General features: G+C 68.4%; 99 protein-coding genes (1 of these 99 running past the window's edge). 45 read left to right on the forward strand and 54 right to left on the reverse strand.

The genetic code is table 11. From position 1 onward, the window contains the following. Window positions 1-54 precede the first annotated feature (54 nt). The 3 genes from MUB46_RS08945 to MUB46_RS08955 all read left to right on the forward strand — a co-directional run bounded on the left by MUB46_RS08945 (window position 55) and on the right by MUB46_RS08955 (window position 2615). Complete coding sequence (locus tag MUB46_RS08945) at window positions 55-1461, forward strand: ActS/PrrB/RegB family redox-sensitive histidine kinase (protein WP_261616041.1); 1407 nt, start codon at window positions 55-57, stop codon at window positions 1459-1461. Beyond that, entirely contained in the window at window positions 1458-2018 is a 561-nt protein-coding gene (locus MUB46_RS08950) for an ActR/PrrA/RegA family redox response regulator transcription factor (RefSeq protein ID WP_261615557.1), read from the forward strand. The genes MUB46_RS08945 and MUB46_RS08950 overlap by 4 nt, the downstream gene beginning before the upstream one ends. Before the next feature lie 114 nt (window positions 2019-2132). Further along, window positions 2133-2615 carry a YaiI/YqxD family protein gene (locus MUB46_RS08955; protein ID WP_261615558.1) on the forward strand — a complete coding sequence of 161 codons (483 nt, stop codon included), beginning with the start codon at window positions 2133-2135 and terminating at the stop codon, window positions 2613-2615. Window positions 2616-2948: 333 nt separating this feature from the next. Here MUB46_RS08955 and trxA read toward each other — a convergent pair whose 3' ends face one another. The 11 genes from trxA to MUB46_RS09010 all read right to left on the reverse strand — a co-directional run bounded on the left by trxA (window position 2949) and on the right by MUB46_RS09010 (window position 19373). Next, complete coding sequence (gene trxA / locus MUB46_RS08960; RefSeq protein WP_261615559.1) at window positions 2949-3269, reverse strand: thioredoxin; 321 nt, start codon at window positions 3267-3269, stop codon at window positions 2949-2951. A 99-nt stretch (window positions 3270-3368) separates the two neighbouring features. Further along, window positions 3369-6791, reverse strand: a complete 3423-nt coding sequence (addA, locus tag MUB46_RS08965; RefSeq protein ID WP_261615560.1) for a double-strand break repair helicase AddA — start codon at window positions 6789-6791, stop codon at window positions 3369-3371. Between the two features lie 4 nt (window positions 6792-6795). After that, window positions 6796-9942, reverse strand: a complete 3147-nt coding sequence (addB, locus tag MUB46_RS08970; protein WP_261615561.1) for a double-strand break repair protein AddB — start codon at window positions 9940-9942, stop codon at window positions 6796-6798. 37 nt (window positions 9943-9979) lie between these two features. After that, window positions 9980-10678: a nucleotidyltransferase family protein gene (locus MUB46_RS08975; protein WP_315902721.1), complete on the reverse strand. Its 699-nt coding sequence runs from the start codon at window positions 10676-10678 to the stop codon at window positions 9980-9982. Between the two features lie 71 nt (window positions 10679-10749). Beyond that, entirely contained in the window at window positions 10750-12264 is a 1515-nt protein-coding gene (gene tsaE, locus MUB46_RS08980; protein ID WP_261615563.1) for a tRNA (adenosine(37)-N6)-threonylcarbamoyltransferase complex ATPase subunit type 1 TsaE, read from the reverse strand. 59 nt (window positions 12265-12323) lie between these two features. Beyond that, the gene (locus MUB46_RS08985) at window positions 12324-15005 is read right to left on the reverse strand and encodes a sensor histidine kinase (RefSeq protein WP_261615564.1); all 2682 of its coding nucleotides are present in this window, start codon (window positions 15003-15005) and stop codon (window positions 12324-12326) included. Window positions 15006-15293: 288 nt separating this feature from the next. Next, window positions 15294-15605: an HPr family phosphocarrier protein gene (locus MUB46_RS08990; RefSeq protein ID WP_261615565.1), complete on the reverse strand. Its 312-nt coding sequence runs from the start codon at window positions 15603-15605 to the stop codon at window positions 15294-15296. A gap of 12 nt (window positions 15606-15617) precedes the next feature. Beyond that, entirely contained in the window at window positions 15618-16025 is a 408-nt protein-coding gene (locus tag MUB46_RS08995; RefSeq protein WP_261615566.1) for a PTS sugar transporter subunit IIA, read from the reverse strand. Window positions 16026-16253: 228 nt separating this feature from the next. Beyond that, window positions 16254-16856, reverse strand: coding sequence for an HPr kinase/phosphorylase (locus MUB46_RS09000; protein WP_261615567.1), 603 nt, complete (start codon window positions 16854-16856; stop codon window positions 16254-16256). Next, window positions 16853-18664: a sensor histidine kinase gene (locus MUB46_RS09005; protein ID WP_261615568.1), complete on the reverse strand. Its 1812-nt coding sequence runs from the start codon at window positions 18662-18664 to the stop codon at window positions 16853-16855. The genes MUB46_RS09000 and MUB46_RS09005 overlap by 4 nt, the downstream gene beginning before the upstream one ends. A gap of 10 nt (window positions 18665-18674) precedes the next feature. Beyond that, entirely contained in the window at window positions 18675-19373 is a 699-nt protein-coding gene (locus tag MUB46_RS09010; protein ID WP_261615569.1) for a response regulator transcription factor, read from the reverse strand. 170 nt (window positions 19374-19543) lie between these two features. Here MUB46_RS09010 and MUB46_RS09015 point away from each other — a divergent pair, with 170 nt between their 5' ends. From MUB46_RS09015 to MUB46_RS09075, 13 genes are all read left to right on the forward strand, one after another. Beyond that, window positions 19544-20278, forward strand: coding sequence for a HugZ family pyridoxamine 5'-phosphate oxidase (locus MUB46_RS09015; protein ID WP_261615570.1), 735 nt, complete (start codon window positions 19544-19546; stop codon window positions 20276-20278). Window positions 20279-20472: 194 nt separating this feature from the next. Beyond that, window positions 20473-22086, forward strand: a complete 1614-nt coding sequence (locus MUB46_RS09020) for a phosphoenolpyruvate carboxykinase (protein ID WP_261615571.1) — start codon at window positions 20473-20475, stop codon at window positions 22084-22086. Between the two features lie 101 nt (window positions 22087-22187). After that, window positions 22188-23057 (forward strand): arylamine N-acetyltransferase family protein, encoded by an 870-nt coding sequence (locus MUB46_RS09025; protein WP_261615572.1) that lies wholly within the window; start codon window positions 22188-22190, stop codon window positions 23055-23057. Then, window positions 23054-24547, forward strand: a complete 1494-nt coding sequence (locus MUB46_RS09030; protein ID WP_261615573.1) for a gamma-glutamyltransferase — start codon at window positions 23054-23056, stop codon at window positions 24545-24547. Before MUB46_RS09025 ends, MUB46_RS09030 begins: the two co-directional genes overlap by 4 nt. A gap of 153 nt (window positions 24548-24700) precedes the next feature. Then, window positions 24701-25363, forward strand: a complete 663-nt coding sequence (locus tag MUB46_RS09035; RefSeq protein WP_425256236.1) for a nitroreductase family protein — start codon at window positions 24701-24703, stop codon at window positions 25361-25363. 246 nt (window positions 25364-25609) lie between these two features. Continuing rightward, window positions 25610-26782: an efflux RND transporter periplasmic adaptor subunit gene (locus MUB46_RS09040; RefSeq protein ID WP_261615574.1), complete on the forward strand. Its 1173-nt coding sequence runs from the start codon at window positions 25610-25612 to the stop codon at window positions 26780-26782. A gap of 6 nt (window positions 26783-26788) precedes the next feature. Next, the gene (locus tag MUB46_RS09045; RefSeq protein WP_261615575.1) at window positions 26789-29959 is read left to right on the forward strand and encodes an efflux RND transporter permease subunit; all 3171 of its coding nucleotides are present in this window, start codon (window positions 26789-26791) and stop codon (window positions 29957-29959) included. Between the two features lie 83 nt (window positions 29960-30042). Then, window positions 30043-30822 carry a DUF2066 domain-containing protein gene (locus tag MUB46_RS09050; RefSeq protein WP_261615576.1) on the forward strand — a complete coding sequence of 260 codons (780 nt, stop codon included), beginning with the start codon at window positions 30043-30045 and terminating at the stop codon, window positions 30820-30822. Between the two features lie 54 nt (window positions 30823-30876). After that, window positions 30877-32676 (forward strand): translation elongation factor 4, encoded by a 1800-nt coding sequence (gene lepA, locus MUB46_RS09055; protein WP_261615577.1) that lies wholly within the window; start codon window positions 30877-30879, stop codon window positions 32674-32676. 812 nt (window positions 32677-33488) lie between these two features. Beyond that, entirely contained in the window at window positions 33489-33941 is a 453-nt protein-coding gene (locus MUB46_RS09060) for a DsrE family protein (RefSeq protein ID WP_261615578.1), read from the forward strand. A 169-nt stretch (window positions 33942-34110) separates the two neighbouring features. Then, the gene (locus tag MUB46_RS09065) at window positions 34111-35778 is read left to right on the forward strand and encodes an amidohydrolase (protein ID WP_261615579.1); all 1668 of its coding nucleotides are present in this window, start codon (window positions 34111-34113) and stop codon (window positions 35776-35778) included. Between the two features lie 12 nt (window positions 35779-35790). Then, the gene (locus MUB46_RS09070; RefSeq protein ID WP_261615580.1) at window positions 35791-36681 is read left to right on the forward strand and encodes a helix-turn-helix transcriptional regulator; all 891 of its coding nucleotides are present in this window, start codon (window positions 35791-35793) and stop codon (window positions 36679-36681) included. Between the two features lie 19 nt (window positions 36682-36700). Then, window positions 36701-36913, forward strand: a complete 213-nt coding sequence (locus MUB46_RS09075; protein WP_261615581.1) for a TOBE domain-containing protein — start codon at window positions 36701-36703, stop codon at window positions 36911-36913. Window positions 36914-36915: 2 nt separating this feature from the next. Here the strand turns inward: MUB46_RS09075 and MUB46_RS09080 are convergent, their stop codons facing one another. From MUB46_RS09080 to MUB46_RS09155, 16 genes are all read right to left on the reverse strand, one after another. Continuing rightward, window positions 36916-37689, reverse strand: a complete 774-nt coding sequence (locus tag MUB46_RS09080; protein ID WP_261615582.1) for an ABC transporter ATP-binding protein — start codon at window positions 37687-37689, stop codon at window positions 36916-36918. Continuing rightward, window positions 37686-38642, reverse strand: a complete 957-nt coding sequence (locus MUB46_RS09085) for a FecCD family ABC transporter permease (protein WP_261616043.1) — start codon at window positions 38640-38642, stop codon at window positions 37686-37688. Before MUB46_RS09085 ends, MUB46_RS09080 begins: the two co-directional genes overlap by 4 nt. Window positions 38643-38698: 56 nt before the next feature. Continuing rightward, complete coding sequence (locus MUB46_RS09090) at window positions 38699-39772, reverse strand: iron ABC transporter substrate-binding protein (RefSeq protein ID WP_261615583.1); 1074 nt, start codon at window positions 39770-39772, stop codon at window positions 38699-38701. Between the two features lie 119 nt (window positions 39773-39891). After that, on the reverse strand, window positions 39892-40689 hold the full coding sequence (locus tag MUB46_RS09095; protein WP_261615584.1) for a molybdate ABC transporter substrate-binding protein: 798 nt from the start codon (window positions 40687-40689) through the stop codon (window positions 39892-39894). A gap of 47 nt (window positions 40690-40736) precedes the next feature. Next, complete coding sequence (locus tag MUB46_RS09100) at window positions 40737-41597, reverse strand: ABC transporter substrate-binding protein (protein ID WP_261615585.1); 861 nt, start codon at window positions 41595-41597, stop codon at window positions 40737-40739. A 25-nt stretch (window positions 41598-41622) separates the two neighbouring features. Next, window positions 41623-42393, reverse strand: coding sequence for an ATP-binding cassette domain-containing protein (locus tag MUB46_RS09105; RefSeq protein WP_261615586.1), 771 nt, complete (start codon window positions 42391-42393; stop codon window positions 41623-41625). Continuing rightward, a complete protein-coding gene (locus tag MUB46_RS09110; protein WP_261615587.1) occupies window positions 42386-43093 on the reverse strand; it encodes an ABC transporter permease in 708 nt (235 codons plus the stop codon). Before MUB46_RS09110 ends, MUB46_RS09105 begins: the two co-directional genes overlap by 8 nt. Before the next feature lie 222 nt (window positions 43094-43315). Continuing rightward, window positions 43316-44290 (reverse strand): type II secretion system F family protein, encoded by a 975-nt coding sequence (locus MUB46_RS09115; RefSeq protein ID WP_261615588.1) that lies wholly within the window; start codon window positions 44288-44290, stop codon window positions 43316-43318. A gap of 11 nt (window positions 44291-44301) precedes the next feature. Continuing rightward, complete coding sequence (locus MUB46_RS09120; RefSeq protein WP_261615589.1) at window positions 44302-45300, reverse strand: type II secretion system F family protein; 999 nt, start codon at window positions 45298-45300, stop codon at window positions 44302-44304. A gap of 5 nt (window positions 45301-45305) precedes the next feature. Further along, window positions 45306-46946 (reverse strand): TadA family conjugal transfer-associated ATPase, encoded by a 1641-nt coding sequence (locus MUB46_RS09125; RefSeq protein WP_425256237.1) that lies wholly within the window; start codon window positions 46944-46946, stop codon window positions 45306-45308. A gap of 16 nt (window positions 46947-46962) precedes the next feature. Next, window positions 46963-48246, reverse strand: a complete 1284-nt coding sequence (locus tag MUB46_RS09130; protein ID WP_261615591.1) for a CpaE/TadZ family protein — start codon at window positions 48244-48246, stop codon at window positions 46963-46965. Between the two features lie 2 nt (window positions 48247-48248). Further along, entirely contained in the window at window positions 48249-48935 is a 687-nt protein-coding gene (locus MUB46_RS09135; protein WP_261615592.1) for a CpaD family pilus assembly protein, read from the reverse strand. A 45-nt stretch (window positions 48936-48980) separates the two neighbouring features. Beyond that, window positions 48981-50408 (reverse strand): type II and III secretion system protein family protein, encoded by a 1428-nt coding sequence (locus MUB46_RS09140; RefSeq protein ID WP_261615593.1) that lies wholly within the window; start codon window positions 50406-50408, stop codon window positions 48981-48983. Window positions 50409-50434: 26 nt separating this feature from the next. Beyond that, window positions 50435-51232 (reverse strand): Flp pilus assembly protein CpaB, encoded by a 798-nt coding sequence (cpaB, locus tag MUB46_RS09145; protein ID WP_261615594.1) that lies wholly within the window; start codon window positions 51230-51232, stop codon window positions 50435-50437. 122 nt (window positions 51233-51354) lie between these two features. Next, window positions 51355-51858, reverse strand: a complete 504-nt coding sequence (locus MUB46_RS09150; RefSeq protein WP_261615595.1) for an A24 family peptidase — start codon at window positions 51856-51858, stop codon at window positions 51355-51357. Between the two features lie 222 nt (window positions 51859-52080). Then, window positions 52081-52257 carry a Flp family type IVb pilin gene (locus MUB46_RS09155; RefSeq protein ID WP_261615596.1) on the reverse strand — a complete coding sequence of 59 codons (177 nt, stop codon included), beginning with the start codon at window positions 52255-52257 and terminating at the stop codon, window positions 52081-52083. 513 nt (window positions 52258-52770) lie between these two features. Here MUB46_RS09155 and MUB46_RS09160 point away from each other — a divergent pair. The 4 genes from MUB46_RS09160 to MUB46_RS09175 all read left to right on the forward strand — a co-directional run bounded on the left by MUB46_RS09160 (window position 52771) and on the right by MUB46_RS09175 (window position 55629). After that, window positions 52771-53253 (forward strand): pilus assembly protein N-terminal domain-containing protein, encoded by a 483-nt coding sequence (locus MUB46_RS09160; RefSeq protein ID WP_261615597.1) that lies wholly within the window; start codon window positions 52771-52773, stop codon window positions 53251-53253. A gap of 186 nt (window positions 53254-53439) precedes the next feature. Next, window positions 53440-53979, forward strand: a complete 540-nt coding sequence (locus MUB46_RS09165; protein ID WP_261615598.1) for a TadE/TadG family type IV pilus assembly protein — start codon at window positions 53440-53442, stop codon at window positions 53977-53979. Window positions 53980-53988: 9 nt separating this feature from the next. After that, complete coding sequence (locus MUB46_RS09170) at window positions 53989-54528, forward strand: TadE/TadG family type IV pilus assembly protein (protein WP_261615599.1); 540 nt, start codon at window positions 53989-53991, stop codon at window positions 54526-54528. A gap of 105 nt (window positions 54529-54633) precedes the next feature. Next, entirely contained in the window at window positions 54634-55629 is a 996-nt protein-coding gene (locus MUB46_RS09175) for a hypothetical protein (protein WP_261615600.1), read from the forward strand. Between the two features lie 35 nt (window positions 55630-55664). Here the strand turns inward: MUB46_RS09175 and MUB46_RS09180 are convergent, their stop codons facing one another. Continuing rightward, window positions 55665-56639 carry a glycosyltransferase family 2 protein gene (locus tag MUB46_RS09180; RefSeq protein ID WP_261615601.1) on the reverse strand — a complete coding sequence of 325 codons (975 nt, stop codon included), beginning with the start codon at window positions 56637-56639 and terminating at the stop codon, window positions 55665-55667. Between the two features lie 235 nt (window positions 56640-56874). Between MUB46_RS09180 and cysD the strand changes: the two genes are divergently transcribed. The 7 genes from cysD (at window position 56875) to MUB46_RS09215 (ending at window position 65761) form a co-directional block, all read left to right on the forward strand. After that, a complete protein-coding gene (cysD, locus tag MUB46_RS09185; RefSeq protein WP_261615602.1) occupies window positions 56875-57669 on the forward strand; it encodes a sulfate adenylyltransferase subunit CysD in 795 nt (264 codons plus the stop codon). Between the two features lie 41 nt (window positions 57670-57710). After that, complete coding sequence (gene cysC, locus MUB46_RS09190) at window positions 57711-59621, forward strand: adenylyl-sulfate kinase (protein ID WP_261615603.1); 1911 nt, start codon at window positions 57711-57713, stop codon at window positions 59619-59621. A gap of 78 nt (window positions 59622-59699) precedes the next feature. Then, window positions 59700-61133, forward strand: a complete 1434-nt coding sequence (locus tag MUB46_RS09195; protein ID WP_261615604.1) for an MBOAT family O-acyltransferase — start codon at window positions 59700-59702, stop codon at window positions 61131-61133. Between the two features lie 10 nt (window positions 61134-61143). Further along, window positions 61144-62292, forward strand: coding sequence for an alginate O-acetyltransferase AlgX-related protein (locus MUB46_RS09200; RefSeq protein WP_261615605.1), 1149 nt, complete (start codon window positions 61144-61146; stop codon window positions 62290-62292). Between the two features lie 167 nt (window positions 62293-62459). Then, complete coding sequence (gene rfbA, locus MUB46_RS09205) at window positions 62460-63335, forward strand: glucose-1-phosphate thymidylyltransferase RfbA (RefSeq protein ID WP_261615606.1); 876 nt, start codon at window positions 62460-62462, stop codon at window positions 63333-63335. Further along, window positions 63332-64579, forward strand: coding sequence for a rhamnosyltransferase WsaF family glycosyltransferase (locus MUB46_RS09210; RefSeq protein WP_261615607.1), 1248 nt, complete (start codon window positions 63332-63334; stop codon window positions 64577-64579). Before rfbA ends, MUB46_RS09210 begins: the two co-directional genes overlap by 4 nt. Before the next feature lie 39 nt (window positions 64580-64618). Further along, window positions 64619-65761: a sulfotransferase gene (locus MUB46_RS09215; RefSeq protein ID WP_261615608.1), complete on the forward strand. Its 1143-nt coding sequence runs from the start codon at window positions 64619-64621 to the stop codon at window positions 65759-65761. Between the two features lie 92 nt (window positions 65762-65853). On the opposite strand, the gene rfbB is transcribed toward MUB46_RS09215, so the two are convergent. Genes rfbB through MUB46_RS09235 form a run of 4 tightly spaced genes read right to left on the reverse strand, consistent with a single transcriptional unit; the run spans window position 65854 to window position 69228 of the window. Next, on the reverse strand, window positions 65854-66912 hold the full coding sequence (gene rfbB, locus MUB46_RS09220; RefSeq protein WP_261615609.1) for a dTDP-glucose 4,6-dehydratase: 1059 nt from the start codon (window positions 66910-66912) through the stop codon (window positions 65854-65856). Between the two features lie 12 nt (window positions 66913-66924). After that, on the reverse strand, window positions 66925-67485 hold the full coding sequence (gene rfbC, locus MUB46_RS09225) for a dTDP-4-dehydrorhamnose 3,5-epimerase (protein ID WP_261615610.1): 561 nt from the start codon (window positions 67483-67485) through the stop codon (window positions 66925-66927). An 18-nt stretch (window positions 67486-67503) separates the two neighbouring features. Next, window positions 67504-68496, reverse strand: coding sequence for a glycosyltransferase family 2 protein (locus MUB46_RS09230; RefSeq protein WP_261615611.1), 993 nt, complete (start codon window positions 68494-68496; stop codon window positions 67504-67506). A 21-nt stretch (window positions 68497-68517) separates the two neighbouring features. Further along, window positions 68518-69228, reverse strand: coding sequence for a sulfotransferase (locus tag MUB46_RS09235; protein ID WP_261615612.1), 711 nt, complete (start codon window positions 69226-69228; stop codon window positions 68518-68520). Window positions 69229-69616: 388 nt separating this feature from the next. On the opposite strand from MUB46_RS09235, the gene MUB46_RS09240 reads away from it, so the two are divergent. Together MUB46_RS09240 and puuE are read left to right on the forward strand one after the other, a co-directional pair. Beyond that, on the forward strand, window positions 69617-69853 hold the full coding sequence (locus tag MUB46_RS09240; RefSeq protein WP_261615613.1) for an HP1242/YdcH family protein: 237 nt from the start codon (window positions 69617-69619) through the stop codon (window positions 69851-69853). A 30-nt stretch (window positions 69854-69883) separates the two neighbouring features. Then, window positions 69884-70801 (forward strand): allantoinase PuuE, encoded by a 918-nt coding sequence (gene puuE, locus MUB46_RS09245; protein WP_261615614.1) that lies wholly within the window; start codon window positions 69884-69886, stop codon window positions 70799-70801. A gap of 17 nt (window positions 70802-70818) precedes the next feature. On the opposite strand, the gene MUB46_RS09250 is transcribed toward puuE, so the two are convergent. Further along, the gene (locus tag MUB46_RS09250) at window positions 70819-72681 is read right to left on the reverse strand and encodes a PHA/PHB synthase family protein (RefSeq protein ID WP_261615615.1); all 1863 of its coding nucleotides are present in this window, start codon (window positions 72679-72681) and stop codon (window positions 70819-70821) included. 113 nt (window positions 72682-72794) lie between these two features. Between MUB46_RS09250 and MUB46_RS09255 the strand changes: the two genes are divergently transcribed. Together MUB46_RS09255 and MUB46_RS09260 are read left to right on the forward strand one after the other, a co-directional pair. After that, complete coding sequence (locus MUB46_RS09255) at window positions 72795-73166, forward strand: phasin family protein (protein ID WP_261615616.1); 372 nt, start codon at window positions 72795-72797, stop codon at window positions 73164-73166. Window positions 73167-73280: 114 nt separating this feature from the next. After that, window positions 73281-74111, forward strand: a complete 831-nt coding sequence (locus tag MUB46_RS09260; RefSeq protein WP_261615617.1) for a universal stress protein — start codon at window positions 73281-73283, stop codon at window positions 74109-74111. Between the two features lie 54 nt (window positions 74112-74165). Here the strand turns inward: MUB46_RS09260 and MUB46_RS09265 are convergent, their stop codons facing one another. From MUB46_RS09265 to MUB46_RS09295, 7 genes are all read right to left on the reverse strand, one after another. Further along, window positions 74166-75323: an iron-containing alcohol dehydrogenase gene (locus MUB46_RS09265; protein WP_261615618.1), complete on the reverse strand. Its 1158-nt coding sequence runs from the start codon at window positions 75321-75323 to the stop codon at window positions 74166-74168. Between the two features lie 109 nt (window positions 75324-75432). Beyond that, complete coding sequence (locus MUB46_RS09270; protein ID WP_261615619.1) at window positions 75433-76827, reverse strand: aldehyde dehydrogenase family protein; 1395 nt, start codon at window positions 76825-76827, stop codon at window positions 75433-75435. Window positions 76828-76912: 85 nt separating this feature from the next. Further along, entirely contained in the window at window positions 76913-78286 is a 1374-nt protein-coding gene (locus tag MUB46_RS09275; RefSeq protein WP_261615620.1) for a glutamine synthetase family protein, read from the reverse strand. A gap of 189 nt (window positions 78287-78475) precedes the next feature. Continuing rightward, window positions 78476-79540 (reverse strand): TRAP transporter substrate-binding protein, encoded by a 1065-nt coding sequence (locus tag MUB46_RS09280; RefSeq protein WP_261615621.1) that lies wholly within the window; start codon window positions 79538-79540, stop codon window positions 78476-78478. A 160-nt stretch (window positions 79541-79700) separates the two neighbouring features. Further along, on the reverse strand, window positions 79701-81023 hold the full coding sequence (locus tag MUB46_RS09285; RefSeq protein WP_261615622.1) for a TRAP transporter large permease: 1323 nt from the start codon (window positions 81021-81023) through the stop codon (window positions 79701-79703). After that, window positions 81020-81553 carry a TRAP transporter small permease subunit gene (locus MUB46_RS09290; RefSeq protein ID WP_261615623.1) on the reverse strand — a complete coding sequence of 178 codons (534 nt, stop codon included), beginning with the start codon at window positions 81551-81553 and terminating at the stop codon, window positions 81020-81022. Before MUB46_RS09290 ends, MUB46_RS09285 begins: the two co-directional genes overlap by 4 nt. Before the next feature lie 134 nt (window positions 81554-81687). Beyond that, window positions 81688-82464, reverse strand: coding sequence for an N-formylglutamate amidohydrolase (locus MUB46_RS09295; RefSeq protein WP_261615624.1), 777 nt, complete (start codon window positions 82462-82464; stop codon window positions 81688-81690). A 195-nt stretch (window positions 82465-82659) separates the two neighbouring features. On the opposite strand from MUB46_RS09295, the gene MUB46_RS09300 reads away from it, so the two are divergent. Next, window positions 82660-83514, forward strand: coding sequence for a MurR/RpiR family transcriptional regulator (locus MUB46_RS09300; protein WP_261615625.1), 855 nt, complete (start codon window positions 82660-82662; stop codon window positions 83512-83514). Between the two features lie 34 nt (window positions 83515-83548). On the opposite strand, the gene MUB46_RS09305 is transcribed toward MUB46_RS09300, so the two are convergent. The 3 genes from MUB46_RS09305 to MUB46_RS09315 form a co-directional block, all read right to left on the reverse strand. Next, the gene (locus tag MUB46_RS09305; protein WP_261615626.1) at window positions 83549-84844 is read right to left on the reverse strand and encodes a hypothetical protein; all 1296 of its coding nucleotides are present in this window, start codon (window positions 84842-84844) and stop codon (window positions 83549-83551) included. Between the two features lie 221 nt (window positions 84845-85065). Beyond that, window positions 85066-85806 carry a histidine utilization repressor gene (gene hutC, locus MUB46_RS09310; protein ID WP_261615627.1) on the reverse strand — a complete coding sequence of 247 codons (741 nt, stop codon included), beginning with the start codon at window positions 85804-85806 and terminating at the stop codon, window positions 85066-85068. Then, the gene (locus MUB46_RS09315; protein ID WP_261615628.1) at window positions 85803-87188 is read right to left on the reverse strand and encodes a formimidoylglutamate deiminase; all 1386 of its coding nucleotides are present in this window, start codon (window positions 87186-87188) and stop codon (window positions 85803-85805) included. The genes hutC and MUB46_RS09315 overlap by 4 nt, the downstream gene beginning before the upstream one ends. 99 nt (window positions 87189-87287) lie before the next feature. Between MUB46_RS09315 and hutI the strand changes: the two genes are divergently transcribed. From hutI to MUB46_RS09345, 6 genes are all read left to right on the forward strand, one after another. Then, window positions 87288-88505 carry an imidazolonepropionase gene (hutI, locus tag MUB46_RS09320; protein ID WP_261615629.1) on the forward strand — a complete coding sequence of 406 codons (1218 nt, stop codon included), beginning with the start codon at window positions 87288-87290 and terminating at the stop codon, window positions 88503-88505. After that, on the forward strand, window positions 88502-90049 hold the full coding sequence (hutH, locus tag MUB46_RS09325; protein ID WP_261615630.1) for a histidine ammonia-lyase: 1548 nt from the start codon (window positions 88502-88504) through the stop codon (window positions 90047-90049). Before hutI ends, hutH begins: the two co-directional genes overlap by 4 nt. After that, the gene (gene hutG, locus MUB46_RS09330) at window positions 90049-90900 is read left to right on the forward strand and encodes an N-formylglutamate deformylase (protein WP_315902722.1); all 852 of its coding nucleotides are present in this window, start codon (window positions 90049-90051) and stop codon (window positions 90898-90900) included. The genes hutH and hutG overlap by 1 nt, the downstream gene beginning before the upstream one ends. Then, a complete protein-coding gene (hutU, locus tag MUB46_RS09335; protein ID WP_261615631.1) occupies window positions 90897-92573 on the forward strand; it encodes a urocanate hydratase in 1677 nt (558 codons plus the stop codon). The genes hutG and hutU overlap by 4 nt, the downstream gene beginning before the upstream one ends. Before the next feature lie 433 nt (window positions 92574-93006). Beyond that, on the forward strand, window positions 93007-94329 hold the full coding sequence (gene hisD, locus MUB46_RS09340; RefSeq protein WP_261615632.1) for a histidinol dehydrogenase: 1323 nt from the start codon (window positions 93007-93009) through the stop codon (window positions 94327-94329). A gap of 298 nt (window positions 94330-94627) precedes the next feature. Beyond that, window positions 94628-94987 (forward strand): endonuclease domain-containing protein, encoded by a 360-nt coding sequence (locus MUB46_RS09345; protein WP_261615633.1) that lies wholly within the window; start codon window positions 94628-94630, stop codon window positions 94985-94987. A gap of 162 nt (window positions 94988-95149) precedes the next feature. Here the strand turns inward: MUB46_RS09345 and mdoH are convergent, their stop codons facing one another. The 5 genes from mdoH to MUB46_RS09370 form a co-directional block, all read right to left on the reverse strand. Continuing rightward, window positions 95150-97303 carry a glucans biosynthesis glucosyltransferase MdoH gene (mdoH, locus tag MUB46_RS09350; RefSeq protein WP_261615634.1) on the reverse strand — a complete coding sequence of 718 codons (2154 nt, stop codon included), beginning with the start codon at window positions 97301-97303 and terminating at the stop codon, window positions 95150-95152. Further along, entirely contained in the window at window positions 97300-98868 is a 1569-nt protein-coding gene (locus tag MUB46_RS09355) for an OpgD/OpgG family glucan biosynthesis protein (protein WP_261615635.1), read from the reverse strand. The genes mdoH and MUB46_RS09355 overlap by 4 nt, the downstream gene beginning before the upstream one ends. A 273-nt stretch (window positions 98869-99141) precedes the next feature. Next, the gene (locus MUB46_RS09360; RefSeq protein ID WP_261615636.1) at window positions 99142-100362 is read right to left on the reverse strand and encodes an efflux RND transporter periplasmic adaptor subunit; all 1221 of its coding nucleotides are present in this window, start codon (window positions 100360-100362) and stop codon (window positions 99142-99144) included. 10 nt (window positions 100363-100372) lie between these two features. Continuing rightward, window positions 100373-102730, reverse strand: a complete 2358-nt coding sequence (locus MUB46_RS09365) for an ABC transporter permease (RefSeq protein WP_261615637.1) — start codon at window positions 102728-102730, stop codon at window positions 100373-100375. 2 nt (window positions 102731-102732) lie between these two features. Then, window positions 102733-103455, reverse strand: a complete 723-nt coding sequence (locus MUB46_RS09370; protein WP_261615638.1) for an ABC transporter ATP-binding protein — start codon at window positions 103453-103455, stop codon at window positions 102733-102735. 73 nt (window positions 103456-103528) lie between these two features. Between MUB46_RS09370 and MUB46_RS09375 the strand changes: the two genes are divergently transcribed. From MUB46_RS09375 to MUB46_RS09390, 4 genes are read left to right on the forward strand one after another with little or no spacing between them, the layout of a single operon-like run. Further along, on the forward strand, window positions 103529-103702 hold the full coding sequence (locus tag MUB46_RS09375) for a hypothetical protein (RefSeq protein ID WP_261615639.1): 174 nt from the start codon (window positions 103529-103531) through the stop codon (window positions 103700-103702). Beyond that, window positions 103699-104613 (forward strand): NAD-dependent epimerase/dehydratase family protein, encoded by a 915-nt coding sequence (locus MUB46_RS09380; protein ID WP_261615640.1) that lies wholly within the window; start codon window positions 103699-103701, stop codon window positions 104611-104613. The genes MUB46_RS09375 and MUB46_RS09380 overlap by 4 nt, the downstream gene beginning before the upstream one ends. After that, window positions 104610-105749, forward strand: coding sequence for a glycosyltransferase family 4 protein (locus tag MUB46_RS09385; protein ID WP_261615641.1), 1140 nt, complete (start codon window positions 104610-104612; stop codon window positions 105747-105749). The genes MUB46_RS09380 and MUB46_RS09385 overlap by 4 nt, the downstream gene beginning before the upstream one ends. A 5-nt stretch (window positions 105750-105754) precedes the next feature. Beyond that, window positions 105755-106045 (forward strand): hypothetical protein, encoded by a 291-nt coding sequence (locus MUB46_RS09390; protein WP_261615642.1) that lies wholly within the window; start codon window positions 105755-105757, stop codon window positions 106043-106045. On the opposite strand, the gene choV is transcribed toward MUB46_RS09390, so the two are convergent. From choV to MUB46_RS09405, 3 genes are all read right to left on the reverse strand, one after another. Beyond that, complete coding sequence (choV, locus tag MUB46_RS09395) at window positions 106042-107208, reverse strand: choline ABC transporter ATP-binding protein (protein ID WP_261615643.1); 1167 nt, start codon at window positions 107206-107208, stop codon at window positions 106042-106044. The genes MUB46_RS09390 and choV overlap by 4 nt on opposite strands. Window positions 107209-107211: 3 nt before the next feature. After that, on the reverse strand, window positions 107212-108057 hold the full coding sequence (choW, locus tag MUB46_RS09400) for a choline ABC transporter permease subunit (RefSeq protein WP_261615644.1): 846 nt from the start codon (window positions 108055-108057) through the stop codon (window positions 107212-107214). Between the two features lie 200 nt (window positions 108058-108257). Next, complete coding sequence (locus MUB46_RS09405) at window positions 108258-109217, reverse strand: choline ABC transporter substrate-binding protein (RefSeq protein ID WP_261615645.1); 960 nt, start codon at window positions 109215-109217, stop codon at window positions 108258-108260. Between the two features lie 185 nt (window positions 109218-109402). Here MUB46_RS09405 and betI point away from each other — a divergent pair, with 185 nt between their 5' ends. Further along, complete coding sequence (gene betI / locus MUB46_RS09410) at window positions 109403-109990, forward strand: transcriptional regulator BetI (protein ID WP_261615646.1); 588 nt, start codon at window positions 109403-109405, stop codon at window positions 109988-109990. Between the two features lie 8 nt (window positions 109991-109998). Continuing rightward, on the forward strand, window positions 109999-111651 hold the full coding sequence (gene betA, locus MUB46_RS09415; RefSeq protein ID WP_261616045.1) for a choline dehydrogenase: 1653 nt from the start codon (window positions 109999-110001) through the stop codon (window positions 111649-111651). 39 nt (window positions 111652-111690) lie between these two features. Here the strand turns inward: betA and MUB46_RS09420 are convergent, their stop codons facing one another. Together MUB46_RS09420 and MUB46_RS09425 are read right to left on the reverse strand one after the other, a co-directional pair. After that, window positions 111691-112491 (reverse strand): phosphate/phosphite/phosphonate ABC transporter substrate-binding protein, encoded by an 801-nt coding sequence (locus MUB46_RS09420; protein WP_261615647.1) that lies wholly within the window; start codon window positions 112489-112491, stop codon window positions 111691-111693. Between the two features lie 10 nt (window positions 112492-112501). Beyond that, entirely contained in the window at window positions 112502-113335 is an 834-nt protein-coding gene (locus tag MUB46_RS09425; protein WP_261615648.1) for a fatty acid desaturase, read from the reverse strand. 237 nt (window positions 113336-113572) lie between these two features. Between MUB46_RS09425 and MUB46_RS09430 the strand changes: the two genes are divergently transcribed. Then, window positions 113573-114415: a helix-turn-helix domain-containing protein gene (locus MUB46_RS09430; protein ID WP_261615649.1), complete on the forward strand. Its 843-nt coding sequence runs from the start codon at window positions 113573-113575 to the stop codon at window positions 114413-114415. 17 nt (window positions 114416-114432) lie between these two features. On the opposite strand, the gene MUB46_RS09435 is transcribed toward MUB46_RS09430, so the two are convergent. Then, on the reverse strand, window positions 114433-115343 hold the 3' portion of the coding sequence (locus MUB46_RS09435; protein WP_261615650.1) for an ornithine cyclodeaminase family protein. Its footprint extends 46 nt past the window's final position; 911 of the gene's 957 nt are visible here — the last part of the coding sequence; the start codon falls outside the window, past its right edge; its stop codon occupies window positions 114433-114435.

Raw genomic sequence — 115343 nt, forward strand, 5'->3', positions numbered from 1 at the left:
CGCGGGGCCGGGCCGGGATCGCCGGACAAGGATTGCGAGCGAGGGACCGACCCCTTGGACGACATCACCTTCGGGGCGACACGGCTGCGCCTGCATACGCTGACCAGGCTGCGCTGGATCGCGGTCGCCGGCCAGTCCGTCGCCGTGCTCGGGGTCTACATCCTGTTCGGCTACGACCTGCCGCTCGGCTTCTGCTTCGCGCTGATCGCGTTTTCGGCGTGGCTGAACATCTTCCTGCGCATCCGCTACCCGGCCTCGCGCGAGCTGACCGCGCGGCTGGCCACCGTGCTGCTGGGCTACGACATCGTCCAGCTCGCCGTCCTGCTGGCGCTCACCGGCGGGCTGGCCAATCCGTTCTCGATCCTGCTGCTGGTGCCGGTCGTGGTCTCCGCGAGCGCCCTGCCGCCGGCCAACACGGTGCTGCTCGGCGGCATCGCGCTCACCGCCGCCAGCATCATCGGCGCGGTGCACCTGCCGCTGCCCTGGCTCGGCGGCGACGCGCCGGACCTGCCGGTGCTCTACATCTCGGGAATCTGGGTGGCGCTGGCGCTGGCCATCGGCTTCACCGGCGTCTACGCCTTCCGCGTCGCCCGCGAGGCCCGGCAGATGTCGGACGCGCTGGCCGCCGCCGCGCTGGTGCTGGCCCGCGAGCAGCATCTCTCCGCCCTCGACGGCCTCGCCGCCGCCGCCGCGCACGAGCTCGGCACGCCGCTGGCCACCATCGCGCTGGTCTCCCGCGAACTGGAGCGCGACCTGCCCCGCGAGGGGCCCCATGCCGAGGACGTCAGGCTGCTGCGCAGCCAGGTCGAGCGCTGCCGCGGCATCCTCGAGCGCATCGGCTCGCTCGGCGAGGAGCCCGGCGGCCATCTCGACCGGCTGCCGCTGTCGAGCCTGATCGAGGAAATCGCCGCCCCGCACCGCGAGTTCGGCATCGACATCCGCATCCATCTGGACGGCGCGCCGCCGGAGCCGGTCGGCCGCCGCGATCCCGGAATCCTCTACGGCCTCGGCAATCTCGCCGAGAACGCCGTCGATTTCGCCGCCTCCACCGTCGATATCCGCGCCGGCTGGACCGCCGACACGGTGACCATCGAGATCGTCGACGACGGACCGGGCTTCACGCCAGAGGTTTTGGCGAAGATCGGCGAGCCCTATATATCCACCCGTGGCCGGCGTCGCGGCGGCGTCGAGGAATCCGGGCTCGGCCTCGGCCTGTTCATCGCCAAGACGCTGCTCGAGCGCTCCGGCGCGCAGCTGCTGTTCGCCAATCGCGCGCCGATGGGGCGCGGCGCCTTCGTCAGCGCGTCCTGGCCGCGCAGCCGCTTCGAGGTCGCCGGCCCCGCCGGTTCCGTAGGGTCCGCCGGCGCTGCGGGATTTGACCTCGGCGTTGCGGGCGATAATAAGGTGACAGGAAATCCGGCCGCCACGGCGGCGAAAGAGACGATGGCAAGCAGGACATGACCGAATCCGCCGACGACGCGGTGCTCGCGCTACCCGACCGCACGCTGCTGATCCTCGACGACGACCGCCCCTTTCTCACCCGGCTGGCCCGCGCGATGGAGCGACGCGGCTTCGAGGTGACCGAGGCCGACACCGTCGCCGCCGGCCTGGTGGCGGTCGACAAGACGCCGCCGGCCTTCGCCGTGGTCGACATGCGGCTGGAGGACGGCAACGGCATCGAGGTGATCCGCCGGCTCAAGGAGAAACGCCCCGAGGCCCGCGCCATCATCCTCACCGGCTACGGCAACATCGCCACCGCCGTCACCGCGGTGAAGCTCGGCGCCGTCGACTATCTGGCCAAGCCCGCCGACGCCGACGAGGTGTTCGCCGCGCTGATGGCCGAAAGCGACGACAAGGCGGTGCCGCCGGAAAACCCGATGTCGGCCGACCGGGTGCGCTGGGAGCACATCCAGCGCGTCTACGAGCTGTGCGACCGCAACGTCTCGGAGACCGCCCGGCGGCTCAACATGCACCGCCGCACGCTGCAACGGATCCTGGCCAAGCGCGCCCCGCGCTGACGCCGGGCATTGTGCTGGCATCGGGCATCAGCCTCGGCGCGCTTGCCCGATCCGCTCGTCGCCGATGACCGTGTGCGGTCGCACTTTCGGACCCGTCGAAAACACCCAGCACAGATGCCCGACACGACCAAAGCCATAACGATCTATGTCGACGCCGACGCCTGTCCGGTGAAGGACGAGGTCTACAAGGTCGCCGGCCGGCACGGGCTCAAGGTCTATGTCGTCGCCAACGCCTTCATGATGGTGCCGCGCGATCCGCTGGTCGAGCGCGTCATCGTCGCCGCCGGTCCCGACGTGGCCGACGACTGGATCGCGGAACGGGCATCGCGGGGCGACATCGTCGTCACCGCCGACGTGCCGCTGGCCGACCGCTGCGTGAAGGCCGGCGCCGCCGTCCTGTCGCCGAAGGGCCGGGCCTTTACCGAGGATTCGATCGGCATGGCACTGGCGACGCGCAACCTGATGAGCGATCTGCGCTCCGCCGGCGCGACCACCAGCGGCCCGCCGCCCTTCGCCGCAAGGGACCGCTCCGCCTTCCTGTCGGCGCTGAACCAGGCGGTGGTCCGGCTGCAGCGGGACGGCTTCGCGACCGGCTGACACGCGGTACTGGCGCCCGGGGCGCGGCATTGCGGCCGAAGCAGAAAGCCTGCCCCACCAACGCCTTCCGCCTACCCTCTCTACGTCATTGCCGGGTCGGTCCCGGCAATCCCCGGCGTACGGCACGAGATGCCCGGGTCACACCCGGGCATGACGCGAGACGTGAGAGGGCACGGCCCGGCGCGCGGCAATTGCGACGCCAGTGCAGATCATTTTAGCGCGGGCGGAACAGAGGCTCAGGCGAAGAAGGGGAGGGCCGACCAGTCCCGACGCAAACGAAAACGGCGGCGCCGAAGGGCACCGCCGTCTCGAACAATCCGTTTCGGAGCCGAATCAGAGCGATTCGGAGATCCACGACACCAGCCGGCTCTTCGGCTGCACGCCGACCTGGGTGCCGACGGGCTGGCCGCCCTTGAACAGCATCAGGGTGGGAATCGCGCGGATGCCGTAATTGGCCGAAATGCCGGGGTTTTCGTCGACATTGACCTTTACGATCTTCGCCTTGCCAGCCATTTCCGCGTCGATCTCGTCGAGCATCGGCGCGATCTGCTTGCAGGGCCCGCACCACTCGGCCCAGAAGTCGACCACAACCGGCTCGGCGGAATCGAGCACGTCGGCCTGGAAATCAGCGTCAGTCGTATGGGAAACGGCCATTTGTCATTACCTCGCGGTCGCGAATCGGCCGCTCTCACGGCCTGTCTGGATGGGTTGAGCGGAAGGTAGGAAGGCTGGCCACGGGCGTCAAGCCGACGGTTAGCCGCCATGCCTTTCGAGCAGATCGCGCGGGAGCGGCATCAGACGCGGCGCCGCCGTCCACAACAGCGCGGCGCGGACGGGCCGGTCCGGCCAGATGCGGGCGGCGAGCGCGCCATAGGCGGCAAGTTGGGCGAGATAAGCCGCCGGCACGTCGTCCGGCGTTTCCGGGACCGTGCGGTCGGTCTTGTAGTCGACGATCAGGATGTCGTGATCGGTGACGGCGAGCCGGTCGATCTGGCCGATCAGCGGCGCGCCACCCGGCGCCGGCCGGCCGGCGATGTTCACCTCGGCCTGCGCGCCCGGGGCGAACACAGCCGCGAAGGCCGGATCGTCGAGGATCGCCAGCACTTCGGCGAGATAGCCCGCGCGCGTTTCCTCCGGCCAGTCGGGGGCGAGCACGGCAAGGGCCCGCTCTCCCGCCGCCCGCCGGTCCTGCGGGCCGATCTCGGGAAGCGCCTCGAGAAGGCGGTGCAGCACCGTGCCGCGCCGCATGGCCTCCTTGCGGCCCCGCGCCTCGCCCTCGCCGGAGGCGACGTGCTCGGCAAGTCGCGAGGGGGCGAGCGGAGCAACGGCGGGGCGCTCGCGCGGCGCGTCGGCCCCGACCCAAGCCGGCAGTGCGGGGGCGGCGAGCACCGCTTCGACGGGCGGCCGAGGCTGCGCCGGGACACCGGGACCGATATAGCGGCGCACCGGTCCGTCGGGCGTTTCGGCCGGCGTGAGGATCGGCGCCAGCGCGTTCGCCATCAGGCCGTGCCAGGCGCCGTCGGGCAGCCTGTTGGCGTTGGTCTTGAAGCCGGCGACATAGAGGCGGTCGCGGGCGCGCGTCATCGCCACGTAGAGCAGGCGGTTGGCCTCCTCGACGCGCTGGCGCTCGGCGGTGGCGCGCAGGGCGCGGGTCGCGGCACAGTCGGCCTGCTTGCTCTGCGCCCAGACGAGCGGCGCGCCGAGGCCGTCGTCGAACCGGAACAGCGGGCCGACGCCCCGCCCCGTCGTCGCGCGGCAGGTATCGGGCAGGAACACCACCGGCGCCTCCAGCCCCTTGGCGCCGTGCACGGTCATGACGCGCACCTCGTCGCGGCCCTTGTCCATGTCGCGCTTGACCTCGGCCGGGGCCGCGGCGAGCCAGGCGAGGAAGCCGGCGAGGCTCGGCGTCTCGGCACGCTCGTAGGCGAGCGCCAGGCTCAGGAACTCGTCCAGCGCCTCGAAGGCCTCGGCGCCGAGCCGGCGGTGGAAGGCCTTGCGGCCGCGATCCCGCCCAAGGATGCGGGCATAGAACTCGTAAGGCTTCTCGAAGCCGGCGCGAGCGCGCCAGTCGGCCAGCCGGTCGCGGATCTCGGCGAGGCGGTCGTCGTCCGCCGCCGCAGTCTGGAGTGCGCGCCACAGCGCGCCGCGCCGGCCGATCGCCAGCGCCATCAGCGCGTCCTCGCTGAGGCCGATCAGCGGCGACTTGAGCAGGGCGGCGAGATTGAGGTCGTCCTCGGGCATCAGCGCGAAGCGGCCGACGGCCATCAGGTCCATCACCGCGATATGGTCGGTCAGCACCAGCCGGTCGGCGCCGGCGACGGGAATATTCTGGCTCTTCAGCGCGCGGATCATCGGCTCGGCGAAGGGCGCGCGGCGGGCGACCAGGATCATGACGTCGCCGGGGCGGATCGGCGCACCGGTGGCCGCAAGCGGTTCCTTGCGGTCGAGCCAGGTGCGGATCGTGCGCGCGATGCGCTCGGCCAGCCGCGACTCGGGGCTGCCGGCGCGGTCGGCATCGAGCGGCGCGTCCCACGGCGCGATATCCTCGCTTTCCGCCGGCTCCTCGATGTCCCAGAGCTCGACGAGGCCGGGTTCGTTCTCGCGGATCGCCTCGTGGATCACCTGTTCCGGCGCCTCCGGCAGGATCACGCCGGCGGTCGCCGGACCCTCCTCGAACACCGCGTCGACCGCCCTGAGCACGGTCGGCGTCGAGCGGAAGGAGAGCCGCAGCGGCACGTAGCCGAAGGCCTTTCCGGCCTCGCCCGCGCGCGCCTCGAACAGCCGCCGCATGGCGTCGAACCGGCTCGGATCGGCGCCCTGGAACGAATAGATCGACTGCTTGATGTCGCCGACGGCGAAGACCGTCCGGTTCGCCGCGCGCGCGCCTTCGCCGGCGAAGAACTCGCCCGCCATCTTCTCGACGATCTCCCACTGGCGCGGGCTCGTGTCCTGCGCCTCGTCGACCAGCACGTGATCGAGGCCGCCGTCGAGCTTGAACAGTACCCAGCCCGCGTCGGCTCGGCCGAGCAGCATGGCGGTTCGCTCGACGAGGTCGTCGAAATCGACGAACCCGCGCGCGGCCTTGAGCGACTGATAGCGGGCGATCACCGCGTCGGCGACGGTGAACAGCGACGCGTTGGCGGCCAGAAGCCGCGCGGCGGCAAGACGGTCCATCAGGCCGGCGACACGGGCCTTCTCGCGCTCCAGCCTGTCGGCAAGATCGGGGAATTCCGCGATAAAGGGCTTGGTCAGGAACCGCTTGCGCTCCTCGCCGGAGGACGGCGCGATGAAGACGGAAAGATAGGCATCGAGCGCACCGGCGTCCGTGTCGGCCCCGGCGGCCGCGGCCAGAAAGCCGCCCAGCTCGGCGACCGCCTTGCTGCCGGTCGCCAGCGCGGCAGCGACCGACATCCACTCGGAGCGCGGCAGGTGCGGCCCCGTCAGGATCTCGGCCATCACCGCGGCCTCGCCGTCGCCGGGCGCGAGGCCGAGACGGTCGCGCAGCCCGTCGAGCGCGGCGGCGAGATCGCCACCCTCGCGCAGCCACTCGAGGAAGGCGCCGCGGCGGCCGAGCACGGCGCGCAGAAGGTCGTCGAAGCCGGTGTCGCTCAGGCGCCGCAGCAGGTCGGCGATCGCCTCGGTCAGCGGACCATCCTCGCCGGTCTCCACCAGCACCTCGGCCCGCGCCTCGGCCAGGAGTTCGGCGCTGCCGCGCTCCTCCAGAACGGTGAAGCCCGCCGTCACGCTCGCCTCGAAGGGGAACTGCTGCAACAGCCGTTCGCAGAAGGCGTGGATGGTCTGGATCTTGAGGCCGCCGGGGGTCTCGACGGCGGCGGCGAACAGGCGGCGGGCGCGCGCCAGCGCCTCCGGCTTCGGCGGGCGGCCCTCGATCTCGGCGATCTTCTGACGAAGCGCGTCGTCGGACAGGGTCGTCCATTCGCTCAGCCACTCGAACACGCGGTTCGACATCTCGGCGGCGGCGGCCTTGGTGTAGGTGATGCAGAGCAGCCGCGCCGGATCGGCGCCGGACAGGAGCAGGCGCAGCACGCGCTGGGCCAGCACATAGGTCTTGCCGGCACCGGCATTGGCGCTGACCCAGGCAGAGCCGCGCGGATCCGACGCCTCGCGCTGTCTTTGCTTCACCGGCTCGGGGACGGGACGGGCGAGCGTGCTCATCGCATCAGTCTCCGCCGCCATCGCCGCCGAGCCGGCCCCATTCGGGCCAGCGCGAAAGGTGGTCGTAGTCGGTGAACCGGCCGGCGAACTGGGCGCGCGGCTTGACGAAATAGGCCTGGTCCGGATCGGCGAAGCGGGCCAGCAGACCGGTCAGGCTGGCCAGTGTCCCGGCGGCGAAATCGGCGACCGTCGTGTCCTTCGGCACCACCGTCTTCACCGCGCCAGGCACGCGGCTTCCCTTCAGTTCGACATAGGCCAGCTCCACCGGCGACAGCCGGGCGAGGTCGGGCCCGAAGCCGCCGTTCATCGCCATCGCCGCCTCGAGCGGAAGCTGCGGGCTCAGGCCGGAGAGCACCTGCTTGTCGCTCGGCGCGGTGCCGGTCTTGTAGTCGACGATGCGCAGGCCCCGGTCGGTCACGTCGAAACGGTCGGCGCGGCCGGACAACGTGACCTCGCGGCCGGCGATCTGCAGCTTCAGCTCGCCCTTCTGCTCGACGAGGCGCTGCTTCAGGCCGGCGCGGTCCTCCGCGTCGCGGGCGACGAACCATTCGGCGACGCGCAGGAAGCGCGGCCACCAGAAGGCGCGCACCTCGGGGAAATCGTCGAGCGTCTCGAACAGCGTCGCGCCGATGGCGACCAGATCGGCGGGCTCGCCGGCATCGCTCGCCTGCACATAACCGGCGAGCGCATCGTGGATGATATTTCCACGCTCGCGTGCGTCGGGAGCCTCGTCCAGTTCGCCGAGCGGCTCCAGCCGCAAGACGCGGCGGGCATAGACGGCGTAGGGATCGCGGATCAGCGTCTCGATCTCGGTCACGCTCAGGCGGCCCGGACGCGCCTCGACCGGCGGGCGCGGCGTCGGCTCGCCGAGCGGCGCGAGCGCCCCGGCGAGATCGACCGCGCGGGCGATACCGAGATAGCGCTCGCCGCGCGCGACCAGCGCCGTGTAGCGCGCGTCGCCGATGACGGCCCTGAAGCGCTGCAGCCAACGCGAGGCCACCGCCGGGGCGCCACCGAGCTTGGTGGAGCGGGCGAGCACGATCTCGGGCGCGCACATCGCCTGGGCGACGTCATGGGCGGCAAGCCCGATGAAGCGTTCGGGCGCCTCCAGGCCGACGTCGCGGCGCATCGGCCGGTTGAGGAAGGGATCGGCGCGGGTGTCGGCCGGCCAGACGCCCTCCTCGAGCCCGCCGAGGATGACGAGGTCGGCGGAGATCATGCGCGCCTCGAGCGGGCCGAGGATCGACAGGCGCGGATGACCGGGCGCGCGCCGGCGCACGGGAATACCGGACATCAGCGCGCGCAGCAGCGCGGGATACTGGTCGAGCCGCGCCGACAGGCCGCCGGGCGCGGCGTCGTCGAGATCGGCGAGGAAGCGGCCAAGGGCCTCCCCGTCCTCGCCGACGAGCGTGGCGCCGGAGAGCGTGGCGCCGTCCGGGGTAGCCCCGCCTGGGGTCGCGCCGTCCGGGGTCGCGACAACCCCGGCGAGGGCTGTGCGATGGGCGGCGGCGAGATCGGCGAGGGGGCATTCGCCCCGCCGCGCGATGTCTTCCAGGGGCGCGAGCACGGCGGCGATGCGGTCGGCGAGATCGATGGCGCCCTGCCAGTCGCCCTCGTCCAGGCGCCGGACGGATGGATGCCGGTACCCCTCGGCGCGGTGCGTATGGGCATGACGGACGGCGCGGACGAGGCCCTGCCCGCCGGACGCCGGCCGCGGGCCGCGCAGGACCGCGAGCTCGAGCACGCGGGCGGCGCGGCGCGCCGCGTCCGCCTCCAGCCCGAAGCGGGCGAGCGGATGCTGGATCAGCGCGACGAGGGAGACCGGCGCCAGCCGCAGCGCGGCGCTATCGGCGATCAGGCGGTACACGGTGCCGGCCGGCGTCTCGGACAGCGGCACACCGGCGGAATCCTCGACGGGGATGGTCCAGCGCGCGAGCTCGCCGGAGACGCGCCGGGCCAGGGTGCGGTCCGGGGTCACCAGCGCGGCGGTGCGGCCCGGCGTTTCCACCGCCTCGCGCATCATCAGCGCGATCGACAGCGCCGCCTCCTGCTCGTTCGCGGCTTCGAGTACGGTGACGCCGGCGACCGCGTCGTCGAAATCCGCGGCGTCAATGCGCTCGGCCAGGCCCGCCCAGCGGTCGGTGGTGGCGACCGGTCGGAAGGTCTCGGCGACGATCCGCTCGCGTGCCGGCCGCGCCGGTTCGACCAGCCGGTCGACGCCGCCGCGCACCGCGCCCATGCGCCCGAGCAGGCGCTTCAGCCCGTATTGCGGGTGCCCCGGCTGCGGCGTCTGGTCGGCGTCGATCGCCTCCCAGCTTTCCGCGTCGATGTCGAGATCGAGGCCGGGCAGGACGACGGCGCCGTGGGGCGACCTGGCGATCGCGGCGAGCAGCCCGGCGGTCGCGGGGATCGTGCCGGTGGAGCCTGCGGCGATGATCGGGCTGCGCGGCGGGGCCGCGTCGAGCCGCCGGCTCTCCGCCTCCAGCAGCGCGTTGCGGCGGGCGGCGGGATCGACACGGTTCTCGCTCGCCAGGATCGCCGGCCACAGCTCGGTCGCGATCCGCAGGAACTCGACGGTGAGCCGCCAGTATTCGGCGTGGTCCTCCGGCACCAGCCCACCCAGGCCGGCAAAGCTCCGGCCTTCGGTTTCGAAGTCGTCGATCAGGGTGGCGAGATCGCGGGCGAGGAAGGCGGCGTCGCCCGGCACGACCGGGATCGCCACCGGCTCGTCGCGGCCGGGCACCATCAGCGTCTGGGCGACGGTGCGGCCCCACCCCAGCACCAGTTCGGTGAGCAGCACGTGGCGGCGCAGGGGACCGATTGCCGGCGGGATCGTCAGGGCGGCGGCCGCGTCGCCGAGCACGCCGACGCCGGCAAGCGCCAGCTCGACCTCGTCGATATCGCCGATCGGCCGGATACGCGGCAGCAGCAGCGCACCGCCATCGGCACGCTCGGCCAGGATCTCGGCGAGCACGCGGCAGGCACGCCGGGTCGGCAGCAGGACGAGATAGTCGGAAAGAGGCCAGGGCGACCCGTCGGGACGCGGGGGGACCAGGGTGCCCATCTCCAGAGCCTCGGCGAGGCGGGACAGGAACGGCGCGGATGGCGGCACCGTCCAAAGCCGCGGACCTCCCGGCCCCGGCGCCGTCATCGGTTCGCCCTGTCTGGGATGTCCGCCATCCCGGGCCTCACATGGCGCTTTCGAGAATCATCCGCTCCGCCTCGCCGATCGCCTGCGGCGTGCCGACATGCATCCATAGGCCGTCGAGCCTCAGACCGTACAGCCTTTCGGCCTCGATCGCCCGGTCGAACAGCATGTTGAGCGAGAACGGCCCCTCGGGCGCGCCGTCGAACAGCTTCGGCGACAGGATCCCGCAGCCGGTGTAGACGAAGGGCGCGGTGATGCGCTCGGGGCGGCGGCTGAGGCGGCCTTCGGCGTCGAGCAGGAAGTCGCCGTTGCCGAAATAGCCGGAGGTGGCGACCACCGAGGCGACGACCAGCAGCGCATCCATGCGGCTTTCGTCCCAGGCTTCGGCCAGCCGCGCGAGCAGCGGCCGGGTGCCGTCGATCCACAGCGAATCCGTGTTGAGCAGGAAGAACGGCTTGTCACCGAGCTTCGGCATCGCATGGACGATGCCGCCGCCGGTCTCCAGCAGCAGCGCGCGCTCGTCGGAAAACTCGACGCGCGGATGCCGGCGATCCTTCAGATGCGCCTCGATCTGGCCGGCGAGGTAGTGGACGTTGACGACGGCGCGGTCGACGCCGGCCTCGGCGAGGCGGTCGAGCACGTGATCGATCAGCGGACGGCCGGCGACCTCGACCAGCGGCTTCGGCTTCGTCTCGGTGAGCGGACGCATGCGCGTCCCCAGCCCCGCGGCAAGCACCATCGCCGTATCGGGGCCCCTATCAGGCACCGTCCCGGGACGGTGTGTCCCGCTACCATTCATCGCCATGTCGTTCAGACCGCCACCCGTTTGCGCCGTTCAGCCGGAAGATGGGTGTCGTACCAGAGCTTGAGCCCGGCGAGAACCGGGTGGGAGAGCGCATGGTCGAGATAACCGGAAACGCGCGGAATGTGGCGCAGGTATCCCGGCTTGCCGTCGCGCAGGGCCAGACGCGCGAAGATGCCTAGGATCTTCGTGCTGCGCTGGGCGGCGAGGATGGCGAATTCGCAGGCGAAGCCCTCCGCGTCGAAATCCGGATCGGCGATCTGCCGCTCGGCGACATAGCGGGCGTAGAGCTCCCGCCACATCCGATCGTCGATATCGACGCGGGCGTCGAACACCAGCGAGGCGACATCGTAGGCCGCCGGCCCCAACACCGCGTCCTGCATGTCGATGATGCCGACCCGCGCGATGCCTTCGCGCCGGGGCAGCCACAGCAGGTTCGGCGAATGATAGTCGCGCAGGACCCAGGTGTGGCCGCGGGCCGGATCGGCGATCTCGAACAACAGATCGTCCCAGAGCGCGCGAAATGCGTCGACCGCCTCGCCCGGCAGCGGCGCGCCGGTCACGAGCGGCACGAGCCATTCGACCAGCAGTGCGATCTCGATCAGGAACGCCTCGTGGTCGTATCGCGGCAGGTGATGGACGACGCCGGGAGAGGCCTCGATCTCATCGGGCAGGTCGATGCCGTGCAGCGCCGCGAGGACGTCGATCGCCGCGCAGTAGCGGCTCATGATCGGCTTGCCGTCGGCATCGAGCACGCCCTGGCGGCCGAGATCCTCGGTGACGAGGACGCCGGCATCGAGATCCGCCGCATAGATCTCCGGGGCCGAGAAACCGTAGTGCCTCAGGCCGCGCGCCATCGCCACGAAGGGCGTCACCGTCTCCGCCAGATGGGCGACACGGCTGTAGACGACGGTGCCGGTGCCCGGATCGGGCATCGCCGGGGAATCCATCAGGATCGCCGCCTTGCCGTCGCTGGAAAGGCATTCGTAGCGCCGCGTCGAGGCGTCGCCCAGCAGGAAGCGCCTGTGCCAGTCGCCAAAGCCCAGACGCCGAAGCGCGTCGCGCACCTGGACGAGACGGTCGAGGCGGCCAGCCCAGCTTCCCGTCCCGATCAGACGCGCCGTGCGGGCCTCGGGGGCATCGGGATCGACGGACAGATGGATCTCGAGGCGGTCTAAATCGAACAGGCCGCCGGCCCGTTCCGGCCACTCGACCAGCACCAGGCCGTCGCGCGAGAACTCCTCGAGGCCGAGTTCGTCGATCTCGGCGGGGTCGGCGATGCGGTAGAGATCGACATGGGCGATGCGCAGCCGTCCGGCGTCGTAGGTCTGCACGAGCGTGAAGGTCGGGCTCGGGACCTCAAGCGCCGCATCTTCGGCCACGGAGCGAACCAGCGCGCGGGCGAACGCGGTCTTGCCGGCGCCGAGGTCGCCGGCCAGCAGGATCACGTCGCCGGCCCTGGCGGAGGCGCCGACGGCTTCGGCGAGGCGCGCCGTGGCGGCCTCGTCGGCAAGCGCGATCACGGCGTTCGCCGTCCGGGGCGGATGATCCTGATCGGTGGACGACACGAAACGGGGCCCGCTCAGCGCCGTTCCTGGCGCTCGCTGCGCCCGGTGCGCGCATCCGCGCCGGCAATCGTCATACCGGTCTGCGGCGCCCGATCGAAGGTGTGGACTTCAGCCTCGAACGCCTCCTCGTCGTCATGCGACATCGCGCGTTCGGGCTGGCGCGCCGGGAAGGTGCAGGTGACCACGGTCCCCTGTCCCGGGCGGGTCTCCAGGTCGACCGAGCCGCCGTGCAGCTCGACGAAGCTCTTGACGATCGACAGCCCGAGCCCGGCGCCGCGATGGCGGGTGCCGAGCGAATGGCTCTCGAAGCGCTCGAAAACGGTGCGGCGGACCTCGTCGGGTATGCCCGGCCCCGTGTCCGACACGGCGAACACGATGTGATAGCCACCATTGCGCCGGCAAGTGATCCGCACCGACTGGCCGGGGTCGGAGAAACCGACCGCGTTGGACAGAAGGTTGAACAGGATCTGGCGGATGCGCTTCTCGTCGGCCTCGAAACTGCCGATGTCCTCGGGCACGTCGATATCCAGCGCGATCTCGGATTCCTTGAGCCGGTCCTGCAGGCCGTCGGTGACGGCCTCGACGGCGGCGCGGATATCGACGTCGCCGATATCGAGCTCCATGACGCCGGCGTCGATCGTGGCCAGGTCGAGAATGTCGTTGATGATCGCCAGCAGCGCGCTCGACGACGACAGGATGTATCCGGAATATTCGCGCTGGCGCTCGCTCAGCGCCCCGGGCTCGCCGTCGCTCATCAGCTGGGCGAAGCCGATGATGTTGGTGAGCGGCGCCCTGAGCTCGTAGGACACCTTGTGCACGAACTCGTTCTTGATCCGCGCCGCCGTCATCAGCGCCTCGTTGCGGTCGCGCAGGGCGCGCTCGATGCGGGCGGAATCGCTGACATCGGTGAACACGACGAGCGTCGCCCCGTCGGGCAGCGGCACGGCGCGCAGGTCGACGATCGAGCGGTCGGGACGCTCCATCCGCACCGACACGGATTCGCGCGAATCGAGCAGGCCGGTGACGACCGCCCGCAGGGAGGCCCACACGGTGTCGTCATCGTAGAGGTCGCGACACCAGCCGATGACCGCCTCAACATGTGGCTCGCCATCGAGGTCGTCGCCGGAGAGGCTCCAGATCGTCGCGAAGGCCGGGTTATGCAGTTTCAGCCGCCCGTCGGTGCCGAACACGGCGATGCCTTCATCGAGGCTATCGATGGTCTCGCGCTGAACCTGGGTGAGCGCCACGAATCGGCTTTCCAGGTCGATCGACGCGGTGACGTCCTCGAACAGCGCCGAGACGGCCCCGTCGCCCTGGCGCGCCAGCACGACGCGGAAGGCGCGCCCGTCGGGCAGATGCCAGAGCGTCTGACGCATCGGCTCGCCGCCGTCGGCGCCGCGATCCGAGCCGAAGATGGCAAGCTGGTCGTCGCGCCAGCGGCGATACTCGCCGGGCTCCTGGATGCGGCCGGCGGCGCGCAGCCGGTCGAGGATCTCGTCGAAGCCGGGACGGCTGTCGAGGAACGGCTCGTCGAGAGCCCAGAGCTGGCGGAACGAGCGGTTGTTGAAGACGAGGCGGCGGTCGGCGCCGAACACGGCGACGGCGGTGGAGACCTGGTCGAGCGTGCGCGCGTGGATGGAATCGCGCGTGCCGAGCTGATGGCGCAACCGGTCGAGCTCGTTCACGTCGACGGCGATGCCGGCATTGAAGCGCTCGGCCCGGACGTCCCAGACTTCGTGCACCCGGTCGCCGCCGCGGACCGACACCGGCACCTGCCGGTGCGCGATGCCGCCAGCCTTGCGGGTTTCCTCGACCTGGGCGCGCGCCGCGTCGTCGAGAAGCGGCGTATCCGCCTCGATCGCCGCCTTCAGGTCGCCGGCGCCGACGGCGCGGGCATAGGCGTCGTTGGCCCAGACGAGCTTGCCGCCGGCATCCCTGAGCCAGGCCGGCATGGGAACGACGTTCATCAGCGCATGCAGGCCCTCGACGTCGCGGCTGAGCCGCTTGAGCCGGTCGTGGATCCCGGCGAGCTCGCGGCGCTGGCCGGCGAGATCGCGCATGCGCAACACGGCGCGGCCGCCGACGGAGCGGCCGTCCGCCTCGACGTGGCCGGGCTCCGCATCGCCGCGCGCGCGGGTGCGCAGCATGACGTTGAAGCTCTCGCCGCGCGCGCGCAGGCCGGTCACGAGGCGCTCGAGCTCGAACGCGGAATCCGCGTCGAGCCATTTTCCGAAGGCGAGGACGTCGCCGCGCCGGGCCGGCAGGACCCGGGACGGACCGGGATCGCACTTGATCTCCGGCGCCTCGTCCGCCGGTGGCCAGACCACGAGCACGTTCTGGTCGACGGCCAAGAGGCCCTCGGCCCGTTCCACCCGCGCGCTCAGCTCGCCGATCTGCTCGCGGGCACCGCGCTCGACCGCCTGAAGCCGCGCACGCGTGCGCACGAACAGGACCGCCGCCAGAACCGCAAAGAACAGAATGCCGAGAAACAGGCTGAGAGCGGCCAGCGTCTCCTGTGGAATGCTGGCGGCGGAATCGACCACGCGGCCGCGAAGGGAGGTGACCGCTTCGGCGATCTCGGTCCGCGCCGACGCGCCGGACTGTGCCAAGGCCGGCATTGGACTCAGCCAGGCGAGACACAAGGCGAGCGTCGGAGCGACGCCACCGTCGCCCATCTGCCGCCGCTTTGGTCTCATTCCGCCCGTCCCTCAATCCGCGCCCAACGGAGTTGTGCAGCCGTCCGCCGGAACGTCAGCCCCCTCACCGCGAACGAATCAGTCCGCCGTTAATCTAAAGGGACGGACGAAGCCTGTCATGGTGGCAAGCGGGTCGTATGGCGCCGCCTACCGGCCGGCGGGATATTAATCTGGTTAAGCTCTTAACGGCGCAATTAAGCGAAACCGTGCAATTTTAAGCGAATTGTTCGCGTTTTTGGCCGCCAAAGAGCGCCGGCTAACCGTCCGGCCCGCCATCGCGGGGCGGGATCAACTCTCGTGGAAACCCGCTTCGACGAGCGCGGCGAGTTCGTCGAGGGCCTTTTCGGCCTGCGGCCCGGTCGCCGCGATCTCGATCTCGCAGCCCGGCGACGCCCCCAGGACCAGCAAACCCATGATGGATGTGCCGGCAACCGTCTGGTCATCGCGGGACACCGTGACTTCGGCGTCGAAGGCGCCTGCGAGCTTGACGAACTTGGCGGACGCGCGGGCGTGAAGGCCGCGCTGATTGCAGATCCTGACGATCCGGCGCAGACGGTCGTCGCTATCGGCGCCGGCGGCGCTGTTGTCGAGATCGGTCATGCCACCTGCCGCCTACTTGCCGTTGCCCGAAAGGACCTCGCTGGCGACGCTGATGTATTTCCGGCCCGCGTCGCGGGCCATGGCGCCAGCGTCGGCGAGCGCGGTGTCTCCGCGAATGCTGGCGAGCTTGATCAGCATCGGCAGGTTGACGCCGGCGACGACCTCGACCCGCGCACTTTCCATCACCGAGATGGCCAGATTGGACGGCGTTCCGCCGAACATGTCGGTGAGTATGATCACGCCGGCGCCGTCGTCGACCCGGGACACGGCGGCGAGAATATCGTTGCGCCGGCGTTCCATGTCGTCGTCGGGACCGATCGATATGGTTTCAAAGTGGTCCTGGGGACCGACAACGTGCTCGAGGGCTGCTCTAAATTCCGCAGCGAGGCGGCCGTGGGTGACGACGACGAGACCGATCATCTTCTGCCGATCATGTTCCTGAGTGCGTGTTTTCCCGTGTGATCGTTCTTGCCAGTCCCCGGACGCGCCACTCTTGCGAGGCGGCCTAGCCGGAGGCGGTTTATCCTGTCACACGTTCTTCGCGTTCCGTAATTCGCGTTCCATTCCACGCGTTCCACCGGGCCCGCGCGTCACAAGGGCCGACCGGCCGCTGCGCCGGCGCATCTTGAACCGGTCCGCAGCCGGGTTTCAAGCCCGAATGCGCGGGGTTGGTCCCGTCTCCGGATCGTCGCCCAAATCGTTAGACGGACCGCCCCCCCGGCGGTCCGTCGAATTCGCGCTCCGATTTCCCGTCCGAATCCCGTTCCAGGTGCCGGCGGCGATCCGTTCCAGCACGGCCAGCACCCTGCCGGTCGCGGCCGCATCGCCCGCCGGCACGGCGATGCGCGGCAGCGCGACTCCGGCGATCGCGACCGTCGCCTCGGCGGGACCGGGCAACCGTTCGACGCGATCGGGCGCGACCATGTCGACGACGAGGCGCACGACCGCGCGCGGCTCGTGCGGACCGGGGAGGATCCCGACGCCGCGCATTTCCATCAGGCCGCGGATCGGCTCCGGCGCGATCGCCACGAGGCGGTCGCCGCGGGCAACCACGGACACGGCATCGTCGGCGACGAGGCGAACGGGCAGGCGCGTCCCGTCGCGGGCGAGAAGGGCGGCGGCGAGGGCGGACTTGCCGCTGCCGGGCGCGCCGCGGATCAGCACCGCGCCGGCGCCGATCAGCACGCAGGTCGCCTGGACGAGCGGCAGGGGCCGCCGGTCGGGGGGGCGGTCGTCCGTGGAGCGGGTCATGATGCCTTCCGGCCGGCGGCCGGGAGGCGGACGACGAAGCGGGCGCCGAGCACGGATCCGGCAGGCTTGCCGTCCTTTTCGCCGCTCGAGATCCGGTTCTCGGCGGTGATCCGGCCGCCGAGCGCCTCGACGATCTGGCGCGAGATCGACAGGCCGAGGCCGGAATGGTTGCCGAAGGCCTCGCGCTCGCCGCGGTCGGTGTAGAAGCGCTCGAAGATGCGGTGTGCGGTCTCCGCCGGGATGCCCGGGCCGTCGTCGTCGACGACGATCTCGACCTCGTCGCGCACCCGCCGCGTCGACACGTGCACGGTGCCGTCGGCGGGCGAGAACGACTTGGCATTGTCGACGAGGTTGTTGACGACCTGGCCGAGGCGGGTGTCGTGGCCGATGACGAAGTAGTCGGAGGGGCTCGCGGGCTTGGCGATGGTCAGCTTGACCTCGGCCTGGCCTTCGCGGCGCATCTCGTTGGCCAGGGTCACGACCGTCTCCAGCAACTCGACGATATCGACCGGCTCGGCCTCCGTGCGGGCGAGCTCGGCGTCGAGGCGGGACGCGTCGGAGATGTCGGTGATCAGCCGGTTGAGGCGCTTGACGTCCTGCTGGACGATGGCGAGCAGGCGTTCGCGGTCCTCCTCGGTGCGCGCCAGCGGCAGGGTCTCCACCGCGCTCCTCAGCGAGGTGAGCGGGTTCTTCAGCTCGTGGGCGACATCGGCGGCGAAGCTCTCGATCGCCTCGATGCGCTGGTAGAGCGCGCGCGTCATCGACCGCAGCGCCCGCGACAGGTGGCCGATTTCGTCGTTGCGGTCGGTGAAATCGGGGATCTCGGCCCGCGCCCTGGTGCCGTAGCGCACGCGCTCGGCGGCGGCGGCGAGACGGTGCACGGGACCGGCGATCGTCGAGGCGAGCAGGATCGACAGGCCCAGCGTGACGACGGCGGCGACCAGGAAGATGCGCAGGATCGCCATGCGCTCGGCGGCGACGATCGAGTCGATGTCGCCGCCCTGGGTCGACAGCAGCAAGGCGCCGTGCACGGCGCGGAAGCGCTGGATCGGCACCGCCACCGAGACGATCATCTCGCCCTTGTCGTTGACGCGCACGACGCTCGCCGAGGAGCCGTTCAGCGCGGCGTCGACCTCGGCGTAGCTGCGGCCGCCGTCCGCGCCGATCTCCTCGTAGAGCGGCAATTCGCCGCGGCGCAGCCACAGGCGCAGCGCCTCCCAGGCGCGCTCGAACACGTTCCGCTCGTTGCCGCCGGGGGCGGGCAGCTCGTAGCGCAGGATCTGGCCGCGCGAGAAGATGTGGCGGGAATCGAGGATCAGGAAGCCGTCGCGGTCATAGATGCGCGCCCGCGTGCGCGTCGGCGAGATCAGGCGCCGCAGGATCGGCGCGACCTGCTCGGGATTGATCAGGAAGTCGACGACGCCGAGCTGTTCCTCGGTCGGCGAGACGCTCTGCCCCGCGCCGAGCTCGAAAAAGATCTCGGGGTCGACCCTGAGCGCGTCGGGATCGTAGGCGCCGGAGGCGGCGATGGCGCCGGCGATGATCTCGCCCTGAGTGAGCAGGCTCTCCACGCGGGCGTCGATCAGGCCCTCGCGGAACTGGTTGAGATAGAGGATGGCCGAGACCATCGCCACCAGACCGGCGAGGTTCAGGATGGCGATGCGCTTCGTCAGGCTGGAGAAGACGTAGTCGCCGAAGAAGCGGCGGACATAGCGCCGCCGGCCGGCGGCCTCGCCCGCGTCCGCCTGCTCCGTACGGACCTCGTCTTCCTGTCCGGCCCGCCAGCCCCGTTCCGCCTCCACAGCCATACGGTCTCGCTCAGTTCTCCTTGAAGCGGTAGCCGACACCGTAGAGCGTTTCGATCATGTCGAAGCTCGTATCGACCGCCTTGAACTTCTTGCGGAGCCGCTTGATGTGGCTGTCGATCGTGCGATCGTCGACATAGACCTGGTCGTCATAGGCCGCGTCCATCAGCGCATTGCGGCTCTTGACCACGCCGGGGCGCTGGGCGAGCGCCTGCAGGATCAGGAACTCGGTGACGGTCAGCGTCACCGGCCTGGCGTCCCAGGTGCAGGTGTGGCGCTCGGGATCCATCATCAGCTGGCCGCGCTCGATCGCCTTGGAGCCCTCCTCGCGCGGGGCAGTGGCCTCGCGGGCGCCGGCGCGGCGCAGCACCGCCTTGACGCGCTCGACAAGCAGGCGCTGGGAGAACGGTTTGCGGATGAAATCGTCGGCGCCCATCTTGAGCCCGAACAGTTCGTCGATCTCCTCGTCCTTGGAGGTGAGGAAGATGACGGGCATCTCGGATTTCTGGCGCAGCCGGCGCAGAAGCTCCATGCCGTCCATGCGCGGCATCTTGATGTCGAGGATGGCGAGATCGGGCGGCGTGGCGCTGAGGCCTTCGAGCGCCGAGGCACCGTCGGTGTACGTCAGAATCCTGTAGCCCTCGGATTCCAGCGTCATGGACACCGAGGTCAGGATGTTGCGATCGTCGTCGACGAGGGCGATTGTCGGCATGATTTCTTGCGACTCGCGGCTGTTTGCACGAAGTTCCGGACGCCACTCATCGCGTCCACAGGGCGAAAATGTGGCGGCGCCGCGCCCGGATTTCTATAGTCGCCCATGAGATTAGACGCAGTTTAGTGCGAATACGTCCCACTGTCATGGCTTGATCGGAGGCTGAGCCGATGAACGATACCAAAACAGAGCGCCCCTTCGACGCGGTTTCGAGCGCCCGCGAGGTGATGCGGCTGGCGCTGATCGGGAGCCTCGCGACCCTGGACGCGCAGGGCCGGCCCTATGCCTCGCTGGTCACCACGGCGACCACGATCGCCGGGGAACCGATCCTGCTTTTGTCGAAACTGGCCGTGCACACGCAGAATCTCGACCGCGATCCGCGCGCGTCGCTGCTTCTGGTCGGTCCGGGCGGGGAAACCGGCGATCCGCTGGCCGGCGCGCGGGTTTCGCTGACGGGCACGGTCGCCCGCGACGACGACGACCACCTCGAGCGCCGGTTCCTGGCCCGCCATCCGGAAGCCGCGGGCTATGCCGGCTTCGCCGATTTCGCCTTCTATCGGTTCACGGTGGACAGCGGGCATCTGGTCGCCGGATTCGGGCGGATCGTCGACATTCCGGCCGCGGATCTGCTGGTCGATGTCGAAAAGGGGCTCGCCGAGACGGAATCGGGCGCGGTTTCGCACATGAACGAGGACCATGCCGACGCGCTGCGCCTCTATGCCACGCAGCTTCTCGGTCTGGGCGACGGGCCCTGGCGGGCGGTCGGCCTCGACCCGCTGGGCCTCGACATGCTGTGCGGAACCACGCCGGCCCGGCTCGATTTCCCCGCTCCGGTCACCAATGGGGGAGACCTCCGCTCCACCCTTGCGACGCTTGCCCGAAAGGCGCGGTCGGATGCCGCATAAACTAAGTACAAAAGCGGATACAGCTACTGCTTGCTCCCCGCTTTTCCACGGTCTAGTTTCGCCGCCCACGAGCCGGGCGGAACAAGGGCGGCTCGCTAAGGCGTGAAACCGCCGGGTGCGCTTGAACGTTCGCATCCGGCGACGAGTTTGGCCGGGCGCGGGCGCCGGGCCGAAGCGACATGCGGGAGACGCAGGTGAAAGAGATCGGTGTGCGTAATCCGGCCCACGGGGCGGAGGAATTCGGCTTTTCGGGCCTGGAGGAGGTCCGGTGGAACCTCACCGAGCCGCTGCTCTTCGAGGCCGCCGTCGCGGCGGGTGAAGGCGAAGTCACGGCGTCCGGCGCCTTCACGGCCATAACCGGCCAGCACACCGGCCGCTCGGCCCAGGACAAGTTCGTCGTTCGCGACGAGGCCACCGATCCGGTAATCTGGTGGGACAACAACAAGGCGATGTCGCCGGAGCACTACGAGCGGCTGCGCGCGGACATGCTGGCCCACGCCAAGGGCAAACGGCTCTACGCGCAGGACCTGTTCGGCGGCGCCGACGCCAACAATCGCCTGCACGTCCGGCTCTTCGTCGAATACGCCTGGCACGCCCTGTTCATCCGCCACCTGCTGATCCGCCCCGACCGCCACGATCTCGGCCAGTTCCTTCCCGAACTCACCATCGTCGACCTGCCGAGCTTCCGCGCCGATCCCGAGCGCCACGGCTGCCGCACCGAGACGGTGATCGCCTGCGACCTGAGCCGCGGCGAAGTGCTGATCGGCGGCACCAGCTATGCCGGCGAGATGAAGAAGTCGGTGTTCACGGTGCTGAACTACCTGCTGCCGGCCAAGGGCGTCATGCCGATGCATTGCTCGGCCAATGCCGGCAAGGCCGGCGACACCGCCGTGTTCTTCGGCCTGTCGGGCACCGGCAAGACGACGCTGTCGGCCGATCCGTCGCGTACGCTGATCGGCGACGACGAGCACGGCTGGGGCGCCGACGGGATCTTCAATTTCGAGGGCGGCTGCTACGCCAAGACGATCCGGCTGTCGGCGGAGGCCGAGCCGCAGATCTATTCGACGACGCAGCGCTTCGCGACCGTGCTCGAGAACGTCGTCCTCGACGAGACCACCCGCGAGCCGGACTTCGACGACGGGTCGCTTACCGAGAACACCCGTTGCGCCTATCCGCTGCACTATATCGACAACGCCAGCCCGACGGGCCTGGCCGGCCATCCCGGCAACATCGTCATGCTGACCTGCGACGCCTTCGGCGTGATGCCGCCGATCGCGCGGCTCACCGCCAGCCAGGCGATGTACCACTTCCTGTCCGGCTACACGGCCAAGGTCGCCGGCACCGAGAAGGGCGTGACCGAGCCGGAAGCGACGTTCTCGACCTGCTTCGGCGCTCCGTTCATGCCGCGCCATCCGAGCGTCTACGGCAACCTGCTGCGCGACCTGATCGCCCGGCACGGCGTGTCGTGCTGGCTGGTCAACACCGGCTGGACCGGCGGCAAGTACGGCGAGGGCCGGCGCATGCCGATCGCGGCGACCCGCTCCCTGCTCGCGGCCGCGCTCGACGGCTCGCTCAATGCCGCGCCGATGCGCGTCGATCCGGTGTTCGGCTTCGAGGTTCCGACCGCGGTGCCCGGCGTCGACTCCCGCATCCTCGACCCGCGCTCGACCTGGACCGATCCTGCCGCCTACGACCTGCAGGCCGAACGCCTCGTCGGCATGTTCCAGTCGAACTTCGCCAAGTTCGAGACCCATGTCGATCCGGAGGTCCGGGCCGCCGCGCCGGAGCTGCGCGACGCCGCCGAGTAGCGATCTCGCCACCCGCCGCCGGTCGTCCCGACGGTGGCGGCCGTCGTGCTTGCGTTCACTGGCGTTTGAGTCGATACCCGCACCGCATGGAGCGGGCATCGATGCGTGACACCCTCGACCTCGACGCCTATCTGCGGCGGATCGGCCATGACGGCGCCCGGACGGCGACGGCCGCGACGCTTCGGTCCGTCGTTCTGGCGCACACGAAGGCGATCGCCTTCGAGAACCTCGATCCGCTGCTCGGCCGCCCGGTGCGGCTCGATGTCGGTTCGATCCAGCGCAAGCTGATCGCCGGGGGCCGCGGCGGCTACTGCTTCGAACACAACCTGCTACTCGCCCACGCCCTGCGCGCGATGGGATTTGGCGTGACCGGGCTTGCCGCGCGCGTGGTCCTGGACCTGCCGCCGGGCGCGATGCGGCCGCGCACGCACATGCTGCTCCTGGTCGGGATGGACGGCGGGACGGATGGCGGGCGGGCGATCGTCGATGTCGGCTTCGGCGGCCTGACCCCGACGGCACCGCTGAGGCTCGAAACCGATGCCGCGCAGACGACGCCGCACGAGCCGTTCCGGGTCGACAGGGTTGATAGGGGCGACAGGGGCGAGACCGGCTACCGCCTGGATGTGCGGATCGCCGACACCTGGACGCCGCTCTACGCCTTCGACCTGCAGGCCCAGCACGACGCGGACTTCGAGATGATGAACCACTATACCGCGACCCATCCCGCCTCGACCTTCCGCAACGCGCTGATGGCGGCGCGGGTCACCGACGACGCCCGCTACGGCCTGCGCGACGCGGTGCTGTCGGTGCATCGCCGTGGCGCGCCGTCGCAGCGGCGGACGCTGGACAGCGTCGCGGCCATCCGCGACACGCTGGCCGACCCGTTCGGGATCTCGCTGCCGGACGATCCGGCCCTCGACCCTGCCCTCGACGCGGCGCTTGCCCGTCTCGTCGGGGAGACGGCCCGATGAGCCCGCCGCGCGGCGCGGTCGCCGCCGGCCATCCGCGCACCGCCGAGGCGGCGGCCGACGTTCTGGCCGAGGGCGGCAACGCATTCGACGCCGCGATCGCCGCGCTGTGGATGGCCTGCGTCTGCGAGCCGGTGCTGGCGAGCCCCGGCGGCGGCGGCTTCCTGACCGCGCAGGCGGACGGGCGCACGCGCGTGTTCGACTTCTTCACCGCGGCGCCGTCGCGCGCGCTGCCGCAAGACGAGATCGAGTTCGCCGAGGTGACCGTCGATTTCGGCACGGCGACGCAGGTCTTCCATATCGGCGCGGGCGCCAGCGCGACGCCGGGCTTCGTGCCGGGCGTCTTCGCCGTCCACGAACAGCTCGGCAGCCTGCCGATGCGCCGCCTGACCGAACCGGCCGTCGTCGCCGCGCGCGAAGGCGTGCGGGTGATGCCGCTGCAGGCCTACGTGTTCGACATTGTCGGGCCGATCTACCGCTGGACCGACGCGGCGGCCGCCCTGTTCGCCCCCGACGGCACGCTGCCGCAGGACGGCGCGACGTTTGCCAACCCGGCCCTGGCCGAGGCGATCGACGCGATCGGCCGCGAAGGCCTGCGGATCGCGACCGAGGGCGAGATCGCGGCGGCGATGGCCGAGGTCTCGACCGCCCATGGCGGCCATCTCACCCATGCCGACATCGCCGGCTTCGCTGTGGAACTGCGCGCGCCGATCGAAGCGGCGATCGGCTCGGGGAGCGGAGACTGGACGGTGTCGCTCAATCCGCCACCGGCGCTTGGCGGCGCGCTGGTGGCGGCGATGCTGCGCACGCTCGACCCGCATGACGCGGGCGATCCGATGGCGCGCGCGCGGGCCATCGACACCGTCGACCGGTTCTGGCGCGAGGCGCCGACCGATCCCGGCCGGCTGATCGGCACGGAGGCGCCGCGGCCGGCGCAGGCGGCCACCCGCGGCACCACCCATGTCAGCGTCATCGACGCGGACGGCAACGCGGCCGCGGCCACCGTCTCCAACGGCGAGGGCAACAGCCGGCTCGTCAGGGACTGCGGCTTCATGCTCAACAACATGCTGGGCGAGGAGGACCTCAATCCGGGCGGCTTTCACCGCTGGGCACCGGGGCAACGCCTCGGCTCGATGATGACGCCGGGGATCGCGGCACGGCGGGACGGCTCCGTGGTCGCCTTCGGCTCGGGCGGCTCGAACCGCATCCGTACGGCGATCCTGCAGGCGCTGCTGAACCGGTGCTCGGCGGGGATGCCGCTGCAGGACGCCGTCGACGCGCCGCGCCTGCATCTCGAGCGCGGCCATCTCGATTTCGAGGATTTCCTTGCAGAGGCCGATCGCGCACGGCTGATCGGCGCCTTTCCCGACCATCGGGCCTGGCCGGAGCGGAACCTCTATTTCGGCGGTGTCCACGCGGTCGAGCGGACCGCCAAGGGCGGCTTCGAGGCCGCCGGCGACCCGCGCCGCGGCGGGGCGCGCCGGATCGTCTAGCCGTCCCGGACCGCCAGCCTTCGAGACGGGGCTGGCGCCCGTCCCTGTTGCGAGGGCAGAGTAAGGCCGACCCGAATGGGTCCATGCGGGCGCGGTCGCCGGAACGCGGCCCGACCACGTGGGCGATATGGCCCCGCCGCGAGGACAGGCTCCATGACCATGTCAGGCTTCAAGCCGCTGAACTTCGCTGAAGTGTCGCCCGAGGACATGCGCGAACGGGCGCGCGCGTTCCGGGCGCTGATGGCGCGGCGGCGCGGGGTGCGGGACTTCTCCGACCGGCCGGTGCCGCTGAGCCTGATCGAGGACTGCGTGATGGCGGCGGCCTCGGCGCCTTCCGGCGCCAACCAGCAGCCCTGGCATTTCGCCATCATCGGCGACCCGGCCGTGAAGTCGCGCATCCGGGCGGCGGCGGAGGCGGAAGAACGGGAGTTCTATGCCGGCCGCGCCGGCGCGGAATGGCTCGGCGCGCTCGCCCCGCTGGGCACCGACGCCGACAAGCCGTTCCTGGAGACCGCCCCGTGGCTGATCGCCGTCTTCGCGCAGCGCTACGGCCTCACCGACGGCCGGCGGATCAAGCAGTATTACGTGCCCGAATCGGTCGGCATCGCCACCGGCCTTCTGATCGCCGCCCTGCACAATGCCGGCCTGGCGACGCTGACCCATACGCCGGCGCCGATGGGATTTCTCAACGCCATCTGCCGCCGGCCCGACACCGAGAAGCCCTACGTCCTGGTGGTAGCGGGCCATCCCTCGCAAGCCTGCATGGTGCCGGATATCCGGCGAAAGGCGTTCGCGGACGTGGCGAGCGTCTTCTAGGGTCCCGGTGCTGCGGCTGTTTTCGGCGCAATTTTTCGGGCGTTTTTTTCGCGCGCTGTCTTTGGCGCTGTTTCCGGGCCGTTCCGGCGCTTTCCCGGGACGTTGGGGCCGGTGCCCCACGCACGCCCCTCTCCCTAGGGCAGGATTTTGCCTTGAAGGACTTTCCCGATTCAGCCAACTAACGGTTAATGTGCTGGCAGTAACGTGCCGGCCGAGTCATTGGAAATCACCGCTCGGGAGGGACAAATGCGGACCGGAACCAACCTCGCGAGGGTATGCGGCATAGCCGCTCTCGCCTTGGCAGCCAGCGGCGCTTTGGCCCAGGATTCGACGAAAACGGCACCGGCCGTCGTCGTCGCGGCGGTGAAGAACGAAGACGTCACCACGCGGGAATCCTTCGTCGGCCGGGTCGAGGCGATCCAGTCGGTGGACCTCCAGGCCCGCGTCGAAGGCTATGTCGAGGAGGTCGCCTTCCAGGAAGGCGCGCTGGTGAAGACCGGCAAACTGCTGTTCTCCCTCGACAAGGGCCCCTACGAGGCCTCGCTGGCCGAGGCGCAGGCCGCGCTGAAGTCGGCCGAAGCATCGCTGGAGGGCGGCAAGGCGAAGCTGAAGGACGCCGACCTGACCCTGGAACGCCAGCAGACGCTGATCAAATCCAACACCGTCTCCCAGGCCATGGTCGATCAGGCGCAGGCGTCGCGCGACGAAGCCGCCGCCAACGTGGACTCGGCCAACGCCTCGATCGCCCAGGCCAACGCCAATATCCAGTCGGCGCAGCTCAACCTGTCCTACACGGAAATCGCCTCGCCGATCGACGGGCGCATCGGCAAGGCGAACTACACCAAGGGCAATCTGGTCAATACCGCGTCGGGAACGCTGGCGACCGTCATCCAGATGGACCCGATCCGGGTGGTCTTCTCGATCTCCGACCGCACCTATCTGCAGGTCGTCGAGCAACTGAAGAAAACCTCGCCGGACAAGGATTTCCGCGACGACTTCAGACCGACCATCCAGCTCGCCAACGGCGACGAGTACCAGTACCCGGGCCAGATCTCCTTCATCGACAACACGGTCGACAAGTCGACCGGCACGATCGCGATCCGCGCCAATTTCAAGAATCCCGACTACGAGCTGGTTCCCGGCCAGTTCGTCGAGGTGACCGTGCAGGTCGGCGCGACGCAGCTGCTTCCCGTGATCCCGGTCAGCGCCATCCTGCAGGACAAGGACGGCCCCTACGTGCTGATGGTGGACACGGACAACCGGGCGCAGATCCGGCGGATCAAGACCGGCGAGCACTTCGACAACAAGGTTGCGGTCACCGGCGGCCTTGAGCAGGGCGACACCATCATCGTCGAAGGCATCCAGAAGGTGACGGCCGGCGAGGCGGTGAAGCCGCAGACCGCCTCGAGCGGGAGCTGATCGCCCATGTTTTCCGCCATCTTCATCGAACGTCCGCGCATGGCGATGGTCATCGCCATCGTCATCACGCTCGCCGGCGCGCTGTCGCTGACCCAGATCCCGGTCGCCCAGTACCCCAACATCACGCCGCCGGTGGTCCAGGTGACCGCCTCCTATCCCGGCGCCGACGCGGCGACGGTCATCGAGACCGTCGCCTCGGTGATCGAGGAACAGGTCAACGGCGTCGACGACATGATCTACATGTCCTCGACCAGCTCCTCCGACGGCTCCTACATCCTGACCGTGTCGTTCGATATCGGCACCGACCCGGACATCGCGCAGGTCAACGTGCAGAACCGGGTGCAGCTGGCGATGCCGAACCTGCCCGCGACCGTCACCGACCTCGGCGTGTCGGTCAACAAGGAAGAACCGGGCTTCCTGCTGATCGTCAACATCTTCTCGCCGAACGAGACCTACGACTCGCTGTTCCTGTCGAACTACGCCTCGATCAACGTGGTCGACCCGCTGTCGCGGGTGACCGGCGTGGGGTCGGTGTCGGTCCTCGGCGCGCTGAACTATTCCATGCGCGTGTGGATGGACCCGAACCGTATGGCGTCCCTGTCGATCACGCCCCAGCACGTCTACAGCGCCATCCAGGCGCAGAACGCGCAGGCCGCCGTCGGCCAGATCGGCGCGGCCCCGACGAACGACAGCCAGCTCATCCAGTACAACATCACCGCGCAGGGGCAGCTCTCGGATGCCCGGCAGTTCGGCGAAATCATCATCAAGACGAACGAGGAAGGCGGGGTCGTCCGCGTCCGCGATATCGGCCGTGTCGAGCTCGGCTCGCAGAGCTATACGGCGCTCAGTCTGCTGAACCAGAAGCCGACGGCGACCATCTCCATCCAGCAGTCGCCGGGCGCCAATGCCCTGGGCGTCGCGAAGGGCGTGCTGGCGGAAATGGAGACGCTCAAGGAGCGCTTCCCCGACGACCTGGACTATGTCGACGTCTACGACTCCACCAAGTTCGTCTCCGCCACCATCGACGAGATCATCCATACCCTCGGGCTGACCGGCATCATCGTGCTGCTGGTGGTCTACGTCTTCCTGCAGGACGTCCGCGCCACGATCATCCCGGCCGCCACGATCCCGGTCTCGCTGATCGGCACGTTCGCGGTGCTGCTCGCGCTCGGCTACTCGGCCAACACGATCACGCTGTTCGCGGTCATCCTCGCCATCGGACTGGTGGTCGACGACGCCATTGTCGTGGTCGAGAACGTCCAGCGCATCATGGAGGAGGAACCCGGCGTCAGCTCCAAGGAGGCGGCGCTGCGATCGATGCGGCAGGTTACCGGGCCGATCGTCTCGACGACGCTGGTGCTGATCGCGGTGTTCGCGCCGGTGGCCTTCCTGCCCGGCATTTCCGGACAGCTCTACCGCCAGTTCGCGGTGACCATCTGTACCGCGGTGGTGATATCGGCGATCAACGCCCTGACGCTGTCGCCGGCGCTGTGCGCGATGGTGCTCAGGCCGCCAAAGGAGGCCAGGGGACCCTTCCGCTGGTTCAACACCGGCCTCGAAAAGACCCGCAACGGCTACAGCCGCGTCGTCGGCATGATCGCGCGGCGCTCCATCATCGCCGGCCTGATCGTGGTGGCCGCGGGTGTCGGCCTCGCCGTCCTGTTCAACCGGGTGCCGACCGGCTTCGTGCCGAACGAGGACCAGGGCGCCCTGTTCGTGATCGTCACGCTGCCGGACGGCGCCGCGCTGCCGCGGACCGAGCGGGTGCTGAGCCAGATCGCCGACATCTCCGGCAAGACCGACGGCGTGCTCAACACCGTCACCGTGTCGGGCTATTCGATGCTGACCAGCTCGACGGGGGCGAATTTCGGCCTCGGCATCGTCGTGCTGAAGCCCTGGGACGAGCGCACCACCAAGGAACTCGGCCTGATGGCGATCTACCAGAAACTGCAGGGCGCCTTCTCCGAGATCGCCGAGGCGGACGTCATCGTCATGCCGCCGCCGCCGATTTCCGGCGTCGGAACCGCCGGCGGCTTCGACTACCGCCTGCTGGCGCAGGGCAACCAGTCGCCGTCGGAACTCGCGGCGGTGGCGCGCTCGTTCATCACCGAGGCGAACGGGCTGTCCTCGGTGGGCCGGGCCTTCACGACCTACTCGGCCGACGCGCCGCAGCTCTATCTCGACGTCAACCGCGTCAAGGCGGAGAGCCTCGGCGTCGACGTCTCGACCCTGTACCAGACCCTGCAGGCGCAGCTCGGCTCGCTCTACGTCAACAATTTCAGCGCCTTCGGCCGGGTCTACCAGGTCAACCTCTCGGCCGACCAGGACTACCGGCGCGAGATCGAGGACATCCTCAGCCTGCATGTCCAGAACAACGCCGGAGACATGGTGCCGCTCAGCACGCTGGCGACCGTGAAGGAGACGCTCGGGCCGCAGATGATCACCCGCTACAACCTGTTCCCGTCGGCCACCATCAACGGCCAGACGACGGCCGGGTATTCGTCGGGCCAGTCGATCGCCCAGCTCAACGACCTCTCGGCGGAGAAGCTGCCCAAGGGATACGGCCACGACTGGTCGGGCATGAGCTATCAGGAGATCGAGGCGGCCGGCCTGATCGGCATCGTCTTCGCGCTGGCCTTCACCTTCGGCTACCTGTTCCTGGTGGCGCAGTACGAGAGCTGGACGATCCCCTTCGCGGTGATCACGTCGGTGTCGATCGCCCTGCTCGGCGCGATATCCACCATTGCCGTGATCGACATGCTGGCGCCGAGCGGGTTCGCCAACAACATCTATTGCCAGATCGGCATGATCCTGCTGATCGGCCTGGCGGCCAAGAACGCCATCCTGATCGTCGAGTTCGCCAAGGAACAGCACGAGGCGGGCAAGTCGCTCGTCGACGCGGCGATCGAGGGCGGCCACATGCGCTTCCGCGCGGTGCTGATGACGGCCATCGCCTTCATCCTCGGCCTGATCCCGATGGTGATCGCCACGGGCGCGGGCGCGGCCAGCCGCCTGTCGATGGGCTACACTGTGCTCGGCGGCATGGTGGCGGCGACCCTGTTCGGCATTCTCGTCATCCCCGGCCTGTTCGTGCTGTTCGAGCGGATCGGCCAGGCGGTCGGCGGCCACCGCCGCAAGCACACGCCCGACCCGCTCGCCGGGAACGCGGCGGAGTAGGTTGCGAAGCAGGCGGCGGACCAGGTCGAGGAGCAGGCAACGCGAGGAACCGGGTCATGCGACGGGCCCGACGATTGCCGGCAATGATAGTGGCGGTTCTGGCGGTTGCCGTACCGGCTATGGCGGCCATGGCGGCTCTCGCCGCCGGCGGCGCCGTCGCCGATGAAAGCCTCTACCGGGCGCGTACGGTGGTGACGGGCAGCGGCGCCGACGCCCTGGCCGCGAGCCTGCCGCGCTGCCTCGCCGCCGTCCTCGTCAAGGTCTCCGGCGACCCGAGCCTCGATACGGACCCGGCGGTGGCGGCGCTCGCGGGTGCCGCGGACGGCCTCGTCGCGGCCGCGACCTTCCGCGACCGCATGGCCGGCATCCCGGTCCACGACGAACAGGGCTCGCGCGACCGGCCGCACGTGCTCACCGTCGATTTCGTTCCCGACCGCATCGACGCCGCCCTCGCCACGCTCGGCCGCAGGCCGTGGCCCGCGCCGCGGCCCGGCCTCTTCCTGCGCGTCGACGTGCGCAACGACGGCGGCGACTTCGCGCTCACCCGGGACGGCGCGCGGGGCCGGGACATGCGCGAGGCGCTGGCCGAGGCCGCCGACCGGTTCGGCCTGCGCGTCACCCTGCCGCGCGCGGACGGGAAGGCGGATGCGAGACAGGACGGGGCGGATCCGGAGGATTTCCTGCCGCTTTCCGGGCGGCTCGCCTGGGATCCCGGGACGCTCGGATGGACGGCGCACTGGCGCCTCGAAGCCCCGGACGGGCCCCGCGCGTGGTCGATCCGCGGCGTCAGCTTCGACGCGGCGTTCCGCGACGGGGTCGGCGGCGCGGCGCGGATTCTGTCGGGAAACGGCGACCCCGGCTGACGCCCCCGCGGAAACGGCTTCCCTCCCCGGTTTGGCGGTGGTATCAGCGCCGCCATGACGAAAACGGACCACATCCGCAACTTCGCGATCATCGCCCATATCGACCACGGCAAGTCGACCCTGGCCGACAGGCTGATCCAGCTCACCGGCGGCCTGACCGAGCGCGAGATGCGCGAGCAGGTGCTCGATTCCATGGATATCGAGCGCGAGCGCGGCATCACCATCAAGGCGCAGACGGTGCGCCTCAACTACAAGGCCGCGAACGGCGAGGATTACGTCCTCAACCTGATCGATACGCCCGGCCACGTCGACTTCACCTACGAGGTGAACCGCAGCCTGGCCGCCTGCGAGGGCTCGCTGCTGGTGGTCGATGCCTCGCAGGGCGTGGAGGCGCAGACGCTGGCCAACGTCTATCAGGCCATCGACGTCAACCACGAGATCGTGCCGGTGCTCAACAAGGTCGACCTGCCGGCCGCCGACGTGGAGCGCGTCAAGACGCAGATCGAGGACGTGATCGGGCTCGACGCCTCGGACGCGCTGGAGATCTCGGCCAAGACCGGCATCGGCGTCGCCGACGTGCTGGAGGCGATCATCACCCGCCTGCCCGCGCCCGCGGGCGACCGCGACGCGCCGCTGAAGGCCCTGCTGGTCGACAGCTGGTACGACCCCTATCTCGGCGTCGTCGTGCTGGTGCGCATCATCGACGGCGTGCTCAAGAAGGGCATGAAGATCCGGATGATGAAGGCCAAGGCGACCTACGACGTCGACAAGGTCGGCATCTTCACGCCGAAGCTGGTCGATTTCCCTGAACTCGGCCCCGGCGAGCTCGGCTTTCTCACCGCCTCGATCAAGGAGGTGGCCGACACCAATGTCGGCGATACCATCACCGAGGAGCGGCGCCAGTGCGCCGAGGCGCTGCCGGGCTTCCGGCCGTCTGTGCCGGTGGTCTTCTGCGGCATCTATCCGATCGACGCGGCCGATTTCGAGGATCTGCGCGCGGCGGTGGGCAAGCTGCGCCTCAACGACGCCAGCTTCTCCTTCGAGATGGAGACGTCGGCCGCGCTCGGCTTCGGCTTCCGCTGCGGCTTCCTGGGGCTGCTGCATCTGGAGATCATCCAGGAGCGGCTCGAGCGCGAGTTCGACCTCGACCTGATCGCGACGGCGCCGTCGGTCGTCTACAAGATGACGCTGACCAACGGCGAGGAGATCGAGCTGCACAACCCGGCCGACATGCCGGATGTCGTCAAGATCGATACCGTCGCCGAGCCGTGGATCCGGGCCACCATCCTCACCCCCGACGAGCATCTGGGCGCGATCCTGAAGCTGTGCGAGGACCGGCGCGGCGAGCAGGTCGACCTGTCCTATGTCGGCAACCGGGCGATGGTCGTCTACGACCTGCCGCTCAACGAGGTGGTGTTCGATTTCTACGACCGGCTGAAGTCGGTCTCCAAGGGCTACGCCTCTTTCGACTACCAGATCACCGGCTACCGCGAGGGCGACCTGGTCAAGATGTCGATCCTGGTCAACGGCGAGCCGGTCGACGCGCTGTCGATGCTGGTGCACCGCTCCAAGGCGGAGACGCGCGGCCGCCAGCTCTGCGAGAAGCTGAAGGACCTGATCCCCCGGCACCTGTTCAAGATCCCGATCCAGGCCGCCATCGGCGGCAAGGTGATCGCCCGCGAGACCATCGCGGCGCTCCGCAAGGACGTCACCGCCAAGTGCTACGGCGGCGACGTGAGCCGCAAGCGCAAGCTTCTGGAGAAGCAGAAGGAAGGCAAGAAGAAGATGCGCCAGTTCGGGAAGGTCGAGATCCCGCAGGAGGCGTTCATCGCTGCACTGAAGATGGGTGAGTGACGGTCGAGGTGCCTATGGCGCCTCGATGAGATGCGAAGGCATTCAAGTCACGAACGGGCGAGACCCGAAGTCGAGCGCCGGGAGAATAGCGGTTTTCATGGCCGCCAGGCGGTGACAACGAAACGCATCCCGTTTCGCGCTACGAAAGCCCGAGGCGACGCCGCCGAGGGCCGGGCGGGCTACCGCAATCCGCCTTCGCAGCCCCGATTGTCGTAATGGTCGCAGCACCGCATGGATAGGCTGCATGGGTCCCGGATCACGTCCGGGACACGCGTTTGTCCAGGTGGCACGGCCGTGCCCTAAACCAAGGCCGCGTGCTCCGGGCTTGACCCGGAGCCCAGGGGCGGAGCCCCGCGGCCCCAGTCTACATCGTCGTGACCGCACCACCCTTCGAGACGCAGCTTCGCCGCTCCTCCGGATGAGGCTTTAAGAGGGCGTATCATGGGCCTTTCCCCCTCCGCTCATTCCCGCGAAGGCGGGAATCCGGAAGCCGTGGTGTGAGGTCGTGCCCCGGTCAGGCCGATCCCCGCTTGCGCCGGGATGAGCGGCTGGGACGGGCGTATCCTAGCCCCCAGCCTCACGAACCGGATCGTCATATCCCCATTTTTCCCGCGTCATGTCCGGGCGCGACCCGGGCAACCCGTGCCGTTCGCCCTCCAATGCGCGCGGCGCCGCACCCTCCGGACGATGCCTCATCGCGCAATCGTCCGAAGCTCCCGTAGCGGGCGCTTGGTGATTACATTCACATATGACAATATTTCTATTGGAGCGCGGGACGCTCCACACAACAAAAACGTCTCAGGAGGAAATCCATGCGTGCTTTGATCGCCGCAATCGCCGCCATCTATGCGGCCATCGTCTTCGTCGGTCCGGCGAACGCAGACGAACGCTACGGCAAGCAGAAGGTTGTCTATCATATCAACTATCTCGGCGGAGAGGACGCCAAGGCCTACAAGGGCGCCATGCGCAACATCCAGAACCACATCAACGCCGTCGGCAAGGACAACATCGAGGTCAAGGTCGTGCTGCACGGCAACGGCGTCGAGTTGCTGCGCGAAGCCAAGACCAACGAGGCGGTGCAGGGCGCTGTGCTCGAGCTGAAGGGGCAGAACGTCGGCTTCAACGTCTGCAACAACACGCTGGTCGGCCGCGAGATCGACTACGAGAACGACCTGTTCGACGTCTGGGAAAGCGACATCGTTCCCTCCGGCGTCGCCGAACTGTCCTACCTGCAGCAGCAGGGCTACACCTACATCAAGCCCTGAGGATGCCGCGGCCGCCCGGGCGGGCGGCCGCGATCCGCCCTCCCCCCGCTCCGCCGCCGTTCCGCCGCCGGTTCGCCGCCGTCCCGGGCGCGCCCCGCGCGTTCCCCCTGCCAATGGCCGCCATGCCGGGCTATGAATGGGGAAACACCCACGGTCCAACGGAGCGCCAATGTCCCCCAGAGCCGATATCATCGTCACCAACGCCAGGGTCCTGACCGTCGATTCCGGCCAGCCGCGGGCCGAAGCGATCGCCATCGTCGACAACGAGATCATGGCGGTCGGCTCGGCCGGGGACATCGACGGGCTGAAGAGCCACACGACGCGGGTGATCGACGCGGGCGGGGCGAGCGTGCTGCCGGGCTTCAACGACGCGCACGTGCATCTGTTCTGCGGCGCGGCCGAGCTCGACAACCTGCAGCTCGGCACCGTGAACGGCCTCGACGAACTGACCGCGGCGGCGCGGGCCTACGCGGCCGAGCGGCCGGACGAGCCGCTGCTGGTGGCGCAGGGGGCGGGCTACGGGATCCTGCCGGACAACCAGCGCATCACCCGCCAACATCTCGACGCGATCCTGCCCGACCGGGCGTTCCTCATGTTCGCCGCCGACCACCACACCGCCTGGGCGAACACCAAGGCGCTGGCGGATGCCGGCATCCTGAACGGCAAGGCGGTCGGCGTCGGCAACGAGATCGTCATGGGCGCGGACGGCAAGGCGGCCGGCGAACTGCGCGAGGGCGAGGCCTACAATCCGGTGCTGGCGCTGGGGGCGGCGGGCATGCGCTTCCGGCTCGGGCTGGAGACCGGCGGCGAGCCGGACCCGGCGCCCACCGCCGCCGAGCGCGCCTTCGACCTCGACCTGATGCGCAAGGGGCTCGCCCATTGCGCCGCGCACGGGATCACCTCGGTGCAGAACATGGACGGCAATCTTTACCAGCTCGAGCTGCTCGACGCGATCGACCGGGAAGAGGGCCTATCCCTGCGGGTACGGGTGCCGTTCCACTTCAGGAATTTCATGGAGACGGACGTCCTCGACAAGGCCGAGGAGATGCACCGGCGCTTCCGGTCCGAACGGCTGCGGTCGGGCTTCGTAAAGATGTTCATGGACGGCGTCGTCGATTCCTGGACGGCGGTGATGCTCGACGACTATCCGGGCAAGCCCGGCTGGCGCGGCGATCCGCTGTTCGAGCCGGCGCGCTTCGCCGAGATCGCAACCGAGGCCGACCGGCGCGGGCTGCAGATCGCCGTCCACGCGATCGGCGACGGCGCCGTGCGCGGCGTCCTCGACGGCTACGAGGCGGCGCGCAAGGCGAACGGGCCGCGGGATTCGCGCCACCGGATCGAACATATCGAGGTGATCCATCCCGACGACCTCGGCCGCTTCCGGGACCTCGGCGTCGCCGCCTCGATGCAGCCGATCCACGCGCCCGGCACCGGCTTCTCGCTGCAGCCGACGGCCTCGATCATCGGCGAGGCGAAATGGCCCTATGCCTACGCCTGGCAGACGGTGCGCGAGGCCGGCGCGCCCATGATCTTCGCCACCGACTGGCCGGTCTCGCCGATCGACCCGATGTCGAACCTGAAGGCGGCGCTCACCCGCAAGCGCTGGGCCGAAAGCGATCCCGACCAGCGCCAGTCGCTGAGCGACGCGCTCGCCTCCTACACCCGCGACGGCGCCTGGATCGAATTCATGGAGAACCGCAAGGGCATGCTTCGGCCCGGCATGCTCGCCGACGTCGTGGTCCTGTCGGACGATATCGAGACCACCGATCCCGAGGCGATCGACCAGGTGCGCCCGGCCGTGACCATCGCCGACGGGCGGGTGGTCTACGAAGCCTAGCGGGCGGCCGGCATGGCGGGCGAGAGCAACCTGTATCTGACCACCAAGGAGCTGGCGGACCTGCTGCGCGTCAAGGAGCGCCGGGTCTACGAGCTCGCCGCGGCGAACGAGGTGCCGTTCACCCGGGTCACCGGCAAGCTGCTGTTCCCCCGCCATCTGATCGACGCCTGGCTCGCCCGCCACACCGAAGTCTCCGGCGACCTGACGGCGCTGCCCGATCCGCCGCCCGTCGCCGCCGGCAGCCACGATCCCCTGCTCGACTGGGCGATCCGGGAATCGCGCGCGGGCATCGCCACCGTGTTCGACGGATCGCTTGACGGGATCGAGCGGTTCGGCCGCCGCGAGGCGCTGTTCTGCGGCATGCACATCCCCGAGGACGGCGCGCGGGAATGGAACCGGGGCCGGGTCTCCGTGCGCTTCCCGGCGATGCCAGTCGTGCTCACCGAATGGGCCTGGCGCGACCGCGGGCTGATCGTCGCCAGCGACAATCCGCTCGGCATCGACGGGATCGCGGCGCTCAAGGGCCGGCGCTTCGTGCCGCGCCAGGCAGAAGCGGGCGCCCAGCATCTCTTCCTCGACCTGATCGCGGCCGCCGGCGTGTCGGAGAGCGACCTGACCATGGGTCCGGCGGCCCGCACCGAGCACGACGTGGCAATCTCGATCCTCAACGGCCGCGCCGACGCCGGCCTCGGCATCGCTTCGGTAGCCCGCGAATACCGGCTCGGCTTCGTGCCGCTCATGCGCGAACGCTTCGACATCCTGGTCTGGCGCCGGAGCTGGTTCGAGCAGCCGTTCCAGGCGCTGATTGGTGTCTGCCGGTCGCAGGCGTTCCGCGACAAGGCGGCGGAGCTGGGCGGCTACGATATTTCCGGCTTCGGCCGGGTGCACTACAACGGACCATGACCACGTCGAGGAGGATCCCATGAAGATCAGTGCCCGCAACCTGCTCAAGGGAAAGGTCACCGCCATCAAGCGCGGCGCCGTCGCGGCATCCGTGAAGGTCGATATCGGCGGCGGCAACGTCATCACCTCGACGGTCACGGTCGAGGCGGTCGACGACCTCGCGCTGAGCGAGGGCTCCGACGTGACCGTCGTGATCAAGGCGTCGGAAGTGCTGCTGGCGACCGGAGACTAGGCTCAGCCCAGCGTCGGCACGCAGACGGTTCGCCCGTCGTCCAGCCGGGTGACGGTCACCGCGACGCCGTAGACGGACGCAAGCCTCTCCGCGGTCAGCACCTCGGCCGGCGGCCCGACGGCGACCAGCCCGCCGTCAGACAACAGCGCGACGCGGTCGCCGATCGCCAGCGCGTGATCGGGATCGTGGGTCGACAGCACGACGCCCTTGCCCTGGTGCCGGCTGAGATCGCGGATCTGGGCGAGCACGAGGGCCTGGTTGCCGAAATCGAGGCTCGCGGTCGGCTCGTCCATGACGACGAAGGCGGTATCCTGGGCGAGCGCGCGGGCGATCAAGGCAAGCTGGCGCTGGCCGCCACTCACCGCCGTGTAGTCGGCACCGGCCAGGTCATCGATGCCCAGGGCGGCAAGCGCCCGCAGCGCGGTCTCGCGGTCGCCCGCCGTGGGTTGCGCGAACAGGCCGAGATGGGCGGTCCGCCCCATCGTCACCATGTCGAGGATCGAGTAGGGGAACATCGCGTTGTGCGCCTGCGGCACGAAGGCGACGCGACGGGCGATGTCGGCGCGCGACAGCGCGCGGATATCGCTGCCGTCGATCCGCGCGGTGCCGCCATTCGCCGGGAGCAGCCCCAGGAGCGTCCGGAACAGCGTCGTCTTGCCCGAGCCGTTCGGCCCCAGAAGGCAGACGATCTCGCCCGCCGAAACCGCCAGCGACATGTCGCGGCCGACGACATGGCCGGGATAGCCGATGGTGAGATGGTCGGCCGCGAGGCTCATGCCCAGCCCTTCCGGCCGCGCGCCAGCAACCAGAGGAAGAACGGCGCGCCGACGAAGGCGGTGAGGATGCCGATGGGGACCTCGGTCGCGGCAAGCGTGCGCGCCAGCGTATCGACGGCAAGCAGATAGCCGCCACCGAGCAGGATCGCCACCGGCAGCATGCGGTCGTAGTTCGGCCCGACCAGCATGCGGGCGACATGCGGCATGACGAGCCCGACCCATCCCACGACGCCTGAGATCGCGACGACGGCCGCCGTCATCAGCGTGGCGGCGGCGACGAAGACGAGGCGAAGGCGGGCGGCGTCGACGCCGAGACTCCTGGCCTCGTCGTCGCCGAGCGACAGGACGTTCATGCGCCAGCGCAGGAGGACGAGCGGAACGAGGCCGATCACCACTGCGGGAAGGCTCGAGACGACGTCCACGGTCTTGATGCCGGAGAGGCTGCCGAGCAGCCAGAAGGTGATGGCGGGAAGCTGGTCGTAAGGATCCGCCAGGATCTTCAGGAGCGAGACGACCGCGCCTGCGAGCGCGCCCATGACGACGCCAGCGAGCACGAGCACCAGCACCGGCTCGCGGCCACGCACGCCGGAGGCGACGAGATAGACGAGCGCCACGGTGAGGATGCCGCCGGCGAAGGCCAGGCCCTGGATCGCCACCACGGACAGGGACAGGAAAATCCCCAGCACCGCGCCGCAGCTCGCCCCGGCCGAGACGCCGAGGATATCGGGCGAGACCAGCGGATTGCGGAACAGGCCCTGATAGGTCGCGCCGGCGGCGGCCAGCGCGCCGCCGGCCATGAGGGCGGCGCCGATGCGCGGCAGGCGCACGTTGAACAGCACGGTCGCGGCGGGATCGTCGGCGGGAAGGGTGCCGGCGACGCGCTCGAACACGAGGCGGAGGGCCTCGCCGGGGCCAAGCGGATAGGGGCCGATGCAGGCGGCGGCAAGCGCCATCGCCAGAACCGCCACGACGGCCCCGGCCGTGGCGGCCCTGTACGAGCGCGACGCCGTCAGGGTTTGCGTCCCCGTGACCACGCGAGCAGCCGGTTCAGCGCGTCTTCGTCGAGATCGACATGGTAGACGCGTTTATAGAACGCCCGGGTCTGATCGGCGAGATCGTCGGGGAAGCGATCGGGGAAGAAGACGCGGCTCAGCCATTTCAATCCCATCACGCGGTTCAGCGACGGTGGACGGTCGATCCAGCCGAACGGCGCGGTCGGCGACAGATAGACCCGGCCCCGCCGCACCGCCTCGACGGAGGCCCAGGACGGGTCGGACCAGACGGCTTCGTAGAAGATCGGGTCCCAGGTCACGATCGTATCCGGGTTCCAGGCCAGCACCTGTTCGAGCGACACCCGCGTGATTCCCTGGCGGGCAGGATCGACGGCGACGTTGATGCCGCCGGCCCGCTCGATGATCTCGGTGTTGATCGAGCCTTTCAGCCCGGTCTCCAGACCGTCGGGGCCGCGGGCAAGGTAGACACGCGGGCGCTCGCTCTCCGGAACGGCGGCAAGCGTCGTGTCGAGCTCCCGGAACGTGTCCTCGACATAGGCGGCAAGCGCCTCGGCGCGGTCGCCGACGCCGAGCGCGCCTCCGACGAGGCGCAGCGCTTGCGGCGTCGCATCGAAGCGGCCGTCGACGAGCAGATAGGGAATGTTGGTCTGCGCCTGGACCCGGTCGGCCAGCGAGACATAGGTATCCCTGACGGAACCGAAGTCGACGATCAGATCCGGCTTCGCCGACAGCATGACCTCGAGGTTGACCGTGTCGCCGCGGCCGGTGAGCCGGCCGAGCTCGGGCAGGTCGCGATAGGGCGCGGCGACATAGTCGCGCTCCTCCGGCCGCAGCGCGCGCGGCCAGCCGGTCAACCGGTCTGGGGCGAGGACATAGATCAGCACCGAGGCAGGCGGCCCGGCGGCGAAGACCCGTTCCACATGCGATGGAACCGTGACAACGCGGCCGGCGGAGTCCACAATCTCATCGGCGGTCGCCGGAGAAGAAAAGAAGGCCGATGCGGCAAGAGCCGCACCGGCCAGTTGGAACGCTTGCGCGCTCAGGAAGCTCTTCACCGACGACCGTCGCATCCCCCGGCATCCGCCGCGCGTGCCATCGGCAACCCGTCCCGCGGGCCGAAAGCGCCAAGTGGTCCGTCTATGCATGTCGTCGGTGGCATGTCGGTGCCATGTGATCGTCCGGCCCGCCGCTACTGGGCCGCCGGCGCAAATCCGTACCCCTCCAGAACCGCCTGCCCCTTCGGCGAGAGGATATAGCCGGCAAGCGCCTCGGCCGGCGCGGGCGCGCCGCTCAGGACCGTCAGGCCGTAGTCCGCTCCGACCGCGAGCGGTTCGGGAATCTGGACGATGCGCAGGCCGGGCGTGTCCTTCTGCGCCAGCAGGGCGTTGGTGCAATAGGTCAGGAACAGGTCGGCCCTGTTCTCACTCATCACCCAGCCGTACTGATTGCGGCCCTCCGGGGCAGGCGCCGAGTCCGGACCACCGGTGAGCTGCAGGGCCTTGGCCTTCAGCGTCTCGCCCGCGCCGGGCTTCAGCCCCTCGGCCTTGTCGAACAGGGCGAAGGCGTAGTCGCCGGACGGATCCGCCTTGGGCGTCGATGTGCCGACCCGCACCGCGTCGTCGAGCATGACGTCGAGCAGGGTATCGGTACTGGCCTTAAGGCCGGGCTGGACGATCGCACAGAGCCGGTTGCGGGCGAACAGCACGACCTCGCCCGCCTTGCCGGCATCGGCGAGTTTCTTCGGATGGGCCATGTTGGCCGAAGCGAAGACCTGCGCCGGCTCGCCCGCCTCGATGCGCTGGCGCAGCAGCCCGGAGGGGGCGAACTCTGTGGAGACCGGGTTGCCGGTCTCCTTCGTGAAGCCCGCGGCGACCTCGCCGAGCGCCGCCTTGAGGCTGCCGGCGGCGAACAGGATCACCGTGTCGGACGCGCGTGCGGGAGCCAGCGTCATGGCAAGCACGGCCGCCGCCGCAAGGACTGTCCGCATCCCGCGTCCTCCATCGAGGCCGTCCGCTCTTTCCCGCACGCCCATTTTCAGCTCGCGCTCTTGTCGGCGTTCGGGAAGAACAGCTGCTGGCCGTCGAGCTTGAAGTCGGCGATCGCGGCCTGGCCCTCGGAACTCAGCACCCAGTCGACGAAGGTCTGGCCCAGGTCGGCCTTCACGTTCGCGCATTTGTCGGAGCTGACCAGAATGATTCCGTACTGGTTGAACAGACGATCGTCGCCTTCGACGGCGATCTCCAGGTCACCCTTGTTCTGGAACGCGATCCAGGTGGCGCGGTCGGTCAGCGCATAGGCGTTCATGCCCGCGGCGCTGTTGAGGGTCGGCCCCATGCCGGAGCCCGTCTCGCGATACCAGGAGCCGCTCGCCGCCGTCGGATCGACGCCGGCGGCCTGCCACAGGCGCAGCTCGGCCTTGTGCGTGCCGGAATCATCGCCGCGGGAGGCGAATGGCGCCGCCTTGTCGGAAATCGTCTTCAGCGCGGCCGACACATCCTTCGTGCCCTTGACGCCGGCGGGATCGGATTTCGGGCCGACGATGACGAAGTCGTTGTACATCACGTCGGTGCGCTTCACGCCGTATCCGTCGGCGACGAATTTCTCCTCGGCCGACTTCGCGTGCACGAACAGGACGTCGCCGTCGCAGTTCTGCGCGTTCTTGATCGCCTGGCCGGTGCCGACGGCAACGACGCGGACCTCGATGCCGGTTTCGTCGCTGAAGAGCGGCAGCAGGTGCTTGAACAGGCCCGAGTTCTCCGTCGACGTCGTCGACTGGACGATGATGAACTTTTCCTCGGCACTGGCCGTCGTCGTCAGCGGGGCGAGCGTCGCGACCGCCAGTCCGGCAGCGGCGAGCCCCCCGAGCGCGAAGCGTCTGGTCGTCGGATGGAACATCGGCATTACTCCCTCAGCCCTGTTTTCAGATGACGAGATGACCCGCCAGGAAATCCGTTGCCGGCGCGGACACCGGCGACTGGAAAAAGCGGAACGCAGCCGTCCGCTCGGCGATGCGGCCGCGATGAAGGAACACGACCTCGTCGGCGAGGCGGCGGGCCTGGCCAAGATCGTGGGTGACCATGACGATCCGCGTTCCGGCGGCCGCAGCGTCGTCGATGAGCTGCTCGATCGCCTGCGTCGACGTCGGATCGAGGCTCGACGTGGGCTCGTCGAGAAACAGGATCTCCGGCTGCGTGGCCAGGGCGCGGGTGAGCGCCAGCCGCTGCTGCTCGCCACCGGAAAGGACGCGCGCCGGCGCGTCGGCAAGGGACTGCAGATCGGCGATCGCCAGCATCTCGGCGACCCGGGGGCCGCGCTCGGCGCGGGAAACGCCGCGGACCTTGAGGGCATAATCGATATTCGCCGATACGGTCCGGCGTAGCAGAACCGGCTTCTGGAAGACCATCGCCTGGCGGCGCAGGATGGCGGCATCCGCCGGACGGCCCTTCCACACGACGCGCCCGGCGGTCGGCCGGATCAGACCGTGCAGGAGGCGCAGGAGCAGGCTCTTGCCGGCGCCGTTGGGGCCGAGGACGATCGTGCGCGCGCCCGGCTGCAGCTCCAGATCGATCCCGTCGATGAGCCGGCGGCCTCCCGCCTCGAAGACGAGCCCCTCGGCGACGAGCGGCAGGATGTCGCTGTGCCGCGCCGGCGCGGTCTCCGGCTGCGTGTTCAGGGGCTGGAGGCTATGCACGGGCAGCCTCCATCCGCGCGGAGCGAAGCGAGAGCACGAGCGCGTTCACGCCGAGGGCGATCAGCATGAGGATGACGCCGAGCGCCAGGGCCAGCGCCAGGTTGCCCTTCGAGGTCTCCAGCGCGATGGCCGTCGTCATGACACGGGTGACGTGATTGATGTTGCCGCCGACGATGATCACGGCGCCGACCTCGGCGATCGCGCGGCCGAAGCCCGCGAGCAGCGCCGTCGCAAGGCTGCCGCGCGCGTCCCACAGCAGCGTGCCAACCGCGTCGTACCATCCCACCCCGAGCGAGCGCAGCTGCTCGTCGTATTCGCGGTTCAGGTCGTCGATCACCTGGCGCGTCAGCGCGGCGACGATCGGCGTGACCAGGATCGCCTGGGCGATGATCATGGCTGTCGGCGTGTAGAGAAGCTGCAGGACGCCGAGCGGTCCGGCGTTGGACAGCATCAGGTAGACGAGCAGCCCGACAACCACCGGCGGCAGGCCCATCAGCGCGTTGACGACGACGATCAGGCCGCCGCGGCCGGGAAAGCGCGCCACCGCCAGCAGCGCTCCGAGCGGCAGGCCGATCAGGCCGGCGATCAGCACGGCGGTCACGCTGACGCGCAGCGACAACAGCACGATCTCGACGAGATCGGCATTGCCCGAGGCGATCAGCTGAAAGGCCAGCGTGAAAGCTTCCGCGAAATCCTGCATGCAGCGGTTCTGCCGAACGATCCGTATCCGTACCGCTGATCGTATTCGTTGATATGTGTTTCGTCTAGAAATTCGGCATGAAACGAAAAATTCGCTGCATTTCGCATTATTTCGGATACGAAAAAGCCGCGTCGATGACGCGGCGCCCGGGATTTGTGGCGGGATTTGCGGCTAGAACCGGCGACGGTACGGGCCGCGCGTGGCCCGTACCGGTTGCGAAGGCTACAGCTTCATCAGCTTGATCGCCGCCGGTCCCAGGATGACGACGAACAGGACCGGCAGGAAGAACACGATCATCGGAACCGTCAGTTTCGGCGGCAGCGCGGCGGCCATCTTTTCTGCCGCGGCCATGCGCAGGTCGCGGTTTTCCTGCGCCATCACGCGCATGGCATGGCCGAGCGGCGTGCCGTAGCGCTCGGCCTGGATCAGCGCGGTGACGACCGCCTTGACGCCGGGCAGGCCGGTCCGCTTGCCGAGATTGTCGTAGGCGACGCGGCGATCCTGCAGGTAGGACAGCTCTGCCGTCGTCAGGCTCAGTTCCTCGGCCAGCGCGATCGACTGGCTGCCGATCTCCTGGCTGACCTTGCGAAACGACTGTTCGATCGACATGCCCGATTCCACGCAGATCAGCATCAGGTCGAGGGCATCGGGGAAGGCCTGCTGGATCTCCTGCTGGCGGCGCTTGACCTGATTGGTGACGTAGAGATTGGGCGCGAAGAACCCCACATAAGCGGCCGCGACCGCGATCAGGACTTTGATCACGGCCGGCTGGGAATCGTAGTTTCCGACAAAAAAGAGATAGAGGAGCGTGAGCACGAACAGGACCAGGGGCAGCGCGACACGGAAGAACAGGAAGGTGATCAGCGCCGCCTGGCCCCGATACCCGGCCATCTTGAGCTTGTCCCGGGTGTCCGACGATTCGAGGTACTTACGCAGATTCAGCCGGTCCACGACCTGCTGCATGTAGGCCTTGGGCGACTTGCGCAGCGAAACCCGGTTCTTTTCGGCGGCGAGCCTGGCCCGCTCGCGCTCGCGCATCTGCGCGCGCTCCTTGGCGACATATTTCATACGGTCGCCGAGGCGATCGCCCGACAGGAGCGGCATGCCCACGGACAGGATCGCGGCCGCGGCCGCGATCGCCGAGAAGATCCCGACGAGCAACGAGGGATTGTAGATCGTGTCGATAAGTCCCTGCATCGCCGTTGCCTTCAGAACTTGAAGTTGATCATCTTCTTCATCACCAGCACGCCCATCAGCATCCAGACGGCGCACCCGGCAAGCATGATGTGCCCGAGCCGCTCGGTCCAAAGCAGCGAGATGTAGCTCGGCGTTGTCACGAACACGAGGATCATGACCGCGACCGGAAGCGCGCCGATGATCGCGGCTGAGGCCTTGGCCTCCTGGCTCATCGCCTGGATCTTGCCCTGCATCTTCTTGCGATCGCGCAGCACCTTGGCGAGGTTGCCGAGCGCTTCGGACAGATTGCCGCCCGCCTTCTGCTGAATGGAGATGACGATCGCGAAGAAATTGACCTCGGGCAAAGGCATTCCGTCGTACATGCGCTCGACGCAATCGGCGAGCGGCAGCCCCAGCGCCTGGGATTCGACGACGTGACGGAACTCGGTCTTGACCGGCTCCTGAACTTCGCCGGCGACGATCCTGAGACAATCTCCCAGCGGCAGCCCGGCCTTCACGCCGCGGACAATCACATCAACCGCATTGGGAAACTCCTGCAGGAATTTCTTCATGCGGCGCTTTTTCAGAAACCCGAGCATCCAGTACGGGATGCCGACTCCGCTGAAGATCATGATCGCCAGCAGCACGATCGGCTGGGCCCCGAAAATAAGCCCGAAGAACGTGAAGACGAACGCGACCCCGACGCTGAACGCGAGGTAGCCCTTCACGCTCCATTTCAGGCCGGCCTGGGCGATGCGAACGCGCAGCGGCGGCCGCTTGCGCGCCTTCTGCTTGGACTCCAGTTCCTTCAGGGTTTCCTGTACCGCCTTGCGGCGCTTGCCGGCCTCGGCTTCCGCCTTCGCCTTGGCGATGGAGGCGCCCGTGTTGCGACGCCCCGCGACGGTCTGTACGCGCTTTTCGGTCCGGCGCTCGCCCGACAGCAGCGGATAGACGAACACCCAGGCGACGCCGCCGACGGCGATCGTCGCCATCACCGCGATCGCCAGACTGATGATGCGGTCGTCGAGCATTCGCGTCAGCCTCCGAACGCGTTGCCGTCTTCGTCCTGAACCTCGGCGGCATCGAGCGCCGCGGCCAGACGGTTTTCCTCGTTGAAGTAGCGGGCGCGATCCCAGAAGGCGGGCCGGGCGATGCCGGTCGACCGGTGCCGGCCGATGATCCGGCCGTTGGCGTCCTCGCCGATGATATCGAACACGAACAGGTCCTGGAGGGTGATGACCTCGCCTTCGGTGCCGATCACCTCGGTGATGTGGGTGATGCGGCGCGAGCCGTCGCGCAGGCGGGCTGCCTGGACGATCACGTCGACCGAGGAGGTGATCATCTCGCGAATGGTGCGCGAAGGCAGGTTGAACCCGCCCATGGTGATCATGCCCTCGATACGCGACAGGGCCTCGCGGGGACTGTTGGCATGGAGCGTGCCCATCGAACCGTCATGGCCGGTGTTCATGGCCTGCAGAAGGTCGAAGGCCTCGGGTCCGCGCACCTCGCCGACGATGATCCGCTCCGGACGCATACGCAGGCAGTTCTTGACCAGATCGCGCATGGTCACCTCGCCCTCGCCTTCCAGATTGGGCGGGCGGGTCTCGAGGCGCACCACGTGGGGCTGCTGCAGCTGCAGTTCGGCGGCGTCCTCGCAGGTGATGACGCGCTCGTCTTCGTCGATGTATCGGGTCAGGCAGTTGAGCAACGTCGTCTTGCCCGAGCCGGTACCGCCGGAGATGACGACATTGCATCGGACACGCCCGATGATCTCGAGAATGGTCGCGCCCTCCGGCGAGATCGTGCCGAAGTTCACCATCTGCTCGAGGGTGAGCTTGTCCTTCTTGAACTTACGAATGGTGAGGGCGGGCCCGTCGATCGCCAGCGGCGGAACGATGGCGTTGACGCGGCTGCCGTCGGGAAGGCGGGCGTCGCAGATCGGGCTGGCTTCGTCGACGCGGCGGCCGATCTGACTGACGATCCGTTGGCAGATGTTCAGGAGTTGGCCGTTGTCGCGGAAATGGACATTGGTCTGCTCGATCTTGCCCGACACCTCGATGTAGACCGTGTCGGCGCCGTTGACCATGATATCGGCGATGTCGTCGCGCGCGAGCAACGGCTCCAGCGGGCCGTAGCCGAGCACGTCGTTGCAGATGTCGTCGAGCAGTTCCTCCTGCTCGGCGATCGACATCACGACATTCTTCAGCGAGATGATCTCGTTGACGATATCGCGGATTTCCTCGCGCGCCGATTCAACGTCCATCTTCGCCAGCTGGCTCAGGTCGATCGCGTCGATCAGCGCCGAGAAGATGGCGGTCTTGGTGTCGTAATACTCCTCCGACCGCACCGGTCGGGTGCGCGCCTGTCGCGGCGGGCGCTTCGATTCAGCAGACGCCGCGGCGGCCGGCGGCTTGGGTGTGGCGGCAGGGGTGGTGGCCGTCGCGGACGCCTTGGGCGCGAGGAGTTCGGTCAACGCATCGGTCGTCTCGGAGGATGCTGACGGGGATTGCGGGACATCCGTATCCGGAACAGCCGACGGAGTCGTATCCGGCTTCGCCGCCGCCTCTTCGCGGGGCTCCGCGCGGGCCTTCACAGGCGCTTCCGCGACAGGCGGCCGCGGCTGCTCCGCGGGCGCCGGGTGCGTTACGTCAGATTGCGTGCCTCGTCTGCCGAACATGGGCTATCAGATCCGTTCAGCTCTTTTTCATCGACAATTTCTTCAGCAAGGGCGCGAGCGGTGATCGCTTGGCCTTGCGGACTTCGGAGCGGCCCGTCAGCGCCTCGGCCAGAGACCGAAACATCTCGACCGGCTTCGCGTTGGCCTGGGTCTCGGCGATCATCTGTCCGTTGTTCGCCGCATTGGCGAACAGCACCGGATCGAACGTGGCGGTCGCGAAGATGTCCAGTTCCAGGGCGGCCGCGAAATCCTTTTCGGAGATTTCCGGTTTCTTGGGCACGCCTATCTGATTGAGAACGACGATCGGCGGGCGGTCGTTGGGCCGGGTCTGTTTGAACATGTCGACCAGGTTCTTCGCGTTGCGAAGATTGGCGAGATCCGGCATCGCGGTGATGACGATTTCATCGGCACCCAGCAGCGTGGCCTTCGCCCAGGTCGTCCACAGATGCGGCACGTCCAGAATGACGGTCGGCACCGTCTTGCGGATCAGCTCGATGACCGGCTCCATGGAATCGCCGGGCAGGTCGTATTCCTTGTCGAGCGTCGATGGCGCGGCGATCAGGCTCAGGTGATCGGTGCACTTGGAGAACAGTCGGTCGAGGTAGTTCTCGTCAAGCCGTTCGCGCGCGAACACCGCCTCGGCCATGCCCTGCGGCGGGTCCTGATTGAAGTCGAGCCCCGCAGTTCCGAAGGCCAGATCGAGATCGGCGATGACCACGTCGCTGACCAGTTCCTGGGAAATCGCCCAGGCGACGTTGTGCGCGACGGTCGACGACCCGACTCCGCCCTTCGCGCCGACAAACGCGATGGTGCGGCCGAGCGGGTCGGTCCCCGGCACGTCGAATAGGGAGGACAGGGCCGACAGCGCCAGGATCGGATTGATCGGCGCGAGCACATAGTCGCTGACGCCCTTGTGCATCAGCTTACGGTACAGCCCGATATCGTTGGCATGACCGATGACGATGACGCGCGTGCCGGAGTCGCAGACATCGGCCAAGCGGTCGAGCTGTTCGATCAGCCCATCGGCACCGGCCGTCGATTCGACCACGACCACATTCGGCGTCGCGGCGTTGACGTAGAATTCGCGTGCCGCCGCGAGGCCGCCCATCTGCACGGTCATATGGGCCCGGGAGGCACGGCGATCGCTCGCGGCTTCCGAGAAGGCGGCATTGGTTTCAGGCGTCTCGCAAAAGACCTGGATCGAAACCCGCGGAAGCGGCGGGATATACCGATCCTGCTGTTTGCCCGTGGCCGGCGTTTCGGCCTCGGTCCTGTCGAGCTTTTCGGCCGCTACACTCATGGCTACTGCGCAACCTCGCTGATCTGACCCGTGCCCGCGTCGTTGTAGATCGTGGACGGATCCTCGCCCTTCCGATACTTGCCGTACACGGTGTCGCGCCGCTGGCCGTCACGCGGCGTCGTCCCGGACCGCGGTCCGTTCAGATCGCGCGGGTCCTCGACCATCGCAGCAAGATTCTTCTGCGAGGCGCAGCCGAAATTCTCGTAGGGAAGATTCCGCCAGTCGCCGCCGGCATTGGTCGGCCAGGCACCGCATTCCAGCGTCGCCGTCGCCCGCTCGTAGGCAAGACGAACCGGGGCGGTATACTGCGTCGTGCGATACCCCACGACATGGACCGACTCGACCGGCATGCCGTAGGCGTAGGCGATCGCCTTGACCTCCTCGGCAACGGAGGCGGCCTGGGCTTCGTTCGCGGTGCCCGTCGGCGCCATCACCTCGAGCCCCCCGGTGCCCTGCCGGCGCCAGCCGAGCACGAATTCCTCGACCATCGCCTTGTCGGGTCTCGACAACCCGGTTCCGGTCGCATTGAGATCGAGCTTGACGCGTTCGGGCACGACGCCGATGGGATAGCGCTGTTCCACCGACGTGGGCACCGATCCGGTGATCACGCGATCGGACTGGCAGGCGGCGATGGGCAATCCGACGAGGGCGACCATCACGACACGGCGAGCAGTGTACGAGATCGGCATTTTTTTCGACCTGACGTTCATCGATGCTTCGGCTGGTGCCGCCCCCTATTCGACAATGAAGCCAATCGGGCCGCGGTAGTTACCGGCCGGATTCTTCTCGGCGAGACCGTAAAGGCGATTCAGGCGGCCCAGCAGGATCGCGGCGGGATCCGACGCGGGCGCGAAGTTCTTGTCCGGCCGGGCAAGCTCGTCGCGCGAGGTCGGCTCGACCATGTACGGGGTCGCCAGGATCACCAGCTCCGTCTCGTCGGTCTGGAAGTCGCGACTGCGGAACAGAGTCCCGAGGATCGGGATGTCGCCGATGCCGGGCACGCTGTTGAAGACCTGCTTGGAGTCCTGCTGGATGAGCCCGGCCAGGGCGAGCGAACCGCCGCTCGGCAGCTCGACGGTGGTGTCCGTGCGCCGGGTCTTGATGCCGGGAATGCGCGTATCCTGCAGGACGACTTCCGACTGCCGGTCGATCTCGGAGACCTCGGTCTTGACCTTGAGGCTGATGCGGTTCGCCGACATCACGACGGGTGTGAAGGCGAGCGCGACACCGAAGGGCTTGAATTCGATCGAGAGCTGGCACTGTCCGGTATCGGGATCGCAGGTATTGCCTATGGGCACCGGGAACTCGCCGCCGGCCAGGAAGTTCGCGGTCTCCCCGCTGATCGCCGACAGCGTCGGTTCAGCCAGGACCCGCAGCAGGCCATTGGATTCGAGCGCGCGCACCTGGGCGCTGATGGCGGTCGTGCCGTCGCTCCAGGTCACGGGGCCGGTAAGTGCGGGCAGCTGCGACAGACCAAGTCCGAACACCGGGTTGGAAATCACGTTGGCGGCGATCGTGCTGGAATTGATCTGCAGGTTCCAGTCTATGCCGAGTTCCTTGAGGACCTGCCGCTTGACCTCGGCGACGGTGACCTTGAGGAACACCTGCTCGCTTCCCTCCACGGCGATCATGTTGAGGACCTTGGCGGGATCCCCGGCGAAACGGCCCGCGATGTCCGTGGCCTTTTCCGCGTCGGCAGCGGTCGGCGCCGTCCCGGTCAGGACGATGTTGTCGTTCATGGACTCGACCTTGACCGCCGAACCCGGGACCAGTTGTCGAATGCTCTGCGAAAGCGCCATCGTGTCGCGATCGACCTGCAGCTCGATGACCGCGATCTGGCGTCCGGCGACGTCGAAGAAGAAGACGTTGGTCTGGCCAACTTCAAGGCCGATCAGATAGGCCCGACGCGCGGTGCGCATCACCGCATCGGCGACCTTGGGGCTGGACACCAGGACGTCCTTGGCGTCGCGCGGCAGGTCGATGACCAGCGATTTACCGAGGCCGAGCTTAACCAGGCGCGAGGCCGAGAGCTCCGCCGGCTGGATGGTCATGTGGCCTGTCGACTGTGCCTCGGCTGGCGCCGCACCGACCGCGTTGAGCACGATCGCGGCAACCGCGAAGGCGAAGGCCAGAACCGAGTATCTGATGCTCCTGCGAGCCATGGCGGAGTCCCCCGATATGCTCGTACTCAATTGGTGTTCACCTGGACGGGAACGCCGAATTTCACGACGGTGACGGTTCCGCGCCGACCGCCCAGCAGACCATTTACCGTCTGCGGAGCGGCATCGGCTCCCGGTCCGTCCATGATGCTGCGCAGCGACAGCGAGATGTCGCCGAGCTGCTGGGCCAGCGCGAGAACCTCGACCTGCTCGGGACGCAGCTCCAGCGTGGCGACGTTGCCGACCACGTTCATCTGGCCGTCCTTCTCCTCGAGCGTCTGGTCGATCGCGAGGACGCGGACGTTCTGAAGCACGGTTTCGCTGATCAGGGCATCACGGCCGGAATTGGCGCTCATGTCCTGCCGGGTGAGAACCACATCGACATGGTCGTTGGGCAGGATGAACCCACCGGCGCCGACTTCCGGCGACGTCTTCGTGGCCACGGCGCGCATACCCGTCGGCAGCATCGCAGACAGGAACCCGCCGGCCCCACTCTTGACGAGCTTGGTGTCCCGGATCGGTTCGCCGGAGAAGAAACTGGTCCGCGCAACCGAACCGGCGGTTTTGTCGATAGCCTGCGGATCGCCGCTGCGGGTCACGAATGCGTGGTTGATGGCGTCGCGCGGCCAGCTTTCCCAGGTGAGATCGGCGGCCGACAGCGTCGCGCCGGGCGCGATATCCTTGGTGGCCACCAGGATCTCGTCGGTATCAACCTTCTGCTGAACGACGACCGGGGATTGATCGCTGCCGATGTTGCTGGCCAGCCGCCAGGCAAAAAAGCCGGCGACGACGGCAACACCAAGTACGACGAGACGCGCAACTTTCATGACACATCATCCCAACTCGCTGCCGCAAAGACGCGGCGTTTGAAAGGATCATGCGGATCGAATGGTCAACTTATGGTTAATGAGAAGTATCGAATTGATAGCTGTCGCAATAAATGCCTGATTTACCTGACGAACGCATCCATCCAGGCCGTCGTCGGATAGACCATAAAACCCGCCACGGCCAGCGCAATACCGTATGGAATGCCGGTTTTCGAATCATGCAGGCGCACGGCCCAGTCGGCGCGTGTGAGCATGAACGGCAGCGGATATCGGCGCACCGACAGAATGACCAGGGTCAGCGCGCCGCCGAGCAGGGAGAACAGCAAGGCGTACTCGAGCAGATTGCTCCAGCCCAGCCAAAGCGCGACGGCCGCGACGAACTTCGCGTCACCGCCGCCGATCCAGCCAAAGGCGAAGAAGGCGAAGGAGACGACGAGCACCGCCGCGCCGGCAGCGACATGCATGCCGATCTCCGCAGGCGCCAGTCCGGCGAAGTAGGCCGCGGGGAAGAACAGCACCGCGAACGCGATCGTCAGCCGGTTCGGAATCGTCATTGTGAAGAAGTCGAGACTGGCGGCCAGCGCCATCGCACCGGGAAAGACAAGCAAGAGGGCGGCGTTCAACATATCGCGAAACTGCTCCGGGATCGCACAGTCCGAGACACCGTATATGCCACGCACCGCTTAATGGCGGCTTAAACGCGAGGTCGATCTAAACGCGTGGCCGATGTCGGAGTCCGTAAAGTCCAGGTGCCACGAAACGGCCGGGCGCAATAAAAACGAAACGCCGCCCCGGCTGCGTGAGCCGGAGCGGCGGATCGTAACAGGCAAACTGCCTGCGGCGGCCAATCAGGCGCCGGCGCCGGTCAGCTTGTCGTTGATCGTCGTGAAGGTCGTGGTCAGCGAACCACCGACCGAATACACGATGCCGACGATCGCAACCGAGATGCCGGCGGCGATGAGGCCATATTCGATGGCGGTGGCACCCGACTCGTCACGGGCGAAGTTCTTGAAGAGATTGGTCATCTTGATCGCTCCTTGTCCTATCGTCTTAAGACGCTCGGTTCGACCGGCGTTTTTGGGCCTCGTTCATCGAACCGAGGGCGACCCTACGCTCCACGCGTTACGAACAACTTAATTCGATCGCACACATATGCATGTAATTTACAGTTCAAATCCGTTGGTGAACGATTTGCTATCGATCTTTACTCACCAATCATCCCTAGAAATTTCTGCTTTAGTTCGGTTAAACGCCGTTAACCACATCATTTTTTAGAGTATAAGCTTGTTGTTTTCTGTATTATTCCGATCTTTCGAAGCAATTAGCAATTTAATACACCTTCATTAGACGGGGAAATTCGTTCCCGGCGACCGTCAGCCGACACGTGGCGACGAAACATCGTAGTCGGCACCGCTTAACTGGCCCGGCGTCAAACAGAACCGCCCCAGGCGAATCCATCGCCGGCGGCGTTGGCAATTCGTTTACCAATATTTCGGTACAGTCCACGCACGTGAGTAGGTTGCGGAAGGATGTTCGCCATGCCGATCTTCATGCCGGTCTTCAGGGGAATTCTCGCAGGCGCGCTGCTGATGGCCGTCGCGACCACCACAACGCGGCCTGCGGTCGCCCTGGAAGACACCCTGCTCGTCGAGGTCGATCGCGCGAAGATCGTGCAGCTGGACCAACCCGCCGCGACCGTCATTATCGGCAATCCGTCAATTGCCGACGCCCTCGTTCATAACCGCGAAATGCTGGTCGTGACAGGCAAGAGCTTCGGCGTGACCAACATGATCGTTCTGGATTCGGCCGGACAGACGATCGGCGATCTTACACTTCACGTGCGTGGAGACGATGTCGGCATCGTCACGGTCCAACGCGGTCCCAGCCGGCTCTCATACAGCTGCGCCCCGACCTGCGAACGCACCCTTATGCTGGGCGACACGGGCGAGAACTACACGACTCTGAATGCCCAGATCCAGGATCGCATCGGGCTGGCGTCCGGCCAGGCAGGGTCCAACTGACCGACGCCTTCGAGACGAAGGCGCACCGCCTGAGTTAACGAAGCCCTACCGCAATCCCCGAGGCTCCGGCGTTGCCGGAAACGGTTCGGCAAACATTCTCTGTCTAAGTTTGGTTCGGGTACCGAAGATACCTGCGGGTGTCGCCACGCAGATGCGCGCGCTCGGAACCAACTCGGAGGCAGCGGAATGATTGCTCGGCAAGCGCTGGCGGTGCGACGGCGACTCGTTCGTCGCTTCGCCCGGGACACGGAAGGCGCCATTGCCGTCGAGTTCGCCCTCGTGGCATTGCCGTTCTTCGCCATCCTGTTCGCGATCCTTGAAACCGCGCTTATCTTCTTCGCCGGCCAGCTCATGGAAACGGGACTGGCCGATGCGGCCCGCCTCATCCGCACGGGCCAGGCGCAGGAACAGAAATTCAACAAAGCCAAGTTCAAGCAGGCCGTCTGTTCCGGCGTGATCGCGCTGCTCGACTGCGACAATGGACTGAAGATCGACGTCCGCAAGCTACAGGACTTCAGCGCCAGACAGCCGGTGCCGATCGACGGCGAGGGCAAGTTCACGGACGCCGACTTCGTCTACGAGCCCGGCCTGGGCGGCGACATCATGCTTGTTCGCGCCTTCTACGAATGGCCGACCGTGCTGCCGGACTTCATCTCCCCGACCAACCTGGCCAACGGCAACTTCCTGCTGTCCGCGGCCGCGACCTTTCGAAACGAGCCGTTCTGAGGCGACACGATGACCGCATGGAAGCGATTTCGCTGGAAAACCCTGCGCCGGGACGAAATCGGCACGTCAGCCGTCGAGTTCGCGCTCATCCTGCCGGTGTTGATCCTGATCTACGCGGGCGGCGTCGAACTCAGCCACGCGATCACGGTCGATCGCAAGCTGACCACGGCCGGCGGCTCCGTTGGAGACCTCGTCGCCCAGGGCACGATCATCAACCAGGTCGAGATGGAAAACATCTTCTCCGCGGCCCAGGCGATCATGGAACCCTACTCGGCGGCGCCCCTCAAGGTCGTCGTATCAAGCGTCGACATCACATCCAACGGAGACAAGGTGCTCGGCAGCTGCTCCTATCACGCCTCGGCGCGGGCGAAGGGGTCGAATATGACGGTGCCGAATGGTGTCCGGATAGAGGGAACGACCCTGGTGATAACCGAGGTCCAGTACGAGTACATCCCCACGATAGGCCAGATCCTGACGGAGTCGATCACCTTGAACGACACGTTCTACATGCGGCCCCGGCAGGGCGAAGCTATCAAGCTGCCCTGCTGACGGGGATTGGCCCCGCCCACCGGTCCGAAGCCACCGAAGGAATCGCAAAGGGGCGACGCATCGGGTATTCCTAGCCGAAGTCGGCTAAGCGGGCATCCGGGCACATTGGATCACTTCTTTGCCATTCTCGCGCGTTCGGTCGCCGCCGAGGGCCGCGATTCCACCGCGGCCCGCGTGGCGATATACGACCGCGCGCGTGTCCAGCTCGAACACCTGATCGCGGAGTCCGATCCGCCCCTCCCGGCGGAGACCGAGTACGCCTATCGGCAGGACCTCGAAGCGGCGATCTCGCGCATCGAGTCCGAGTACGCGAGCCGCGGTCCGAAAGAGGGGCCAACCGCGGAGGCGGTCGCGGCGTTCATCGGCGCGCAGCACGCGGCGACCACAGACGACGCGCGCGCCACTCCAGACCCAACTGGGGCCCCACCGATCACACCACCGTCGGGACCGCGCGGCGCGATCGGCTGGGACGACGAGAAGCCGGGACGCTTCGCCGCGCTGCGGCTGCCGGCACCTGTCGTCTTCGCAGCGGCCGTCATCGGCGCGATCGGCTTTGGCATCTGGCTCATCCTCTCTTCCATATTCGCGCCCTCGCTGCCAAGCATGGATGCGGTGGCGCAGCGCCTGGATGACACCGGTGCGGCCGTCCTGTTCGTCGGCGCGGCGGCCGAGCGTCTGTCGGCGCCGGAGGACACCACCGTTTCGAACGTCAGGGAGCTGTTCGGACCCGGCGTGGTGCGGATCGAGTCGCGCGTCGAGGGCGCCTCGGCGAACCGTCGCACGCAAGGGGCGCGGATCATGTTCAGCCGCGATATCCGCGCCGCCATCGCCGACAGCACGCTGCGGCTGATCGTGGTTGCCCGTGCCGCCCCGGACAATCCCAGCCCCGAATTCGCGCTGGCGATCTCCGGCGGCGCAAGGCGCAGCTCGGGGTGGCAGCGTTTCGAACTCGACGACACGTTCCGTCCCTATGCGATCGAATACGCATTCGGCGAGGACGCGGCGTCCCGGCTGGCGCTGGTGTCGATCCTGGCCGACACGCAAGGCCAGGGGCGCGCCATCGAGGTGAGCGAAGTCAGCCTCAAGGTGGTGCCCAACTAGGTGGCCGGAGCGGGCCGGCACAGGCACGCCCGAGATCAGCGCACGAAGCCGAGCATCACCGATTCCGGCACCAGGGCCTGCCGGCTCGTCGTTTCGCCCTCGCTGCGAAATGCCGCCGCCTGGCGGCGGGCGTCGCACCGACCGCGCCACCAGGGGCCAAGCGCCGAGGGCGCCCGCAACAACAGATAGGCCGGCAGCAGCAGCTCGAACAGGTGCCAGCGCAGCCACAGCCGCCGCCGCATGCCCGGCGAAATATCCTTCATCCAGATCAGATGGCGGTTGCGGAACAGGCGTTGCTGATAGTCCGGCGGCTTGTCGAGGAAACCGGACGCGCCGTCGGCGGAGGCGGACCCGACATGCCAGGCCGTAGCCGCCGGGCAATAGAGCGCCTTCCAGCCGCGGTGCTGCATGCGGAACCACAGGTCGAGATCCTCGTAGCCCGTGCCGAACCGCTCGTCGTAGCAATAGCCGTGGACCGCGCGCATGTCGTCCAGCATGGCGCGGCGCATCAGCGGCATCGAGCCGGAGACGCCGAAGGCATAGGCATCCCCGGAGGTCGGGACCCAGCGGCCGCGCAGCTCCCGCGACACGAACAGCGCGCCCGCGCTCGGGCGCGGCAGGTTGGTCCGCTCACCGTCCGCCCAGGCATATTCCTTGCCGCCGACGACGCCGATCTCCGGATCGGCCTCGCCGCGGGCGACCACGGTGGAAACGTAGTCGGGCGACAGATAGACATCGTTACCCAGCGGCATCACCCAGTCGCCGGTCGCCTCGGCGATGCCGGCATTCATGCCGGCGGCGAAGCCGCGATTCTCCGGCAGCCGGATCAGCTTGTCCGGCTTTCCGGCCGCCAGGCACTTTTCCACCGATCCGTCCGCGGAATCGTTATCGACCAGTATGAACTCGATCTCGGGGTAATCCTGGGCCCGAACGGCACGAAAGCACTCGACGACGCGGTCTCCGCCGTTCCAGTTCAGGAGAACGATACTGACGCGCGGAACGGCGTTCATGGAACAGGATGCTCAAATGCCGCCGAGCGGGCATACGGATTTTGCTGCACTGCACAAGGGTCTTTTCTCATAGGGATCGCTTCGTTATAAGGCCCGGCATTCATTTTACGTAGTCCGCGTAGATCGCTATAGACACCAGCGACGGTCGGCGGTCGCGGACCGACCCGAGGCCTCTCTGGAATTCGGCGCCGATCCCGCAGGGTGACGCGCCGCATACGTAACAAGAAGAGATCCCATGAACCATCTCGACGAGCTCGAAGCCCAGAGCATCTACATCTTTCGCGAAGCCTTCAACCGCATCGACAACATTGCGATGCTGTGGAGCCTCGGCAAGGATTCCAACGTGATGCTGTGGCTCGCCCGCAAGGCGTTCTTCGGACACGTGCCCTTCCCGGTCATGCATGTCGACACGGGCAAGAAGTTCAAGGAAATGTACGCGTTCCGCGACCGCTATGCCAAGGAGTGGAACCTGAAGTTCATCCGCGAGGAATGCCCGCCGGTCGAGGCGACCGACGAGACGCTGCCTCCGGCCGCCCGCTCCGCCGCGCGCAAGACTTTGGGCCTGAAGGCGGCGATCGAGAAGCACAAATTCAACGCCCTGTTCGCCGGCATCCGGCGCGACGAGGAAGCGCTCAGGGCCAAGGAGCGCGTGTTCAGCCCGCGCGGCGAGACCGGCCAGTGGGACTTCCGCGACCAGCCGCCGGAGTTCTGGGACCAGTACAAGACCGACTTCCCGCCCGGAACCCACCTCCGCGTGCACCCGCTGCTGCACTGGACCGAGATCGATATCTGGCGCTACTCGGCGCGCGAGGGCATCCCGCTGATCTCGCTGTATTTCGCCAACAACGGCAAGCGCTACCGGTCCCTGGGCGACGAGGACATCACCTTCCCGGTCGATTCCACGGCCTCCACCGTCGACGAGATCGTCGAGGAACTGTTGACCACCAAGGTGTCCGAGCGCGCCGGCCGCGCCATGGACCATGAGGCCGAAGACTCCTTCGAGCGCCTGCGCGCAGAAGGCTACATGTAAGCCCGCCGCCCCGTCATTCCATTATGTCCGAAAGCCCCGTCATGAACGCTGGTCCGATTTCCGCAACCGCCGCCGCCACCCGCGCCGCGGCCCGACAGCTCCTGCGCATCGTCATCGTCGGCCATGTCGATCACGGCAAGTCGACGCTGGTCGGCCGCCTGTTCCACGACACCGGCTCGCTGCCCGACGGCAAGTTCGAGGCGATCCGCAAGATGTGCGAACGCCGCGGCATGCCGTTCGAGTGGGCGTTCCTGATGGACGCCATGCAGGCCGAACGCGACCAGGGCATCACCATCGACACCGCGCAGATCTGGTTCAAGACCGAGAAGCGCGACTACACGATCATCGACGCGCCCGGCCACAAGGAATTCCTCAAGAACATGATCACCGGCGCGGCCCAGTCCGACGCCGCCGTCCTGGTGATCGACGCCACCGAGGGCGTTCAGGAGCAGTCGCGCCGGCACGGCTATCTGCTGCACCTGCTCGGCGTCCGCCAGATCGCGGTCGCCGTCAACAAGATGGACGCGGTCGGCTATCGCGAGGACGTCTTCACCAAGATCGAGGCGGAATACCGTGACTATCTCGCCTCGATCGGCGTGACGCCGACCTTCGTGGTGCCGGTGTCGGCGCGCGAAGGCGACAACATCGCCACCCGCTCGCAGGCCATGGAATGGTACGACGGGCCGACCGTCGTCGGCGCGCTCGACTCCTTCCAGCTTCCCGCGACGTCTGTCGACCGGCCGCTGCGCTTCCCGATCCAGGACGTCTACAAGTTCGACGACCGGCGCATCCTGGCCGGACGCATCGAATCCGGCCGCCTTCATGTCGGCGACGAGCTGATGTTCTCGCCGTCGAACAACACCGCGCGGGTCAAGTCGATCGAGGTGTGGCCCGAACCGTCCGATTCGGACGCGCGCCCGAATACCGTCGGCGCCGGCCAGTGCATCGGCATCACGCTCGACGATCAGCTTTTCGTCGAACGCGGCGAAATGGCCTCGCACACGACCAACCCGCCGGTCGAGACCGAGGTGTTCCGCGCCAAGCTGTTCTGGCTCGGTCGCAAGCCCCTGGAAAAGGGCAAGATCTACAAGATGAAGATCGGCACGGGCGAGGCACAGGTCACGGTGCAGGAGATCGAGCACGTGCTCGACACCACCGACCTGTCGTCGTCGACCACCTCGAAGGTCGAGCGCAACCAGGTCGGCGAGGTCGTCCTGCGCTCCCGGCGCATGCTGGCCCTCGACGAGCACACCCGCAACGGCCGCACCGGCCGCTTCGTGCTGATCGACGGCTACGACATCGCCGGCGGCGGCATCATCTCGATGGAGGGCTACGCCGACCAGCGCCAGCTCGTCACCCAGCGCGCCAAGAACATCACGCGCGTCCAGCACGGCGTGCCGACCGACGAGCGCGAGCGCCAGAACGGCCACAAGGGCGGCGTGCTCTGGTTCACCGGCCTGTCCGGCGCCGGCAAGTCGACGCTCGCCACCAAGCTCGAACGGGCACTGTTCGACCGCGGCTACCAGACCTACGTGCTCGACGGCGACAACATCCGCTTCGGCCTCAATGCCAATCTCGGCTTCTCGCCGGAGGAGCGCGCGGAGAACATCCGCCGCGTCGGCGAGGTGGCGGCGCTGTTCTCGCGGGCGGGTCTGTTGACGATCACCGCCTTCATCTCGCCCTACCAGTCGGACCGCGAGCGCGCGCGCAAGGCAGCGGGCGAGCACTTCCACGAGGTCTACATCAAGGCGGATCTGGGAACCTGCGAGGAGCGCGACCCGAAGGGCCTGTACGCCAAGGCGCGCACCGGCGAGATCAAGGACTTCACCGGCATCTCGGCGCCCTACGAGGCCCCCGACACCGCCGAGCTGATCATCGACACCAGCAACCTGTCGATCGACCAGGCCCTTGAAGAACTGCTCGGATACGTGGAAAAGACGTTCCGCAGTTAACCGGCCAACAGTGCCGGGTCGCGGCATGCGGCCGGCCGGTGCGGAGACGTCGCGCCGCCGGCCGTGCTGGGATCGGGTATGGTCTTCTCGTCGATCGAGTTTCTGATCTTCTTCCTGCCGGCCGCGATCGGCCTGTATTTCCTGGTGCCGGTGGCCGCCCGCAACGCGGTCCTGCTGGTCGCCAGCGTCCTGTTCTACGTGTGGGGATCGGGCGCCCTCGTCCTGATCCTGATCGCCTCCATCGTCCTCAACTTCGCCTGCGGCGCGGTCGTGGCGCGGGCGCGCACCAGCGGCGACCGGCGCCTGAAGATTGCCGGGATCGCCGGCGCGGTGGCCGCCAACCTGGCGATCCTGGGCTACTTCAAATACGCCAACTTCATCGTCGCCCAGTTCAACGACGTCGGCACCATGACCGGTCTCGGCACCATCGCCTGGGACGGGGTGATCCTGCCGATCGGCATTTCGTTCTACACCTTCCAGGCGATGTCCTACGTGTTCGACGTGGCGCGCGGGGCGGCGCGGCCGGCGCGCAGCCTCGTCGATTTCGCGCTCTATGTCTCGATGTTCCCGCAGCTCGTCGCCGGCCCGATCGTGCGCTACGCGACGATCGCGGAGGCGCTCGTCGAACGGCGCACCCGTTTCGACGACTTCGCCGAAGGCGCGCAGCGCTTCGCGCTGGGACTGGTGAAGAAGGTGGTGATCGCCGATAGCGTCGCGCCCATCGCCGACGCCGCCTTCGCCACGTCGTCGGGCGACCTGACCTTCTCCGCCGCCTGGATCGGGCTCGTCGCCTACACGATCCAGATCTATTTCGATTTTTCCGGCTATTCCGACATGGCGATCGGGCTCGGCCGCATTCTCGGCTTCCGGTTCCCGGAGAACTTCGACCGGCCCTATTCGGCGCATTCGATCACCGAATTCTGGCGGCGCTGGCACATGAGCCTGTCGAGCTGGTTCCGCGACTATCTCTACATTCCGCTCGGCGGAAACCGCGGCGGCGCCCTGCTGACCTACGCCAACCTGTGGATCGTGTTCCTGGTGACAGGCCTGTGGCACGGCGCGGCCTGGACCTTCGTGCTCTGGGGCGCGTGGCACGGGCTGCTTCTGGTCGCCGAGCGGCTGACCGGCTGGCGCGAGCGGACGTTCCAGACGCTGCCGGCGGTGATCGGCGCGCGGGCGCTGACGCTGCTCCTGGTGATGGCCGGCTGGGTGCTGTTCCGCGCGCCCGATCTCGGCGCCGCGCTCGGCTATTACGCCGCGCTGGCGACGCCGGACATGGCGGGCCTTCCCGATGCCGTGGCGCAGGCCGCGACCAACCGGGCGTCCACGGTGCTGGCGCTCGCCGCGCTCGTGTTCGTGCTGCCGCGCGCGTTCCGCATGCCGGACGTGCTGCTGCGCGACGGGATCGCGGGCCTCGCCGGGCGTGTCCTCGTCGTCGGTGTCGGCTACTACTACGCCCTGACGCTCGTCATCGCGGGCGCGTTCACCAGCTTCATCTATTTCCAGTTCTAGGGCGGGGACGGTGCGCGGCTACGAGAAAGTCCTGGTTTCCATCGCGGTGGCGCTGCCGCTGGCCGGCCTGTTCGTCGCCGCGCCGCTGCTGCGACCGGATACCGGGGACCTCAACCGCAATCCGGTCCCCTTCCCGGAGGTCGGCGCCACCGATTTCGTGAACGGCGAGGGCTTTTCCGCCGTGGGTTCCTGGCTGCGCGACCGGGTGCCCCTGCGCCGCGCGCTGCGCCGGCTCGACGCGCGGATCGACAACGGCGTCTTCGGCGACCTCGACACCCTGATGGTGCTGCAGGGCCGCGACGGCTGGGTGTTCTTCGAGCACGCGATCGGCCGCGGCCTGGAGCCGGACTACGATCCCGCGACCCTGCGGGCGGGCATCGCGCGCCTGAAGGACGAGGTGGAGGCGGCCGGAAAGACGTTCCTGTACGCGGTCGCGCCGCACAAGCCGACGATCTATGCCGATCACCTGGGCGAGCGCGACCAGCGCCGGCAGACGGTGGTGCGGGAACGGCTGGAGCAGTTCCGCGCGCTCATGCGGCGCGCGCCGGTCGAGGGCTTCATCGACGCGTGGGACGATCTGGAGCGGGCCGCGAAGCAGTCGCCCGAACCGCTCTACCACCCGCGCGACACCCACTGGACCACGCCCGGCGCCGCAGTGATGACGCGCGCGATCGTCGACCACCTCGCCCCGGGCCTGTCTGCCTCCCTGGAAATCGCGCGCGGAAAGCCCCGCGAGGTCCTGCCCGACCTCGTCCGGTACGCCGGTCTCGACCGGACGGAGCCTGCCGATACCTGGATCTTCCGGCGGCCGGGCGTGCGCTGGAAGCGGGCCGGGGCGGAGCGGGCCGGCAAGGCGCCGACCGTGCGATACACGGCGACGGCGCGCGACGGCGCGCGGCTGCTGCCGAAGATTGCCGTGATCTGCGATTCCTACGGGACGGCCCTGCATCCCTCCCTGCGGCTGTTCTTCTCCTCGACCACGTTCATCCACACCGTGTCGATCGACACGGAATTGGCCCGGAAGGCGCTGGCGGAGGCCGATATCGTGCTGTTTCTGCGCGCGGAACGCTTCATTTGGCAGACCAGCGCGCAAACGCCGTTCGCCGAGGACAGCGACGCGGTGCTGACGCTGCTGTCCACCCTGGGCCGGCGCTCGTGAGCGTTACCGCCGTCGCGGTTTGACTGACAGGGCGTCAGCGGCTAGTGGAAACGGCGGCGTCGGTGCCGCCTGACGTTGCAGTCGCCCGCGTCGGCAGGTCCGAACGCGGCCCGACAGCGGCCGGCCACCGGTTCCCACATCCTACTCTCGGTGAAAAAGAGCTGTAGATGAAAGGTATCATTCTCGCGGGCGGCAGCGGCACTCGTCTGCATCCCCTGACCATCTCGATGAGCAAGCAGCTCCTGCCGGTCTACGACAAGCCGATGATCTACTATCCGCTGTCGGTGCTCATGCTTGCCGGCATCCGCGAGATCCTGATCATCTCGACCCCGGAGCACCTGCCGCTGTACGAGACCCTGCTCGGCGACGGCCAGCAATGGGGGCTGTCGCTGTCCTACGCGGTGCAGCCGAAGCCCGAAGGTCTGGCGCAGGCGTTCATCATCGGCGCCGACTTCATCGGCAACGACGCCTGCGCGCTGATCCTCGGCGACAACATCTTCTACGGCGACGGCCTCCAGGATCATCTGGAGGGTGCGGCCAGGCGCACCGAGGGCGCGACGGTGTTCGCCTATCAGGTGGTCGATCCGGAACGCTACGGGGTGATCGAATTCGACAGAGACGGCAAGGCGCTGTCGATCGAGGAGAAGCCCACGGCGCCGCGTTCGGACTGGGCCGTGACCGGGCTCTACTTCTACGACAACGACGTCGTCGCCATCGCCAGGGACGTGAAGCCGTCGGCACGCGGGGAACTCGAGATCACCACGGTCAACCAGACCTATCTCGAGCGCGGCCGGCTGCAGGTCGAGCGGCTCGGGCGCGGCTACGCCTGGCTCGACACAGGCACGCACGACGCCCTGCACGAGGCGTCTTCGTTCATCCAGACCATCGAGCGGCGCCAGGGGCTGAAGATCGCCTGCCCCGAGGAAATCGCCTTCCTCAAGGGCTATATCGATCTCGACGCCCTGCTCGCCGCCGGCGAGCGGCTCGGCAAGACCGACTACGGACGGTACCTGCTGCGCATCGGAGAACGGGCGCGCCAATGAACGCAATCCAGAAGCTGCAGTGGCTGCCGGCCTACGTGCAGCGCTACGGCTGGGCGACCGCGCTCAATCGCGGGCGCGGCGAAATCGGCAAGATGATCCCCGGTTCGCTCGGTAAGGCGATCAGCGGCGGCTACGGCCGTTTCAAGCTCGTCGACAAGTTCGAGACCCATCTCGGGGAGGAGCAGGGCAGCGGCGATCCCGCCGTCATCGCCGCGGCGCCGCGCGATTCGATCACCTGGGTCATCCCCGACTTCGCGGCTGGCTCCGGCGGCCACACCACGATCCTGCGGATCGTGCGCGGCCTTGAGCTGCTCGGCTGGAAGAATCAGACGATCGTCATCAAGGAGCCCTACCGCTGGCTGCGGGCCGGGGAGGCCATCGCCGCGATCCACAAGCACTTCACGCCGCTGGAGCACACAAAGGTCGTGCTCGGCTGCCGGAACATCCCGCCGAGCCGGTTCCTGATCGCGACCGGCTGGCAGACGGCCTACTGGGTGGCGAAATACAAGGACGCCGCCCACAAGATCTATTTCGTGCAGGATTTCGAGCCGTATTTCTATCCGGTCGGGTCGGAGCAGATCCTGGCCGAGGGCACCTACAGGCTCGGTCTCGACGCCATCACGGCCGGCGACTGGCTGAAGGACAAGCTGGCGGCCGAATACGGCATGCGGACGCAGGCGATCTCGTTCTCCTGCGACCACGACATCTACAAGCCGGCGCCTCGCCGTCCCTCCAAATACGCCAAGCAGGTGTTCTTCTATTCGCGGCCGGGGACGGCGCGGCGCGCATTCGAGCTCGGCGTGCTGGCGCTGAAGCGGGTGTGCGACGCGCGCGGCGATACCGCGGCGCTGCTGGCGGGATGGGACCTCGACTTCTACGACATCCCCTTCCCGCACGTCGACGCCGGCGTGGTGCCGCCGGCGAAGCTCGCCGACATGATCGGCCAGGCCGACGCGGCACTCGTCCTGTCGCTCACCAACCTGTCGCTGATGCCGCTCGAGGTTCTGTCCTGCGACTGCCCGCTGGTGGTCAACCGCGGCGCCAACAACGAGTGGCTGATCGACGAATCCGTCTCCTGGCACTGCGACCTGACGGTGGACAGCATCGCCGAGACTCTGATGACGGTGCTGGACGGCGGGGCTGAGGTCGATGCGCGCAGGAAGAAGGGCCTCGACCTCAGCCAGTCGACCTCCTGGGACAACGAGTTCAAGAAATTCAGTTCCTTTCTCGAGGCCTACGAATGAACCGGGACGGCAGCGCCCCGGTCGCGGGAGCCTGAGCAGATGAAGATCAGACTGGCGTGGCGCAGGGCGCGCAATCTCGTCCGGCCGAACCGGCTCGATCCGCTGCGCATCAACGCCGTCAACAATCCCGCCTACAGCTCCACCGTCGTCGACGCCGACAGCGGCCGCCGATCGGTGATGGGGACGGGGCGCAAGGATGCCTGCGCCGTCATCCGCGAGAGCAGCCTGAAGCCCGGCGCGCCGCGCACCGCGATCGTGCTCGGCGTGGCGCGCGGCGGGACCTCGATGGTCTCCGGGGTGCTGCGCGGCCTGGGCCTCTTCATGGGCGACAATCTCGGCTTCAACCATGAGGACTCCACGGTCCAGGCCATCGTCTCCAAGAAGAATTTCGGCGATTTCGGCAAGCTCGCGCGCGAGCGCGACGGCGAACACCGGATCTGGGGCTTCAAGTTCCCCGAGGCCTCGCAGATGATGGACAGGTTTCATCCGAGCCTGCGCAATCCGCACTATCTGTTCGTGATGCGCCACCCGATGGCGCGCGGCATGAGCGTGGTGGCGCGCACCGGCGGCACCCTGCCGGCGGCGATCAAGGACGCGCTGACGAACTATCAGGCGATCTTCAGCTTCATCGACCAGGTCGACGCCCCGGTGCTGATGATCAACTACGAGCAGGCCACCGAGAACCCGCGGGCCTGCGTCGAACAGGTGGCGCGTTTCCTGGGCCTCGAGGCCGAACCGGAGACGATCGAGCGGGCCGCCTCGATGATCCTCGACCAGGGCGCGGGCTATCTGAACCTGCCGGAGTACTGGTTCGGCGCCGAGGAGGCGTCCGCCCCGGCCGAGAGCGGGCTCAAGCCGGTCGACGCGGCCGCCGGCAGGCCGAAAAAGGGCGAAATCGGCTACGCCGGGGACCGCGCCTCGGTTTGGCTGGCGCCCGAGACGGGCTTTCCCAAGACCTTCTGGCTCCGGTTCACGCTGTCGCGAACCGGCGATGACGACCGCGTCCGGCTCTACTACGACTACGATGGCCGGTTCCACCTCGGCCACCGCCTGCTCATGGATCTGACCTCGCGCTCACCGGTCCTGAAGATCCAGACGACGGGCAGCCTGAAGCGCCTGGCCATCGTGCCGCTGGCCAAGGACGGCACAGTCGAGGACGTGCGGATCGACGTCGAGGCCTAGGCCGAGCCTCGAAAGGCTTGCGGTCCGGAAGACAGGAACCCGAAAGACAGCCCCCCAGAAAGACGGGCCCCCGAAAAACGGGAACCCGGGGCTCAGGCGCGCAGGCCGAGCCGCTCGCCGGTATAGCGCCCGTCGCGGATCGGCGCCCACCACGCTTCGTTGTCGAGATACCAGTCGACGGTCTTGGCGAGACCCGACTCGAAGTCCTCGCGCGGCGTCCAGCCGAGCTCGCGGGCGATCTTCGAGGCGTCGATCGCGTAGCGCAGGTCGTGGCCGGGACGGTCGGCGACAAAGGTGATCAGGTCGCGGCGGCGGCTGCCGTCGGCGCGCGGCCGGCGCGCGTCGACGAGATCGCAGATCGCCTCGACCACATCGAGATTGCTGCGCTCGGCGTCGCCGCCGACGTTGTAGGATTCCCCCGGGGTCCCCTTCGTCAGCACCGTCGCCAGCGCGCGGGCGTGGTCCTCGACATAGAGCCAGTCGCGGATGTTGCTGCCGCTGCCATAGACGGGCAGCGCCTTGTCCTCCATCGCGTTGAGGATCATCAGCGGGATGAGCTTCTCGGGAAAGTGATAGGGGCCGTAATTGTTAGAGCAGTTCGACAGCACGACCGGCAGGCCGTAGGTGTGCCACCAGGCCAGGGCGAGATGATCCGACGCCGCCTTGGAGGCCGAATAGGGCGACGAGGGCTCGTACGCCGTCTCCTCGGTGAAGACCCCGGACTCCAGCGGCAGCGAGCCGTAGACCTCGTCCGTCGAGACGTGATGGAAGCGGAACGCCTGCTTCCTGTCCTCGGGCAGACCGGACCAGTAGTGCCGCGCCGCCTCTAGCAGCCGGTAGGTGCCGACGATGTTGGTCTGGATGAATTCCTCCGGCCCGTCGATCGAGCGGTCGACATGGCTTTCGGCGGCCAGATGCATGATCCCGTCGACCTGCTCCTCGACCAGCAGCGCGTGGATCGCGTCGCGGTCGCAGATGTCGATCTTGGCAAAGCGGTAGCGCGGATCGCCGGCGATCGGGTCGAGCGAGGACAGGTTCGCCGCGTAGGTGAGCTTGTCGACGTTGACCACCGCGTGGTCCGTGTCGGCGATCAGATGGCGGCACACCGCCGATCCAATGAAGCCGGCGCCACCGGTCACCAGGATCTTCATCGCAGGCACTCCTCAATACCGGAAATAGGCCGGCAGGTCCTTCAGACGCGGATGATGCCGATCCTTGTCCGACAGGATCGCCCCGGCCGGTTCGACCGGCCAGGCGATCGCGAGCGCCGGATCGTCGAAGGCCAGACCGTGGTCATTGTCGGGGGCGTAATAGCCCGTGACCTTGTATTGCACCTCGGTATCGGGCTCAAGCGTGCAGAACCCGTGGGCGAAGCCCGGCGGGATCCACAACTGGCACCAGTTCCCCGCCGACAGCTCGGCGGCCACGTGACGGCCGTAGGTCGGCGAGCCGACGCGGATATCGACGGCGACGTCGAACACCGCGCCGCGCGACACCCGCAGCAGCTTGCCCTGCGCATAGGGCGGAGACTGGAAGTGCAGCCCCCGGATGACGCCGATCTCGGAGGACATCGAATGATTGTCCTGGACGAACTCGGCGGCGATCCCGGTCGCCTCGACGAAGGTGTGGCGGTTCCAGGTTTCGGAAAAGAACCCGCGGTGATCGCCGTGTTTCTTCGGCGTGATCCGCAGGATGTCGGGGATTTCGCAGGGCTCAACCAGCACGGCCGTCGGCCTCCGATCCTAGTGTTCTTCCGCGGACCAGCGCGGGGTGGTGACGGGAAGGCTGCGCTGCAGGCGCTTGTCGCGCGACAGCGACAGGCGCAGGCTCCCGGGAAGCCGCGGCGCGTGGGCGCCGACCATCTGGCCGCTCACCGAGGCAACGTCCAGGGAAAGCCGCTTCAGCGTCGCGAAGGGCGAAATCCGGTTGCGCCAGGCGAAGGCGAGGTCGCGCTTGGCGAGATAGCCGATCGACAGGAAAGCACGGACCGGACGCGCGTTCAAACGATAGCCGAACAGGACGCGGAAGGCGTTCGATTCGTCGAACGAGCGCTGGAATCGCTCGAAAACGCCGTAATCGTGCGAATGGTAGACGACCGCGTCCGGCGCGTAGGCCTTGGCATAGCCGGCCTCGATCATCCGGTGCGCCCAGATCTGGTCCTCGGCGAACTCGACATCCGGATAGGGCAACGTCTCCCAGACGCTGCGCCTGAGGCACGAATTGTTGTCGGAGTAGAAGTGCAGGAACTGGCGCCAGCCCTGGTCGGTCTCGTATCGCTGCGGATCGGTCTTTCGGGAGACGACCGGCGGCTGCCTGGAAAAGCGGTCGAAATGAACCTCCAGGTCACGCTTGGTGAAGGGACTGGCGTCGGGATAGGCGACGTGGCGGCCGAAGGCGCCGGCGATACTGGGGTCCTGCTCGAGCGCCCCGACCAGCGCGCGCAGCCAGGCGTTGTCGACCGGCAGGGCGTCGTGGGTCAGGAACGCCACGTATTCGCTCGTTGTCAGCGACGCGCCGAGATTACGGGTGCGGCCATGGCCGAAGTCCTCCGGCGCGATCTCGTGCAGGCGCACGCCCGGCTTCGCGCGCGCATAGTCCTGGGTGCCGTCGCTGGAGCCTGAATCGATCACCAGCACCTCGTAGGGCCAGGGGCAGTCCTGCGCGAGCACGCGATCGAGCACGTCCCGGAAGATCCGGCCCGGGTTCTTGGTGGGAATGACGACTGAGACCTTCATGCGGTATCGGCGCTGGGCTCTCTAACCGGCTGCATCCGCCGGCGACGTCCGTCGCACCAGGTGTTTCGGCGTCTGCGGACTGTGATCGGTCTTGAGGATCTTCTCGATCCGATCCGGATGATAGGCCAGGCCCGCGAACGCGAACAGCTCCCGCAGCGGCTCGCTGTCGGCCTTTAGATCTTTATAGTCAATGGAGAACGTATTGGTCCTCCTGGAGGCTATGTTCTCGAACTTTCGGTCGCACGCCGCCAGCTTCTCCGCGAGCTTCCTCTTGTTCTTCTTGCTCTTGTAAAACCCGCTAGACGCGACCTTTTCGTGATCCCGGGTCAGGAAAACGTAGACGGGATCGGGAAATATCATGTCCATGAAATCGATATACTCGAGCAGATCCCGCTCGCCCATCTGCAAATAGCGGACTTCCTTGAACCCGATCGTGGTCGGGCCGGACAGCCACGGCCGCGGCACCGCCAGGACCTTGTAGACGGCCTGCCGGCACATGGCGATGAAGCCGGTGAGGTCGGCCTTGTCGATTCCGTAGAAGGGATGGTTGGGCTTCGTCCCGCCGCGCCGCTTCGACTGCACCAGCGCGCTGTAGGCCTTGTACAGGTTGTAGAAGAAATTGCCGTTCTCGCCCCGGATCAGCGTGCGGTCGGCCGTGTTCAGCAGCCCGACGAGGAGCGTCGAGCCGGTGCGACCGTAGGTGATGATGATCACGGATCGTTTGGCGCTCATATGCCGCCCTTGACGTCAGTCTTTGTGCCATCCGGCTCCCGATCGCGCGGGACGTCGCTTCGGCAAGCAGGGAGTGCTGGGGGTTCTATTGCTCAAGGCGAGCCGGGACAAGTCAAACCTGTCATGCCGCCGTATACAGGCTCCGCCGAGGCGAGGCCGGCGACGACCGATTGCTCGCCAAAGCCGCCTTCAGGCGGCCGCCGACGCCGCCCACGCTTTGGAAGCGACCATCAAGGAGACCGACGACGACGCGGTGGATGTGTTCGAAGCGGAAATGGGCTGAGCCGGGAACCAGCCGACGGGCAGAGCCGCGCGCTCTTGATTTCGCGGTCCCGTCTGTGCGACAGCGAGCGGCGACAAACACCCCTTGCGTGAGCGACCGGTACCAATGACCCATACACCCCACGAACTGCACGAAGAATTTCCGGAATACGCCGAGAAAATCCACGAGCTGAAGACGGCGAACAACCACTTCCACAAGCTCGCCGAGGAGTATCATCGCGTAAACCGCGACATCCATCGCGCCGAGACCGACGTCGAGCCGACCACCGACGACCATCTGGAAGAGATGAAGAAAGAGCGGCTGAAGCTGAAGGACGAGATCTTCGGCATGCTGCACGCCTGAGGCACGCCCCAGGCGCCGGAGGGCCCCGCAATGACGGAACCCGCCTATCCGCGCGACATGATCGGATACGGCCGCGACGTGCCGGAGGCCGACTGGCCGGCCGGCGCGCGCATCGCCGTCCAGTTCGTCATCAACTACGAGGAAGGCGGCGAGAACTCGATCCTGCACGGGGACGCCGCCTCCGAGGCCTTCCTGTCGGAGACCATCGGCGCGGAGCCGTGGCCCGGCAAGCGCCACTTGAACATGGAGTCGGTCTACGAATACGGCTCCCGGGCCGGATTCTGGCGGCTGTGGCGCCTGTTCACCTCACGGGGCGTGCCGGTCACCGTCTATGGCGTGGCCATGGCGCTGGCCCGCAACCCGGACGCGGTCGCGGCCATGACGGAGGCCGACTGGGAGATCGCCAGCCACGGCTACCGCTGGATCGAATATCGCGACATCGCCGAGGACGTGGAGCGCCGGCACCTGAACGAGGCGATCCGCATCCACGCGGAGACAACGGGCGAGCGACCGCTGGGCTGGTATCTCGGCCGCTGCTCGGAGAACACGCGACGGCTGGTGATGGAGGAGGGCGGCTTCCTCTACGATTCCGATTCCTACGCCGACGACCTGCCCTACTGGGTTTCAGGGCCCAGGGGGCCGCACCTCGTCATCCCCTACACGCTGGACGCCAACGACATGCGCTTCGCCACGGCGCAGGGCTTCAATTCCGGCGACCAGTTCCACGCCTATCTGCGCGACAGCTTCGACGTGCTCTACGCCGAGGGCGCCGCGCGTCCGAGGATGATGTCGATCGGGCTGCACTGCCGGCTCGCCGGACGGCCGGGACGGACGGCGGCGCTGGCGCGGTTCCTCGACTACGTGCTCGAGCACGAGGACGCCTGGGTGTGCCGGCGCGTCGACATCGCCCGGCACTGGCACGGCCGGCACAAGCCGACCGCCCGATAGCCGATGCCCGGCGCCCGTCAGGTTCCGTAGACGTAGGTTCCCGGCGCGTCTTCGAGGCAGGGCAGGCCCGCCTTCGGCGCGCCCATCGGCGGCGGTGCGACCAGGTCCTGGCCGCCGAGCCGCTTCAGCCAGGCGTCCCATTCCGGCCACCACGAGCCGTCCTTCCGTTCGGCGCAGGGCAGCCACTCGTCCGGGCTCTGATAGGGCGAATCGTCGACGCGGGTGGCGATGCGGTAGCGACGGTTCGGGTGGCCCGGCTCCGACACGATGCCGGCATTGTGGCCGCCGGAGGTGAGCACGAAGGTCACGTCGGTATTGGTGAACAGGTGCAGCTTGTAGACCGAGCGCCACGGGGCGATGTGGTCCCGCTCGGTGCCGACGAGGAAGAACGGCACGCGGATGTCGCGCAGGGCAATAACGCGACCCTCCACGGCGAAGCGGCCCGCCGTCAGCCGGTTCTCCAGGAACAGGCCGCGCAGATACTCGGAATGCATGCGCGCGGGCATGCGCGTCTGGTCGGCGTTCCAGGCCATCAGGTCGTTCTGCGTGCCGCGTTCGCCGAGCACGTATTCGCGCACCATCTTCGACCAGACCAGGTCGTTCGACCTGAGAAGCTGGAAGGCGCCGGCCATCTGATGGGTGTCGAGGACGCCCTGGTCCCACATCATGTCCTCGAGGAAGGCGATCTGCCATTCGTCGACGAACAGCATCAGCTCGCCGGCCTCGGAGAAGTCGGTCTGGGCGGCAAGCAGTGTGACGGAGGCGAGCCGATGGTCGCGGCGACGGCCCATGGTGGCTGCGGCGATGGCCAACAGCGTGCCGCCCAGGCAATAGCCGCAGGCGTGGATCTTCTCGTGCGGCACGATCTTGCCGACCGCGTCGATCGCCGCTATCACGCCCTGGGTGCGATAGTCGTCGAGGCTGATGTCGGCGTCCTTGCCGGTCGGGTTGCGCCAGGAAACCATGAACACCGTATGGCCCTGGCCGACCAGCCATTTGACCATCGAGTTCTCCGGCGACAGGTCGAGAATGTAGTACTTCATGATCCAGGCCGGGACGATCAGCACCGGCTCCTTGGCGACCTTCTTGGTCGTCGGCGCATACTGGATCAGCTCGATCAGGTCGTTGCGGTAGACGACCTTGCCGGGGGTCACGGCGACAGTCTCGCCGACCCGCCACTGCTCCAGCCCCGCCGGCCGCTGGCCCGAGAGGTGTCGGCTGACATCCTCCATCAGGTTGCGCCAGCCCTGGACCAGATTGCCGCCGCCGGTGCGCAGGATCGCCTGCTGGATCTGCGGATTGGTGAGCGCGGAGTTCGACGGCGCCAGCACGTCGACCAACTGGTCGGCCATGAAGGAGATCCGATCGGCGTTCTTCGAGTTCATGCCGCGGATCGGCGCGGCCGCCGCCCGCCACCAATCCTCGACGGCGAGATAGGACTGCACCATCAGGTCGAACGGGCGCGCCTTCCAGGTCGGATCGTCGAAGCGGCGGTCGCCGGGCGCCGGCGCGAACGGCGCATCGACGCCGTCGGTCCCGCGCATGGCCGCGTAAGCCGCGATCCTGGCCGCGTCGACAACCGCCTTCTGGGCGAGCTCGGTCTGGCGACCGGTCGAGACGGCCAGATGCGTCGACCAGTCGGCCCAGGCGCTCGCCAGCGCCCAGGGAGAGATGCCCTGCGTCCAGCGGGCGAGCAGCGCCCGGTTGACGCGGTCGAGCGTATCGAAGCGCGGCACGAGCTCGGCCTCGGGGGGCTCGGGCTGGCGCTGCCGGGGCGGTGCCGGGCGCCGCGCAGCGGCTTTTTTCGTCTCGGCCCCGGTCTCGGCCTTCGTTTCGGCACGTTCGGAGACGACGGTAAGCTTCGGAGTGGATCTTGCCATGGTTCGCTGCCATCCCAACAAAAGCGGCGGGGATCATTGATCACCCTCAACGTATTTAGGGAACGATCATGGCAACAATTGACCTCAATCGCGTGAACAGGGAGGTACTGGTCATGCCAGCGAAGAGGAAGCCGGCGGCGGAAAAGGCCACCAACAATCTGATGATGTTCAACCAGGAAGCGTTCGAGACGGCCATCGAAATGCAGATGGGCTTCCTCGAGACCGCGACCCGGTTCGCCAAGGAATTCACCGATTTCGCGGTGCGGCGGGCCGAAGCGAACAGCGAGGACCTGGCCAAGTTCGCAGGGGCCAAGTCGCCGCCCGAGCTGCTGCAGATGCAGCTCGAGCACATGCGCGCGATGTTCGAGGACTACACGACGGAGGCCAACCGCATCATCGGCCTTGCCGGCGAGACGATCGGCGAGGGCAGCGAGGCTGTCCGTTCGAGCTTTCTCAGCAAGGAAGAGCTGAAGAAGGCGGGCTGAGGCCCGAGAGTCCCAGACAACGAATTGCCCGGCGGATTGCCCGACCGATTGCCTGACCGGGCGCCCGGGCGGTTGCGATTGCCCGACCGGCAGGCCGGCGGGTAGAGTGGCGCCATGACCATTCGCAAGATCGTGGTGCCGGTACACGGGCATGCCGGAGACAGGGAGCGGCTGATTGCCGCAGGGGCCGTCGCGGCGCGGCTTTCGGCGCGCATCGAGGCGGTTTTCCTGCGCCATGATCCGCGCGAGGCGCTGCCGTTCGCCACCGGCTATATCGCCAAGGATATCGCCGATCAGTTCACCGACGCCCTTAAGGCGGAAGACGACGCTGCGGAGGCGCAGGCAAAGGCGACGCTGGAAGAACTGTCGTCGGACCCGCGGCTGGCCGGCGTCGAGTTCGCATCCTTTCCCGGCCCGCTCGAGGAAACCGTGGTGCGGCGGGCGCGCTGCGCCGATCTCGTCGCCGCCTCCCCCTACCGGCCGGACGAGTTCGCCGACATCCGGCGGGTCCGCGACGCGGCGCTGTTCGATTCCGGCCGACCGGTCCTGATCGCGCCGCCGGCCGCGCCGTCGGTGGTGGGAAACCGCTGCCTGGTCGCCTGGGACGGCAGCGCGGTGGCGGCGCGCGCGGTGGAGGCCTCGCTGCCGCTGCTGAGCAACGCCGAGGAGGTGAACGTGCTCGTCGTCGAGACGGACGGCCCACGGATCCGCGACACCGAGGAAATCGTCGAGTATCTCGACCTGCACGGGGCGGACGCGGAGATCGTCCGCGCGCCGCTGCAGGGAACGATCGGCGCGACGATGGTGGCGCAGACCGAGGCGCTGCAGGCCGATCTGCTGATCATGGGCGCCTACGGCCACGCGTGGCTGCGCGAGCATATGCTCGGCGGCACGACGCGGTACGTGATGCTGGAAACCAGGACCGCCGTGCTGATGGCGCACTGAGCCGTTCGCGGCTTAGGGCGGCAAGCGGGGCGGCGTGCGCCGCCCCTTCCGACCTTACACCTCGCCCTTGAACGCCTTGTCGAAGACGGCCCGCGCCATCTCCTTGGTCACGGTGACCGGGTTGCCGCCGGCGGTCGGGTCGACGATGGCCATCTCGGCGATCAGATCGGCCTTGCCGGCGTCGACACCGAGCTCCGCGACGGTGTGGGGGATGCCGATCTCCCGGCGCAGGTCCAGGATCCACTGCAGGAACGCGTCGAAGGACGGTTCCAGGCCGCAATAGGCGGCGAGCCGGACGACGCGCGCCTCGATCGCGGCACGGTTGGCGACCAGCACATAAGGCATGAACACCGCGTTGGTCAGGCCGTGGTGGGTGTCGTAGAGGGCGCCGACGGGATGCGACAGCGAATGGATCGCGCCGAGGCCCTTCTGGAAGGCGGTGGCGCCCATGGCGGCGGCGGCCATCATGTTGGCGCGCGCTTCGATGTCCGTGCCGTCGGCGACCGCGCGCGGCAGGTAGTCCTTGCACAGCCTGACGCCTTCCGCGCCGATGCCGTCGGCCATCGGGTGATAGCCGGGGGCGCAATAGGCCTCCAGGCAGTGGGCGAGCGCGTCCATGCCGGTGCCGGCGGTGAGTTTCGGCGGCAGGCCGACGGTCAGCTCGGGATCGCAGATGACGATCTTCGGCAGCATGTCGGGATGGAAGATCACCTTCTTGGTGTGCGTCGCCTCGTTGGTGACGACGCCGGCGCGACCGACCTCGGAGCCGGTGCCCGCCGTGGTCGGCACGGCGACGATCGGGGCGATGCCGTCGCGGTTGGCGCGGGTCCACCAGTCGCCGACATCCTCGAAGTCCCAGATCGGCCGGGTCTGGGCGGCCATGAAGGCCACGCACTTGCCGGCATCGAGGGCGCTGCCGCCGCCGACGGCGACGACGCCGTCATGGCCGCCGGCGCGGAACATCTCGACGCCGCCGGTGACGTTGGCCTCGACCGGGTTGGGACGGACATCGGAATAGACCGCCGCCGTCAGGCCCGCCTTGGTGAGGATTTCCACCATGTCGGCGATCATCGGCAGGCCGGCGAGGCCCGGATCGGTGACAAGCAGCGGCTTGGCCATGCCGACGGCCTTGCAGGCCTCGGCGAGCTCGGAGATGCGGCCGGGGCCGAAGCGCACGGCGGTCGGATAGTTCCAGTTGGCGGTAAGGTTCATTCGGGGCTCCGGAAAACGTCGCCGGCCTGTTCGGGCGCCGGCTGGTCAGGGATTGATCTTGATCCGCGCATTCCCGCGAAAACGGTAATCGCGCTGCGGGGTGTCCGCTTCACGCGAAGCTCGTGCGCATGTGCCAGGATTTCGGCCGGGTCAGGGTCTCGTAGCCGACCTTCGACAGGGTGGCGCCGCGACCGGTGTCCTTGACGCCGGTCCAGGCGAGGGCGGGGTCGAGATAGTCGCAGCGGTTCATGAACACGGTGCCGGTCTCCACCCTTTCGCCGACCTGCTCGGCCGCCGACAGGTCGCGCGTCCACACCGAGGCCGTCAGGCCGTAGGGGCTGTCGTTCATGAGCTGCACCGCCTCGTCGTCGTCGGCGACCGACATGATGCCGACGACCGGCCCGAAGGATTCCTCGACCATGACCGCCATCTGGTGGTTCACGTCGGTGAGCACCTGCGGGGCCATGTAGGGGCTGCCCCTGGCGTCGCGCGGAAAGTCCGTCGGGTCGAGATGCGCCCGGGCGCCGGAGCGCACGGCGGCATCGACCTGGCCGCGGACGAAATCGGCGGCGTCGCCCTTGACCATCGGGCCAAGCGTGGTCGCCTCGTCGAGCGGATCGCCGAGCACGTACTGGCGGGCGAGATCGACGAAGCCGTCGACGAACTCGGAATAGACGTCGCGATGCACGTAGATGCGCTCGATGCCGCAGCAGGACTGGCCGGAATTGAAGAAGGCGCCGTCGACCAGGTTCTCGATCGACTGCGTCATGTCGCAGTCGGCGCGCACATAGGCCGGGTCCTTGCCGCCGAGCTCCAGCCCAAGGCCGGTGAAGGTGCCGGAGGCGGCCTCTTCCATCGCCTTGCCGCCGGCGACCGAGCCCGTGAAGTTGACCTGGTCGACATGGCGGCCGGCGATGATCCGCGCCGTCTGGCCGTGGCTGAGCGTGAGGTTGCGGAACAGGCCGGACGGCAGCCCGGCGGCGTCGAAGGCCTTCTGGAAGCGGTCGCCGACGAGCAGGGTCTGGGCGGCGTGCTTGAGGATCACCGCGTTGCCGGCCATCAGCGCCGGAATGATCGAGTTGACCGCGGTCAGATACGGAAAGTTCCAGGGCGCGACGACGAAGACGAGGCCGAGCGGCTCGCGGCTGATCCAGCGGCGGAAGTTCTCCTTCGGCGTCGGATCGATGCGGGCGAGCGCCACATCGGCGATGTCGATCATGTAGCGGGCGCGCTCCTCGAAGCCGCGCAGCTCGCCGGCGCCGAACTTCACCGGGCGGCCCATCTGCCAGGCCAGTTCCGGCACGATCTCGTCGCGCATGGCCAGCATGGCGTCGACGGCGGCGGAGCAGATGCGGGCACGCTCGAAGACGGGCCGACGCTTCCATTCGGCCTGGGCGGATCGCGCCGCGGCGATCGCGGCATCGACTTCGGTGTCCGGGGTCAGCGGACGCTCGGCGTAGAGTTCGCCGTTGACGGGGGAAATACAGCGCACGGTGTCGGTCATGGCACTTACTGGTCCGGTACAGAAACGGGTTACGTCATTCGAAGGGACGGCCGGCGCGAGTCAACTGCGGCACGGCGTCCCGCGTTCAGGCGCGCTCGAAGCCCCGCGACAGCTCCAGGTCGGTGACGCGCCGGTCGAACTCCGCCTGCTCCCACTCGGCGGTGTGCACGTAGTGGTCGATGACGGCATCGCCGAAGGCGCCGCGCAGCATCTTCGATTTCTTCATCAGGGCGATCGCCTCGCGCAGGGTCGGCGGAATCTCGCGCAGCTTCTTGCCGGAATAGGCGTCGCCCTCGAAGGGCGGCTCGAGCTCGAGCTTCTGCTCGATGCCGGCGAGGCCGGCGGCCAGGATCGCGGCGAAGGCGAGGTAGGGGTTGAGATCGGCGCCGCCGACGCGGCACTCGATGCGCACCGCCTTGGTGTCCTCGCCACAGACGCGGAATCCGGCCGTCCGGTTGTCGTGGCTCCAGATCGCCCGCGTCGGCGCGAAGGTGCCGACCTGCTGGAACCGCTTGTAGGAGTTCATGAATGGGGCGAGGAACCAGGTGATCTCGCGCGAATAGGTGACGAGGCCGGCGACGTAGTGGCGCATCATCTTCGACATGCCGCGCGGCGCCTTGGGATCGAAGAACAGCGACGACTTGCCGGCGGCGTCCCACAGCGAGGAGTGGACGTGGCAGCTCGATCCGGCGAGGTCGTAGCGCCATTTCGACATGAAGGTGACGGCCTTGCCGTTCAGGTCGGCGATCTCCTTGATGCCGTTCTTTATGACGACGTGGCGGTCGGCCATGGCGAGCGCGTCGGCGTAGCGCACGTTGATCTCCGCCTGGCCGGGGCCCCATTCGCCCTTGGAGTTCTCGACCGGGATGCCGGCGGCCTGCAGGTTCGTGCGGATCGCCTGCATGACCGGCTCCTCGCGGGTGCACTGCAGGACGTTGTAGTCCTCGATGTAGTAGCCGGCCGTGCGCAGGTCGCGGTAGCCCTTGTCATGGGCCTCGCGGAAGGAATCGTCGAACAGGTAGAATTCCAGCTCGGAAGCGAAGAAGGCGCGCGCCTTCAGCGACTTCAGCCGTTCGAGCTGGCCCTTCAGGATCGCGCGCGGGCTGTGCGGGATCGGCTTGTGATGGTGGTGGTCGACGAGATCGCAAAGCACCAGCGCCGTCTTCGACAGCCACGGCACCGGCATCAGCGTCGACAGGTCCGGCTTGAACACGAAGTCGCCGTAGCCCTTCGACCAGTTGGCCGCGGCGTAGCCCGGCACCGGCTCCATCTCGATGTCGTTGGCGAGCAGGTAGTCGCAGCCGTGCGTCTCCTCGTGGGCCGACTCGACGAAGTGCTCGGCCTGGAAGCGCTTGCCGATCAGCCGTCCGATCATGTCCGGGAAACACACGATCACGGTGTCAATGTCGCCGGCCTTCACGGCCTTGGCCAGGGTTTCGAGGGTTAGCTTTGCTGCCATTGTCGCGTGCTTCCGTTGGTAAGTGTCAGCCAATCCGTGATCGCGGCGCCGCGACGGTCGAAACCGTCGTCGGGCCATGCCGCGAGCCGGACAGGAGGGGGCCGCGATGCCACGGCCGCCTGCTGTTCGGCCCGACGCCTTCCGGCGAAGGGACGGGCCCGGAGGCGGTTCCCCGGGCCCGAACCGAACTCAGACGCAGCGGTAGGGCGGCCCCGCCTTCTCCATCACGCCCGCGTATTTCTTCAGGATCTCGACCACCCGCTTCGAGCGGTCGCTTTCGGCGGCCACCTCTTCCCAGAAGGTCTCGGCGGCCTTCACGACCTGGTTCCACTCGGAATCGGGAATGGAGGTCAGCTCCAGCTTGTCGCCGTTCACGCGCAGGTTGGCCTCGCCGCCCCAGTACCACCACTGGCGATAGTAGTGCGAGGAGTCCATGCACAGCCTGAACAACGCCTGCAGGTGCTCGGGCACCTCGTTCCAGCGCTCGGAATTGGCGAAGAACGAGCCGATCCAGGCACCGGTGATGTTGTTGGTCAGGAAGTACTTGGTCACGTCGGCCCAGCCCACCGTGTAGTCCTCGGTGATGCCCGACCAGGCCATGCCGTCGAGCTCGCCGGTCTGGACGGCGACCTCGGCGTCCTCGTAGGGGATGTTGACCGGGATGACGCCGAACTGGGTCAGGAACCGGCCGGCGGTCGGGAAGGTGTAGACCCGCAGGCCCTTCAGGTCCTCGAGGCTGCGGATCGGCTTGGTGGTGTTGAAGTGGCAGGGATCCCACGAGCCGGCCGAGAGCCAGGTGACGTTCTCGACCTCCGAATAGGCCTCCTCCCAGATCTCCTTCAGGCCGTACTGGTTGAACAGCACCGGCACGTCGAGGGAATAGCGCGTGGCGAACGGGAAGTAGCCGCCGAACACCGACACGTCGACGGGGGCGGCCATCGAGTCCTCGTCGCTCTGCACGGCGTCGATCGTGCCGGCCTGCATGGCGCGGAACAGCTCGCCGGTCGGAACCAGCTGGTCGGCGGTGTAGAGCTCGATGACCATCTCGCCGTTGGCCACCTTGTTGAAGGCGTCGATGGCCGGCTTGACGACGTGTTCGGCGAGCGCCACGCCCGCGTAGGTCTGCAGACGCCACTTGATCGGCGACTGGCCGAGGACCGCCGGCGCTGCGAGCGCCGAGGCGCCGGTTGCGGCCGTCGCCACCCCGGCCGTCTTCAGAAACGCGCGTTTAGTCAGCTTCTTCGTATCGGTCATTTTCATCTGCTCCCTTCTCGTATCTTGCCCATCAAGACTGCGGCCGGGATCATCGGCCGGGATCGCCGCGAGCGTTTCGAACGACCCAACTCCTCCTCGTCTCCTTCGCGTCCCTGCGGACGCCGTTTCCTCCAGCCGCCTGAGCCTCTTCGCGTCCCCCTCAGAGTCCGTAGACCTTGTTGGGAAGCCACAGGGCCATTTCCGGGAAAACCATCAGCAGCACCATCGCCAGCACCATGACGATCACGAACGGGATGATCGATCGGTAGATGTCGCCAAGCGTGACCTCGGGCGGCGCCATCGCGCGCATCAGGAACAGGTTGTAGCCGAAGGGCGGCGTCATGTAGGCGATCTGGCAGGTGATCGTGTAGAGGACGCCGTACCAGATCAGGTCGAAGCCGAGCGCGCCCACCAGCGGCACGTAAAGCGGCGCGACGATCACCAGCATGGCGGTGTCGTCGAGGAACATGCCCATGAGAATGAAGGAGATCTGCATCATGATGATGATCTCCCAGGGGCCCAGGCCGAGCTTGTCGATGAACAGGTGCTCGATCGCCTTGACCGCGCCGAGGCCGTCGAACACCGCGCCGAAGCACAGCGCGGCGAGGATGATCCACATGAACATGGCGCTGATGCCGAGCGTCTTCTCGACGGTGGTGTGCAGCACCTTGAAGGTCAGCCGGCCCTTGACCAGCGCGGCGAGCGTGGCGGCGACGGCGCCGACCGCCGAGCTTTCCACGAGGCTGGTGTAGCCCATGACGAACAGGCCGGTCATCGAGAGGAAGATCAGGAACGGCAGGATGCCGGCCTGCAGCAACCGCATCTTCTCGCCCCAGCTGACCTGGCGCTCCTCCTTCGGCAGCACGGGACCCAGTTTGGGCTGCAGCGCGCAGCGGATCAGGATGTAGATGACGAACAGCCCCGCCATCACCAGGCCGGGGACGGCGCCGGCGAGCCAGAGCTGGCCGATGGGCTGGCGGGCGATCATGCCGTAGAGCACGAGCACGACGCTCGGCGGCACCAGGATGCCCAGTGACGACCCGGCCTGGATCACGCCGGTCACCATGATCTTGTCGTAGCCGCGCCTGAGCAGCTCGGGCAGGGCGATCGACGCGCCGATGGCCATGCCGGCGACCGACAGGCCGTTCATGGCGGAGACCACCACCATCAGGCCGATGGTGCCGACGGCGAGCCCGCCCCGCACGGGCCCGAACCAGACATGGAACATGCGGTAGAGGTCGTCGGCGATGCCCGATTCCGACAGCATGTAGCCCATGAAGATGAACATGGGCAGCGTCAGCAGCGGGTACCATTTCATCAGCTTCATGGCCGCCGAGAAGCCGAGCTCGGAGCCGCCGTCGCCCCACAGGAGCAGGGCCGAGGCGACCGCCACGAAGCCGATCGCGCCGTAGATGCGCTGCCCGGTCAGGAGCAGCAGCATCATCGTCGAGAACATCATGAGCGCGATCAACTCGTAGCTCATGACACGGCCTCCCCGCCGATTTCCTCGATAGGATCGCCGATCGCCTCTGCGAGGTTCTTGAAGAAGGTCGCGACCGCCTGAAGCAGGGTGAGAAAGATCGCGATGCACATGATGACCTTGATGGGCCACATCTTCGGCGCCCAGGCCGAATAGCTCTCCTCGCCGTAGCGGATGGCGTATTCGGTGCTGGAGTATCCGCCGGCCAGCAGCAGCACCAGGAAGAAGATCAGGAACAGGATCGTGACGGAATCGACGGCGGCCTTGGTGCGCGGCCGCCAGCGGCTGTAGAGCAGGTCCATGCGGACATGCGTGCCGGTCTGGAGCGTGTAGCCGCCGCCGAGCATGTAGTAGGCGACCATGACGAACTGGGCCATCTCCAGCGTCCACAGGGAGGGGAGGAAGAACGCCTTGGAGATCGCGGAATAGAACAGGATGCCGAGCATCCCGAAGATCAGATACATGGCGAACAGGCCGACCTTCCTGTTCAACGCGTCCACGTACCTGACGTATCGCTTCACGGTCTCAGGCATGGATCCTTCTCATCGAGACGGCGCCGCCCCTATTTGTCCCGCGACGCGGGCGCACCGGTCAACCGGCTTTGCGCGCGCACCCGGAAACGGTTCGGCCCGAGGCTGTTCAGCCCGAGGCTGTTCGGCCCGTCGCATCATGCAATCGTCCCCAGAGACACCTTCAACGCCGCCTCCAGCCTGTCCACCCAGGCGCGCTGGGCATCCGGGTCGGCGATCCGGTCGTTGGCGATCTCGATCATTACGCAGGGCAGGCCGCGCGCCTCGGCGTGGCGGCTCAGCGTGTGGTAGACGCCGTCCCAGGGACCGTAGGGCTCGTTGTCGCCGACCACCAGGTCCGCGTCCGCCCGCAACGCGGCAAGCAGCGGCTCGGCCAGCCGGCGATCGGCGTCGTAGAGTATGCCGATGTGCCAGGGCCGCGGCTTGCCGCGATAGACGGAGGTGAAGCTGTGCACGGCGACCACCGCCGTCGTCGCGCCTTCCGCGGCACGGGCCTCCAGCACCGCGTCGATGGCACCGTGATAGGCGTCGTAGATCTCGGCGATCCGGCGCGCGCGCAGCTCGGCGGCGAGACCGCGATTTCCGGGGATCTCGGTGTCCTCGCTGACCGTCAATGTGGAATCGGCGGCCGTGGGCGGACGGTTGCAGTCGATCAGCAGCCGCGAGGCGTCGGGATAGAGCAGCGGGCCGCCGAACCGACCGGCAAGGCCGCGCGCCACGGGAAGCGCGCCGGGATCCCAGGCGATATGGCGCCGCATGTCGGCGGCGTTCAGGCCGAGGTCGCCGAACCCCGGCGGGATCCGGTTGGACGCGTGGTCGCAGACGATGACGAACTCGCCGGCGGTCGGCGCGCCTTCGCGCCGTATCAGATCTGTGCTGCGCTCAACCGAAACCGGCTCGACCACGCCGTTCATCGCCCCCATTCCGCTCGCGCGGCCCTTCTTCGACGCCCCATCAACCTCTATAATTCTAGATACAATTCACCGATAGATGTCAAATCTGAAACTGAAATTCCACCGCGCTGGACGCCGCCGCCGCCCCGGGGTAGTGGTGGGGCCAGGGCGCGGGGATGGGGCGCGGGGACGGGGCGCGGGCACGAGACTTAAGCCATGACGAACGGCGCATTGACCATCGCGGAGCAGGTCCGCGAGCATCTGCACGAGTTTACCGCGACCGAGCGCAAGGCGGCCCATGTACTGCTGGCCACCTACCCGCTCGCCGGCCTCGAACCGGTCGCCGATTTCGCCGCGCGCGCCGGCGTCAGCGCGCCGAGCATCCTGCGATTCGTCGCCCGGCTGGGATTCCAGAGCTATCCCGATTTCCAGAAGCGCCTGCGCGAGGAGCTGGAGGCGCAGCTGAAATCGCCGCTGATGAAGGCGAGCTTCGAACCGGGGGCGCGGTCGGGCGAAAGCCGGCTGTTCGACCGGTTCCGCGCGGCGGTGGAGAACAACCTGGCCGAGACCTTCTCGCATGTGCCGCCGGGCGAGTTCGATGCCGTCGTCGCGCTGATGTCGGATCCGAAGCGGCGCATCTACATGATCGGCGGCCGCTTCACCGATCCGCTGGCCCGCTACCTCGCCTCGCATCTCAGGATCGTGCGCACCCGCGTCATCCATCTCGCCGGCCAGATCGAGAACCTGCGCGACCAGGTGCTCGACATGCGCAAGAACGACGTGCTTGTCGTCTTCGACATGCGCCGCTACCAGAACGACATCGTGGCACTGGCGCAGCTCGCCGCCGGGCGCGGCGTCAAGGTGGTGCTGATCACCGACCCGTGGCTGTCGCCGATCTCCCGCGTGGCGACGCACATGCTGTCGGCGCACATCCCGGTGCCGTCGAACTGGGATTCCAACGTCGCGCCGCTGGCACTTGTCGAGGCGCTGCTGGCCGCCGTCACCGAGCGGCTGTGGTCGAGCGCCAAGACGCGCATCGGCGAGATCGAGAAGCTCAGGCCGGGCCCCTGACCGCCGGCCGCGGATCTCGCCCCGGCGGCGCCCGTCACTGCTGGCCGACGAGCCGTTGCAGCTCCTGCTTCACCAGGCGCGGAATGAAGATGTAGCTGTCGTCCCACAGGCCGCTCTTGACGAGCCCGTCGAAGATGTCCCGGGACAGGATGACCGGCAGGTAGGCGGGATAGGCCTGGGACAGGAGCTGGTGCTCCGTCTCCAGATCGGAGATGTCGTAGCCGATGGTCAGCGCCTCCTCGCTGGTCGGGCTGTAGCCGAGCAGCGACAGCCGGCGATAGAACTCGCGGCCATATTTCTCGACGCCTCTGTCGGACGACCGGAACAGAATGCGCCGCCCGGCGGCGATCGCGACGATGGCCTGTATCGTCGTTTCCGTCGGGTCCAGAATGGTCATGTTCTCGTATTTGTCGGCGATCGTCCGCAGGCTGACCTCGTCGATATCGGTCGCGATCCGGCCGGTCTCGCCCTCCGTGATGAAGTTGCTCCTCTGTTCCTTGTCGCCGACGATGATGATCCGTTTCGCCTTCCAGGCCCTCTCCTTCTCGAACTCGCGGATCCGGCGTACGGCGACGTCGACGCGGTGCGGGGCGATGTCGAAATCGAGCGGCCCGGGCAGGAACAGGTGCTCGTCGCGGACGGGGAAGAGCACATATTCGCCGGCGTCCTCGGCGTTGACCTGCCCCAGCGCGCGGACGAAGCCCTCGTCGCCCTCGCCCGCGGCGAACCGGGCCCAGAGTTTCGTGTATGGCTGCTGCCTCGACGAAATCGTCAGTCCGATCGTCGGGTCGTCCGCGACGAGACTGCGCGCGATGTGGTCGCCTTCGCCGACGAACAGCAGGGAGAAGCCGGGCGCGAAACGGAACAGGCCGGTGCCGTCCTCGATCGCCCTGGCCAGCTTCTCCTGCGCGCTGGCGACCAGATCCTTCCAGTTGTTCTTGTGGACGCGCTTCCACACCTGGCGGATGCCGACGACGCCGAACGCGTAAACGATGATGTTCGGCACATGGTACATCAGATGCTGCTGACCGACGGGTTTGCCGACGAGGCCCCAGACGTAGTCGAGCGCTTTCGACAGGCGTTCGGGCAAGAGGAAGAACCCCGGCAGCCATTCGATCAGCTTTTCGCCGACCTCAGGAAAGATCACCAGCACCGACGCGAAGAACAGGGAAATCGCCGCAGCCACCTTCAGCATGAACCTGCTGAACGAGGACAGCTCCTCGAAGGTGTGGTCGAGAAAGGGATCAACCAGGCCGGCTTCTATCTTTTCGTTGTTGTTCAGCGCCGTTGCCACATCGATCAATGCGGCCTTCGTCAGAGTATTGTCCATGGCTGCTCTTACAGGTCACAGATGAATACCGGTCGTAGTGCGCAGCGGAATAGCCGGGAGCGCGGCGACATCTCCGGTCCGGACGCCCCCTTGCTTCCGGCTACCCGCCGAAGATTGCAGCCTTCATGGATTTCCGGCAAGGCCGGGGTGCGCGGGGATGCGTCAGGATGCGTCGGGGAGGAACGGGCCGACCGCGGGCACAGGGGCCCGGCCCGCGCGGGTCAGCCCTGCGGCGAGAACCGGCTGACGAGCTGGCGCGCGGCGCCGGGGCTGAGCAGCTCGACCCAGGTGATCGGCGTGCGGTCGGCCCAGGTGCGGCGTTCGACGAGCAGACAGGCGTCGCGGTCGCCGATGTCCAGCAGCCCGGCGGTCGCGTCGTCCGCGTTGACCGCCCGGATCAGATGTTCCGCGTCGGTCCACGGAACGTTGTCGAGCAGCCAGCGTCCCGGCGGCGTCTTGGCGAAGTCGACGCCGGCGACATCCGGCGCGACGTCGAGATTGATCAGGCGACGCTCGATCTGGACCGGCACGCCGTCGGCAAAATGGCGCCCGACGATCTCGATCACCGGCGTTCCCGGCGCGACGTGGAAGAGGCCGGCGACCGCGTCGTCGGCGGGACGGCGACGGCACTCGAGAAGCTCGAAGCGGTAGGCCCGGCCGGCACGGGCGACTTCGGCGCCGATGTCCCAGATCTCCATCACCGCGCGCTCCGGCGGCCGCTCGGCGACGAAGGAGCCGACGCGGCGGCGGCGCACAATCAGGCCGTCGTCGACGAGCGCCGAGAGCGCCTTGTTGACGGTCATGCGCGAAGCGCCGAACAGGTCCATCAGCTCGTGCTCGGAGGGGATGCGCGCGCCCGGCGCCCACTCGCCGCGCAGGATCGGCCGGGCGACCGCGCGGCGGATCTGCTGGTAGACGGCGCCGGCGCCATCGAGCACCGGTGGGGTGAGGTGCGCGGTCATGCCGCGAGCGCGCGCATGGTGCGGGCGAAGCGCGTAGCGATCGCGTCGCGCCCGACATGGCTGCCGTCGCGCACGACGTGGCGGCCCGCGGCCCAGACATCGGCGACGCAGGCGTTGTCGCCGGCGAAGATCCAGCCGTCGAGCCAGGTGTCGCCGCGCGCCGCGACGAGAGCGGAATGGTCCGGCGTCAGGCGGACGATGTCGGCGACATCGCCCACCGCCAGCGCGCCCGCCGTGCTCCCGTCCGTGGTCCCGAGCGTGCTTCGGCCAAGGGCCTGGACGCCGCCGGCGACCGCGCGCGCGAAGACCTGCCGCCCGGTCGATCCGGTGTCCGTCGCCAGCCGGTTGCGGCCCTCGTCGCGCAGGCGCTGGCCGTACTCGAGCATGCTGAGTTCCTCGGGCACGGAGATGCGGACATTCGAATCCGAGCCGACGCCGAAGCGGCCACCGGCCCGCAGGTAGGCGACGCCGGGAAAGATGCCGTCGCCGAGATTGGCTTCCGTAACCGGGCACAGGCCGGCCACGGCGCCGCTGGCGGCGAGCGCCGCCGTCTCCGCATCGCTCATGTGCGTCGCGTGGATCAGGCACCAGCGCTCGTCGACGCGGTGATGATCGAACAGCCACTCGACCGGTCGCCGGCCGGACCAGGCGAGACAGTCCTGCACCTCCTTGCGCTGCTCGGCGACATGGATGTGGATCGGCCCGTCCGCGCCCGCGACGATGCGGTCCAGCGCGTCCGGCGTCACCGCGCGCAGCGAATGCGGCGCGACGCCGACCACCGCGCCGGGCAGATCGCGGACGATCTCGCGGCTGCGGGCAACGAGGCTCTCGAAACGGTCGACAGCGTTGGCGAACCGGCGCTGGCCATCGCCGGCGGGCGCGCCGCCGAAACCGCCGGCCTCGTAGAGCACAGGAAGCAGGGTCAGGCCGATGCCGGTCGCCGAGGCCGCCGAAGCGATACGCCCAGCCATCTCGGCGATGTCGTCATAGGGACGCCCGTCCGGGGCGTGGTGCAGGTAGTGGAACTCGCCGACGGCGGTGAAGCCGGCCTCCAGCATCTCGGCATAGAGCTCGGCGGCGATCGCCTCGACATCGTCCGGCGTCAGCCGGGCGAGGAAGCCGTACATCGTCTCGCGCCAGGTCCAGAAGCTGTCGTCGCCGGGGCCGCGCCGCTCGGTGAGGCCGGCCATGCCGCGCTGGAAGGCGTGACTGTGCAGGTTGCTCAGGCCCGGCACCGCGGCGCCGGAAAACCCAACCGCGGCGCCGCGCGCGGCACCCGCCGTCACCGCGACGATACGGCCGCCGGATATCTCGATCGCCACGGCATCGGCCCAACCGGCGGGCAACAACGCCTGCTCGAACCACAATCGGGTCGTGTCCATCTGTTCGCGGCCGTGTGCTGTCGCTCGCTGTTCCCTGTAGACATACCCCTGCGTCGTCGATATGTATATACAAAATCGCCATGAGGGAGGCGAAGCGCGATGCAGGTCGACCGTCTTTGGACGAATGGCCGGCTGATGACGATGGTTCCGGGGGCCCCGGGTGCGCCGGGTCTCGGCGTGGTCGAGGGCGGCGCCGTGGCCGAGGAAGCCGGACGGATCGTCTTCGCCGGGCCGATGGCCGACCTGCCCGGCGATCTCGACGCCAGGGACCGCACCGACCTCGAGGGCCGCTGGGTGAGCCCCGGCCTGATCGATTGCCATACCCATCTGGTCCACGGCGGCGACCGCGCCCGGGAATTCGAGCTGCGCCTGGCCGGCGCCAGCTACGAGGAGATCGCGCGCGCCGGCGGCGGCATCCGCTCGACGGTGGCGGCGACGCGGGCGGCGAGCGAGGACGAGCTCGTCGCCTCGGCGCTGCCGCGTCTCGACGCGCTCCTGGCCGAGGGCGTCACCACCGTCGAGATCAAGTCGGGCTACGGCTTGGAGACCGAGGCGGAGACCCGGATGCTGTTCGCCGCACGCCGGCTCGCCGACGAGCGGGCGGTGACGGTGACGACGACCTTCCTCGGCGCCCATGCCGTGCCGCCGGAGTTCGAGGGCGACGCCGACGGCTACATCCACGCGGTCTGCCGCGAGCAGCTTGCCTCGATCGCCGCCGACAACCTGGCCGATGCCGTCGACGGGTTCTGCGAGACCATCGCCTTCTCGCCGGACCAGATGGCGCTGGTCTTCGACGCGGCGCAGGCGCTGGGCCTGCCGGTGAAGCTGCATGCCGAGCAGCTTTCCAACCTCGGCGGCGCCAGGCTCGCCGCGCGCTACGGCGCGCTGTCGGCCGACCATCTCGAATATCTCGACGAGGACGGCGTCGCGGCGATGGCCCATGCCGGCCTGACGGCGGTGTTGCTGCCCGGCGCCTTCTACTTCCTGCGCGAGACACAGGTCCCGCCGGTCGACGCGCTGCGGCTTGCCGGCGTGCCGATCGCCGTGGCCACCGACTGCAACCCCGGCTCCTCGCCGCTGACCTCGCCGCTCGTCGCCCTGAACATGGCGGCGACGCTGTTCCGCCTGACCGTCGAGGAATGCCTGCTGGGCATCACCCGCAACGCCGCGCGCGCGCTCGGCCGGCTCGGCGACATCGGCACCCTTGAACCCGGCAAGGCCTGCGACCTCGCCATCTGGAACATCGAGACACCGGCCGAGCTGGTCTACCGCATCGGCTTCAACCCGCTGCACGCGCGCGTGTGGAGAGGAAAATGACCGACACGATCGTCCTCAGCCCCGGCGCAGTCGACCTGGCGACGCTCGAACGGATCTACCGTTCGAACGCGCCGGTCCGGCTCGATCCGTCCTGCCGCGGCGCGGTCGAACACTCGGCGCGCATCATCGCGGACGCCGCCGCCGGCGCCGCGGCGGTCTACGGCGTCAACACCGGCTTCGGCAAGCTCGCCTCCAGGCGCATCGCGCCGGAGGACACGGCCCGCCTGCAGCGCAACCTGATCCTGTCGCACGCCTCCGGCGTCGGCGAGGCGCTGAGCGCGCCGGTGGTGCGGCTGATGATGGCGCTGAAGCTGCTGTCGCTGGGGCGCGGCGCCTCGGGCGTGCGCTGGCAGATCATCGACCTCCTGGAAGGCATGCTGGACAAGGCGGTCACGCCCGTCGTGCCGGCGCAGGGCTCGGTCGGCGCGTCCGGCGACCTGGCGCCGCTGGCGCATGTGACGGCGGTGATGATCGGCGAGGGCGAGGCGATCTTCGAGGGCCGGCGCATGCCCGGCGCCGACGCGCTGATGCTCGCCGGATTGAAACCGATCGCGCTCGGGCCCAAGGAAGGGCTCGCCATGATCAACGGCACCCAGTGCTCGACGGCGCTGGCGCTGGCGGGCCTGTTCGGCGCCTGGCGGCTGGCGCTATCCTCGCTGGTCACCGGGGCACTGTCGACGGACGCCTGCATGGGCTCGGCCGCGCCGTTCCGCCCGGAGGTGCAGGCGCTGCGCGGCCATGCCGGCCAGAGCGACGCCGCCGCCGCGCTGCATGCCCTGATCGGCGGTTCGGAAATCCGCGAATCCCATCGCGACGGCGACGAGCGGGTGCAGGACCCCTATTGCATCCGCTGCCAGCCGCAGGTCGCCGGCGCCTGCCTCGGCGTGATGCGGCAGGCCGGCGAGACGCTGCGCATCGAGGCCAACGCGGCGACCGACAATCCGCTCGTCGTCATCGAGGACGGATCGATCATCTCAGGCGGCAACTTCCACGCCGAGCCGGTGGCCTTCGCCGCCGACCAGATCGCGCTGGCCATCGCCGAGCTCGGCTCGATCGCGCAGCGGCGCATCGCCATGCTGGTCAACCCGGCGCTGTCCTACGGCCTGCCGGCGTTCCTCGCCCCGCAGCCGGGACTGAACTCGGGCTTCATGATCGCCGAGGTGACGTCGGCGGCACTGATGGCGGAGAACAAGCAGCGGGCCAATCCCTGCTCGGTCGATTCGACTCCCACCAGCGCCGACCAGGAAGACCACGTGTCGATGGCCTGCCATGCCGCGCGCCGGCTGATCGACATGAACGCCAACCTCACCCGCATCCTCGGGATCGAATGGCTGGTCGCGGCGCAGGGCGTCGACCTGCGGGCGCCGCTCAGGACCAGCGCCACGCTGCAGAAGGCCATCGCCACGCTGCGCACCGAGGTCGCGGCGCTGGCCGACGACCGCTATCTCGCCCCCGACCTGGAAGCCGCCTCGCGCCTCGTTAGCGAGGGCGCCGCGCTGGCCGCGGTCTCCGACATCGCCCTGCCGCGGCTGGAGGTTCGGTGATGATGGACGACATCGTCCGCGTGCGCCGGGGCGGCAGCCCGCTGATCCTGTCCATGCCCCATGCCGGCACGGAGATCCCGCAGGAGGTCGCCAGGCGGCTGAACGAGACCGGGCTTGCGGTTCCCGATACCGACTGGTGGATACCGCGCCTCTACGACTTCGCCGACGCGCTCGACCCCACCGTCGTCGAGGCAAGGCTGTCGCGCTACGTCGTCGACGTGAACCGCGACCCGTCGGGCACCTCGCTCTATCCCGGCCAGGCGACGACCGAGCTGTGCCCGACCACCACCTTCGACGGCGAGCCGATCTACCAGGACGGCATGGCGCCGGGCGCGCTCGAGACCGGCATCCGCCGCGACCGCTATTTCTGGCCCTACCACATCGCCCTGCGCAGCGAGATCGACCGCGTGCGCGAGGCGCACGGCTACGCGCTGCTCTACGACTGCCATTCGATCCGCTCGGTGGTGCCGCGCCTGTTCGAGGGACCGCTGCCGGTGTTCAGCATCGGCACCAACGGCGGACAGTCCTGCGCCCCCGAGATCGAGGCCGCCATCACCGCAGCCCTCGCCGAGGCCCCTCAGGACGAGGGATCGGAGATGGACCTCGGCTATGTCGTCAACGGCCGCTTCAAGGGCGGCTGGATCACCCGCCATTTCGGCGAGCCGGACATGCGCGTCCACGCTGTCCAGATGGAGCTGGCGCAGAAGGCCTACATGCTTGAGGCGCCGCCGTGGACCTACGACGAGGACAAGGCCGCGCAGACGCGGCCGGTCCTGCGCGGGGTTCTCGACGCCCTGGTCGAAGCCGGTGCCCGCATCGCCGGTGCCCCCAACGAAGGAGGAAACCGATGACCGTACACAGCCGCATCGACAACGCCCGCGAGATCCGCGCGCCGCGCGGGCCGGAGCTGTCGGCGAAGAGCTGGCTCACCGAGGCGCCGCTGCGGATGCTGATGAACAACCTCGATCCCGACGTCGCCGAGAACCCGCACGAGCTCGTCGTCTATGGCGGCATCGGCCGGGCGGCGCGCGACTGGGCCGCCTACGACCGGATCGTCGCGGCGCTGCGCGCGCTGGAGGACGACGAGAGCCTGCTGATCCAGTCCGGCAAGCCGGTCGGCGTATTCAGGACCCATCCGGACGCCCCGCGCGTGCTGATCGCCAATTCCAACCTGGTCGCGCACTGGGCCGACTGGGAGCATTTCAACGCGCTCGATGCCCAGGGCCTGATGATGTACGGCCAGATGACCGCGGGCTCGTGGATCTACATCGGCAGCCAGGGCATCGTTCAGGGCACCTACGAGACCTTCGCCGAGATGGGCCGCCAGCACTATGGCGGCGACCTGGCGGGCAAATGGATCCTCACCGGCGGCCTCGGCGGCATGGGCGGGGCGCAGCCGCTGGCCGCCACCATGGCCGGCGCCTCGATGCTCGCCGTCGAATGCCGGCCCTCGCGCATCGAGATGCGGCTGCGCACCGGCTATCTCGACATCCAGGCCGGCAACCTCGACGAGGCGCTCGAGATCATCCGGCGGTCCTGCGCCGAGAAGAAGCCGGTCTCGGTCGGCGTGCTCGGCAACGCCGCGCTGGTGTTCCCGGAGCTGGTGCGGCGCGGCGTCGTGCCCGGCGCCGTCACCGACCAGACCTCGGCGCACGATCCCCTGAACGGCTACCTGCCCGCCGGCTGGACGCTGGAGCAGTGGGACGAGCGGCGCGTCAGCGATCCCGCCGCGACGATCCGCGAGGCCAAGCTGTCGATGAAGGATCAGGTCGAGGCGATGCTGTGGTTCCACCGCGAGGGCGTGCCCACCTTCGACTACGGCAACAACATCCGCCAGATGGCCCAGGACGCCGGCCTGGAGGACGCCTTCGCGTTCCCCGGCTTCGTGCCGGCCTATATCCGGCCGCTGTTCTGCCGGGGCGTCGGGCCGTTCCGCTGGGCGGCGCTATCGGGCGACCCGGAGGACATCTACCGCACCGATCAGAAGGTGAAGGAGCTGATCCCCGACGATCCCCACCTGCACACCTGGCTCGACATGGCGCGCGCGCGCATCCACTTCCAAGGCCTGCCCGCCCGCATCTGCTGGGTCGGCCTCGGCGACCGCGACCGGCTGGGCCTGGCGTTCAACGAGATGGTGGCAAAGGGCGAGCTGAAGGCGCCGGTCGTCATCGGCCGCGACCATCTCGATTCCGGATCGGTGGCGAGCCCCAATCGCGAGACCGAGGCGATGATGGACGGCTCCGACGCGGTGGCCGACTGGCCGCTGCTCAACGCGCTGCTCAACTGCGCGTCGGGGGCGACCTGGGTGTCGATCCACCACGGCGGCGGCGTCGGCATCGGCTTCTCGCAGCATTCGGGCATGGTGATCGTCGCCGACGGCACCGAGGCGGCGGCGCGCCGGCTCGCCCGCGTGCTGTGGAACGACCCGGCCTCCGGCGTGATGCGACATGCTGACGCGGGATACGACATCGCCATTCGCTGCGCCCGCGAAAAACGCCTGACTCTCCCGTCGCTCGACGATTGATAGTCGCCTGAACGCGCCGGAGGAAACCTACGGGTTTCCCCGGATGCGACAGTTTGCGCACTCGCCTCGTTTCATGCGCAACAATATATGCGCCGCAGCAAAACCCGCAGCAGAACCCACTGCGACCCGCTGCGAAACGAGGGGCATCCCATGCGCAACAAGACTGTTCTCGGCATCCGGCGTTTTGGCGACCGGATCATCGCCTTCGGCCTGTTCGCCATGCTCGTCTCGCCGTTCGTCCTGGCCCGTATCTGATCAGCCTCGTCTGATCCGGCCCAACTGATTCCGCGCACCCGATTCCATCGGGCGCCAGCCCGGTCTTCCCGACATCGCGATCCGTTTCACCGGTCCGGCCATCAGCCCGGGCCGGCTTGAGCCGTTCGGCCGTATGGCTTAGAGCCTGACCGGAAAACCGATCCGGAAAGGCGCCCCGATGTCCTCCATCGCCGTACACGATCTCACCCGCCTCGACGCGGCCGCGCGCGCCGATCTGCTTCGGCGCAGCGAGGCGGACCTGTCCGCGTATCGCGACAAGGTCGCCCCGATCATCGAGGCGGTGCGGACGCGCGGCGACGCGGCGCTCGCCGAGTTCGGCCGCGCGTTCGACCGCGCCGACGTCACCGCCGACGCGCTGGCGGCGACCCCGGCCGATTTCGACGCCGCCGAGGCCGCGCTCGACGACGAGATCAAGGAGGCGATGGCCTTCGCCGCGGAGCGCATCCGCCGCTTCCACGCCCGCCAGATGCCCGAGGACATGTGGCTCGAGGAGATGGGCGACGGCGTCATGGCCGGCGAGCGCTCGCTGCCGATCCCCTCGGTCGCCTGCTACGTGCCGCGCGGCAAGGGCGCGTTTCCCTCGGTCGCGCTGATGACGGCGATCCCCGCCGTCGTCGCCGGCGTCGGCCGGGTGATCGTGGTGACGCCGCCGACGCCGGACGGCGGCATCGACGACGCAACGCTCCATGCCTGCCGTCTCGCCGGCGTCACGGAGGTCTACAAGTGCGGCGGGGCGCAGGCGGTGGCCGCCTGCGCCTTCGGCACGGAAACGGTGCCGAAGGTCGCCAAGATCCTCGGGCCAGGCTCGCCGTGGCTGGTCGCCGCGATGCAGGAACTCGCCGACGTGATCGACGTCGGCCCGCCGGCCGGTCCGAGCGAATCCATCGTCATCGCCGACTCCACCGCCGATCCGCGCGTCACCGCCCTCGACCTTCTCAACGAGGCCGAGCACGGGCCGGATTCCTCCGCCTTCCTGGTCACCGACGACCGCGCGCTCGCCGACAGGGTGATCGCCGAGATCGAGACGCTGTTCGCCCATATGGGCGAGACGCGGACCTCCTATTGCCGCACCGTCCTGGGCGGCACCAATGGCGGCGTGGTGATCGCCGCCGACATGGACGCGGCCTGCGCCTTCGTCAACGACTACGCGCCCGAGCACCTGATGGTCGAAAGCGCCAATCCGTGGGCCTACGTGCCGAAGCTGAAGCATGCCGGCGAGATCCTGCTCGGCGGCCATACCGCGATCGCGGTGGCCAACTACGTGCTCGGCCCGAACCACGTGCTGCCGACCGGCGGCTGGGCGCGGACCCGCTCGCCGCTGTCGGTGTTCGACTATCTGAAGCGGCAGACCATCGCGTACGTAACCGAGGACGGCTATCCCGGGCTGGCGCCGCAGGCGCGCGTGCTTGCCCGCTACGAAGGCTTCGAGGCCCATGCCAACGCGGTCTCGAAGCTGCGCGAGGGCGGCGACAAGCCGTAGGCGGAATTTGCCTCTCGCCGCTCACGCCCGCGAAGGCGGAGTCGGGTTGCGGCGGGAAAGGGCCGTGCCTCATGCCGGACGATCCCCGCTTACGCGGGGATGAGCGGGAAAACGGGTAGCCCCCGCTTCCGCATAGCCCTGGGTGATCGTACGCCTTATACCGCCGGAAATCCTGTACCCTTCGATGGGAGATCAGGATCGACGATGCAGTGGGTCAGCCCGTCCTGCCAACGGGCGGTGCGCTGGTCGTCCCGGATAGACGGTTGCCGGTACTGATCGCGACGAGGCGCCGGACCAGATGGCCGAAATGGACCGCTTCCGAAAACGAGCCCGGGCTCTGCGTGCACGTCAGTCGAGTGCGGAGGCGCGGCTCTGGCAGGCACTGCGGAATCGCCGGCTCTCAGGATGGAAGTTCCGCCGCCAGCACCCGATCGATGTGTTTGTCGTGGATTTCGTTTCTCTCGAAGGCAAACTCGTCATCGAGGTCGATGGCGCGACACATTCCGGCGCGGACGAGATCACACGCGATTCCGAACGCACGCGCGTTCTGGAGTCGCTTGGGTTCCATGTCCTCCGGGTGACCAATACGGACGTGTACGACAACCTGCCTGGCGTCCTCGACGCCGTGGCCCACGAGTTGGATCTTCCCAAGCTCTGATCCCCCTCACCCGGGACCGGCTGCGCCGGCCCCGACCTCTCCCCGGCGGGGAGAGGTGGCGGCATCGCCGCAGCTACACCTCTCCCAAGGGGAGAGGTCGACGCGAAGCGGCGGGTGAGGGGCATAGACGCCGAAGGCTCATGTCTTCCCGGCCGTTCGGGCCTACTCCGCCGCCCTGGCGTGCGGCAGCAGGGCGAGACGGTCGAGGCCCTGCGGGTCGGCAAGCACGGCGAGCTTTTCGCGCGGCGACAGGAAGCGCACCGCCTCCTCTATGCTGTCCGCCGCGTCGAGGCGCGCCAATGCCAGCACCAGGGTCTCGTCGATGCCGCCGCGTCCGTGCGGGCGGTCCGGCGTCAGGCAGGCCCGGTGGAAGGCGAGCAGCGCCGGATCGGACAGGAGACGGTCGCAGGCCTCGCGCGGCGCGCCGATCCGCTCCGCCAGTTCGGCGGCGGTCGCCTCGGCCCGGGTCAGGATCGCCGGCGGGGCGCTCTCCTCCGGGATCGACAGGAGGCGGGCCCGGCGCAACGCCAGGCCGGCGCCCAGGCGCGCGGTCAGCGCCGAGACCGGGGCGGCCAGCAGCAGGCCGAGGACGGCCGGGCTCATCCAGGCGAGCACCTGCGGCGACACGGCCCAGGCGCTGGCGCCCAGCAGCACGCCGAGCACGGTGTGGGGGCGATGGCGCCGGAACACCTCGGCGAAGGGGACGGTGCCGTCGTCGCGGCGCTGGGGGTTCCAGCCGGCGTCGCGGCCGAGCACGATATCGGCGACGGCGGCCGACTGGATCGCCATCATCACCGGGGCGAGCAGCGCGGCCAGCAGCGATTCCACCAGAACGCTCGCCGTGCCGCGGACGGCGCCGCCGATGCCGGCGCGCACCCGGCGGTCGGTCAGCGCGACGGCCAGCCCGAACAGCTTGGGCAGGAACAGGATCGCCATGGTGACCACGAACAGGCCGATGGCGCGTTCGGAATCGATCACCGGCCAGCTCGGGAAGAGCTGGAACTGTTCGGTGAAGTATTCCGGCCGGATGAACCGCGCCTGCAGGGCGAGCAACAGGCCCGCGATCAGGAACATCAGCCAGACCGGCGAGGCGACGTAGGACATGATGCCGGTCACCATGTGGACGCGGCTCGGCCATTTCAGCCCGCGCGCCACGACGATCTTGGCGTGCTGGAGATTGCCCTGGCACCAGCGCCGGTCGCGGGTGGCGAGATCGATCAGGCTCGGCGGGCTCTCCTCGTAGGAGCCGGCGAGGGTGGGCGCGAGCAGCACCGACCACCCGGCCCGGCGCAGCAGCGCGGCCTCGACGAAATCGTGGCTCATGATGTGGCCGCCGAAGGGCGGCCGGCCGCGTAGCGTTGGCAGTCCCGCCGCGCCGACGAAGGCCTCGGTGCGAATGATGGCGTTGTGGCCCCAGTAGTTGCCGACGCCGCGCGCCCAGGTGCCGAGCCCCGCCGCCATCACCGGGCCGTAGACACGGCCGGCGAACTGCTGCAGCCGGGCGAACAGCGTGTTGCGGTTGACGATCGCCGGGACGGTCTGGATCAGGCCGGCCTGGGGGCTTTCTTCCATGGCCAGCGCCAGACGGATCAGCGTCTCCGGTTCCATCAGGCTGTCGGCGTCGAGAATGACGAAGAAGGGATAGGCCGCGCCGAAGCGCTTGCACCATTCGGCGACGTTGCCGGCCTTCTTCTCGGTGTTGTGGCGGCGGCGGCGATAGAACACGCGGGCGCGCCTGGAGCGGCGGCGGATCAGGGCGCGGAACGCGGCCTCCTCGGCGATCCAGGCGTCGGGGTCGGTCGAATCGCTGAGGACGAAGACGTCGAAGGCGTCGCTGGCGCCGGCCTCGGCGAGGCCCTCGGCGGTCGCGGCGGCGGCGGCGAAGACCCGGACGGCGTCCTCGTTGTAGGCGGGAAGCAGGATGGCGGTGCGGCCCGAGGGCACGCGGGTCTCGCGGGCCGGCACGGTGAAGATGCCCCATCCGGTCAGCAGCGCCAGCGTGCCCAGCGTCGCCGACATGAAGGCGAACGCGATCCAGGCGATGTTGACGACGAACAGCGCCAGCATCACCGCCTCGATCGGCGTCAGCCCGGCGACGGCGAGAACGCCGTACATCTCGTTGACCAGGACCGCCGACAGCACCGCCGCGCCGCCGAAGACGACGAGCCGCGGCAGCCAGGCCCAGCGGTCGGGCGCGGCGGTGCGCATGGGTTGCGGGACCCGGCGCAGGTCCTGGATCGGCATGACCAGCGGCGCATCGGCCGGCAGCGGCGAATCCGGCAGGACGATCGGCTCGTTGACGGGAACCCTGGTCACTCCGCCCATCGGCAGACCCACACTTCCGATATGCGCGCGCCGTCCTTCAAAAGGGCGCAGCGCAGATCGACTTCGTCGGTACCGGCCGGGTCGAAGCCGAAGGCGACCCGGCGGCCGCCGGTCTCCGGATTGAACTGGATCGTGCCGGGCGACACCGTGCCCGCCGACGCCGAGATGTCCGGCACGACCGCCTCCTCGGGCGACAGGCCGGCGAGCGGGCCGCCGGCGAAATCGATGACGATCAGCCGGTCGTCCGGCGGCGTGCTCGAGCCGTCGGCGGGAACCTGCCCGGTCCGTGTGCCGACGACGCGGGCCACGCCCTGGTCGGTCGGGATCTCGTTGCACCAGTAGAGCCGGTAGGTGATCTGCTGGTCCTCGCCGGCCTTGATCGGTTCGGCCGGCCGCCAGAAGGCGACGATATTGTCGTGAACCTCGGAATTGGTCGGGATCTCGATCAGGATCACCGAGCCCATGCCCCAGTCGCCGATCGGCTCAACCCAGACGCTGGGGCGACGCTCGTAGCGCGCCTCGAGATCCTGATAGGCATCGAATTTCCGCGAGCGCTGCAGCAGGCCGAAGCCCTGCGGGTGCTCGTCGAGAAAGGCGCTGATCTGCAGCCGCGCGGGATTGACCAGCGGCCGCCAGATCCACTCGCCGCGGCCGTTCCAGACGAGCATGCCGTCGGAATCGTGGACGGCGGGCCGGAAATCGTCGATGCCGGCGCGGTCCTGCGGGCCGAAATAGAACATGCTGGTGAGCGGGGCGAGGCCGATCTTGTCGATATCGGCGCGCGGATACAGCGTCGCCTCGACGTCGATGACCGTGTCGGCGCCGGGACGGATGGTGAAGCGATAGGCGCCGGTCGCGCTGGGGCTATCGAGCAGGGCGTGAACGACGACCGAGTTCGCGCCCGGGCGCGGCTTCTCGATCCAGAATTCGCGGAAGACCGGGAACTCCTCGCCTTCCGGCTCGGCGGTGCCGATGGCGAGGCCGCGCGCAGACAGGCCGTAGGCCTGGCCCTTGCCGATCGCGCGGAAGTAGCTGGCGCCCTGGAACACCGCGTATTCGTCGAGATAGTCGTCCCGGTTCAGCGGCCCGTGCAGGCGGAAGCCGGAAAAGCCGACATCCTCGGCCGGCACCGGCTGCGGCACCAGCGGACCGTAGTCGAACAGCTCCGGGGAGAACGCGACGTGCCGGCTCATTCCCTCGGAGACGAGGTTGATGGCCACCGGCTCGTCATAGACATGGCCGAGATGGAACAGCTGCATCTCGACCGGCAGCTGCTCGCCGCGCCAGACCGCCGCGTCGGTGCGGAAGCGGATGTCGCGGTACTGGTCGTAGGTGAGATCGCGGATGACGCCGGGCACCTCGGAGAGATGCGGCACGAACGGCTCGGCGGCGAGCTGCCTGGCGCGGGCGCGGACCGCGGCGGGCGCGAAGGGTTGGGGATCACCGACACGCAGCAGCGGCGCGTCGCCGGCGGCCATGGCCTCCATCGGCCAGGTCCGCTGCGCGGCCGCGGCCGCGATGCCCAAAAATACAAGACCCCTGCGGGTCAACGCCATTTGGTACACCTCCAGCCACCGCCCCGGGACGCCGGACCATTCCGCATCGAAATGGTCCGCCCGGAAGCGTTCGTCATACCGTCCAGTCGGGAAGGCACCGTCGAAGCGCGGCGCGTCGCGCACCTAATAGCCATTCGCGTGGCGGTTGGCCATACGAATGTTGCGCCGCACAACCACGGTCGACCCCCGGATGCCGTATTGATTCCGGCTTCTCGGGACAACATTGTGGCAAACTTCGGCGAAAAGTGCCTTTTTTGGCCTGTTTTTCTGTTTTCAGAGCGCCTCGACGTCGCGGGCGGCGACGCGGACGCCGTCGGCGATCCGGTCGCTTGGATGCAGCACCACCCGGTCGCCTTCGTCGAGGCCGTCCACGATCGCGGCGTGGCGGGCGTTGCGCGCGCCCAGCGTCACCGTGCGCAGCCGGGCGCGGCTTTCGGCGTCGACCACGAACACCGCCCAGTTCGCGCCGCGCCGGAACAGCGCGCCGAGCGGCACCAGCAGGGCCTCCTGCCGGTCGACGATGACATGCACGACGACGCGGTAGTCGTGGCCGAGGCTGCTCCATTTCGACGGCGGATCGACCAGATCGAGCACGGCCTTGACCCGCTGCTCCTCGATACCGAGGGCGGAGACCTTGGTGAAGCCGGCGCTCTCGATGCGCCGCACCCTGGCGGTCAGGGTCGGCCCGCCCCAGCCGTCGATCCGCGCCTCGGCATCGCGGGGCACGCGGACGGCGTCGGACGACAACAGGTCGACGGCGATCTCCAGGTTGACCGGATCGCCGATCTCGACGAGCGCCGTGCCGGCGGGGACGACCTGCTCGCTCTCGGTGACGATCTTGAGCACCTCGCCGTCGACGGGCGCATCCACCTCGACGCAGCAATTTTCCCCGGTGGCGGCCTCCTGCATCGCTTCGGGGCCGATCAGGGCCGCCTGGGCGCGCTCGAGCTCGCGCTTGCGCACCTCCAGCGTCGCGTGGGCGCTGGCCAGGCGGGCGGCGGCGGTATCGACCTCCAGATGGGCCTGCTGGTGGGTGCGCTCGGAGATGATGTTGCGCCGCATCAGCTCGTCGGCGCGGCCGGCTTCGCTCTTGGCGAAATCGAGCTGCGACTGCGCCTCGGTGACCTGCGCCTGGGCCAGCGTGACGGCGGCCTCCGCGGCGGCGATCGCGCCTTCCGCCTCGCGTCGCGAGCGCACGTCGAGGAACGCCGGCGCCGTCGGCTGGATGACGGCGACCACGGTATCGTTGGCCGCGACCCTGTCGCCGACCTCGAGCGGCGTGCGCATCACCTTGCCGGCGATCGGCGCGGACACCGTGTAGACGTCGCGAATGCGGGAGATGCCCTCCTCGTCGACGGTGACCTCGAGCACGCCCGGCGCGATGACGCCGAGATCGGCGGGAACCGGCTGCGGCCAGAAAGCCCAGGCGATCGCGCCCGCCACCCCCGCGGCGGTGGCGACCATGACGGCCGGACGGACCCAGTTGGAAGCCATGACGCCCTTCCTATTCCCGTGTCTTGAGGACCTCGACGAGGTCCAGCCGGTTGATGCGCCGCTTGACGATCAGCGCCGAGGCGACGGCCGCGCCGAGCACCACCAGGCTCGACATCGCGTAGGTCTCGCGACCGATGACCAGCGGCACCCGGTAAAGCTCGCTCTGGAAGCCCTGCACCGTCGCCCACGCCACCAGATAGCCGAGCGCCCAGCCGAGCGGCAACGACGCCAGGACCAGCACCGCGAGCTCGCCCAGCAGGATCCACGAAACCTCCGCCCGGGTGAAGCCCAGAACCCGCAGGCTCGCCAGCTCCCGGCCGCGCTCCGACAGCTGGATGCGGGCGGAGTTGTAGACGACGCCGAACGCGATCACCATGGCCAGCCCGGTATAGACCGAGATCATGATGTCGATGTTCTCGGCCAGCGTCTGCCGGAACTTCTCGAGCGATTTCTTCTGCAATGCGATCGAGCCGACCATCGGCATGTCCTTGACGGCGGCGAACAGCGCGTCTGACTGCGCCTCGTCGATCGCCAGGTGCACGCCGGTGATCATCGGGCCCTCCAGCATGAGCCGGTTCACCGCCTCGATGTCCATGTAGGACAGAAGGCCGATATAGCCCTGGATGATCGCGGTGACGGGCATCTCGACGATGCGCTTGCGGCCTTCCAGCGTCTCGATCTCGACGATGTCGCCGACGCGGACGCCGAGGATCCCGGCCAGTGCCTCCGAAGGGGCGAAGCCGGTCTCGGGCAGCGTCACCGGCCGAAAGCCGGTATCGATGACGCGGCTCAGGTCGGTGCCGGCGGGCTTGCCGATGATCGGCACGCGCCGCTCGATATGGCCGTGCCGCACCTTGACGGCGACGGCGCGGGTCGGCTCGGCGGTAAGCACGCCCGGCAGCCGTTGCACGTCGGCGATGACGCTGACCGGCCGTTCCTGGGTGAATTCGAGCGTGGCGTCCTGCCGGTCGGCCTGGAAATAGGTGAAGTCGATCATGAACTCGACCGAATCCAGCGCGAACAGCGAGGCCAGCAGGACGGCGGCGGACAGCGAGATGCCGAACACCGTCAGGCCCGCGCGCACCGGCCAGCGCAGGATGTGCCGGCCGATCATGATGGTGACCTGGGAAAAATGGCGCAGCCAGCCATTGGCGAACAGGCGGCGGTAGCGTGGCGGCGCCGGGGCGTGCATGGCGACGGCCGGCGGCAGCCGGACCACCGACCAGACCGCGCGCGCGCCGCCGGCGACGGCGGCGCCGACCGTGACGAAGACGGCGACCGCATAGATGTCCGGGCCCCACAGGAACACCAGGAAGGGGAAGTGGTAGAAATCGCCGTAGAGCCGGGTCAGCCCGAAGCCGAGCCATGTGCCGGCGATGCCGCCGACGACGATGCCGATCACGGCGATGGCGGCGACGAACTTCAGATAGTGCACGCCGATGGTCGTCGCCCGGTAGCCGAGCGCCTTCATCAGGCCGATCTGCTCGCGTTCCAGCGCCACCAGCCGGCTCAGGATCATGTTGATCAGGAAGGCGGCGACGAACAGGAAGATCGGCGGCAGCACGCGCGCCATCGCCTGAAGCTGAAGCAGCTCGGCATCGAGGAAGGCGTGGCTCTGCTGGTCCTTGCGGCCGTAGGCGCCGCGCCCGCCATAGCGCTCGAGCAGCGTGTCGATGCGCTCGATGACGTCGGCTTCCGAGGCGCCGCGCAGCAGCTTGACGGAGACCTGCGAGAACGCGCCGTCGAGATCGAAGGCGGCCTCCATCGCCTTGCGCGACATCCAGCCGACGGCGAAGCGCGAATCGTCCGGCATCAGGTCCCACGGCCCGAGCGCGTAGATGTATTCCGGCGACAGGGCGATGCCGACGATCGTCAGCCTGCGCTTGCGGCCCTCCATGATGGCGTGGAAGCTGTCGCCGGGCACGAAACCGTGCGCCTTGGCGAAGGCCTCGTTGACGACGACCTCGTCGGGATGGGCGGGGTCGGGCGTGCGGCCCTGGCGGATATAGAGCCGGTTGAGCACCTGCTCGCCGATCGCTGGCATGGAGACCAGCGCCGCGGTGGCGGGGACCGAGAAGTCCTCGATATCGAGGATCGCGGTCTTGACGATGCGCGTCTCGACGGCGGCGACGCCGGGAATCCGGGCGATCTCGTCGGCCAGCCATTCCGGCGCGCGGGTGGCGTTGGCGAAGACGTCGGCGAAGCGGTAGCGCTCGTAATAGGTCTCGCGCGTCTCGTTGAGCGAGCGGTAGGCGCCGACGGCGAGCACCAGCGTGGCGACGCCGGCGGCCATGACCATCGCGATGGCGATCACCTGCGTCTTCAGGCGCCAGAGGTCTCGCAGCAGTTTGCGATCGAGCGCCGCCATGGCTACCAGGTTATCTCGGTGGCGCTGCGGCGGGTCTCGTTGACGTCGATCCGCGCGACCCGGCCGTCGGCGAAATGGACGACACGGTGGGCGATATCGCCGATCGCCACGTTGTGGGTGATGACGGCGGTGGTGGTGCCCAGCTCCGTGTTCACGTGGACGAGCGCTTCCAGAACCCGCACGCCGGTCTTGGAATCGAGCGCGCCGGTCGGCTCGTCGCAGAACAGCACCTCCGGCCGCTTGGCGATCGCCCGGGCGATGGCGACGCGCTGCTGCTCGCCGCCCGACAACTGGGCGGGGAAATGGTCGAGGCGGTCGCCCAGCCCCACCATCTCCAGCGCCTCCTCCGGCCGCATCGGGTCGACGGCGATCTCGGTGACGAGCGAGACGTTCTCGCGCGCGGTCAGGCTCGGCACCAGGTTGTAGAACTGGAACACGAAGCCGACGTTCTCGCGCCGGTACAGGGTCAGCTCGCGCTCCTTGAACGCGGTCAGCTCGGTGCCGCGGAACAGGACGCTGCCCGCCGTGGCGTGATCCAGCCCACCGAGGATGTTGAGCAATGTCGACTTGCCGCTGCCCGACGGGCCGAGCAGGACCAGGAACTCGCCCTCGCGGATATCGAGGTCGACGCCGCGCAGGGCGTGTACCGCGACCTCGCCGGTATGGTAGACCTTGGTCAGATCCTTGACGACGAATACCGGGACGCTGGACTCTGCTTCGTTCACGACGTTTCCTTGCCCGGCGAAAAACCGCGAGGCCCCGGCCCCATCACGCCGGGGATCGAGACAGGAGCCCGCCATGACCGGCATCGACGGGACGGGACACCATACCGCGATTTGTGTCCAGATGGAGGGCGAGTCGCGGCCCTTGGTCCTGGTGGCGACCCAGATGCCGGCATTTTTCCGGTCGATTGCCACGCCTCAACCCGAGGGGTACAAGTCGCCGAAATCCACCCGCAGTCGGACGCCATGACTTCGCGCATTCTCCTGACCGGCGGCAACGGCTTCATCGGCCGCCATGCCCTCGACTCACTCGCCGGCAGCGGCGCGGAGGTGCACGCCACCGTGCGCGGCGAGCCGAGGACCCAGGTTCCCGGCGTCACCTGGCACCGGCTCGACCTGCTCGACCACGCCGCCCGCGCCCGTCTCGTCGAGACGGTGCAACCCGACACGATCGTGCACTTCGCCTGGAACGTCGAGCACGGGACGTTCTGGACCACGCCGGAGAACCTCGACTGGGTCGGCGCCAGCCTCGACCTCGCGCGCCGCGCCGCCGAGACCGGCCTGAAGCGCTTCGTGGGCCTGGGCACCTGCTTCGAATACGCGCCGCAGATGACCGACGACTGCGACGAGCGGACGACGCCGATCGATCCGTTCATGGTCTACGGCACGGCGAAGGACGCGACCCGGCGCGTGCTGGAAGCCTTCGCCCGGCAGACGTCGCTGTCCTGGGCCTGGGGGCGGTTCTTCCTGCTCTACGGGCCCGACGAGACGCCGACGCGGCTGGTGCCGCAGGTCGCCCAGCGGATCATCAAGGGCGAGCCGGCGCCGATCGGCACGCTGGAGCGGCCGCGCGACTTCATGGATTCGCGCGATGCCGGGGCGGCCACCGCGGCGCTGGCGCTGTCGGCGGTCGAGGGGCCGGTGAACATCGCCTCGGGCCACGCCAGCTCGGTGCGCGACGTCGCCGAGACCATCGCCCGGATCGCCGGACGGCCCGAGCTCGTCAAGGTCGGCGCGTTCCCGGACCGCGACGAGCCGGAGCGGATCGTCGCCAATGTCGACCGGCTGACCGGAGAGGTCGGCTTCAAGGCGATCCGGCCGCTGGAACAGGGGCTTGGCGAAGCGCTCGACTGGTGGCGGGCGTCGCTCGCCGACACGTGACCGGACCGTCCGACACGATGCGCCTGGCCGTCGTCCTGCCCCGCAACATGCACTACGCGCCGGACCGGGCGACGTCGATCGACCTGTGCGCGCGCGACTTCGTACTGCATTCGCGCTTTCGCGACGGCATCACCGTGATCGGCGGCAAGGTGAAATGGCCGTTCACCGACGTGCCCTATATCGGCGTCGAGGACATCGACAAGGCGTTCGGGCCGTTCTCGTTCGCGCCCGTGCGCGCGGCGATCGAGCGGGCCAATCCCGACGTCATCCTGGTGCACCAGTATCCGCCGGCCGCGGCCCGCATCCAGGCGGGCCTGCCGCGCATTCCCGTCGTGCTGCAGCGGCACAACATGCAGCCCAGGCGCTGGGTCGGCCACCGGCTGTGGCGCGACCGGTTCTACCGCAACCTCGCCGGCGTCATCTTCGTCTCGGAGGCCGCGCGGGCGAGCTATACCGGACGGGCGTCGTCGGCCGTCGTCTACAACGGCATCGACACGCGCACCTTCGTGCCGGCGGGCGAGAAGGAACCAATCGTCCTGTTCGCCGGGCGCGCGGTGCCGGAAAAGGGCGTCGAGCCATTCGCCGAAGCCGCGACGATGGCGCTGCAGGACCGGCCCGGCTGGCGCGCGGTCCTGGCACTGGGCGGCGGCAAGGCGGCGGAGGCGACGGTGGCGCGGGTGCGGCACCATCTCGGGCCGCTTGGGGCGCGCGCGGAGATCCTCGCCGACCTGCCGCATCCCGATGTCATGGACCTGTTCGCGCGCGCCGCCATCGCCGTGGTGCCGAGCGTCTGGGCCGAGCCGTTCGGGCGCACGGCGCTGGAGGCGATGACGAGCGGGGCAGCGGTGATCACCTCGGGGCGCGGCGGCCTGTCGGAGGTGGTCGGCGACACCGCCATCGTCACGGGATCGGTGGAGCCGGCGGATTTCGCCGCGGCCATCGCCCGGCTGATCGACGACGACGCGGAGCGGCAGCGCCTGCAGGCGGCCGGGCGCGATCGGGCGGTGCATTTCTTCGATATCCGCACCGTCACCGCCAGCTTCGACGACCTGCTTGCGGGTGTCGGCGGCCTCGATCCGGACGCGCACGTTCCCGCCGCGATGCGTGTGCCCGCGGGCGAGGGCCCGCTATGGTGAGGGCCATGACCTATGACGACTTCCGCGCCTCGCTGAGCCTCGACGCTCCGCCGTCCGATCTGCCAGAAACCGTTGCCGCGCTGTGGCATCTGGACAAGGACGACTGGCACGCCGCGCACGAAATCGTGCAGGCGATCGAGAGCCGGGACGCTGCCTGGGTGCACGCCCATCTGCACCGGGTCGAGGGCGACCTTTGGAACGCCGACTACTGGTATCGCCGCGCCGGCAGGGCGCGCCCCGAGGTGTCGCTGGAAGACGAACGCGCGGCGATGATCGCCGAACTGCTGGGCGCCTAGGACCGGCCGAGCAATCCGTCGTAGATCTCGGCATCGCCGACCCTGCCGATCACCGCGCCGTCCTCGACGACGAGAACCGGCAGGCCGGTGACGAGGCGGGCCCGCATCAGGTCGCGCACCGGCGTCTCCGGCGCGCAGGTGCAGACCATGCCCGGCGCCGGCTCTGCCTCGCCGAGGGCGGCCAGGCCGGCATCGCCGCCATCGCGGCGGACCGATCCGTCGGCCGCGAGCGCGAGACCGGCGGCGGCGTCGAGCACGCGGGCGCCGTCACGCGCCTCGCAGTCGGCGATCCGGGTCATCAGCTCGACGGCGCGCAGCACCGACAGCGGGTTCATGTGGGCGACGAAATCGGCGACGTAGTCGTTGGCCGGATCGAGCACGATGTCGTGCGGCGTGCCGAACTGGACGACGCGGCCACCCTCCATGATCGCGATCTTGTTGCCGATCTTTAGCGCCTCGTCGAGATCGTGGCTGACGAATACGATGGTGCGCTTCAGGCGCTGCTGCAACTCCAGCAGCTCGTCCTGCAGGCGCGCGCGGATCAGCGGATCGAGCGCGGAGAACGGCTCGTCCATCAGAAGGATCGGCGCGTCGGTGGCGAACGCGCGGGCGAGGCCGACGCGCTGCTGCATGCCGCCGGACAGCTCGTGCACCTGCTTGCCGCCCCAGGACGACAGGCCGACCAGCTCGAGCTGGGCGGCGACGCGGGCCTTGCGCTCGGCCGCCGGCATGCCGGCGAGCTCGAGGCCGAAGCCGACATTGTCCTCGACCGTGCGCCAGGGCAAGAGGCCGAACTGCTGGAACACCATGGCGACGCGATGCCGGCGCAGGTGCCTGAGTTCGTCGGGCGAGCAGGTGTTCGGATTGACGAAGCGGTCGCCGTCGCGCACCAGCACCTCGCCGCGGATGATCCGGTTGAGGCCGTTGACCGCGCGCAGCAGCGTCGACTTGCCGGAGCCGGACAGGCCCATCAGCACGACGATCTCGCCCTCGCCGACGTCGAGCGTGCAGCCGCAGGCGCCGAGGATCTGGCCCGTCTCGCTCTGGATCTCCTCGCGGCTGCGGCCGGCGTCGATCAGCGGCAGCGCCGTCTCCGGCGCCTTGCCGAAGACGATGTCGACGTCGGTGAAGCGAACTGCGGGTTCCCTCTTCGGTCCCGGCATCGCTCAGCCCCGTCCGCCGGTCGATTCGGTGCGGAAGAAGCGGTCGAGCACGATCGCCACCAGGACGATGGCGACGCCGACCTCGAAGCCGCGGGCGATGTTGACCTGGTTCAGCGCCCGCAGCGTCGGCACGCCGAGCCCGTCGGCGCCGACCAGGGCGGCGATCACCACCATCGACAGTGACAGCATGATGGTCTGGGTCAGCCCGGCCATGATGTTGGGCAGGGCATAGGGCAGCTCGACCTTCCACAGGAGCTGGCGCTTCGTCGCGCCGAAGGCCTCGCCGGCCTCGATCAGCGCCTGCGGCGTCGAGGAAATGCCGAGCTGGGTCAGCCGGATCGGCGCCGGCACCGCGAAGATCACCGTCGCGATCAGGCCGGGCACCATGCCGAGGCCGAACAGGATCAGCGCCGGGATCAGATAGACGAAGGTCGGGATCGTCTGCATCAGGTCGAGGACCGGCCGCAGCCCCTCGTAGAGCCAGGGCCGGTGCGCGGCGGCGACGCCGACGGGAACGCCGACGGCCATGCACACGACGGTCGCCGAGATCACCAGCGCCAGCGTCTCGGTCGTCTCCTCCCAGTAGCCCTGGTTGATCACCAGGAGCATCGCCAGCAGCACGAAGATCGGAAAGGACAGGCTGCGCCGCACCACCCAGGCGAGGGCGACGGTGAAGGCGACGATGACGAGCGGATGCGGCGTCTGCAGGATCCAGAGGATGCCGTCGATCATGTGCTCGAGCACGAGCGCGATGAAATCGAACAGCCAGGCCGCGTTGACCGTCAGCCAGTCGACGAAGGCCTTGGCCCACTGGCCGATGGGAATCTTGTGCTCGACGAGCCATTCCATGCATCGCCCCCCTTCCCGGGTTCGTGTCCCCGGTTCGTGCCGGGTTCGTCTCCGGCTTTGGTCCGGCACGGCGCCGCGCGTCCGTGAACGCAGGGCGCCGTGCCGGATACTAGCGCGATATCCCCCCGGCCGAAGCCTTATCGCGCTTTCGCGTCCGGCGGCTTATCGTTCGGGGCCGCCCGATTTCCGATGTCCGCCCGTCACTTGCCCAGGTGCGCCTTGACGGCTTCCTTGGCGTTGCCGCCCTCGTAGGTGGTCACGCCGTCGACCCAGGCTTCCCACATGGCCGGATTGGCCTTCAGCCAGTCCCTGGCCGCGACGTCGGCTTCCTTGCCGTCGTCGAGGATGGCGCCCATGATCTCGTTTTCCATCGCCAGCGTGAACGTCTGGTTCTGCAGGAGCGCGCCGACGTTCGGGCATTCCTCGACGAAGCCGGCGGCCACGTTTGTGTAGACGGTGGCGCCGCCGAGATCCGGGCCGAAATAGTCGTCGCCGCCCGGCAGGTAGACGAGATCGAAATTGGCGTTCATCGGATGCGGCTCCCAGGCGAGGAAGACGATGTCCTCCTTGCGGGAGACGGCGCGGGCGACCTGCGCGAGCATGCCCTGCTCGGAGGATTCGACGATCTCGAAGCCCTTCAGGTTGAAGGCGTCGCCGTCGATCATGTCGAGGATCAGGCGATTGCCGTCATTGCCCGGCTCGATGCCGTAGATCTTGTTGCCCAGGTCGTCGCGGAAGTCGGCGATATTCTCGAAGGTCGCGAGGCCCTTGTCGAAGGTGTATTGCGGCACGGCCAGCGTGTACTTGGCGCCTTCCAGATTGACGCCGAGGCTGACCACCGTGCCGTCGTCGAGATAGGGCCGGATGTCGGCCTCCATGGTCGGCATCCAGTTGCCGAGGAAGACGTCGACGTCCTTGTTCTTCAGCGAGGCGTAGGTGACGGGCACCGACAGGACCTTGATGTCGGTCTCGTAGCCGAGCGCCTCGAGCACCACCGAGGTGGCCGCGGTGGTCGCGGTGATGTCGGTCCAGCCGACGTCGGAGAAGGTCACGACCTTGCAGGACTCCGGGTCCTTGGCGACGGCGCCCGTGGCGACGACCGCCGCGACGGCGACGCCCCCCAGCACACTGGCCAGCTGGCTTCGAAGACAGACTTTCATGGCGTTTCAAACCTCCCTTTGGTGACAATCGTGATCGCGCGCGACGGCAGCCGGCACCCCCTTCGCCCGCTGCGGCGACCGTGGCGATCGCGGCGATGGAAATACTTTACCAGAGGTTCGGCAGATTATATTAATTGACTAGTCAGTCAACAACCGGGCCGCTGCCCGGAACGAGGTCGCCCGCGATGCCGAAGCTTGGAATGGAGCCGATCCGCCGCCGGGCGCTGATCAGCGCGGCCATCGAGACGATCCACGATCGCGGCTTCTGCGACGTCACGGTCGGGCAGATCGCGCGGCGCGCCGGCGTGTCGTCGGCGCTGGCGCACCACTATTTCGGCTCCAAGGAACACCTGCTGGTCGCCACCATGCGCCACCTGCTGAACGAGCTCGGCGCGGCGATCGGCGAGCGCCTGCGGGACGCGAAGGGCCCGCGCGAGCGCGTCTCGGCTGTGATCGCCGGCAATTTCGCGCCAGACCAGTTCCAGCCGGCCACGATCTCGGCCTGGCTGGCGTTCTACGTCCAGGCGCAGACCGTGGCGGACGCGCATCGGCTGCACCGCATCTACGCGCGCCGGCTGAAGAGCAACCTGGTGCACGGCCTGGCGCTGCTGATCCCGCGCGACCAGGCCATCGACGCGGCGGAAGGGGCGGCCGCGCTGATCGACGGATTGTGGATCCGCTACGCGCTTTCCGAGAACCGGCCGGACCCGGAAGCCGCCATCCGGGTCGTCGAGGACTTCGTGGAATCGCGCATCAGGCAGGTCCGGCAATGAGCGAGGGGCTGACGGCGGATTACGTCATCATCGGTGCCGGCTCGGCCGGCTGCGCGCTGGCCTATCGCCTGAGCGAGGACGGCCGCCATTCGGTGATCGTGCTGGAGAAGGGCGGCAGCGATATCGGCCCGCTGATCCAGATGCCGCTCGCCTTCTCGATCCCGATGAACATGGCCCGCTACGACTGGGGCTACCAGACCGAGCCGGAGCCGCATCTGGGCGGCCGCACGCTGGCGGTGCCGCGCGGCAAGGTGATCGGCGGGTCGTCGTCGATCAACGGCATGGTCTATGTGCGCGGCCACGCCCGCGACTTCGACACCTGGGAAGAGCTGGGCGCGGCCGGCTGGGGCTTCCGGCACGTGCTGCCCTACTTCAAGCGGATGGAGACGAGCCACGGCGGCGAGGCCGGCTGGCGCGGCACCAAGGGGCCGCTGCACGTCACCCGCGGCACGCTGAAGAACCCGCTCTACAGGGCCTTCATCGACGCGGGGCACGAGGCCGGCTATCCGCTGACGGAGGACTACAACGGCTGCCGGCAGGAAGGCTTCGGCGCCATGGAGATGACGGTGTGGCAAGGGCGGCGCTGGTCCGCCGCCAACGCCTATCTCAGGCCGGCGCTGAAGCGCGGCAACGTGCGGCTGATGACCGGCGTCGACGCCGAACGGATCGTCTTCGAGGGGAAGCGCGCCGGCGGCGTCGTCATCCGCCAGGGCGGCACGACACGGACCGTGACGGCGCGGCGCGAGGTGATCGTCGCCGCCTCCTCGATCAACTCGCCGAAGCTCCTGATGCTGTCGGGCATCGGCAGGGCCGACGACCTGCAGGCGCATGGCATCGACGTCGTCGCCGACCGGCCCGGCGTCGGCGCCAACCTGCAGGACCATCTGGAGGTCTACGTGCAGTACGGCTCGCGCCAGCCGATCACGCTGAACAGCCATCTCAACTGGCTCTCGAAGGCGTGGATCGGGGCGAGCTGGCTGTTGCTGCGCCGTGGCCTCGGCGTCTCGAACCAGTTCGAATCCTGCGCCTTCATCCGCTCGGCGGCGGGCGTCGCGTATCCGGACATCCAGTACCATTTCCTGCCCGCCGCGGTGCGCTACGACGGCAAGGCGGCGGTCGACCGGCACGGCTTCCAGGTCCATGTCGGACCGATGCGCTCACGCTCGCGCGGCGCCGTCGCGTTGCGGTCCGGCGACCCCGCGCAGGCCCCGCGCGTGCGGTTCAACTACATGTCGGCGCCCGAGGACTGGGACGAGTTCCGCGCCTGCATCCGCCTGACCCGCGAGATCATGGAACAGCCGGCGATGGCGCCGTTCATCGACGGCGAGATCGCGCCGGGCACCGATGTGCGCGACGACGCCGCCATCGACGACTTCATCCGCGCGCACGTGGAAAGCGCCTATCACCCCTGCGGCACCTGCCGCATGGGCGCGGCGGACGACGAGACGGCCGTGGTCGATCCGCAATGCCGGGTGATCGGCGTCGAGGGCCTGCGCGTCGTCGACTCCTCGATCTTCCCGCAGATCACCAACGGCAATCTCAACGCGCCCTCGATCATGGTCGGCGAGAAGGCCGCCGACCTGATCCTCGGCCGCGACCCGCTGCCGGCGGCGAACCAGGAGCCGTGGATCAATCCGGACTGGCGGACGAGCCAGCGGTAGGCGGGCGATGTCCCGCGTCCGCTCCGAGGGCCGGTCCGCTCACGCCAGCGCGGGATAGCCCACGTCTATCGCCGCCCGTTCCATCTCGACGATCGCGTCATAGGCGCCGTCGTCCAGCACCTCGACGCCGGCGATCAGCAGGGCGCGCCGCGTCGCCGCCGTGGCCGGATCGGCGAGGACGTCGCGCAAGGCCGCGCGGATCGCCTCGACCTCGTCGTCGGTGCGGTCCGCCGCCGTGACGAACGGCAAGGCCGGCGCGGGCGGGCTCCAGGCGACAACCTTGAGCCGCGCGGCGATATCGACGCGGTAGTGCTCGGCGAGCGACCAGCAGACGCAGTCGATCGCCGCGCAATCGGCCTGGCCATCGGCAACGGCGATCATGGAGGAGAGATGGGCGCCGGTCCGCACCGTGCCGGCGAAGAAACGGCTCTCCCGCGCCAGCGTCGCGACCGCCGCGCGGAAGGCGGAATAGCCGGACTGGGAGTCGGGCGCGTTGTAGGCGGCGACGCGGCCGCGCAGATCGACCAGGCCGCGGGCGGGATCGTCGGCGCGCACGACGATGGCGCTGCGGTAGAGGGGGCCTTCGCAGCCATCGGCGATATAGGCCGGCGTCGCGACCAGCCGCACCGTGCCGCGCAAGGCGGTGGCGTAGGGATAGCCGCAGGTCTGGGAGAGCACCAGATCGGGATCGCGCCACTGCGCCTCGCGCGGGCGGGCGTGCTCGAGCCTGTCCGGCGCGGCGATGCCGCGGTCGCGCAAGGCGCGCGCCAGCGCCGCCCACAGGGCGTCGGTCGCCAGACGCAGGTCCGGCCAGTCATACATCGGCAGGGACGCGATCACGCCCGTCAGGCTAACGCCGCATGAAGGGATGGGCCACCGGTTCCTTTCCCTTCAGCAGATGCCGGCGGGCGAGATCGAGATAACCGTCGAAGCCGTAGCCGCCGTTCTCCGCGCGATACCGCGCGCGCTCGGCGCGATAGAGGCGCGGCAGCTCGTACCAGGGCACGCGCGGGCGCTGGTGGTGGACGTAGTGCAGGTTGTTGTTGAGGAACAGAAATGAAAGGAGCGGATTGGCCTCGATGATCGCGGTGCGCTGCGGCACGTCCGGATGGGCGCGGTGCTCGGCATAGGTGCGCAGCATCAGGAGCGACAGGCCCGGCCAGGAAGCGAGCAGCAGATAGGCCCACGGGCTCATGCCGCCGATCACGATCCAGGCCACCACCGGGACGCAGCCGGCGACGTGCATCAGCCACGCCACGAGGACCCTGCGGTCGCCGCGACGGACGGCGCGCAGGTCGTGGCGGATCAAGCCGACGACCGACAACGGCGGGCCAACGATGAGCCGACCCAGAAGCGACGAATTGAGGCGCAAAAGTCGTCTCGTCGCCGGCGCCAGGGCGGCATGGTCCCTCTCCGCCAGATACCAGGATTCCGGGTCGTCGTAGGGGTCGGTCAGCCGGGCATCGTGATGGTGCTTCAGGTGGGTGTCGCGGAAGCGGCGATAGGGAATCAGCAGGCAAAGCGGCGGGAAAACCAGCGCCTCGTTGATCCAGAGCCGGCGGGTGGGATGGCCGTGCAGCGCCTCGTGCCGCAGCGAGGACTGCAGCGCCACGCAACCGGCGGCAAGCGGTACGACCAGCAGTATCGGCAGAGTGTCATGGAACCAGACGACGGCCGCCCACACCACGTAACATCCGAGCAACGCCAGAAAGGTGGGCCATTCGACCGATTTTCGCCGTCTGCGGCGCGCATCTGCGGCAATCGCGACGGAAACCGCCAGTTCTTCGCGTGAAATGTTCCCCATTGCTGGCAGGCTGAATGATTTGCCGGGGTCGGAGCAACGCGAGAATAGTTACATTCCGTTGTCTTTGATGCATAAATATCTGAATTGTTGTGAATTGTCAGCAATACGGTGACCGAAATGGACAAGCGTGACCTCGGCGCGGTGTTCCGCGAACGGTTGAGCGAGGTGATGCGCCGCTACGGCGGCGGGCAGTCGCGCTTCGCCCAGTCGATCGGCCTCGACCGGTCGGCGCTGTCGCAGCTCCTGTCGGGCAAGACCGTGCGCCTGCCGCGCGCGGAAACGCTGGTGGCCATCGCCGAGGCACACGGGGTCAGCCTCGACTGGCTGATGGGGGTGAGCCAGAACGAACGGCTCGCCGCCGAGATCGCCCCGACGCTCGCCATTGAGCTCGGGGCCTCGGGACCGGACGATTCCCGCCTGCAGCAGTGGCGGCGCGAGGCTTCGGGCTACAAGATCCGCTACGTGCCGGCGACCCTGCCCGACCTGCTGCGCACCGAAGACGTGATCCGCTACGAGCTCGGGCGCGCGGCGGACGCGCGCGTCGAGGCCTCGATCGCCGATGCCGATCGCTACCTCGCCTATACGCGCCGCCCGGAGACCGACATGGAAGTGTGCATGCCGGTGCAGCGGCTGACGGGCTTTGCCCGCGGCGAGGGGATCTGGTCGGGGCTGGACCGCGACACCCGCCGCGCGCAGCTCTCCCACATGGCCCATCTTCTCGAGGAGCTCTATCCGACCTTCCGCCTGTTCCTCTACGACGGAAAACGGCTGTTCTCGGCGCCGTTGACGATCTTCGGGCCGCTGCGCGCGGCGTTCTATGTCGGCGACATGTACCTGGTGCTCAACACCACCGAGCATATCCGCGTGCTGATCGACCGGTTCGATGACCTGATCCGCAACGCCGTCATCAATCCGCACGAGGCGGCGGCCCGTGTCCGGCTGATGCTGGACGAGGGGTGAGCGGCACCGCCCGCCCCTCACAGCCTGTGGCGCTGCAGCCAGGCGTGATGGATGGCGCCGGCGGTCATCAGGTCGAGATGGGCGCCGCCACCGTTCTTGTAGACGGTGATCTCGTCGGCCGCGCCGCGGGCGGCCGAGCCGGCGTCGGCGGCTGGGACGAGATCGAACAGATCGCCCTCCACGTCGGATTCCCGAATGGCGCCGGCGGCCAGCGGTATCATCAGCTCGCCGATCTCGTGCAGCGTCGTTTCACGGGCGTCGACGAACAGGCGGCCACGGGCGAAGACATCGTCGTCGGCCTCGCGCATGTCCGGCGTATAGGCGCCGACGAGATCGACGTGGGCGCCGGGCCTCAACAGCGCCCCCCTGATGATCGGCACGCGCGCCATTGTCGCCACCGAGATCACGTCGCCCGCGGCAACGGCGGTATCGATGTCGTCGGCGATCTCGACCGTGCGGCCCGTGTCGACGAGGCGTCCGGCGAGGCCCTCGGCGCGGGCGCGGGTGCGGTTGCCGAGAACGATGCGCCTGATCGATGGACGCACCGAGAGATGGGCGCGCACCAGCGGCTCGGACATCGCGCCGGCGCCGATCATGGCCAGGCAGTCCACATCCGGCCGGGCCAGCAGATCGGCGCCGAGCGCAGAGTCCCCCGCCGTTTTCCATGCCGTGATCGCCGCGCCGTCGATCACGGCGGAGACGGCACCGCGCTCGCCGTCGAACAGCAGGAACTGGCCCTGCACCGCCGGCAGCGGCGGTTGTCGGCCCGGGTTCTCCGGAAATACGGTGACGGCCTTGAGACCGACCGCGCCACCCGGCACCCAGGAGGCCCGTACCAGCAACGCACGATCGGCATCCTTCATCAGCAGATCGTCGATCGCCGGTCGATCGCCGCGATGGCCCGCGCGAAGCGCGTCGATCGCCAGCG

Source organism: Microbaculum marinisediminis (assembly GCF_025397915.1).
Lineage (GTDB): Bacteria > Pseudomonadota > Alphaproteobacteria > Rhizobiales > Tepidamorphaceae > Microbaculum > Microbaculum marinisediminis.

Coding starts and splice junctions, on each gene's coding strand:
- lepA (WP_261615577.1), top strand. CDS start 30,877: ATGACGAAAACGGACCACATCCGCAACTTCGCGATCATCGCCCATATC.
- MUB46_RS09360 (WP_261615636.1), bottom strand. CDS start 100,362: ATGGCTTCCAACTGGGTCCGTCCGGCCGTCATGGTCGCCACCGCCGCG.
- MUB46_RS08975 (WP_315902721.1), bottom strand. CDS start 10,678: ATGGTGCTTGCCGCGGGGCTGGGGACGCGCATGCGTCCGCTCACCGAG.
- MUB46_RS09120 (WP_261615589.1), bottom strand. CDS start 45,300: ATGCTCGACGACCGCATCATCAGTCTGGCGATCGCGGTGATGGCGACG.
- MUB46_RS09005 (WP_261615568.1), bottom strand. CDS start 18,664: ATGGCTGTGGAGGCGGAACGGGGCTGGCGGGCCGGACAGGAAGACGAG.
- MUB46_RS09115 (WP_261615588.1), bottom strand. CDS start 44,290: ATGCAGGGACTTATCGACACGATCTACAATCCCTCGTTGCTCGTCGGG.
- MUB46_RS09315 (WP_261615628.1), bottom strand. CDS start 87,188: ATGGACACGACCCGATTGTGGTTCGAGCAGGCGTTGTTGCCCGCCGGT.
- choW (WP_261615644.1), bottom strand. CDS start 108,057: ATGGAATGGCTCGTCGAGCACAAGATTCCCATCGGCCAGTGGGCCAAG.
- MUB46_RS09135 (WP_261615592.1), bottom strand. CDS start 48,935: ATGCCGATCTCGTACACTGCTCGCCGTGTCGTGATGGTCGCCCTCGTC.
- MUB46_RS09075 (WP_261615581.1), top strand. CDS start 36,701: ATGAAGATCAGTGCCCGCAACCTGCTCAAGGGAAAGGTCACCGCCATC.
- MUB46_RS09275 (WP_261615620.1), bottom strand. CDS start 78,286: ATGGCAGCAAAGCTAACCCTCGAAACCCTGGCCAAGGCCGTGAAGGCC.
- MUB46_RS09345 (WP_261615633.1), top strand. CDS start 94,628: ATGGCCGAAATGGACCGCTTCCGAAAACGAGCCCGGGCTCTGCGTGCA.
- MUB46_RS09130 (WP_261615591.1), bottom strand. CDS start 48,246: ATGAGTGTAGCGGCCGAAAAGCTCGACAGGACCGAGGCCGAAACGCCG.
- MUB46_RS08990 (WP_261615565.1), bottom strand. CDS start 15,605: ATGACCGATCTCGACAACAGCGCCGCCGGCGCCGATAGCGACGACCGT.
- MUB46_RS08955 (WP_261615558.1), top strand. CDS start 2,133: ATGCCCGACACGACCAAAGCCATAACGATCTATGTCGACGCCGACGCC.
- MUB46_RS09230 (WP_261615611.1), bottom strand. CDS start 68,496: ATGAAGGTCTCAGTCGTCATTCCCACCAAGAACCCGGGCCGGATCTTC.
- MUB46_RS09390 (WP_261615642.1), top strand. CDS start 105,755: ATGACCTATGACGACTTCCGCGCCTCGCTGAGCCTCGACGCTCCGCCG.
- choV (WP_261615643.1), bottom strand. CDS start 107,208: ATGCCGGGACCGAAGAGGGAACCCGCAGTTCGCTTCACCGACGTCGAC.
- MUB46_RS09355 (WP_261615635.1), bottom strand. CDS start 98,868: ATGGCGTTGACCCGCAGGGGTCTTGTATTTTTGGGCATCGCGGCCGCG.
- MUB46_RS09050 (WP_261615576.1), top strand. CDS start 30,043: ATGATAGTGGCGGTTCTGGCGGTTGCCGTACCGGCTATGGCGGCCATG.
- MUB46_RS09240 (WP_261615613.1), top strand. CDS start 69,617: ATGACCCATACACCCCACGAACTGCACGAAGAATTTCCGGAATACGCC.
- MUB46_RS09215 (WP_261615608.1), top strand. CDS start 64,619: ATGAAGATCAGACTGGCGTGGCGCAGGGCGCGCAATCTCGTCCGGCCG.
- MUB46_RS09295 (WP_261615624.1), bottom strand. CDS start 82,464: ATGAACGGCGTGGTCGAGCCGGTTTCGGTTGAGCGCAGCACAGATCTG.
- MUB46_RS09030 (WP_261615573.1), top strand. CDS start 23,054: ATGAGCCCGCCGCGCGGCGCGGTCGCCGCCGGCCATCCGCGCACCGCC.
- hutH (WP_261615630.1), top strand. CDS start 88,502: ATGACCGACACGATCGTCCTCAGCCCCGGCGCAGTCGACCTGGCGACG.
- MUB46_RS09010 (WP_261615569.1), bottom strand. CDS start 19,373: ATGCCGACAATCGCCCTCGTCGACGACGATCGCAACATCCTGACCTCG.
- MUB46_RS09000 (WP_261615567.1), bottom strand. CDS start 16,856: ATGACCCGCTCCACGGACGACCGCCCCCCCGACCGGCGGCCCCTGCCG.
- MUB46_RS09280 (WP_261615621.1), bottom strand. CDS start 79,540: ATGACCGATACGAAGAAGCTGACTAAACGCGCGTTTCTGAAGACGGCC.
- MUB46_RS09090 (WP_261615583.1), bottom strand. CDS start 39,772: ATGCGACGGTCGTCGGTGAAGAGCTTCCTGAGCGCGCAAGCGTTCCAA.
- MUB46_RS09025 (WP_261615572.1), top strand. CDS start 22,188: ATGCGTGACACCCTCGACCTCGACGCCTATCTGCGGCGGATCGGCCAT.
- MUB46_RS09065 (WP_261615579.1), top strand. CDS start 34,111: ATGTCCCCCAGAGCCGATATCATCGTCACCAACGCCAGGGTCCTGACC.
- rfbB (WP_261615609.1), bottom strand. CDS start 66,912: ATGAAGATCCTGGTGACCGGTGGCGCCGGCTTCATTGGATCGGCGGTG.
- MUB46_RS09085 (WP_261616043.1), bottom strand. CDS start 38,642: ATGGCGCTTGCCGCCGCCTGCATCGGCCCCTATCCGCTTGGCCCCGGC.
- MUB46_RS09080 (WP_261615582.1), bottom strand. CDS start 37,689: ATGAGCCTCGCGGCCGACCATCTCACCATCGGCTATCCCGGCCATGTC.
- MUB46_RS09125 (WP_425256237.1), bottom strand. CDS start 46,946: ATGTTCGGCAGACGAGGCACGCAATCTGACGTAACGCACCCGGCGCCC.
- addB (WP_261615561.1), bottom strand. CDS start 9,942: ATGACGGCGCCGGGGCCGGGAGGTCCGCGGCTTTGGACGGTGCCGCCA.
- trxA (WP_261615559.1), bottom strand. CDS start 3,269: ATGGCCGTTTCCCATACGACTGACGCTGATTTCCAGGCCGACGTGCTC.
- MUB46_RS09070 (WP_261615580.1), top strand. CDS start 35,791: ATGGCGGGCGAGAGCAACCTGTATCTGACCACCAAGGAGCTGGCGGAC.
- MUB46_RS09300 (WP_261615625.1), top strand. CDS start 82,660: ATGACGAACGGCGCATTGACCATCGCGGAGCAGGTCCGCGAGCATCTG.
- MUB46_RS09040 (WP_261615574.1), top strand. CDS start 25,610: ATGCGGACCGGAACCAACCTCGCGAGGGTATGCGGCATAGCCGCTCTC.
- MUB46_RS09180 (WP_261615601.1), bottom strand. CDS start 56,639: ATGAACGCCGTTCCGCGCGTCAGTATCGTTCTCCTGAACTGGAACGGC.
- MUB46_RS09155 (WP_261615596.1), bottom strand. CDS start 52,257: ATGACCAATCTCTTCAAGAACTTCGCCCGTGACGAGTCGGGTGCCACC.
- MUB46_RS09290 (WP_261615623.1), bottom strand. CDS start 81,553: ATGCCTGAGACCGTGAAGCGATACGTCAGGTACGTGGACGCGTTGAAC.
- betI (WP_261615646.1), top strand. CDS start 109,403: ATGCCGAAGCTTGGAATGGAGCCGATCCGCCGCCGGGCGCTGATCAGC.
- cysC (WP_261615603.1), top strand. CDS start 57,711: ATGAACGCTGGTCCGATTTCCGCAACCGCCGCCGCCACCCGCGCCGCG.
- MUB46_RS09210 (WP_261615607.1), top strand. CDS start 63,332: ATGAACGCAATCCAGAAGCTGCAGTGGCTGCCGGCCTACGTGCAGCGC.
- MUB46_RS09375 (WP_261615639.1), top strand. CDS start 103,529: ATGACCGGCATCGACGGGACGGGACACCATACCGCGATTTGTGTCCAG.
- MUB46_RS09305 (WP_261615626.1), bottom strand. CDS start 84,844: ATGGACAATACTCTGACGAAGGCCGCATTGATCGATGTGGCAACGGCG.
- cpaB (WP_261615594.1), bottom strand. CDS start 51,232: ATGAAAGTTGCGCGTCTCGTCGTACTTGGTGTTGCCGTCGTCGCCGGC.
- MUB46_RS08995 (WP_261615566.1), bottom strand. CDS start 16,025: ATGATCGGTCTCGTCGTCGTCACCCACGGCCGCCTCGCTGCGGAATTT.
- MUB46_RS08985 (WP_261615564.1), bottom strand. CDS start 15,005: ATGAGACCAAAGCGGCGGCAGATGGGCGACGGTGGCGTCGCTCCGACG.
- MUB46_RS09255 (WP_261615616.1), top strand. CDS start 72,795: ATGCCAGCGAAGAGGAAGCCGGCGGCGGAAAAGGCCACCAACAATCTG.
- MUB46_RS08950 (WP_261615557.1), top strand. CDS start 1,458: ATGACCGAATCCGCCGACGACGCGGTGCTCGCGCTACCCGACCGCACG.
- MUB46_RS09095 (WP_261615584.1), bottom strand. CDS start 40,689: ATGCGGACAGTCCTTGCGGCGGCGGCCGTGCTTGCCATGACGCTGGCT.
- MUB46_RS09250 (WP_261615615.1), bottom strand. CDS start 72,681: ATGGCAAGATCCACTCCGAAGCTTACCGTCGTCTCCGAACGTGCCGAA.
- MUB46_RS09285 (WP_261615622.1), bottom strand. CDS start 81,023: ATGAGCTACGAGTTGATCGCGCTCATGATGTTCTCGACGATGATGCTG.
- MUB46_RS09380 (WP_261615640.1), top strand. CDS start 103,699: ATGACTTCGCGCATTCTCCTGACCGGCGGCAACGGCTTCATCGGCCGC.
- MUB46_RS09015 (WP_261615570.1), top strand. CDS start 19,544: ATGAACGATACCAAAACAGAGCGCCCCTTCGACGCGGTTTCGAGCGCC.
- MUB46_RS09365 (WP_261615637.1), bottom strand. CDS start 102,730: ATGGCGGCGCTCGATCGCAAACTGCTGCGAGACCTCTGGCGCCTGAAG.
- hisD (WP_261615632.1), top strand. CDS start 93,007: ATGTCCTCCATCGCCGTACACGATCTCACCCGCCTCGACGCGGCCGCG.
- MUB46_RS09270 (WP_261615619.1), bottom strand. CDS start 76,827: ATGACCGACACCGTGCGCTGTATTTCCCCCGTCAACGGCGAACTCTAC.
- hutI (WP_261615629.1), top strand. CDS start 87,288: ATGCAGGTCGACCGTCTTTGGACGAATGGCCGGCTGATGACGATGGTT.
- MUB46_RS09110 (WP_261615587.1), bottom strand. CDS start 43,093: ATGCAGGATTTCGCGGAAGCTTTCACGCTGGCCTTTCAGCTGATCGCC.
- MUB46_RS09165 (WP_261615598.1), top strand. CDS start 53,440: ATGATTGCTCGGCAAGCGCTGGCGGTGCGACGGCGACTCGTTCGTCGC.
- MUB46_RS09045 (WP_261615575.1), top strand. CDS start 26,789: ATGTTTTCCGCCATCTTCATCGAACGTCCGCGCATGGCGATGGTCATC.
- MUB46_RS09035 (WP_425256236.1), top strand. CDS start 24,701: ATGACCATGTCAGGCTTCAAGCCGCTGAACTTCGCTGAAGTGTCGCCC.
- MUB46_RS09060 (WP_261615578.1), top strand. CDS start 33,489: ATGCGTGCTTTGATCGCCGCAATCGCCGCCATCTATGCGGCCATCGTC.
- puuE (WP_261615614.1), top strand. CDS start 69,884: ATGACGGAACCCGCCTATCCGCGCGACATGATCGGATACGGCCGCGAC.
- MUB46_RS09170 (WP_261615599.1), top strand. CDS start 53,989: ATGACCGCATGGAAGCGATTTCGCTGGAAAACCCTGCGCCGGGACGAA.
- hutU (WP_261615631.1), top strand. CDS start 90,897: ATGACCGTACACAGCCGCATCGACAACGCCCGCGAGATCCGCGCGCCG.
- MUB46_RS09235 (WP_261615612.1), bottom strand. CDS start 69,228: ATGAGCGCCAAACGATCCGTGATCATCATCACCTACGGTCGCACCGGC.
- MUB46_RS09150 (WP_261615595.1), bottom strand. CDS start 51,858: ATGTTGAACGCCGCCCTCTTGCTTGTCTTTCCCGGTGCGATGGCGCTG.
- MUB46_RS09160 (WP_261615597.1), top strand. CDS start 52,771: ATGCCGATCTTCATGCCGGTCTTCAGGGGAATTCTCGCAGGCGCGCTG.
- hutG (WP_315902722.1), top strand. CDS start 90,049: ATGATGGACGACATCGTCCGCGTGCGCCGGGGCGGCAGCCCGCTGATC.
- hutC (WP_261615627.1), bottom strand. CDS start 85,806: ATGACCGCGCACCTCACCCCACCGGTGCTCGATGGCGCCGGCGCCGTC.
- rfbA (WP_261615606.1), top strand. CDS start 62,460: ATGAAAGGTATCATTCTCGCGGGCGGCAGCGGCACTCGTCTGCATCCC.
- MUB46_RS09405 (WP_261615645.1), bottom strand. CDS start 109,217: ATGAAAGTCTGTCTTCGAAGCCAGCTGGCCAGTGTGCTGGGGGGCGTC.
- MUB46_RS09265 (WP_261615618.1), bottom strand. CDS start 75,323: ATGAACCTTACCGCCAACTGGAACTATCCGACCGCCGTGCGCTTCGGC.
- MUB46_RS09430 (WP_261615649.1), top strand. CDS start 113,573: ATGGACAAGCGTGACCTCGGCGCGGTGTTCCGCGAACGGTTGAGCGAG.
- addA (WP_261615560.1), bottom strand. CDS start 6,791: ATGAGCACGCTCGCCCGTCCCGTCCCCGAGCCGGTGAAGCAAAGACAG.
- MUB46_RS09100 (WP_261615585.1), bottom strand. CDS start 41,597: ATGTTCCATCCGACGACCAGACGCTTCGCGCTCGGGGGGCTCGCCGCT.
- MUB46_RS09260 (WP_261615617.1), top strand. CDS start 73,281: ATGACCATTCGCAAGATCGTGGTGCCGGTACACGGGCATGCCGGAGAC.
- MUB46_RS09195 (WP_261615604.1), top strand. CDS start 59,700: ATGGTCTTCTCGTCGATCGAGTTTCTGATCTTCTTCCTGCCGGCCGCG.
- cysD (WP_261615602.1), top strand. CDS start 56,875: ATGAACCATCTCGACGAGCTCGAAGCCCAGAGCATCTACATCTTTCGC.
- MUB46_RS09140 (WP_261615593.1), bottom strand. CDS start 50,408: ATGGCTCGCAGGAGCATCAGATACTCGGTTCTGGCCTTCGCCTTCGCG.